Below are 115343 nucleotides of genomic sequence, written 5' to 3' on the forward strand. Positions count from 1 at the left end.
AGCATCACTTAATTTACCTAAAATTATAGCTTCTAAATCTTCATCAAATATTTCTTTCTTTTTATCTGCCAAATCTTTAAAAGCGGAAAATGCTTTTTCCAGATGTTCATTATCTAAATTATATCCCATCTCTGCAAGCCTTGTTTTAAATGCTGCTCTGCCTGAGTGTTTGCCAAGCACAAGTGAATTTTTCATGATACCCACACTTTCTGCAGTCATTATCTCATAAGTAGTGCGTTCTTTTAACACCCCGTCTTGATGTATGCCTGATTCGTGGGCAAAAGCATTTTTACCAACAACAGCTTTATTTGGCTGCACATCTACACCAGTTATGCTTGTTATCATTCTGCTTGTTTTATATATTTCTGTTGTATTTATTGTAGTTTCTATATCTTTATAAAAATCTTTCCTTACATTTATAGCCATGCATATTTCTTCAAGAGCAGAGTTTCCTGCCCGCTCACCAATACCATTTATAGTGCATTCTACCTGGTCTGCACCTGCTCTGATAGCAGCGAGTGAGTTTGCAACCCCCATGCCTAAGTCATCATGGTTGTGAGTGCTTAGCACTACTTTATCTATATTTGCAACATTATTTTTTATTCCAGAAAAAAGTGCATATATTTCATCAGGCATAATATATCCAACAGTATCTGGCAGGTTAATTGTGCCAGCACCTTCTTTAATAACAGCATCTATTATCTGGTATAAAAAGTCAGGGTCGCTTCTTAAAGCATCTTCTGCACTAAACTCTACATCGTCACATAAGTTTCTTGCAAAACGGACAGCTTCGCGGGCAAGCTCAACAACTTCTTCCCTTGATTTTTTCAGCTTATGTTTCATGTGTATATCAGATGTTGCAATAAATGTATGTATCCTTGGACGAGCTGCATTTTTTGTAGCTTCATACACTGCTTCTATATCTTTTTTATTAGCACGGGAAAGTCCGCATATACTGGAATTTTTTACAAGTGATGATATTTTCTGCACAGCTTCAAAATCACCAGATGATGATGCTGGAAAGCCTGCTTCTATTACATCTACACCAAGTCTTTCAAGCTGCAGTGCAAGGCGTATTTTCTCATCAGTAGTCATACTAAAACCCGGACACTGTTCACCATCCCTTAAAGTTGTATCAAAAAATATTAATTTACGCATTATTTACTCCAATTTAATTTTACTGCTGATTTCTTTCTGCTGTTTTTTGTTTACCTTTTATCAGTTTATAGCAGGCAAGAAGCAGACCAAGAGTAATATATACACTAATCATCACAAATGATACTACTTCAAAATAAAGCACTAAAATAGATATAAAAACAACCATAACTATTAATGCCTGAAATGGACGGGCTTTAAAATAGCTTATTTTTTTAAAGCTGTAAAAAGGCACTGTGCTGACCATTAGAAATGCAAGCAGATATATACTTGCAAGGAAAAACATAGATAAAGCTGCTTTCTCTAGATCAAACCCAAGTTTATGTATAAAAAGAACACTTGTTGCAATAAATGCAGCAGCTGCAGGGATTGGAAGCCCTACAAAAAATACATTGCTTATCTTGCTGCTTTGCACATTAAAACGAGCAAGTCTTAATGCACCACAGGCAACAAATAAAAATACTGCCACAATACCCAGCCTGTCAAAACCTTTTAAAAGCCATTCATAAACAAGTATAGCAGGTGCCACACCAAATGAAACCATATCACAAAGAGAGTCCAACTGCACACCAAAATCACTTGTGCCGTTTACAATGCGGGCAACCTTGCCATCTATACCGTCAAAAAAAGCTGCCAGCAGAAGAAAATATGCTGAATATACAAAATTATCCCCTTCTACTATCCTGCTTCCTACTGAAAGCATAATAGAATATATCCCGCATAAAAGCCCCATAATAGTAATAAAATTTGGCAGTATAATATTTCTGTTGCGAAGTGTCATATTTAATTTGCCTGATTTTTCAGAAAACATACTCATTCTTTTACCTTGATATACTTTTAGTCATTAAATTTAGCAATAATACTTTCGCCGGCTTTTACTTCATCATCAATTTCTACTTGAATTGTGGCAGAAAGTGGGAAGTAATGGTCTACACGAGAAGAAAATTTAATCATACCAAACCTGTCCCCAGTTGCCATTAAATCGCCCTCTTTAACATAGCTGACAGTTCTTCTTGCCACAAGTCCTGCAACCTGCACAGCAATAACTTTACCATATTTTGTATCAAATGTAATAATATTTCTTTCATTAATGATAGATGCATCTTTGCGGCTTGCATTCACAAATTTTCCTGCAATATGTTCAATAGAAGTAACGGTGCCTGTAACTGGTGTTCTATTAACATGAACAGAAAATACATTCATAAATACACCAACTTTTTTATATTTTTCACCTTTAAACTCTACTTCTTCTACTTCTACTACTTTACCGTCAGCAGCAGATACAGCAATATCCTGCTCAATAGGTGTATTTCTTTCTGGGTCTCTAAAAAACCATAAAAATAGTGCAAGCAGCAGCAAAGATACAGTAACCCATATAAACCAAGGAATAATATAAAATAAAATAGTTGCAACTAATGCACTTATAATAAACGGATATCCTTCTTTTGCAATCATAATAACCTCACATTAATATAGTTATGCTAATATATCATAAAATAATTGTTGTAGCAATAAATTTTACAGATTATATGCAGTTTTGTTTCTTAACTAACAGGACAAATGTTACACTTTTAGTAAAAAATAAATCTTAACTTAATATAAATCAAGCAATAATTTATTTTCAATAACAATCTCATATGGAGATTTAAAATTTAAGCATGTTTTAGCAGTATTATTATATCTATCTTCATGCTGTTTAAGAGCCTTAATTAATTCATCTTTGGAATAGAATTTATTATTTGCATATAAAATTTTTCCATCCTCTCTATGACTTCTTTCCACCTTTCCATTCTGCCAAGGTGAATAAGGTCTTATTCGTTTAATAGTATATCCTTTCTTTTCAGCTGTCTCTTCAAAATAGCTTTTCTTGTTTGTAACTTCCTTATCATTTACAAACTCATAGCCATTATCCACTTGAATTGTTTTTAGTGGAAAGCCAAATTTACTTTCCAGTTCGTCTAAAAACTTACCTGTTTCAAATGTGCTTTTTTCTTCTACTATTTCTAATACTCTCATTCTGCTGTATTCATCTATCGCTGTTATCTGATAATATTTTTTACCATAGCTGGAAAACATTATACATTCCTGTGGAACATATTTTATATCTATCTGAACCTTGTCGCCTATATACTGACCTGTTATTGGTTCATATCTTGTATAGCTCTTTTTTGACTTGTTTAATGACTTTAAGCCTTTCTTCCTTATCTGCATACACATACTGCCAAAACTACGATTATAACCAATTTCTAGAAGTCTGACATATACCTCCGCATTACCATACAAACCATGCTCGGCATATGTGTTAAATATTAAATCAAGCTCTTCTTTACTATGCTTATTTGGACTGGTTCTTGGTCTACGACTTTTAAAAGATAAACTCTGAACTGTTCCATCATATTTCTTTAAATGCCTGTATACAAACATACGGTTCACTTGATATTTGCGGGCTGCTTTCGTTGCTCCTTTTTTTAATGCATACTCACATAACCGTTGACGAAATCGCATTTCTTCTGTTATTATCACTTTATTCATTGTGATACCTCTTAGTTTAGTTTAGTTTTTTGCTTAATTTTATACTATATACTAAGAGGTATTTTTTTATACTTATTTTTGTAACATATGTCTCATAATCTTACATTTTACAGATTATATGCAGTTTTGTTCTTATAACTTTATAAGTTTGGTTGTTAATGCAGGGATTTTATATAAAATAGGATATTTTATTATTTAAAGGTATTTATTAGATATATAAATGATTTAAAACTTATCTATTTTTATGGAAACATCTCTTTAAAAAATGATTTTTTCTTTAATTCTTTTGCTGCTGTTTTTTCTTTGCTTTTTTCTAGCTTTTTACTTTCTGCACTGCTTTCAGATATATTCATATTTTCTCTTGGCAGTTCATGAAGTGAAACAGATATTTCATTTTTATCTATTTCTGCTATTTCTGATAATATTTCCTGCATGCTTTTTATTAACTTTTTCTTCTGTGCCTGACTTATACTTGGTAAGTCAACTGAAATATGTGCCATATATTACCTTCTAATAACTTTCCTTGGTTTTGCAGTGCCATCACTTGGCTCTAATATACCGCGGGCTTCCATCATTTCAACAATGCGGGCAGCCCTGTTATAGCCTATTTTAAACATTCTTTGTATCATAGATATTGATGCAGTGCCTTTATCCATAACGGCATCTACTGCCTGCTGATAAAGCACATCCTCATCTTCATCTTCGCCTGCTGTGCCATTTTCTCGCACTTCCTGCACCATAGCCATATTATATTCTGGCTCTCCATACTGCTCATGAAGATACTCTACAATAGCTCTTACTTCATCATCTGATACAAATGCACCATGTATGCGAAGTGCATCACTTGTGCCCGGTGGAATAAAAAGGCTGTCCCCCATGCCTAAAAGTGTATCTGCTCCATTCTGGTCTATTATTACACGAGAATCATTTTTCTGAGATACTTTAAATGAAAGCCTTGCAGGCATATTTGCTTTAATAAGCCCTGTTATTACATTTGTAGTAGGTCTTTGTGTTGCTATTATTAAATGTATCCCGACTGCTCTTGCCATTTGAGCAATACGAGCAATAGACATTTCTACATCTTTTCCAGCAACCATCATTAAGTCTGCAAATTCATCTACTATAACTACTAAATAAGGCATTTTCTCTGCCTGCTCATCATCTTTTATTATTTCATTATAGCCATCTAAATTTCTAACTTTTTTCTCTGCAAGAAGTGTATATCTTCTTGTCATTTCAGCAACTACATTTTTTAATACACTTGCTGCAAGCCTTGTATCTGTTACAACTGGTGCCATTAAGTGTGGTATCCCATCATATATACTTAATTCTACCATTTTTGGATCTATCATTATAAATTTTACTTCATCAGGGGAAGATTTATATAAAATAGAGCAAATCATAGTATTAATGCCAACAGATTTACCACTGCCTGTTGTGCCTGCTACAAGTAAATGTGGCATTTTACGAATATCAGACATATATGGTCTGCCTATAACATCTTTTCCTAATGCAACAGTAAGCGGAGATTTGCTGTTTTTAAACTCACTTGTCTGCAATAACTCTTTTATAGATACTGACTGCCTGTTTTTATTTGGTATCTCAATACCTACTGCATTTTTACCGGGAATAGGTGCAATTATCCTTATAGATAATGCACTCATACTTAATGCTAAATCACTTTCAAGAGAAGCAATTTTTGAAACTCTTGTTCCAGCAACAGGCTCAAACTCAAACATTGTAACAACAGGTCCCGGCTGTATTGCTCTTACTACACCAGAAATGCCAAAATCTAAAAGTTTCTGAGTTAAAATATCACCTTGAGCTTTCATTTCCTCAGCACTGGCAATATATATATTATTAACAGAGTCTTTTAATATGCTTAAAGGTATATTATATAAGGTAATAAAAGCTTTTTTAGCTGTTTCCATTTCTCTTATTTCAATATATTCATCTTCTAATGTTTTAACTTCATTTTTATCTGTGCTGTAAGCCTGCTTAATTAAAGGCTCTTTATATTCTATAACTTTTTCTTCCAATTCTTCAACTGGTGCAGTTTCTTCTTCTACATATTCTTTTATCTCGTTTTCAAAATGGATAGTTTCCTTTTCCGGCTCAATATCTATAATATAATTATTATCATCTTTTTCTATTAAAGTTTCTTCTGAACTGTTTAAAAATTTAATATTAGATATTGCTTCAAGTTCATCTTTATCAAGCAGCTGTTCCGGCTGTTTTTCATAAAGCTGTAAAGAAGTAACTGAATTTTCTATGTTTTCTGCCTTTTCTTCTTTTTCCCTTTTAAATAATGATGTTATTCGGTTGATTAGTGATGGTTTTTCTTCATATTCTTTATCATATATTTCTTTATCATCTTCTATATATTCTTCTTTTTTATTTTCTCTATTAAACAGACTTTTTATAAAGAGTATAAACTTTTTAATATATGTAAAAAGCATTCTAAATCCATATCCCATATCTGAAAAAGATATAGAAAAAAGCAGCATACTAAAAGCTACTGTAATAAATGAAAATACAATTATTCCACCAACTCTGCCCATAAACGAAAGTATAAAGCTGCTGCCAAGAGCACCTAATGTTGCCCCAGATGGCTGTTTAGTAAAGTAAAAATCCATCCCGCCAATAAGCCCGCTTATGATTGCAATGTTTATTATTACACCCATACCATATATAAAGCCTAAAATAGGGGAAAGCATAAAGGTAAGCCCTTTTTTATACCTGTATAAAAGCACTGATATATATATGGAAAGAAATGGTATAAATAAAGCAGTCCAGCCAAAATAAAGCCCTAGAAAATCTGCAGCATAAGCTCCCGCCTTGCCAAAAAGATTTTCTGCTCTAACATCGTTATATTTTGAAAACTCTATTGTTGAATATCCCGGGTCCTGCTCAGAATATGAAAGCAGGGAAAGCATAAAAAATACTGCTATTAACCCAAAAAAAAGCAAAAGAATATCGCTTGATATTCCTTTATCATTTTTATCCTGCTTAACTGTGTTTTTCTTTACAGTATTTTTGCGTTTGTTCATAAGAATATAACCACTATTAAACCTAATATCAGGCAGTATATGGCAAAGAATTTAAGCTGTGCACTTCTAATAAACGCCATCATTATTCCTATCACTATAAAACCTGATATAAAAGCCGCTGCCATTCCTGCTCCATATGGAATAAGCATATCAACATTTGTTATTGCTGCATCCTTAATCTGTAAAATCATAGCCCCAATAATGGCAGGCACTGAAAGCAGAAATGAAAATTCTGCTGCCTCATCTCTTTCTATACCAAGCATACAGCTTACAGCTATTGTTGTGCCGCTTCTTGATATGCCGGGAGTAACTGCAAGCCCCTGTGCAATGCCTACCATAAAACTTTTGCCTGCTGTTACCCTGTCCCTGCCGTGAAAATTATCTGATATAACTAAAAGGATAGATGTTGCAATTAATGCATATCCTACAAAAACTACTGTTTCAAAGTATGCAAGGACATATTTTTCAAATGCAAGCCCTATTACTGCTGTAGGTATTGATGCAATAATGATACCCCATAAAAATCTTTTATTTTCAAAATAATCTTTTTGAAACCGTTTAAAAAATATGCCAAAGAATGCTTTAATTACTAGAAATACACGCCTGCGGAAATAGATTAAAACAACAAGCAGTGTGGCTGCATGCAGCATTACATCAAAAAGCATATCTGGTGATTCAAAGTCTAATATATGTTTTCCTATTGCTAAATGCCCTGAACTGCTTACTGGTAAAAATTCCGTCAAACCTTGCAAAATTCCTAAAATTACTGCACTTACTATACTCATTATTATACTGCTCCATTATGTGTATTTATTATGCTTATAAACGGCCGCCTGTTGAATCGCTTTTTAAAAAATCTTTTAACAGTCTGTTCTGTATATTCGCTGAATTCTATTTTCTGATTTATTCCACTTTCTTCTATTTGACTGTATTCTATAATTGATTGTTTTAATATATTTATATATTCTTTTTCAATAGAAAATCCAATTAGCTGTATAATTATATCATCTTCTTTAATATTTTCTACATTTTCTGCACTATTAACTACCACAACTGCCCCATTAATTGCAAGTTTTTTTCTTTCCTTTAATCCATCAGAAGTTAAAAACTCTTCTGTATTTAAATCAACATATCTTTTGCCTGCTGGTATTTCCTGCATTTCCTTAAAACTGCCATTTTCAAAGATTATCTTATTACCTGATAAAAAGAAAATAATATTTTCATCATGCATTCCATAATCTGCTGCAAGTTTTTTATGCTTTACAAGATGCTGCACTTCCCCATGGATTGGCACTAAATATTTTGGCTTTAAAATTTTTAATAAAAGCAGAGCATCTTCTTTTGCCGCATGACCTGAAACATGTATAGGCAAATCATCTGCTGTTATTACTGAGCCTCCTTTTGCATATACATTATTCATAATATAAATAAGTCTGTGTTCGTTTCCCGGAATTATTCTTGATGAAAATATAAAAGTATCGTTTTTTCTTACTTTTATATTTGAGTAATCATTTTCTGCTATTTTTGTTATTACACTTACCCCTTCACCCTGAGAGCCTGTTGCTATAAAGCATATTTTATTATCATCAAGTTTTTCTACCTGTTTTCTTGATATTAGTATATCATCATTAAAAGAAAGCCTGCCGTGTTTTCTTGCTGTATCTACATGTTTTATCATTGAAGAGCCTTCAAGTGCAACCTTTCTGCCATATTTTTCTGCCGCATTAAATACTGTCTGCAATCTTTCTGTATTAGATGCAAAAGTAGTAAAAAATATCCGCCCAGAAGCTTTTTTAAATACTTCTTCTATGCCTTTTGTTACCTGATACTCCCCCTTAGTAAAGCCGTTTTTTATAACATTGGTAGAATCTGCCATCAGCAAATCTATGCCATCTTTTCCAAAACTTATAAACTCTTTTAATGGAAAAGGTGTGCATGTAACAGGGGATGAATCTATTTTATAATCTGATATATGCACCACTTTAAATTCTTCTGCAATTTTAAGCATAACTGCATAAGTGCCATGTATTGAATGGCTTATGGGATATGCTGTAATTTCAAAATCACCCCATTCAAAAGACTTAAAGTCTTCTATATATATTTGATTAACTGATATATTATGTTCATCAAGCCTTTTATTAAGTATATCCCAAGAATATCTGCCGCAGACTACTGCAATATCTGGATATTCTTTTATTAAATAAGGCACTGCACCGATATGGTCTTCATGAGCATGAGTTATTATCAGCATTATTTTTTTATATTTTATGGTTTCTATATAGGAAAAGTCTGGAATAATAAGGTCAACACCTATTTCATCGCTTTTAGTAAATTTAACACCGCAATCAACAATTACTGCATATCTATCTGTTTCATAGATATACATATTCATTCCTATCTCTCCGACACCGCCAAGGCTGGAAACAGATATTTTCATTAAGCTCCCTTAATCAATATTGATGAGGCAATGGCAGCTATTCCTTCCCCTCTGCCTGTAAAGCCCATTTTTTCTGTAGTTGTGGCTTTTATTGTTATAGATGTGGTTTTTATACCCATAATTTCAGCCAAAACTCTCTGCATCTCTGGTATGTATGGCATAAGTTTTGGTTCTTGAGCAATCACTTCTGCATCAATATGAGAAATACGCCAGTCATCATAGTATATCATTTCAGCCACACGCTGCAAAAGTATTTTAGAATCTATATCTTTATACTCATCATCATTATCTGGAAAAAGCATACCTATATCTTTTCCAAAAGCAGGACCTGCAAGACTGTCAATGACTGCATGTATTAATACATCTGCATCACTGTGCCCTAAAAGACCTTTACTGTAAGGTATCTCTATACCGCCTAAAAAAAGTTTTCTTGTTTCATCAAACTTATGAGCATCAAAACCTATTCCACACTTAATATCCATAATCATACCATTAGTATTTATTTTTCTTCTTTTTCATTTTCTGGTTTTAGTATGTATACTGCTTTTGGAGTTTTAAATATTTCTGCTGCTTTTAAAAGTGCATCTTTATTAATATGTTTTAATGTATCAACATATTTTTCATAATAATCTGCACCAAGCCCCATTGTTTCATAAAATGCCATTACCCATGCCAGACTGCCATTTGACTGTGTTTCCATAAGTGATGAGCCTATTATAGATTTTCTTGCTTTTTCTATTTCTTCTTCTGTTATTGTTTTATCAAGATTTAAGTTGATTTCATCTATTTTATTTATTGCTGATTCTACATTTTTATAATCAAGCCCCATAGAAATAAAAAATCTTGAAGAACAGTATCTTGTTGGATAGCCTGCTCCAACAGCATAAGCATAGCTTGAATTTTTACGGATTTCTGTAAAATATCTGGAACTCATACCACCGCCAAGAATATCTGTAAGCACTTTTAATGCAGCATAATCATCACTTCCTGCATCTGGTGCAGTATAACCTACATATACTTTTGCCTGCTGTATTCTAGAATCTACTACTTCCTGCCTTCTTTCTTCTAAAATAGCAGAATTGCTGCAGTCATATACATAAGGATATCCTTTATCAAGTTTAGCAATAGTTGAGTTTAATGAAACTTCAAGCCCCTTATCAAAATTACCAGCTATCACTGCCACAATGTATGATGCTTTAATATTATTTTTATAATAATTTTTAATATCTTCAAATGTTATTTTTTCAACACTTTCTACCATACCTTCCACAGGCATTTCATAAGGGGAGCCTTTAAATGCAAGAGCCATAAACCCATTTTGTGCAATTAAATTTGGGTTATCAAGTGAAGTTCTAAGCTCATCTATATGCTGCATTTTTTCTCTTTCAAAAATATCTTCCTTAAATTCTGGAGCTGCTAAAAAAGCTGCAAAATCGTTATATACTTTATCTATTTTATCACTTGGCACAGAAAGCCTTACTTCTAATGCAAATGGTGAAACTTTTGCACTAACACTTCCGCCGTAAAACTCTACTGTTTCTAATACTTTATTACTTTTTACCCATACTCTGCTGAAAAGTGAGCCTATACCATTGTTTTCTTTATTTTCAGCAAATAAGCCGCCTTTTATCATTAATTGTATAGTAACTGTTTTTGTAAAATCTCTATGTTTTGTTAAAACTGCGGCACCATTATTTTCTGCCATCTTACTGCCTCCTGAAAGGAATACCATAACTGTCATATTTGCAAGCACTAAAAGCACTATAACTATTATTAATATATTCAGCTTCTTCATAATTTATTTATCCAATACTCCTACTTTTCTGCCAGATACTTTAAGCCTGCCCGCTGCATATAATGCAACAGCTTCTGTATATGCAGTATGTTCCTGCTCTAATATTCTGGCAGATAATGTATCTTCTGTATCATTATCATATACAGGAACTGTTTTCTGCAGAATTACAGCACCGGTATCCATACCACAGTCTACAAAATGAACTGTGCAGCCTGAAACTTTTACACCGTAATCTAAAGCCTGTTTTTGAGCATGAAGACCGGGAAAAGAAGGAAGTAATGCTGGATGAATATTCATAATCTTATTTTTATATGCTTCTACAAGCTCACTTGTTACTATCCGCATATAGCCTGCCAAGCATATTAAATCAATATCATATTCTGCAAGAGCATCTATAATTTCTTTATCATACTCTTTCCTGTCATCTCTGTTTTTTGATGGTATAATAATTGTTTTTATACCAGCATTTGCTGCATATTCAAGCCCTTTTGCATTTGGGTTATTTGAAAATACAACTGCTATGCGGCAGTCTTTTAAAGCACCATTTTCTATATTTTTAAGCAGAGCAAGGAAATTGCTCCCCCTGCCTGAAATAAATACTGCTATATTAATCAAAATCTATCCCTTTTATTTTAACTGTATTGTCACCTTTTACTGCTTTACCTATAATAAATGCTTTTTCACCAGCATCTTGTGCCGCTTTTATTACATTATCTTTATCTTCAGGTGATACAACAAATATATAGCCCACACCCATATTAAATACACGATAAAGCTCATGCTTATCAATATCAGAAACTTCTGCAAATCTTTTAATAACTTTTGGCATTTCCATAGCTGATACATCAATCTCTGCAGAAATATCTTTTGGCAGAACTCTAGGTATATTATCATAAAAACCGCCGCCAGTAATATGCACCATACCTTTTACATTAACTTGACTTACAACTTTCTGCACTACTTTTGCATATATTTTTGTAGGGATAAGCAGGGCTTCTGCCACTGTTACATCATCATAAAAAATATCCGATGCTTTATATCCCTTATCATTAAATAATACATTTCTAAGCAGGGAATAACCATTACTGTGGAAGCCTGAACTGGAAATACCAATAATTACATCACCATCTTTAATAGATGAGCCGTCTATTATTTTTTTCCTGTCAACAATTCCTACTGCAAATCCTGCTAAATCAAAGTCTTTATTAACATAAAGCCCGGGCATTTCAGCAGTTTCACCGCCAAGTAAAGCACAGCCTGCATCTTTACAGCCTTTTGAGACTCCAAGCACAACATCTTTCATAGTTTCAGGTATTAATTTACCAACAGCCACATAATCTAAGAAAAATAATGGTTTTGCACCAGTTACAAGCAGGTCATTTACACTCATTGCAACTAAATCAATACCCACTGCATCATATTTTTCACTCATTAAAGCTACTTTTAGTTTTGTGCCGACACCATCTGCACCAGAAACAAGAACAGGCTCTTCCATATCTTTAAATTCTGCCAGACTGAAAAGCCCTGCAAAACCGCCTATACCACCTATCACTCCATTTATTTTGGTGCTGTCTACTGATGATTTAATAAGTGAAATAAACCTGTTACCTTCATCAATATCAACTCCACTTTGTCTATAACCTGTTTTCTGTGTTTCACCATGCCTACTCATCGTTTTTTAACCTTTCTATTTCTTCTTTAATATATTTTTCTGCTATTGCAGGCACAATATTTCTAACAATGTCTTTCATATTAGCTGCAATAACTTCTTTTACTGCTTCTTCAAGAAAATGTTTATCTATTGCATTTCCAAGCATTGCTATAATTTCATCTCTGCTGATAGTAACAGTTATCCCGCCAAACCTGCCAGATGTTTCAGGGCTGTATTCTTCAGCCTGTTTAACTTCTGTCTGCTGAATATTTGCAGGCTCCTGTTTCATTTCTTCCTGCACTGAAAGAGAAGTTTCTTCTAATGCTGTATCTTCATTTACTTCTGCGGCATCTTCTGCTTTAACTTCTGGCATATCAAAAGATGTATCTTCTGCACTTTCTTCAATAGTTTCTTCACTTAATGGCTCAACAGGTTCTTCTGCAATGTTTTCTTCTTCTGTTTTTTCATTTTCTATATCAAATGCTTCTTCTGATGGCATTTCTGAAAGCTCATCTGTAGCATTTTCTTCAGATAAATCTTCTTGAGACTGTTCCTGAATATCTAAATCCTGCATATCATCTTCCACAGCAGTTTCATCCGCTGTATTTTCATCAAGCATTACAGGTGCTTCTTCAGGCTCAACTTGTTCCTGTATTTCAGTTTCTTCCTGCACTGGTGCTGCAGCAGCTTCTTCCTGCAAAGCATTATCAATTAATTCATTATCTTCTACTGCTTCTTGATTTTCTGCCAAGCTTTCTTCTGATAAATCTACATGTGCTTCTTCCATCTGCATATCGGCAGTATTTTCTTCCTGTGTAGATGGTGTATCTGAAAGCCAGTCATCATCGTCAACAAGTAATGTTTCCTGTTCTTCTGTTTTTGCAGGGGTATTATCACTTACTTCCTGCATTTCTTCACTGCTTGTTTCATTAATAGAGTTTTCGTCTGAAAGCTCTTCTATATTTTCTGTTTCCTGTGCCTGAATGTTTTCTATATCTTGACTATCCTGCATTTCATCAGTTGAAATATCATCAACTTCTGGAAAATCTGGAAATTCATCAAGCATTTCATTTTGGCTTATGTCATCTATTTCTTCTAAATTGTCCTGCATGACATATTCATCTGAAATATCTGCAGCATCATCAATATCTGGCAATACTGGGTTATGAACTGCTGTAATATTATCAGGAATTTCTATTTCTTCATTATTTTCTGGTGCAGTTTCTTCTGATATTTCTTCTGTTAATGATATATCTTCATTATCTGCACTATTTTCTTCTGCTTCAGGAATATTTAAAACTTCTTCATTGTTTTCTGTTTCAATAGTTTCTTCTTCATTTTGTATGACTGGTTCAGGCTCTAAAACAGGCTCTTCAAATGGTGCTGCTTCTGCTGTATCATCAAGAGCAGAATTTTCTGTTTCTTCATTATTATTTTCTATAACTGTGCTGGTATCTTCTTCCAGACTTTCTTCAATGACTTCATTTTCTGCTGTGCCACTGCTTTCTTCTGATTCTTGTGATGAGTTATCAAGTTCTAATGATGGAGCAGCAGTATCTAAATCTTCAGCATATCCGTTATCTGTTAAATCATCAGGCTGCACTTCTTCTAAATTTTCTAAATATTCTTTTTTTGAAAGTCCATCTATAACATCACCAGTAGTTAAAGATGCTGTTGGAGTAATATAGTCATCATTATCTCTGGCAAAATCTGCTTCAGCTATTTTTTCAACAATACCTGCAGGCATCATATCTGCATCAGATGATAATTTTTCATTTAATGACTGAGAATCAAAAGGCTTAACAAGATAATCATCTGCACCTGTTTTTTCCAAATCACTCTCATCAAACCTGTCAAATGCACCTACAAGAAGTATGATATATGCTGATGTCTGTGCTGTTTTCAGCTCCTTAATGTATTCTGAGATAACAATATTATCAAGCTTATTATCAAGCAGAATATAATCATACTGCTCAGACTGCATTTTTAAAGCTGCATCTTCTTTGGAAAAAACTTTAACAATGTCATACCTGTCTACATCAATAGAAAGGTCAATCACTCGGTGTATTGTAACACTGTCATCAATAAGAAGAACTTTACTTTTCATTATATGCCCTCGGAAAGTTATATTATAAGTAATAGTAACATATCATTATATAAGAAAAAAAGCAAATTTTATTTATTAAGACAAGCGAAAAAATACATTTTTTTGATATAATCATTGTATTATAGTGTAAAAAATTACAAGTCTTATCTATGATAGTGCAGGCTTATAAATATCACAGCTTATGATTATGTATTGTGAAATATTTAGCTGCTAAACTCAATAAGTTAAGCATATTATAAAGCACTGCAATATGTATCATTTATATTTTTCGCATTTAAAAAATCAGGCTCAAAATGACATATAGTGCGAAAACAGCATGTCAATACTGAGCTTGAAATACAGCGAAGTATCTAAAAATATATATCTTTCTGAAAAGTTTTTAGTTTAACTGTAAGAAATAAATATAATCTTATTTAATAGGAATATCTGCTGAATAAAGATAAGGTTTTTATTCTGCATATATTTTTGGAGCATTAAAATATGTATTCATGAGTGAGTATCAGAAAGCAAAATAAATATTAAAATTACTATATATGAAAGCTGCTGCCATTAAATTAATCAGAATAAATGATTATATACTGTTTATATTACTTTCTTTTTATATACATAGCATCGCCGTAGCTAAAAAACCTGTAATTTTCCTGCACTGCCCTGTGATAAGCCTGCATAATTAAATCATAGCCGCCAAGAACTGATACCATAGCTAAAAGAGTAGATTTTGGCAGGTGAAAATTGGTTATCATATTATCAACTGTTTTAAAGTTATACGGCTCCATAATAAATATATTTGAGCTGCTTTCTCCTGCTTTTATTATACCTTTATCATCTGACGCAGTTTCTAATGCTCGGACACTGGTAGAGCCTACTGCTGTAAGTTTTTTGCCTTTAGATTTTAATAAGTTAATTCTTTCTGCTGCATCTTCTGATATATAATACCTTTCATAGTGCATTTCATGGTCTTCCATATATTCTGTCTTTACTGGTCTGAAAGTTCCAAGACCTACATCAAGAGTAATCTCAATGACTTCCACCCCTTTATTTTTTAAAGCTGAAAGCAGCTCATTAGTAAAATGCAGACCTGCAGTTGGTGCTGCTGATGAGCCTGTGTATTTTGCATATACTGTCTGATAATCTGTTTTATCCTGCTGTGTATCCTGCCTGTTAATATACGGAGGAAGCGGCACATGACCTTTTTCATACATAATCTTTTCTATATCGCTTTCTGCCTGAATAATCCATAAACCGTCCTGCAGTTTTTCAAGCAGAGTAAAATACATACCTTCTGAAATAACTTTGTCCCCCGTCTTAAATTTACCTCGGACAAGACCTTTAAAGTGGGTATTATCAATAACATCAGTAACAAATATTTCTGATAAACCGCCTGTTACTTTTTTTGCGTAAAGCCTTGCATTTCTCACTTTTGTATTATTTACAACCAAAAAAGATGTATCATCTAAAATATTCACTATGTCGGAAAAGATATGATTTGTAATACTTTTATTTACTGTATCTACCATCATAAGCCTGCACTTATCCCGCTTGGAAGCAGGATAGAGTGCTATTAACTCTTTTGGCAGATTATAATCAAATTTATCTACTTTTGTTGCCATTATTTTGCATGCTGAGAAATAAAACTTTTTAAGTCCTGTAATTCAGGCATTATTTTATATGAAACTTTCTGCCTTTCTTCTAAATCACGAAGACCATCTGGTATTTCTGGCCATGCACCTAACACTTCATGTATTACATCTGGAAATTTTGCAGGGTGGGCCGTTGATAGACATACTGTATTATCTGCAACTATATCCATCTGATTTGCAACATATACTCCGCATGCAGTATGTGGGTCTATCATATAGTCTGACTGAGCAAAAACTTTTCTTATAGTATCTTTCATGTCATCATCAGATGCTTCCCCTGCAATAAAATCTCTCTGCAGCTGACCTAATAAATGACCTCTAATATCTATCTCTTTTTCTACCCTTAAAAGCTCCATAGCATCTGTAACTTTTTCACAGTCTCCACCATAAAGATAGTAAAGATACCTTTCAAAATTGCTTGCAATTTGTATATCCATAGCTGGACTAATTGTAGGATGCACCCTTTCTATGCTGTAATCGCCAAATTTAACTGTCCTTGTTAATATATTATTTCTGTTAGTTGCTATCATAAGTTTTGCAATAGGCAGCCCCATTTTACGAGCTAAATATCCTGCAAAAACATTACCAAAGTTACCTGTTGGCACTATAATATTTATTTCATCACCCACTCTGTGGACAGTTTTAAAATATATCCAGAAATAATATACAGTCTGTGCTAAAATCCTTGCCCAGTTAATAGAATTAACTGCACCAAGATTAAGCTCTTCTTTAAACTCTAAATCATTAAATGTGCTTTTCACTAAATCCTGACAGTTATCAAAATTACCACCAATTTCTAAACAGAATACATTAGGCGATTCTGTAGTAGTCATCTGCATTTCCTGCACATGACTTACTCTGTTTGCAGGATAAAGCATAAAAACATTTATATTTTTCCTGCCTTTTACACCATATATTGCAGCACTGCCTGTATCACCGCTTGTTGCACCTAAAATATTAAGTTTTTGACCCTTTTTTGTTAATATATATTCAAAAAGATTTCCTAAAAACTGCAGTGCCACATCTTTAAAAGAGTATGTAGGTCCATGATAAAGCTCTGCAATACGCATACCTGCAGCTTTTCTTACAGGTATCATATTAACAGTATCATATTTTGCATAGCTTTTTTGAATAATAGCCATAAGGTCATTTGATGGAATACCATCCTGATACCTGTTTATAATTTCATAAGCAAGTTTTGTATAAGGAAGTTCAAATAAGTGCTTTAAATCTTTTTCATTTAAAAGTGGTATTTTTTCAGGTATTAAAAGACCGCCGTCACTTGCAAGCCCCATCATAACAGCTTCTTCAAATGAAAGACCTGATACCCCGCCTCTTGTGCTTTTATAACGCATATTCTTCTCCTGCATAATATTATATATCCATAATACTATATATGGAATTTTTTATTACTGCAAGAATAAAATCTAAATAGACAATACTGTGCTCTTATATATAAAAAACAGCTGATTTTTATTGCAATGCTGACTAATAGCTGACATCAGCTTTATAAAATTATTACTAATTTTATTTTGCAGAAGTTTCATATAGTTTTCCATATATTCAAGATTATGTAAATAAAATGAAAATCTGAACTTACCCAAAAAATCTTTTATTGCAATCATTTTGAGCCTGATTATAAAAGCAAACAATCTAAATTGTTTATATTACAAGAGTAAATAATACATTTTAATTATATGTTTTTTATATAATAAGTTTTTTGGATAAGCCTATATTGATACAAAAACCCGCCTTTATTAAAGACGGGCTGTTTACAATAATTTATTAAAAAAATTACATTAATTCAATACCAGTGAAGAAGAATGCAACTTCTTCTGCTGCTGTTTCTGGTGCGTCTGAGCCATGAACTGCATTATTATCAATATTTTTACCGTATAATTTACGGAGAGTATCAGCTTCTGCTGCATCTGGATTAGTTGCTCCCATTAAAGCTCTCCAGCCTTTAATTGCATCTTCTTTTTCTAAACACATAACTATACATGGACCTGAGCTCATAAAATTAGTTAAGTCATTATAAAATGGACGCTCTCTGTGAACAAAATAAAACCTTTCAGCTATTGCTTTTGTCATGTGTATTTTTTTCATAGCTTTAATAGTAAAACCTTCTGCTTCTATTCTATCAATAATTTTACCTGCATTTTTTGCAGCTACTGCGTCTGGTTTAATAATTGCAAATGTTTTTTCAAGCATTTATTTCTCCTTGTTTTTATTTAAACTGTTTTTGTTATTCTGCTTTTACTATTTTTTTAATATTATTTCAAGGTATTTTAAAAATATCTGCAAAATTTAACCAATAATTACTGCAATAAAGTCCAGTTTACCATTTTTTGAAGCGATACCATGATATTCCCCTTTATTGCAAAGCATAACATCATTTACAGTAACTTCCACTTCTTTACCATTATCATTATATATGCCAGTTCCTTCCGTAATTATATATATTTCTAAATCATCTATATGCTGATGATAACCTATTGCAGAATTTTCATCTAATCTCATGTGATTAAAAGCCTTTACTGTGCCACTTAATCCTTTTAAAATTTCATAAGGAAAGTTATAAGATACGCCTTTTCCATTTCTTGGAGCAATAGTCTCCATTGGGTTAATAAGTTCAAATTTAGTAATCATATATATACCTCTTTATACTTTTATTAAAAATTTTATCCTTAAAATTTTTAAACCACGCATTAGCGGGCAAAGCCCTTAATGCTCACTAAAGAAGCCACTTCCTGTGGCTTAAAATGCTTTTATATGTCTATATACACTTCTATTAAAAATTTTATCCTTAAATTTTTAAACCACACATTAGCGGGCAAAGCCCTTAATGCTCACTAAAGAAGCCACTTCCTGTGGCTTAAAATCCTTTTATATGTCTATATACACTTCTATTAAAAATTTTATCCTTAAAATTTTTAAACCACGCATTAGCGGGCAAAGCCCTTAATGCTCACTAAAGAAGCCACTTCCTGTGGCTTAAAATGCTTTTATATGTCTATATACACTTCTATTAAAAATTTTATCCTTAAAATTTTTAAAACACGCATTAGCGGGCAAAAGCCCTTAATGCTTACTAAAGAAGCCACTTCCTGTGGCTTAAAATCCTTTTATATGCCTATATACACTTCTATTAAAAATTTTATCCTTAAATTTTTTAAAACATGCATTAGCGGGCAGTTTTAGTGCATTATATTTTTATGCAAGTTCACTTGTCTATAAATAATCTTTAAAACTCAATATCTTTTGCCTTATATTCCAGCACTCTTATATACTTATCTATATCTTTTTTAGGAATAGTATTTTTTTCAGGCACCATTATGACTTCTATTTTTTTATAATAATTCCACATATCTATCTCAATAATATCTCCAGATTTTAGCTGTAATGCAGGTTTAGAATCTCTGCCATTTACTTTTATAAACCCTTCATCAGCTGCTTCGTTTGCAACTGTTCTCCGCTTTATAAGCTGAGCTGTTTTTAAAAATTTATCAAGTCTCATTATTTTACCTTAAATCTGTCAGATGCTTTTAATACAATAATGGTTTCTTTATGCTTTTGCAGCCATTCTGTAACAGATTTTGCAAAAAGAGCTTCCCCTATGGCTTCCCTTATTTTGCTCTCTGTTTCATTATCCATTGTATATTTACTCATAAAATCATCAACATAGCACACTGCCCATAAATTATTGTATTTAAATGGCTCAGTTAAGCCGCCTTTTTGTGCTTTTTCCAGTGCTTTCTCCATTTCAATAGGCACATAGGTTACATCTACCCAGCCAATATTTCCACCATCTGCAGCACTTACATCAAGAGAGTTTTTAACTGCCTCATCACTAAAATCTGCACCCTGTTTTATATTCTTTATAATTTTATTTATTTCAGGCTTTGACTGAACAGTTATTAACTTTGTTTTATACTTATCTTTAAGACTGTATTCATCTCCCTTTTCATCTACCATATTATATATATCTTCTTCTGTAATAACTACCTGCGGCATAAATATCTGACTGCGTATTCTTGCTTGAATTATCTGTCCCTTAATCTGATAGCGGTATTGAGTTAAACTCAACCCTTCATCAGCTATCATTTTTTCAAACTGCTCTAAACTTACTTTATTATTTGCAGCAATCTCACTGACAGCCCTGTCAATCTCTGCATCTGTTACTTTTATGCCTTCCCTTTCTGCAGCTGTCTCCATAATAACTGCTTCTATAAGAAAATTAAGCACCTGAGATTTATACTGTTCAAGCTGTATGTTTCTTGTTTCTTCATCAGGTATAGAAAGAAGCTTTTTATATGTGGCTGGGTCAAGCCCCTCAATATCGTAAGAAGTTATTATTTTATTGCCGACATGGGCTTCTATCTTACCTATTACTTCCGCTTTTAACTGATAAGGAAGCATCATTAAGATTAATATCAGTAAGATATTTAATATCTGCATTTTTGTAAAGTTCATTAATTAATTCCTCTATTTTTTTATCCTGCTCTTTATTATAAAGAGAAAAATGTATTTGTGTTTTTACATCATCATAATCTATTTTTTTAGACCTGCTGTATTCTTTTACTAAAAATATATGATAACCATACTCACTTTTTACTATATCACTTATTTTGCCGGGCTTTAATTTAAAGGCTTCACCAAAGATTTCTGGATAATCTGTATCTATAATAAAACCTAAATCGCCACCGTCTTCTTTCTCTGGACCTTCAGAATAGCGAACTGCTACTTCATTAAAAGCAAGCCCTCTTGTTAACTCTGCCATTGCTTTTTCTGCCACTTGTTTATCAGTTGTAAAAATTTGAAAAATATGTGCTTTTTTAGACGGCTCTTTTTGGCTGTAATTATCTATATATTCCTTTTTTATTTCATCTTCTTTTATATCTATATTGCTGTTTATCATATCAGAAATAAGTGTTTCTACCATAAATTTTTCTCTTAATATTTCTGACAAGGCTTTCGCATCAGTATCATAAGAGCCTGAATATACTTTTAAATCCTGAGTGCCTGCCTCTGACAAAAAACTTTCTGTAACTGCACTTATCTTCTTTTCATCTACTTTAATATTACGACGCTGTGCTTCTTGAAGAAGTAAATTATGCTCTATAAAATTTTTAACAAGATAATTTTTTACTTCCTGATTTTTGAAATCACTTTCATTCATTTCTTTTAGCACAACACCTGCAAATTTGAAAAAATCATCCGTATATAATGTCTTACCATTTATAACTACATAAGCAGTTCTGTTATCTTTTTTGGCATCAATATTTTCTGCATTTTTTTCCTTTTCAAAAAAACTGCACCCTGTTGTAAAAAACAGTAATAATATTGCCAAAATACTAAACTTTTTCATATACTCTCCTTTTCTCTAATCTGCCCTTGAAAGTGTATATAAATCCTGAAAAAAATCTGCTGTTAATTTCAATGGTTCTTGTGTATCTGCCACCAGTGAAAGCTCATACTCTGAAATAAATCTATATAATATCTTCCTGTCCTGACTGCATTTTACAATTAATGCAGGATTTAATTTTGTTTCTTTTGCAAAAGTTACTTTTGACGCTCCAGATTTTGAAAGCATAAGTTTTTCTGCACCAAGCATACTTGCAAAATTTTTAATAAGCATAATTAAGGAAAGATTTAAAACTTCTTCAGGAAGCTCCCCATAACCTGCCTCTATTTCCTTTAAAAGCTCACCCATACTATTAATATCATAAATATCTGCAAACCGTCTATAAAAATCAAATCTTATTCGTGGATTTTCTATATAATCTGCTGGTATAAAATATGCAATATTAGAGTTTATCTCTGTATCTGCAATATTTGTATACTCCCCTTTCATTTCCTGCACTGCCTCTTCTATCATTGCAACATACAGCTCATAGCCCACTCTAACCACAAAACCTGACTGCTCCGCACCTAAAATATTGCCAGCACCTCTTAATTGTAAATCATACATAGCTATTTTAAATCCGCTGCCTAAATCAGATAACTGCTGAATAATAGAAAGTCTTTTTTGTGCTATACTGTTTAATCTTGCAAAATCATCCACTGCTAAATAACAATAACCACGCCTGCTGCTTCTGCCAACTCTACCCTTTAACTGATAAAGCTGAGAAAGTCCAAAACGGGCTGCATTATTTATTATAATAGTATTTACATTGGGAATATTAATGCCATTTTCAATAATCGTTGTTGCAACAAGCACATCTATTTCCCCACTGTAAAAAGATGAAAGGATTTTTTCCATTGTCTTTGCATCCATCTGCCCGTGGGCATAGTCAACTCTTGCAAGTGGCAGCTCTCGTTTTATCTCAATAGCAGCTTCCTCTATATCCTGCACTCTGTTATGCAGAAAAAAAACCTGTCCGCCTCTTTCAAGCTCTGTTTTTATGGCTTTTATCCTTTCAGATAGTCCTTTAATAACTTTAACTACAACAGGCAGCCTGTTTTCAGGTGGTGTTTCTATAATACTCATATCTCTTATGCCTGATAATGAAAGCTGCAGTGTTCTTGGTATTGGTGTAGCACTTAATGTTAATGTATCTACATTTCTTTTAATTGATGCAATTTTTTCCTTATGGCTTACTCCAAACCGCTGCTCTTCATCTATTATTAAAAGCCCCAAATCTTTAAATGATAAATCTTTTGATAAAATCTTGTGAGTGCCTATTAATATATCAACTGCACCGTCTGAAATTTTATTAAAAATCTCTTTTGTATGCCTGTCTGTTCTAAACCGCGATACAAACTCAATATTTACAGGCAGCCCTTTAAATCTTTCTATAAATGTTTCGTAATGCTGCCTTGCAAGTATAGTAGTAGGCACAAGCACGGCAACCTGTTTGCTGCATGCAATAGCTTTACATGCTGCACGCATTGCAACTTCTGTTTTTCCAAACCCAACATCACCGCATACAAGCCTTTCCATTGGTGTTTCGCTTTCCATATCATTATAAACATCATATATAGCAGAAAGCTGGTCTTCTGTTTCTGTATATTCAAAATTTCTCTCAAATATTTCTATTAAAGAGCCGTCATCAATAAAAGCATAACCTTTCCTTGCCTTTCTTTCTGCATACAAACGGAGCAAATCTTCTGCAATATGTTTTGCACTTTCCTTTGCATGCTTTTTCAGCTTCTGCCATGCAGAACTTTTTAAACTGTTTAGTTTTGGCTGCTGGTTCTGCATACCTATATATTTCTGCAGCTGACCTATTGAATGAAGTGGAACATAAAGCAGGTCATCCCCTTCATACATAATTGATAAAAAATCACCTTCACTGCCTGCAATAGCTATATGTTTTATACCCTGATATATGCCTATACCATGGTTTACATGAACAACATAGTCGCCTTCTTCCAAATCTGAAAGTTTAGTGTTAAATGCGTCTTTCTTCTTAGGCTTTGGCTTTCTTTTTGTAAAGCCAAATATATCCATATCAGAAATAACTGCATAACCACTATCTTTATCAATAAAGCCGCCAGAAATATGCTTTCTATATAAAGAAATAGATGCTTTTTCTATTTCTGAAAGTTTTTTTATTTCTTTTGGGAAAATATCATAATCTCTAAGAAAATCTTTAAATATGCCTGCAAACTTTTCACTTTCTACAGAAAATACTATTTTCATATTTTCTTTTAAAAGTGCAAGCAAAGTTTCAGCAGCATTTGTCATGGACTGGTATAAGTTTTTTTTCTCAAATGAGAAGCGTGTCTTTGAACTTGCAAAAGTTAACGGCACACTTTCAACACTGTCTGTTATCTCTGATATTATATAAATATCATTTCTTCTTAATTTTTCTACTGCTTCTTTTGCTGTAATAAAACTTTCTTTCTGGATAGCATTCTGCACAGATGACTCTATTATGTCATAATATCCATATATGCTGTTCTGTATATTACTCATAAAACATACAGTGTCATATTTGTCTAAATATTCAAAAATATCTGACTGCTCTTTATTAATATATGGCACAAGCCAGTGGAAGCCTGCAAATTTGCCAAAACTTTCCGCCTTTTCTTTTAACTCTCCATCTTTTAGTTGTGCTTTGAATTCTTCTGTTGTAATAAGTAAATCTGATACTGGCAGTATTTTTATACCTGTTATTTCTTTTTTCCTTGTCTGACTGTCTTTATTATATATAAAAATACTTTCTATCTCATCATCAAAATACTCTATGCGGACAGGGTCAATATATCCTGCCGCAAAAATATCTGCTATACCGCCGCGGAATGTATATTCACCCGCATCTGTTACAAATTCAACATGGATATACCCAAGTTTATCAAGCTCCCTTTCAAGCTTCTGCATGGGATATTCCTTATTTTTTTCTAATGTAATTATGCTTTCTAAAAATTCATTTTTAAAAGGTATTTTTTTAAGCATAGAATATGGAGATAAAAGCAGAATATAATCTTTTTCATTAATTATATTATAAAGAGTTCTGCTTCTTGCTGCCATTATGGAAGTAAGTGGTCTTGCTTCTTCAAAAGGGTTTTGTGTATAAGATGGATAGTCTAATATTTTTAAATCAGAGAACAGCTCTAATTCATTTTTAACACTTTCCATTACAGACTTATTTTCAGGCAGAAAAATAACTAAGGGAACACCTTTCTTCTTTTTACAACATGCGTAAAAAGATGCTGATGCTCCCCATGCATTATGATATTCAAAATAGTTAGACATTCCTAACCTGAAAACCTGCCAAACATTATTTCATCTATAAGACCGCATATAATATGGGCACTCATAATATGTATTTCCTGTATTCTTGCTGTTGACTGGTGGTCTACTATAAGAATTTTATCACAAAGACCCGGCATTTTACCGCCATCTTTGCCTGCAAACCCTATCGTTTTTGCTTCGCATTTGATGGCTCTTTTTAAGCCTCTGATTACATTTTCAGAATTACCGCTTGTAGATATTCCCCATACCACATCCCCTGAGTTTGCAAGGGCTGATACCTGTTTTTCAAATACTTCATCAAAGGAATAATCATTGCCAACTGCTGTTAAAAGAGAAGTATCCGTAGTAAGTGCAACAGCTGCAAGCGGCGGTCTTTCCATTACAAAACGGCTTGCAAATTCTGCTGCAATATGCTGTGCGTCTGCTGCTGAGCCACCATTGCCAAAAATAAGCAGTTTATTTCCATTTTCAAAACACTCTGCTATTGTTTTTGCTATCTCTTCTATGATGCCTGCATGGTCTAATGCAAACTCTTTATGTGCTTTTATTGCCTCATCAAACATATCTTCAATATATTTTTTCATAATATCTCCTTAGATACATTATAAAATAATAGATATTTTATAAAATAGCAAGGATTTATATATTATAATGTAAAGATACTTTAACTTATCCAAAAATTTTATATTTCAGTTGTTTTGAGCCTGATTTTAAAGACGAAAAATTTATAATTATTATATATTGCAAAAGTGCATAGTATATTTAAATATCTTGTTTTTTAGATACTTCGCCTTTAGCTCAGTATAACATAACTATAATAAGCTGTATTTTTAGGCAGGTTCAATGGAATAAAATATACAGCTGTCTTACTGTCGCAAATCTCACAAAGTAATATTTTGATAAATATTAATATTTCAAACTAATAGTAAAATATATTTTTCCAACTATATCAGGCTGTAAATATTATTTCTCTATATTACATGCTCCGCCAGCACAGCATGAACCAGCTGGGCAGCATGACGGAGCAGCTGCTTTTTTATCTGTATTATAAAAACCGCTGCCTGTTAAATGGTATGATGTAACAGAAACTTTTCTCTCTGCCTGTCTGCCGCAGTAAACACATTCTATAGCTCTTTCGTCATTATTAATACTTTGCATTTTTTCAAAATCTTTACCGCATGTTGTGCAGTGATATTCATATATTGGCATAAGTTACCTCACTGATTATTTATTAAAAAATTAATTTATTACTTTATAAAATTATTGCAATAGTTTTTATTCTGTTGCCCCTGCTAAATCTTCACAAACAATATAAACTGGATGCCCAATATATGTAATAGAACCAACACCATAGCCAATATTGCCGTCAACTGCTCCAAGATTTGCAGCACCCTGATAGTGAGTGTTGACTAAAAATTTACTGCCTATAATGGCATTATAGCCTTCTTTTTCTGCTATACTTTTAGCTTCATCTATTAAATCACCTTGATATTTATGCATTACTTTACTGAAATTTCTGTCATTATTAAATTCTTCTCTTTCTGGTGCACGAAATTCTGTAGTGGAGCGTATAACAGATGGTCTTATTTTAATTATTTCACAGCCTGTTACAGGGTATGTTTCTATAAAAAATATACCTAAAAATTCTTTACTTTTATTGTTTGATGCTGCCTCTTTCTGCTCATGCCTGCTGTTTTGTGCCTGTGCATATATGCTGAGTGGCAGCAAACATACAAATAATAATGCTGTAAATACTTTAACCATTTGGATACCCCTTTTTTTAAATTCCTTTATTTAATGTGCTTTCTCTTATTTCTTTTAATATTTTCCAACTGCCTTCTTCTAACACAAAATATGATTTTGAATAGCAGTATACAAGTTTATTTTCTTTTAAATCTCTAATTTTTTCTAAAAACAAAATTTCTGCACTTTCATTATTATATAAAACTTTATAAATTTCAATAGATTCAGGTATAAACATTTCAACCAGATTATTAAAATATTCTCCATATTTATCACTGCTTTCAAAATAACTGCGGAACTCACTATTATGACTGTATATATTGAATATTTTTTCATAATCTTTATTTTTAAAATATTCCAGTCTGTTTTGCAATATATTTTCTGCCTTAATCATTAAAGCCCTCAATACCCTCTTTAAAAAAATAATAGCCTATTTTATTGAGCATATCATCAAATGATGCCCGCTTAAATGCACTGATATATACTGCATCGCTGTATTCTTTTCTTATTTCATCTAATTTTTCATCAATTAATTTATCTATTTTATTAAACACAATTATTCTTTCTTTTTCCTGCAAATCCATTTCTTCCAGCACTTTTTCCACTGATTTTATATGTTTTTTAAAGTGCTTGTCGCTGATATCCACCACATGCAGAAACATATCAGCATTATGCAGCTCTTCTAATGTTGACTTAAATGCACCAGCTAAGTTGGCAGGCAAATCCCTTATAAATCCAACTGTATCAGTTACTATAACATCTCTTTCTTTTGGAAACCTTATTCTTTTGCTGGAAGTGTCAAGAGTTGCAAAAAGCAGATTATCTGCATAAACATCTGATTTAGTAAGGCTGTTTAGCAATGTGGATTTTCCTGCATTAGTGTAGCCTATAATAGATACAACAGGTATAGAATTTTTTTCTCTTCTTGCTCTTTGTATGTCCCGTGCCTGCTCTGCCTTTTTAAGTTTGTCGTTTAAAAAAGCAATCCTGTCATTTATCCGCCGTTTATCTATTTCAAGTTTTGTTTCTCCAGGACCTCTGCCGCCAATACCACCTGTTAACCTTGATAAAGAATCATCTTTTGCACCAAGACGCGGAAGAATATATTTAAGCTGTGCAAGTTCCACTCGTATTTTACCTTCATTACTTTTTGCACGCCTTGCAAAAATATCAAGTATAAGCTGAGTTCTATCTAATATTTTTAGTTCAGTAAATTCTGAAACTGCTCTTGACTGAGATGGCGATAAACTGTTATCAAAAATAATATATTCTGCACCTGTCATTAGTGCTTTAATAACTGCTTCTCTAAGTTTTCCCGGTCCTGCCACATATTTTGGATGGATTTCTTTTTTTACCTGCGGAACCCGTGCTATTATATTTACACCTGCACTTCTTACAAGCTCTTCAAGCTCATCTAAATTTATATCACACTCTTCTTTGCTTTTAAACACACCTGTTAAGACTGCATACTCTCCATCTTTAGATATATGCATCTGTTTAGTTTTACGCTGTATTTCATCATCTAATGCTTCAATAAAAAGCGGATAATCTGTTTTTTGATTATATGGGTCGCTGTCTTCTAAATATCCAAACTCACTCTGTGATGCATCATTTTCTGGCGGCAAAATATATGCAGTATCTAAAAACAATGGATAGCCTTTATTATTCATAGTGCATGCAGTAACACTGTCTAGCCTTAAAAGTGCTAAATCTGCCATATCGTCATGGTCTAATTTGTCACCTTTTGGGTGAGTATGGATTAATCTCAGCCCTCTAAGCCTGCCAGAAACTAATTTAAACCTTGAAAGAACAGGAATCATTATGCTGTCATAACTTCCTGCTAACACATATTCAATGCCGCCTGCTCTGTTTATTAAAAGCCCTAACTGCCTGCCTGTTTCATAAGAATAAGTACATAACTGCTTTAAAAGGTCAATGGAAATAATATCTGTGCCTTGACTTTTTTTATTTTCAAGCTTTTCTATCTGTTTTATTATTTTTTGGGAAATTCCCTCTAAACTGCCGTATAAAATTTTAATATCCTTTTATTTTTTCATATATATACAGGTTTCATATAATTTTTTCAAGGATAATTATTATAATATTCGCCATTTTTTATATCTATTTAATATATAAATATAAAATGTCTTTTCAAGAAAATATATACATATATTATTTATTTTATTGAAAAAATACACTGTGTCATTTTATTTGCTTTGCAATAGAACTGCTTATGAGTTCTCTTTTCAAGATATTTTGCAGGCTGTTTGTTTTAACAATGTTAAGTATAAAAATTGCGGGCTTAAAATGCCCGCATAATTTGATACTTATTAATTGGTATTGATAGAGATGTTTATAATATTTTTATATAATGTCTTCTAATAAAGTATTTATATTATCGTTTTTGCTTAACAGAGATAAATATTTACTTTTTAAATCAAGCTCAATATTTATTGTTATATTTGTGTATGTATTTATTTCATCTTTATTTTTCTCACTGAATAATGATTCTAAAAAATCATCTCTGCCATTTAAATTACTGTGTAATTCTTTATGTATTCCTGCCCCCGCTTCTACTCCTATGGCTAATGTATAATCATTGGCTAATATATCAAGTGATAAATTATTATCCATTGCATATAAATATGCTTTCTCTATATTTTTAGCTGTGCCATATTGGGTTAACAATTTATCATATTCTTCATGAGTATAGAATAAGCTTTGCATATATGGTATATCTCCTTCTGGATTATAAAAACATTCACTATATTCATTTATAAAATCCATATCAAATCTGTAACCATTTATTGTGCCTTTTTCCAAATCCATATTACTGGTATCTATTTTTATATAATCACTTAACCCTAATTCTTTAATTAATTTTGCATCTCGTTCAAAATTAGAATAAAATGGTATTATTGCATATGGTCTTTGTTGTGATGGAATATCTCCTTCTTTTAGCTCACTTCTTGACATTCCTTTTGCAAAAGTTAACTTGACTTCTTCAGCCAGTTGAATAAATTCTTTTTTGATAGTATTTAACCCACTCCACTTATTTACACTAGCTGCTTTTATATCATCTATATCTTTTGTAAACTGTTCTATTCCCTTTATTCCCGCTACCTGTAACACTGGGGCTGAAAAAATATCATATTCTCTTAACAGTTGTTTTTCTTCTTCACTTAATTCTGATATAAATTTTTCTACATATTTTTTAAATATTTCTTCACTCTTATTATATGCAAGCTGAATTTCTGATGGATATTCTGAATTAACTTGTGTTCCAAGTTCTAATGACATAAATATTTTATAGTCTGGATAAATTTTTATAAATTCTTCTTTTGTAAGTCACTTGTCACTATCTTTAGGTAATATCATTATTTCTCCATTTTCATCTACTTTTCTATCTTGAAACATTGCAGAAGCATCATATCCTAGTCTATTAAACTCTCTTGGTATATAATCTATATAAATACTAATTCCAATATTTGCTGTTTCTTGACTTACAGAAGGTAGTTTTTTATTAAAGTATCTAAAAGTTGCCCAATATTAAGTGCAGTTTCATTTCCTAATATATTATATATATCATCTTCTGTAATATCATTTTTATATGCATATAAATCCATTTCTCTTCTTCTTTCAATAGGATTATCATATACATCAATTGAATTATAATATGTATCCATAATACTGTATATATATTCTTTAGCTTGTTGTTCTTTAGCATATTTATTGTAGTAATTATAACTAAATGCTGTATATGGTTTATCTTTTAAAAATTCTGATATTTCTTCATCGCTGTAATCTGATTTATTGACTGTTTCTACTTGTATAGTTTCTTTTGATGTAATATCTACTTTATCCATTTCTGTTTGGTATTTGGCAGATATATCTGCAAATGGCAATGTATTATTTTTATAATTACTTTGCAATATCTGTGTATTAGTGTAATTATTATTTATCTGTATAACAATCTCCTTAATAAAAAGTGGAATATTTTCCTAGTATATAGTGACTATATCTTAATTCTAGCAAATTCACTGCCAAATGTTATTATTTAAGTGTTATTTCAGCTAATAGATATTGACACATTTATACTCTTTTATTATAACTTCACTATGAATGAATACAGCTATATTGAAATATATAAAGATAAAAATATATTAGCAGTGCAGAAAAATCACGGCATATATGTTATACCAGACAGGAAGAATACTGTTACACCGTTAATAGATATTTTAAGGCATGATTATGGTGAAGTATATGTTACTCACCGTCTTGATGCAGGCACCGGCGGTTTAATGATATTTGCAAGAAATAAAACTGCTCACAGGCATATATCATTGCAGTTTGAAAAATCTTCTGTTACAAAGTATTATATAGCTGTTACTGAAAATAAAATAGTTCCCCAATCTTTAATGCTTCCAATTGCTAAATCAAACCATGGAAAATACTCTATTAATTTTAAAAGCGGTAAAAAGGCAGTTACTTCTTTTTATAATCTTTCATCAAATGATAAAGGTGCATTGATACTTGCCAGTCCTAAAACTGGCAGAACTCACCAGATAAGAGTGCATATTAAAGCATTAAAAGCTCCACTTTATCAAGATTTTCTTTATAATAAAAAAGTAGATGATAAAAGGCTTACTTTACAGTGCTTTTATATGGGCTTTTTAAATCCAGCAAACGAAAAATATATCAGCTTTACATCAAATATCACAAATTTTATGCTTCAATATATTAATATGCTTGAATTATCAGAAAAAAGTGTGTATCAATATAACTATGAAAGCAAATAATCAATTTAAAAATATACTTGTATTTAACCCTGCTTTTTTAGGGGATACTATAATTACTACACCATTAATTAGAGCACTGCATGTGCTTTATCCTAAAGCAAAAATATCTTTCTGCATTCGCCCAGAACATGCTGACCTTTTTTATAATATTCCATTTATTAATGAAGTTATTATTTTTGATAAGCGTAATACGCATAAAGGGTTTGGCGGACTTTTAAAATTTGTAAAGATTATTTCAAACTATCAGTTTGATTTAATTATTGATTTACACTTGTCACTTCGCTCCTCTACTTTATTTTCTATGGTAAAAAATACATACATTGTTGGTTTTTCTTCTGCTGTTATGAGCTATCTTTTTAATAAACGGGTTGAGAAAAAGCAGGAACTTTGCGAAGTAGAAAGAAATCTTATGATATTAAGTGCATTATGTGATGATTTCTCTTTAGAAGATGCTAAAAAAATTGGCGGACCACTTACTGCTTATATTGATAAGCATTTAAAAGAAAATGCACTTTCTTATTTTGCCGTTTCTGCACCTGATAGAAAAGTTATTGGTATTGCTCCGGGCAGTGTATGGTCAACTAAAAGATACCCTGTAGAATATTTTGTTAATGTGGCAGAAGATTTATATAATAAAGGTTATGCTGTAGCATTATTTGGCGGAAAAGATGATAAAGAAAGCCTTGATGAATTTGCTTCACTTTTCAAATATCCTTACTTTGATTTTGCATATAAAACATCTTTAAAAGAGCTTCCTGCTATTCTTTCAGCAGTTGATTTGCTTTTATCTAATGACAGTGGAGCAATGCATATAGCTATTGCAGCAGGTACACCAGCAGTTGCAGTATTTGGACCTACTGTTAAATCACTTGGTTTTTTTCCATATGATGAAAAAAGTATTGTAGTTGAAAATAATGATATTAACTGCAGACCATGTGGAAAACATGGTGGCAATACATGCCCAAAAGGTCATTTTAAATGTATGAAAGATATTGAGCCTGAAAGAGTTTTAATCGCTGCTCTTTCTATTTTACAGCAGGGTTAATGTATGAAAGAAATTTTAATTGTAAGGTTTTCTTCCCTTGGCGATATTGTTCTGCTGACAGGTGTTTTAAAATATGTAAAAGAAAACATTGCAGAAGATATTGCAATAGATTTGCTTACATATTTCCACTTTGCAGGTGTATTGCAGGATTATCCATATATTAGGAATATATATACTATCAAAAAAGGGGCTTCTTTAATTGATTTAAATGAAACAGTATCTACTATGCCTAATTATGATGCAGTTTTTGATTTGCATAATAATATTCGCTCTGCTTTTGTAAGGTTTATTTCTTCCTGCAAAAGCTATGTATATGATAAAAATTCTCTTGGAAGAAGACTTTATGTAAAAAAAAGATTGTGCCGCTCTAAACTACAGGAACATACTGTTATAAAATATTTTAAGCCATTTATGAAAGCTTTTAAACTGGATATGCCTGATATTGAACTGCTGAGACCTTATCTGCCTTTTCCTAATATTGAAAAAAATAATTCATTAAAAAATGCAGTTATCCACCCTTTTGCTTCAAAAGCTACAAAAGAATGGCCTTTTTTTGCTGAACTTGGATGTATGCTTTCTGATGATGGTTTAAATGTTATATATATTGGCAATGGTGAGATGAATATACCAGCCTGTGCAGATGATAAAACTGGTAAAGTTTCTCTTTCTGCCTTAATAGAGTTTATTGCTCAGGCTGATGTATTTATTACAACAGATTCAGGGCCATTGCATATAGCTACAGCTTTAAATATCCCTACAATTGCAATATTTGGACCTACTACAAAAGAACTTGGATTTTATCCACCATTTAAAAATACAAAAGTTATAGAATATGTTGGCTTAAAATGCAGACCATGCCATATTCATGGCAGCAGCTGCTGTTATAAAAAACATTTTAAGTGTATGCTTGATATTGGTGTAGAAGAAGTGCGGTATCATGTTAATAATATACTTAGTAATAATCCAAAAATGCAGGATTAAGTTATGAAATATATATTAACCTTAATTTTAATTATTTTTGCCACAGATGTTTTTGCTCAGAATGTTTTTAATCCTGTTGTTATTGATGACTATAAAGCCTTAGACACACAAAGTGCCATAGAATATCTGCAAAGAAATTTAAATCCAAAATTTCCTAAAGATACGCAGATTAATATTGATGATATAGTCCTTTCTGGCGAACATTTTAAAATGATTTCATTTTATTATTCAGAGTATGATGGAACAACTAGGGGAACAAGCCAGTATTTTATTTCTTTTTGGAAAGATAATAAAGAATATTTTACATGCACAGGCTCTAATTTGTTAAACATATATAATCCTGTTATTACAGTATCTAATAATATTATAAATATAAAAGCATATAAAGTATATAAGCCATTATCTATCTATTATTATTCTTTTATATATAAAAGACCAAACATCTTTTTTCATTCTGTTATGGAAATATCCACTGATGGAGATAATAATACTGAAATAAAATACCACTATTCAAGCAGTGATTCACCTGTGAATATTAACTCAATATATGCTGATAAATTAATTAAAAAATAAATATTTTATCAGGCTAGTCTCTATAATGAGCTATATGGATTTGACTAACTTGTTTTGGTAAGTTCACAGTTAAAGCAAAATAGGTCATACTGAGCCTGAAAGGCGAAGTATCTAGATTATGAAAAATATAATAAATATAAGATATTATTAACTATTATTATAACTAGCAGTAAGATAGTTATAGCAAAGTATAAGTATATATTTAGTATCTAAAAAATAGACAGTTTAAATATGTTATGCACTCTTATAATATATATAATTTAGATTTTTCGCCTGTAAAATCAGGCTTAAAATGACATATATAATAAAATTTTTGGATAAACCCATTATTTTACATTTTTCTTAATAGTTAATACTCTGCCTGCATAAATATTAGATGATTTTAGTTTATTTATACTTTTTATACTTGCAACTGATGTATTAAATTTTTTAGCAATGCTCCATAAAGAATCACCATTTTTTACTCTGTATTTTACATTTGCAACCTGACGGGATGATTTTTTTGCAGTATAGCTTACATTAGTATAGCCATCTCTTGTTACCATAATATACTGACCTGGATATATTCTACTTGGTTTTATATTTGGATTTAGTTTCTGCAAGTCTTTCATGCGCATATTGTGATTATGAGCTATGCCTATAAATGTATCGCCTTTTTTAACTTTATAATATTTTGGGTCTATTTTTTCAAGAACTTGTGCAAACATACTATCTATTTTTATGTTACTATATTCTTTTACAGGAATAAATATTTTCCTTGAAGTTAAAAGACTTTCTCTTTTTATACCATTTACCCTTGATATATCTTCTTTTGACACATCAAACTTCTGTGCAATTTCTGCAACACTTTCCCCACGCTTTCCTTCATATATTTTATATCTTGCTCTCTCTATTGCACTTGCTCTGGCAAGTATTTTTTTTGCTTCATTATCTCTTAAATAAGGCACTCTTATTTTATAAGCATGGGGTGGAGTGATAGGCAGTTTTAATGCAGGGTTTAAATCACGCATTAATTCATAGCTTACACCAAGCTCATCTGCAAGCCAGTATATGTTAGTTGATGCAGGTGCTTCTATTGTAGAAAAAAGAAGTGGCATATCAGCAGGCATTGTAAAACCATATTTTAAATAGTTTTTATAAACAATAAGCTGTGCCAAATATTTAGGGACATAATCTCTTGTTTCAAGTTTTAAAGTGTTTCGGCTTGATATTGCAAAAAAGTCATTTGTATCATGTTTCTGTATTGCTCTTGCCATTCTTCCCGGACCTGCATTATAAGCAGCAAGGGCAAGATACCAGTCGCCAAATCTTTCATAAAGTGATTTTAAATATTTTGCAGCTGCTCTTGTTGCTTTTTCAAAATCTCTCCTTTCATCTATCCAAAAATTCTGTTCCATACCATACATTTTGCCTGTGCCCTGCATAAACTGCCACATACCAGTTGCACCTGCATGGCTGACAGCATGAGTGTTATATCCGCTTTCTGTAAATGCAAGCACTACTAAATCACTTGGCAGTCCTTCCTGCAAAAATATATCTTTTACAAGATACATATACTTATTAGAACGGTTAAGCCAGCTTTGAGTAGTCAGCGGCACTCTCTCTGTATAGTATTTTATATAAGCATTTACTCTGCCAGTCATTGCCATTGGAACATTAAATTCTTTAAACTCTTCATAATATGGGGAGTTTTCTTCTACATCATCTGATGAATATGATGAATATATACTTAAATCAGGCAGTGGAAGTGTGCTGTCATCTATAGCTGTAAATATTTCATAATAATCAGACTCTTCCTTTACAATATTCCCTGCTTCTCTTATTGTCTCTTTTAACTGCTGATTTGCTGTGCCTGCACAGCTTGTCAGTATAAATGCTCCTGCAAGTATGATACTTAATTTAATTTTCTTCATTCAGTATTAATCCTTTTATCTTGGCAGCGATTCTGTCCCTTCTTCTATTTCTGGCTTAAATTTACCTTTTTCAACAAGTTTATTACCATCTGCATATAAAAGAACTGGAGTTCTTACTGCATATCCGTTTATTATATCATCAATATTTGTAATGTATTTTCCTGTTTTATCTTTATTAACTATTTTATTAATATATGTAATAATATCATATCCTAATGCATTTTCACCACTCATTGGTGTGCCATAAAAGCCTTTATAATCAGTAGATATTCTTATATATTCTTCATCACCAGCTAAAAATGCAGCAGTTAATATATATACTCCTCTAAAATATGAACGCTGGTCATTTGTTATATCATACTCTGGAATATAGCTTGTCATTACAAGAACATCTTGTATTGTACTGTTTACCTGCCAGTATTTAGCAATAGGTATTATATCAAGTATCTCTTTTTCATCTGCCATAATGATTATTACATAAGGTCTGTTTTTGTCACTATGTAATATATTCTGCAGCTCTACTTGATACTTGCCTGATGTTTTTACTACATGTGCCTTTTTTCCTTCACTTTTAAACATATCAGCAATTATCCTGCCATGTGCTTCATGCTGGTCTGATGTTATGATTACTGCTTTTGGTTTATTTTTTACTATTTTTAATTCTCCAGCAATTTCACTTAGCTGCAGCCAGTCTACACCAAAGTTTGATTTATGACCACTGATAAACAATTCATAATTATTCAGCCTTAAAAGCATATCTTTTTTACTTTCTTCATCTGCTGCAAAATCTGTTACTGGTTCAAGCTGATAGTTATTATCATATTTACCCATGCCGTATATCATGCCTGCTGCCACATCATTAAAAATATCACCACCTGCTAAATTGATTTTTGCATCAGGGTTTATATGTATTTCATCTATCATATCTGCCTGTGACGAAACTGTATCCATATTATCAACAGCTCCACCTATACCCATTGCATGCAGATATTCTTCATAAGTCATATTATCTGTCATAATAGGTGGTGACTTTTCACCTGCTGTATCTGCTGCTACCTCTTTAAATTTTTCTTTTCCACCTATTGCAATATTAATACATGTATTTATTTCATTATCATTTGTTACAAGCACCCCAAGCTGATTACAGTATATCTGCATAACACGCATATAAACAGGTGTTCTTCTCATTTCCTTGATATTGTTTGCCATATTAATGGCTGCCCCTTTTTCACCTTCTCTAATTAAAGATTCCATTTTCCAAAGCTGGCCAAAGATTGACATTTCTTCATCAAGATTTTTTGAATTGTAGCTTTTATCAATAAGCAGTCTGCCATAGTTTTTATCACCATAGTATAAATAATATGAGCCTAAAAGAAGTGTTGCAGAATCAGCAATAAATAAATCAGGATGAACTGTTAATTCTCTTAACTTTACAATATCCTGATTCTGCAGCCGCTTTGCTGCATAATATTCTGGATAAAATGTTTTACTTGTCTGACCTTTTAAGGCACAGCCATTAAGAATAATAACTGCACTAACAGCTAATAATACAGTAAGTTCGTGTAATCGGCAATTCAATCCTAATTTTTTCAACATTTAAACCTCGCTTTTCTATTACAGGTAATGCTTCTTTTAACTCTTCATCTAGTCTCTCACCTTTATACATTACCCACTTAGTATTTTGTTTTGATATTTGAAAAGAGTTTTTTAAAAGCTCTTTTACAGAAGAAACTCCTCTTGCTGTAATAATATCAAAACTTCTGTCTTTTATATTTTCTACTCGTGTATTTAATACTTCAATATTTTTAAGCTCTAATTTTTTTGCTGCCTGTTCTAAAAATATGCATTTTTTGCCTATACTCTCAATAAGAGTAACTTTTAAATCAGGATAAAAAATACCAAGCACTATCCCCGGAAAACCTCCGCCACTGCCAATATCTGCTAAACTGCCACATGGTGATTCACTTTGCTGAAAATAGTATATACTATCATAATAATGTTTCAAGTAAAATTCTTCTCTTTCTTTAATAGCAGTTAAATTTATTTGACAATTTAAATGCAATTCATAAAACTTTTCAAGTTTTTTTTCTATTATTTCTGTTGTTTTTATTAATTTATCCATTATTTCTTTTCTCTTTATTTATTGCAATTTCTAATATTGATACAGCAGATATACTCATACCCGGTATTCTTAATGCCTGCCCCAGTGTTTTTGGTTTAATTTTGCTGAATTTCTCTCTATATTCCCGTCTTAACCCTGCAATATTGCTGTAATCAAAATCATCTGGAATTTTTTTATCTTCTAATGATTTATATTTTTTTATCTCTTCTTCCTGCAGGCTGATATATCCTGAATATTTTATTATTGTTTCCACCTGCTTTGCTGCTCTTCCAGTAAGAGTTGTAAGCTCCATATCATAAATCATATCAATATTTGTTTCAGGCCGTTTTAAAAACTCATAAATGGATAAGCCCCTATCAAGTGATATATTGTATTTTTCTAGTTTTTCTTTATTATCTTTTAACCTTATAGTCTCATTTCTAAATCTTTCTACTTCATTATATACTTGTTCTTTTTCTAATATAAACCTTTCATATCTTCTTTTTGATATTAAACCATATTTATATCCGTATTCTATTAATCTGTATTCTGCATTATCTTCCCTTAAATGCAGCCTGTATTCCCCACGGGAAGTAAACATTCTGTATGGCTCATCTACACCTTTCGTTATCAAATCATCAGTTAATACTCCAATATAGCTTTCATTTCTTCCAAGTATAAATGGCTCTTTATTATCTATTGAAAGGACTGCATTAATACCTGCCATAAGTCCTTGACATGCAGCCTCTTCATATCCGCTTGTGCCGTTAATCTGCCCTGCAAAATATAAACCTTTTATTATTTTTGTTTCATAAGATGGGTATAATATTGTAGGCTGAAATGCTTCATACTCTATTGCATAAGCCGGACGAATAAGCTGACAGTTTTCAAGTCCTTTTATAGTTCTGTATGCTTTTATCTGCGCATCAACTGGCAGCGATGTAGAAAATCCGTTAGGATATACTTCATTGCTGCTGCCACCTTCTCTTTCTAATATTATTTGGTGTCTTGTTCTTTCTGGAAATTTTGCAATCTTATCCTCCATACTTGGACAGTATCTTGGGCCTATTCCTTTATCTGCGGAATTATAGTATATGCTTCTATGGATATTTTCTTTTACGATTTTGTGCGTTTCTTCATTAGTATATGTTGCATAACATTTGATTTGTGGAAGCTTAAAACTTTCATTTTCAAATGAAAATGGTATTTTTTCGCCATCCATTTCATATACTTCTAATTTGGAAAAATCTATTGTGCGTATATCTATTCTTGCAGGAGTTCCTGTTTTTAATCTAATGGCAGTAAATCCAAGCTCTTTTAATGACTTTGAAAGCTCAATTGATGGCTTTTCATAAGTTCTGCCTGCTGGAAAACTTGTTTCTCCAATAAACACTTTTCCATTTAAAAATGTTCCTGTGCATATTATGGCTTTTTTGCATTTAAAATCTTCACCCCAGATATTTCCTATGCCATATACTTCATTGTCTTTTATATAAATTTTTGATGCTTCACCCTGCTTTACTTCCAGATTACTTTGGCTCATTAATGTATTTATCATTCTTATAATATATATTTTTTTATCAGCCTGACCTCTTGAGCTTTTTGCAGCAGCACCCTTTTTGCTGTTAAGCATTTGAAACTGTATGCATGCATCATCAATATTTTTAGCTATTTCGCCACCTAGTGCATCTATATCTTTTACAAGGTTTCCCTTTGCAAGCCCACCAATTGCAGGGTTGCAGCTCATTTGTCCTATACTGTCTATTGTGGAAGTTAAAAGCAGTGTTTTTGCTCCCATTCTTGCAGCTGCAAGTGCTGCTTCGCACCCTGCATGCCCACCACCTGCAACTATTACATCATATATTTTTTTAAAGTTCATACATACCTTATTTTACTTCTTTATTTTTCTGTTATTACTTTCAGCTTGTTATTATATCATCTTTTATAAATATCTGCTATATATTTATTTTTGTTTTATATATTTTTCCAGTTTATAATATGTTTAAATTATATTTTTTAGATACTTAGCTATATTTCAAGCTCAGTATTGACAATATAGGAACAGAAAGTCCCGTCTGAAAGTAAGTGACGGGAGTATTTACTGCGACCAAGCATGATTTTTCAAATTCAGGGGTAGCGTCTTTTACTATGCTCCGCTCCAAGTGCAGAAAACGGCTTGCATTAATATAAACAAGACCCCGTTTTTGCGATGCAAGCATTTTCAGACCAAATAGGGAGGAAGCAGAAATGCATAGCTGGACTGAATTTTTTAATATAAATTTATTATATCATTTTGAGCCTGATTTTTAAAGGTGAAAAATCTAAATCATATATATTTCAGCAGTGCATAATATATTTAAATTATCTGTTTTTTATATATGACAATAGTATTATAATATTTTCTTTGAAAACAAGCTTTTAATACCACACTCATATAATTTTGCTTATGTTAATCTTAAAATAATTGCAGTTATTAATGCAGTAATTACTGCAAAGATAAAGCTGTTGCTTTGTTTTTTTCCACGCCAAATATAAGCAAAATTTATCAAAACTAAAAATAATGGTATTAAATAAATATTTTTAAATCCTGTATCAAAGTATGTTCTTATAACTGCTGATAATGTGCCTGTAATTATGATTAATGACATAGCAAAAAAGAATATAATTTTAACAGCTTTCCATTTATTTATATTTTTCATATTATAACTATTACTCATTGTTTATACATTATGTTTCACGTGAAACATAATATAGTGTTATGATTTATTAATTTTATTATGCTTATATATTTCAACTGCTAAAACAGAGACTGCGGTTTTTGTAAGTCCCGGTATTCTTAAAGCCTGCCCTAATGTTTTAGGTTTTATATTTTTTAATTTATCAGAATATTCAAGCCTAAGACCAGATATATTATCATAAGAAAAATTATCAGGTATAACTATACTTTCAATATCTTCTTTATTGCTTTCTTCCATACTTTCTATATATCCTGAATATTTTACTTTAATTTCTACCTGCCGTGCTTTCCTGCCACTTAAACCACCACCGGTTAATTTTATAATATCATCATAACTTAACTGTGGTCTTTTTAATAATTCTTCAGCTTTAAATGACTGGCTTATGCTTACACCAATTTTAGAAAGGTATTCTTCATTTCCACTATTTTTCTTAATAAGTGTATTTTTAAGCCTTTCTATTTCATTATTTACTTCCTGCATATCCTGCTGATACCTTTCATATCTTGTTTTAGAAATAAGTCCTAATTTATATCCGTAGCTTATCAGCCTTTCTTCTGCATTATCTTCCCTTGTTAAAAGCCTGAATTCACTGCGGGAAGTAAACATTCTATATGGCTCTGTTATTCCTTTTAATACTAAGTCATCAGTAAGCACACCAATATAGCTTTCATTCCTGCCTAATATAAATGGCTCTTTGTTATCAAGAGAAAGCACTGCATTTACTCCTGCCATAAATCCCTGCACTGCTGCTTCTTCATAACCACTTGTGCCATTTAACTGACCTCCAAAAAACAAACCTTTTACAAGTTTCGTTTCATAATTATGGTTAAGACCTGTTGGCTGATATGCATCATACTGCACAGCATAAGCTGGGCGGATAAACTGGCAGCTCTCCATTCCCTTTACTGTTCTGTATGCTTTTATCTGCAATTCCACTGGTATAGAACATGAAAATCCATTTACATGCACTTCTTTTGTATTTAACCCTTCCGGTTCAATAACAAGTTTATGTCCTGTTTTTTCAGGGAATTTTAAAACCTTATCTTCCATACTTGGACAGTATCTTGGTCCGTTACTTTGCCTTGCACCATTATAAAATAAACTTTTTTCTGCGGCTTCTCTTATAACTTTATGGGTTTCTTCATTCGTCTGCGTTCCATAACACTTAATCTGTGGTAGATTTATAGACTTAGTTTCTGTAGAGAATGGTATTAGAATATTATCACTGACATACTCTTCAAGACCATTTAAACTTAGACTGTCAATATGCAGCCTTGCAGGTGTATCTGTTTTAAGCCTTAAAGGTTTAAAGCCTATCTTTTTAAGAGAAAGAGAAAGACCTGTTGCAGCAGGTTCATACATTCTGCCTGCTTCCATTACTCTATCACCTATAAATATTTCACCTCCAATAAATGTGCCGCCGCATATTACTATTCTTCTTGCAAGAAAAGTCTGACCGCATGCAGTTTCTACACCACGGACTGCTCTATTTTCCACAAGCACTTCTGTGACTATTCCCTGCTTAACATCAAGAGACGGTGTATTCATTATAATTGTCTGAAATCTGTTTTTATATAAATATTTATCTGCCTGAGCTCTGCTGCACCATACTGCCGGTCCTTTTCTTTTATTAAGCACTCTAAACTGAATACCTGTTTCATCAATATTTTTTGCCATTTCGCCGCCAAGAGCATCCATATCTTTTACAAGATTACCTTTACCAATACCACCTATTGCAGGGTTACATGGCATTAAAGCAATATTATCAATAGAAATTGTAAGCAGTAAAGTATCTGCCCCCATTCTTGCAGCTGCAAGGGATGCTTCACAGCCTGCATGGCCTGCACCTACAACTATTACATCATAAATTTTTTGAAAATCCATATAAATCCTTATAAAAAATTTTAATGATTATAATAATTTTTTTTAAGTATTTTGTAAAGAAATTAATTTATATATTATTCTGTATCATTATGCTTATATGATGTATTGTAATAATGATAATCTATTTCTTCCAGTAATAAATACAAGACTTATCTAATGTTTCATGTGAAACATTAGATAAAATATTTAAAACAAATATTTCTAAAAAACAATAATATAATATACCTAACATTACTTTAAGAATAAAAAAAATATTATAATTATGTCATTTTGAGCCTGATTTTTAAAGGCAAAAAATCTAAATGATATATATTGCAACAGACAGCAGACAAATATGACTAAAAAAACTTATACATAAAACAAACAATTTGAAAAATATTTAACATAAAAGATAAATAAAAACATTTGCTTTATATATTAAAAAGTTATTATAATATAATATAATATCTTAAATATGATAATAAAATTATATAGCACAGGTTAAAGATAAAAAATGAATGAAAAAGAAATAAAAACAGATAGAATGATGGGTCCAGATTCTTATATAATAATAAATGAGCTTTTAAAAAACAAAATAATAGATGATAAGATAAGAATATTAGATTTAGGCTGTGGCAAAGGTCTAACATCTATATATATGGCAGAAAAATATAAAAATGCAGATATTTTTGCAGTAGATTTATGGGTAGAAGCAAAAGATAACTACATATTTTTTAAAGAAAATAATATAGATAATAGAATTATACCATTAAACTGTGATGCAGAAAAATTACCCTTTGCTGAAAGCTATTTTGACATTATAGTAAGTGTTGATGCATACCATTACTTTGGATTAGAAAAAGATTTTTTTAAATATAATATAAAACCATTACTTAAAGAAAATGGAGAAATATATATTGCAGTGCCGGGACTTAAAGATGACTATGAAAAAGTGCCGAAAGAATTAAAATATCACATAAGTGAAGAAGACTTTAAATATTTTAAAAGTATAAATTACTGGGAAAATCTTATTAAAAATGATTTAAAGGAAATAGAAGTGTTGGAAATGAAGTGCTTTGATGAAGCATGGCAAAGCTGGTTAAGCTGTGATAACCCGTATGCAGCAAAAGATATAGAGCTTTTAAAGGCAGATAATGGAAAATTTTTAAACTTAATATCTATAAAAGGCAAAATATAGCTGCTTTAAAATTTGCCCTGTATTTAATTTTATGGTATAAATATACATAAACTATTAAAAAAGTGCCTTACAGGGCAAAATATGAAACAAGCAATATAACTTATTGATATTAAAGTATAATTTTAAGGTAAAAAATGTGGATATTATATGCAGCAGCATCAGCAGTATTTGCTGGTGTTACAACAATATTTTTAAAAAAGGGAGTGCATACAACAAATACAAATGCTGCACTTGCATTAAGAACAATAGTTATATTTGTTTTTTCTATTATTATAGTTTTAATAACAGACTCACAAAATCAGATATATACTATTAAAAATAAAACATGGATTTTCTTAATACTCTCAGGTCTTTCTACTGGTGCAGGCTGGTATTACTATTATAAAGCACTGCAGTTTGGAAATGTAAATAAAGTTTCCCCATTAAGTAAATCAAGTTTAGTTTTAACTATTCTGCTTTCCTTTATTTTTTTAAATGAAGAAATAAATGCAGGAAAACTTTTTAGTATAATAGTTATAACTATTGGCACATATTTTATTATAGATTACAAAAAAAGCAAAAGTAAAAATGCTGATAATAATAAATGGCTTATATATGCAGTGCTGTCGCTTTTATTTTCTGCACTTACTCCTATTTTTGGTAAAATAGGCATAGATGAAATAGAATCAAATTTAGGAAGTGCTATAAGAACTTTTGTAGTAGTAATTGCTGCATGGCTTATTCTTTTTATAAAAAAAGACTATAAAGAATTTAAAAATATAAATAAATCAGAAATAAAATTTATAATACTTTCTGGGATAACAGGCGGAAGCAGCTGGCTTTTATATTATAAGGCATTGCAGGACGGTGTAACATCAGCAGTAGCAGCAATAGATAAACTAAGCCTGCTTGTAGCAATAATACTTTCATATTTTATATTTGATGAAAAAATGAATAAAAAAACAGTGCTGGGCTTAATACTAATACTAGCAGGAACAATAGGACTTGCGTTTTAAAATTTACTGTTTATTAAAATTTATAGCTGGAGGTTCTTCCACTAATAACCATTTAAAATAATTTTGATCAATATTAAATACAGATTGACCTTCCATTTGCTGTCGTGTAATCCAATTTAAATTATCTTCCTCAATTTCTGATATATCTACAAAAGCAGCCTGTCCATTAAATAAATCAAAATGTAAGATTAATGTTCTAAAATCTTTTTCAAAAAAAACTCTCTTTGCTTCTCTTACTTTATGCTCCTTTATATCATTTATGCCTTGAAATCCACTTTGCACTTCTATTCTAAAATTATCTATTTCCAAATCAGCCTTTGGAGTTCTCTTAAAAGTTGTAATATCATCAAAATCATCATCACCAATTTGCTTTATTTTCTTCACAGGAATATTAAAAATATTAGATATATCACCTTTAAAATATTCACACACCAAATAACCACGCATCCAATTAAAATATACTTCTTCTTTTCTTCTACCCTGATTATTAAGTTTATTAAGAATATTATTATTTTTCATAATATTATATGTTTTTACCAAATGTCTATCAAAAAAACCATCTAAACACTCACAAGGTTTATAATATATAGCATTTAATGATATGAATATTTTTTGTAATCTATTATTTAGCAAATCAATATAATTATAATCAATTGAAGGAATAATATCTTTTGCACTTAAAAATTTTTTAAATTCTTCCCTATTCTTAAAACCAAGTTTAGAACGATAATTTTGAAAATCATTGGTTGTAAACATAAATATTATTCTCCTGTAAAATAATTTGATATGGATTTTGCCAAAGCAATGCTTAGCAGTGGTGGCACAGCATTGCCTATCTGCAATTTCTTATCACCATCATTTCCAAAAAAAATATAATCATCAGGAAAACTTTGTAATCTTGCACCTTCTCGTATGGTTAATGCTCTAGAATCTATCGGATGTATACATCTTGAACTGCTAGGGGTAGCAAAATTTCTGGTTATGGTAGGTGCTGGAGCATGCCACCACATTTTAGCATAAGTATTAGAATAACCTGACTTTGGACGAATATTTTCAGGTAAATCATCCTTAGACTGACCTTCTTTCAAAGTTTTCATTATTTCTTTCAATTTAAAATTATTATTAGGGCTTATATGCTCGGAAATAATATTTGATTTACGAACAAATTTTAAAAAATCATTATCAGGCTCATATTTATATTCCTTATTGTTACCATTCTCTCCACTATCAATACTTGGTAAATCACCAATAGCATCTTTTAAGGAAACAAATAATTTATGTGTAGGTTTAGGAAAAGAAAATGTTTTATTATCTTTTTTTCCTACAATAATCAACCTTTCTCTGATTTGGGGAACACCATATTCTGCAGCATTCAATATTTTATAATCAACTATGTAACCAAGTTCAAAAAAAAGTTGTATAATTTCTTTAAAAAGATTTCCTTTATTCATAGAAATCAAACCTTTAACATTTTCAAAAATAAATAATTTTGGCTTTAAAATGGATAAAATACGCAAATATTCATAAAAAAGGTTTGCTCTGTCATCCATTTGGCGCTTACCCAAAGTTGAATAACTTTGGCATGGTGGACCACCCAAAACTATATCTATACTACCATATTTTAAAATATTTTCCTCTTTTATATCAGATATATCGCAGTCAAAAATATCTGTTTTTTTATAATTCAAAGAATATCCATAAGCAGCTTTCTTATCAATATCGTTTGCAAAAACAATTTGAAATAAATCATTTATTTCAAAACCATAACTTAAACCGCCAATACCAGAAAAAATATCAACTATTTTTATTTTTTTACACATACTTAACCCATTAATTAGTATAATAAATATAGTAATATAATCTACATATCACTTCCCTATGCAGAATGAAGAAAAGACTATGTCTAATACTTTTTCAGTATAGTTATCGCCTGTTATTTCTGAAAGCAAATTAATTGCCCTTTCTAAATCAATGCAGAGCATATCAATAGGATATATGCCAAGAGATAAGTTTATCTTTTCAATGATTTCTTTAATATTTATAAGTATATTATGGTGTCTTTCTGTAATTGCTGCAGCATTTGATTTTATTTCATTATCATACAGGCTTGTTTTCTCACGAAGTATTTCTAAAAGCTCATCTATATTTATACCAGTTTTTGCAGAAATATAAATATCTGCCTTATCATAAGATTTATTATCAGTAATATCTAATTTATTACCAATAATAATACGGTTAGAGTTTTTAGTATCTTCTAATATATTATAATCTTCTTCTGTTAAAGGAATAGATACATCAAGCAGTAAAAGAACAATATCAGCAGTTTCTATTTTCTGCCTGCTCTTACCTATTCCTATCTGCTCTATATTCTCATCTGATAAGCGGATGCCAGCAGTATCAGTTAAATGGACAGGAATACCGCCAATATATAAACTTTCCTTGATAAAATCTCTTGTTGTGCCAGGGGTATCAGAAACTATTGCCCTTTCTTCCTTTAAAAAGGCATTCATTAAAGAAGATTTTCCAACATTTGGCTTTCCTGCAATAACTATTTCTAATCCACGATTAGCATTTCTATAACTTTTATATGATGAAATAAGGCAGCCTGTAACTGATAAAATATTTTCGCAGTCCTGCTTTAAAACTGGAAGTTCTTCATCAACCGTATCTTCATCTGGAAAATCTATTTTTGCTTCCATCACAGCTTTCATTTTTAAAAGCCTGTTTTTTATGCTGTCAAGTTCATATTTTAAAGAGCCTTGCAGCTGATTATATGCAGAATTAATTCCTTCAATAGATTTTGCATAAATTAATTCCTGAATAGATTCTGCCTGAGTTAAATCTATTTTACCGTTTAAAAAAGCACGCTTAGAAAATTCACCACCTTCTGCAGGTCTTATATTTAAAGAATAAATTGCAGAAAGAGCAGCATTAACAAGCACAGGATTACCGTGAAATGATATTTCTACCACATCTTCACCAGTAAAAGAATGGGGAGCCTTAAAAAAAACTGCTAAAACATCATCATGAAGATTTTCTTTTTTAATATTAAAACGATAAAGGCTTACATAATTTGATTTAATATCAGATATATTGATACTTTTGCCGCCTTTTTCCATTAAAGAATAGACCTTTAATGCATCACTTCCTGAAATACGCAGAGTAATAACAGGGCTTGTTACAAGCGGAGTAATGGGGGCAGCAATAGTATCAGCATTAATCATTATAATTTCTCTATCATTTTAAATGCTTTCAAAGTATTCTGCATAAGTGTTGTAATAGTCATAGGACCAACACCACCAGGAACTGGTGTAATATAAGAACACTTATCTTTTATGGCTTCAAAATCCACATCACCACAAAGTTTGCCATCTACTCTGTTTATACCAACATCTATAACAACAGCACCATCACGCACAAATTCTTTTGTAACAAATTTAGGCTTTCCTATAGCTGCTACTAATATATCAGCATTTGCACATACTGCTGCCAAATCTTTTGTTTTAGAATGGCATATAGTAACTGTTGCATTAGCTTTTGTAAGCATAGCTGCAACAGGTTTGCCTACAATATTGCTTCTGCCTATTACAACAGCATTTTTTCCTGCTAATTCTATACCATAATCAGCCATCATATTCATTACACCATAAGGTGTGCAAGGCATAAGACAATCTTCACCAATATTTAAAAGACCAACATTATAAGGATGAAATCCGTCCACATCTTTTTCTGCCTTTATTGCCCTTAAAATAGTTTTTTCATCACATCCTTTTGGCAGTGGCAGCTGCACAAGTATTCCGTGTATTTTATCATCGCTGTTATATTTATTCACAAGAGCAAGCACATCTTCAGTTGTAACATCAGCACTTATCCTTTCTACAACTGAATAAAATCCTGCTTCTACTGCTGCTTTTTCTTTTGAATTAACATATACTGAACTTGCAGGGTCATCTCCCGCAAGTATTACTGCAATACCAGGCATTTTACCAGTTTTGCTTTTCAACTCTGCTGTTTCTTTTTTTAGATTTTCTCTAAATTTAGCAGATAACATTTTACCATCAAGAATTACTGCCATTATCTTCTCCCTGCATTTCTTCATTATCGCTGTCATCTTTTGGAACAACAGTAAATGAAACTATTTCATCATCTGATGTATTCATAAGTCTGGTGCCTTGTGTATTTCTACCTATAACTGATACTTCAGATGCTGCAATTCTTATTGTTTTACCATTTTTAGTAATAAGCATAATATCATCTTCGTCTTGATGTATATGCCTTACACCTACTACAAGCCCTGTTTTAGAAGTAAGTTTCATAAGTTTTAAGCCTTTTCCACCGCGAGACTGCATCCTGTATTCATCCTTATCTGTTCCTTTACCATAGCCAAGTGATGTTACAGCTAAAAGTGGACTGTCTTCTTCAACAACTTCAGCAGAAACAACTACATCATCTCTTTCAAGAAGTATACCGCGAACACCTGTAGCAGTTCTTCCCATAGGACGCACATCTTCTACACTAAACTGGATAGTTTTGCCATCCCTTGTAGCAAGAAATATTTTATCATTATCACCTGTTAATAATGTAGTAACTATCTCATCATTATCTTTTAAGTTGAGTGCTATTATGCCGCTTCTGCCGCTTTTAAACTCAATAGTTTTAACTCGTTTTACAACACCAAATTTTGTAGCAAAGAAAATAGATTTTGTTTCGTCCTTTTCAGGCAGAGTTAAAAATGATGCTATTTTTTCATTTTCATCTAATGTTAAAAGGTTAGAAATATGTCTGCCTTTAGAATCTCTTGACTGCTCTGGTATTTGATAAACTTTTAAGAAATGCACTTTACCTTTAGTAGTGAATATAAAAAGGTGGCTTTTATTTGTTGTATATATTATTTCTTCAAGAAAATCTTCATTTTTATTTGCAGCACCTATTTTGCCTTTACCGCCTCTTTTTTGTGCCGTAAAATTATTAAGAAGCGTCCTTTTAACATAGCCATTATGAGTTATTGTAACAACCATCTCATCATTTGGTATTAAATCTTCATAATTAATATCATCAACACTGTCAGCAATTTCAGTTTTTCTTTCGTCACCGTATCTTGTTTTAATATCAACTATCTCCTGCCTGATAACACTTATAAGTTTAGATTTAGAGTTAAGTATAGAGTTATAATATTCTATATCTTTTTTAAGCTGTTCATATTCTTCATTTAATTTATCAATTTCAAGTCCAGTAATTTTTGCAAGACGCATATCAAGTATTGCCTGAGACTGAATTTCTGATAAATCAAACCTATCCATTAATGCTTTTTTAGCAGACTGAGTATCTTTTGATTCTTTAATAATTTTAACTACTTCATCAATATTTTGAACAGCTATTCTTAAACCTTCAACAATATGCATTCTTTCTTCTGCTTTCATAAGTTTATAGCGTGTTCTTCTAGTAACAACTTCTATTCTGTGGTTTAAAAATTCAGTTAAAATATTTTCAAGTGTTAAAAGCTGAGGTCTGCCGCCAACAAGAGCAACCATATTAAAACCAAAGGAAGATTCAAGAGCAGTAAATTTGTAAAGTCTGTTTAATATCACTTCTGCTGATTCGCCTTTTTTAATATCTATTAATATTTTAATACCTTTCATACTTGATACATCTCTAATATCAGTAATACCCGGTATTTTTTTCTCATTAACAAGCTCAGCTATTTTTTCTACAAGCACAGATTTATTTACCTGATAAGGTATTTCTGTAATAACAATCTGCTCTTTACCGCCTTTAACTTCTATAATATCAGCTCTAGCTCTAATTCTTATACTTGCTCTGCCTGTTTTATAAGCATTTATAATATCGCCTTTTCCCATAATAATACCGCTTGTAGGAAAATCTGGACCTTTAATAATATTAAATAAGCCTTCTTCAGTATAGTTTTCTTCATCTATCATATAAAGAAGTCCATCCATAATTTCTGTTAAATTATGGGGTGGGATATTTGTAGCCATACCAACAGCAATACCAGAAATACCATTTATTAAAAGATTAGGTATTTTAGTAGGAAAAACAGTAGGCTCAGTCATAGAGCCATCATAGTTTGGCATAAAATCTACAGTGTCACAGTCAATATCTGCCATAAGTTCATCACTAATCCGTGCCATTCTAGCTTCAGTATAACGAGACGCAGCAGCACTGTCCCCATCTATTGAGCCAAAGTTACCCTGACCAATAACAAGTGGATAACGCATTGAAAAATCCTGTGCAAGACGAACAAGTGCATCATAAATAGCACTGTCTCCATGTGGGTGAAGTTTACCCATAGTATCCCCAACAATACGGGCAGATTTTTTGTTAGGTTTATTATACTGCACACCCATTTCATTCATTGTATAAAGAACACGCCTGTGAACTGGTTTTAAACCGTCCCTTACATCAGGCAGTGCCCTTCCTGCAATAACACTCATTGCATAGTCTAAGTAGCTGTTTTTAAGAGTATCTTCTATACTTACATCTTGAATATTTTTATCTAACATTTCACTCATTTATTTTCACCATTCCTATATATCAAGGTTGCGGACATTTAATGCATTCATTTCTATAAACTCTCTTCTAGGACCAACAGTATCACCCATTAATAATGAAAAAAGTTCATCTGCTGCTTCTGCATCTTCAATACTTATTTTATAAAGGCTTCTTTTTTCCGGGTCCATTGTAGTCTCCCATAACTGTTCAGGGTTCATTTCACCAAGACCTTTAAACCGCGAAATATCTAAACCTTTTCTGCCTCTTGTATCTACAAAATTAATTAAAGATGAAAGCCTGTCAAATTCCACAGTAGAATTATCTTTTAAAGTGATTTTATAAGGGGAAGAGCCTATTTCAGAAATATATGAACCTATACGGCGAAGTTCCTTAAAATCACCACTTGATACAAGATGAGTATCTATAAATATTTTTTCATGTTTTTTCTCAAAAGAAATACAGTATTTAGAAAATTCTTCATTAAAAACTATTCCTACATTCATATAATCAGTAAAAGCATTAATACTGTCAAGATATGTTTTTAATTGTTCAACTTTTTGCTTTGATTCAAAAAGTTTTGCATCCATATCTTTATATGTGGCAAAAGTTTCTGCCATTTCTTCGTTATAGCCTTTTTTTATTAATTTATCTAAATGTTTCTGGTATTTTAAAAGCTGTATAAATAAAGGCTTATATCTTTCTGATTTTAAATTATCTATGTTAAAGTCAGACAATGCAGAATCCAGCAGAAAATTTTCAAGCTCATCGTCGTTTTTAACAAAGCGGCTTGATTTTCCTCTTGTAACTTTATATAAAGGCGGATTAGCAAGATATATATAACCCCTTTCTATCAGTTCTCTCATATGACGGAAGAAAAAAGTTAATAAAAGTGTAGCAATATGAGCACCATCCACATCCGCATCTGTCATAATAATAATTTTGTGATAGCGTAGTTTTTCAGGGTTAAATGCGTCTTTTCCTATACCTGCACCAAAAGCAGTAATCATATTTCTAATTTCCTGAGAAGAAAGCATTTTATCAAGTCTTGCTTTTTCAACATTTAATATTTTACCGCGAAGTGGCAGAATAGCCTGAAAGTCTGAATTTCTGCCTTGTTTTGCAGAACCGCCTGCAGAATCCCCCTCAACTATAAATACTTCTGCTTTTGCAGGGTCCTTTTCATGGCAGTCTGCAAGTTTACCAGGAAGAGAATCTCTTTCAAGAGCTGATTTTCTTCTGGTTAATTCTTTTGCTTTTCTTGCAGCTTCCCTTGCCATATAAGCCTGCAATGCTTTTTCAAGTATTTTTTTAACAATAATACCGTTTTCTTCCATATAATCCTGTAATGCAGGGCTTACTATTGATTCAACAGCTGTTTTTGCATTATTTGAACCAAGTTTAGTTTTTGTCTGACCTTCAAAAACAGGGTCTGTCATTTTAATAGAAAGAACAGCAGACATTCCTTCACGAATATCTTCCCCTGATAAGTTATTTTCTTTAACAAGATTATTTTTTGTAACATAAGAATTAAAAGCCTTAGTTAAAGCTGCTTTAAAACCTGCTTCATGTGTTCCGCCCTCTTCTGTATGTATGTTATTTACATAGGAATATATATTTTCGTTATAAGAATCATTATATATTATAGCAAGTTCAACTATAATATTATTTGATTCACCCTTTACATATATTGGCTCATCAAAAATAAGATTTTTTGTTTTATTGATATATTTAACAAAACTTGGAATACCGCCTTCTGCATGAAACTCTTCACTTACATCAAATCTTTCATCAATAAGTTTTATTTTTATGCCTTTATTAAGGTATGCAAGCTCTCTAAATCTTTTTGCAAGAATTTCATAGCTCAGCTCTAATGTTTCAAATATTTGACCATCTGGTTTAAAAGTAATTTTTGTTCCAGTTTTAGAGCTGTTGCCAGTCCTTTGAACTTCACCAGTTGGTTTCCCCCTTTCAAAATTTTGAGTAAATATACCGCCATCACGCTGAACAACTGCTGTTAAACTTTCAGATAAAGCATTAACTACAGAAACACCAACACCGTGCAGACCACCTGATGTTTTATAAGAATTAGTATCAAATTTACCACCTGCATGAAGAACTGTTAAAACTACCTGTAATGTAGAAACTTTTGCAGTAGGATGTATGCCTACAGGAATACCTCGTCCGTCATCTTCTACTGTAACACTGCCATCAACATGGAGTATAACAGAAATATTTTTACAATATCCTGCCATAGCCTCATCTATAGAGTTATCTATAACTTCATATACTAAATGATGAAGTCCCCTTACTCCAGTTGAGCCGATATACATACCAGGACGCTGCCTTACTGCCTGCAAGCCCTCTAATACTTTAATACTACTTTCACTGTAATTCTCTGACATAACCTTCCCTTATATATTTATTTTATATTTATAACATTTTCAAAATTAAGCCTAGTATTATCAACACCTGTGTATAAAACTTGTCTGCTATTTGAAAAAATATTTTTGATAAACTCTGCACGCTTTTTATCAAGAGCAGCTTCAAAGTCATCTAAAAGAGTTATTATACTTATTTTTCTATTTTCTTCAATGATTTTTATAAAACTGTATAAACAAAGCAGTATAAAAGTTTTTTTCTGTCCTGTTGAAGAAAATTTTTCTATAATCTTATTATCAAGGCACATTTCTATTTTATCACGGTGAATTCCATATAATGATTTTTTAATAAATTTTTCTTTATTAAACAAAGATGTGTTTAAAATGTTACTGGAATAATTTATAAATACATTTTCCATGCTGAAATCTAAACTTTTATATAATTCTTTTAGATTTTCATTAATTTCATCAATAATTTTAACCCGTTTATTAGATATTTTTTCTGAAAGATATACTATTTTTTCATTTAAAACATCTAAGTATATAAAATCAGATGCTTCTTTGTCAAATTCTGCCTGCTTTTGTGATAAAAGCCTGTTATAATGTTTTATATCATATATATGTTCTTTATCATAATAAAAAATAAATCTGTCAATAAAGTTACGCCTGTCCTGCTGCTCTTTTGATAAGATGCCAAGTATATCAGGTGTGTAACATGCTATTGGATGATTATATACATAATCTACTATGTTATCTATATCTTCACCATTTATCATAGTTGTTCTTTTGTTATTAAATAGACATACCACATCACTTATAAGTGAACCATCTTTTATTTCGCTTTCTATTCTGAAAAAATCTTTATCAAATGTTACAGCAGAAGATAATGGCTGTTTTTTAAAGCTTTTTAAACCAAATAATATGTATAATGATTCAAGTATAGTAGTTTTGCCTGAGCCATTTTCTCCTGTAAATAATGTTTCATTACTAAGCTCATAAAAAGAGTTTGTATGGTTTCGTATATTTATAAGCCTTAAATTTAATACATACATTTATTATATTTTATCAATAGATATAGGCACAACTAGGTATCTGTAATTATTATCACTTGGAGTAATTAAAACAGGTGAGCGTTTATCACTCATTTCAAGTGTAAAATCTTCTGTTTCAATAGTATTTAGTATTTCATTAACATGTCTTGCATTTAAGATTATTTCAAAGTTCTCTGTATTAAAGTCTATTATATCTATAATTTCAGAGCCTTCTCCATATATAGTCTCAAGGCTTGACATTTTAAGTGCAGATTTGTCAAATTCTAATATAATACCCGGTGTTTCTTCGCTTGTAATAGCAGAGACCCTTTTAGATGCTTCTATAAATGATTTCCTATCTATTTTAGCTTTTACTGGGTATCTTTCATCCATAAACAGCCTGTCTATGTTTTTAACAAACTTTTCTATTAGTTTAGAATAAACTGTAATATTATCTGCTTTAAAAGAAATCTGTCTTCTGTCAGTTTCTATTTCTATTAATCCTTTATTTTCAAAAACTCTTATAATTTCTGAAACAGTTTTTTTAGGGATATTTACTGTAAAATCGTTTGAATATTCTGTATCAAATTTTACAGATGCAATAGCTACTCTCTGCATACCTGTTGCAGATATTTCTAAAACATCTCTGTTTACAATAAACTGGGCACCGGTGTATTCAAGTTTTTGAGAATCATTTAATATACAGAATACAGTTCTTTTTAGTAATGTAATTAAATCAGAAGAATTGATTTTAAGATAATATTCTGGTATTATTTCACCCATAGATGGAAAGTTTTCTGATGGTATAGTAGAAAGTTTAAATTTAGATTTGCTGCATATTACATTTAATCTTGTATCATCATATTGAAAATCTATCAATGCTCCATCTGGTAATTCTTTTATAATATCTAAAAGTTTTCTGCAGCTTACAGTAATTCTTCCTTCTCTTTCTATATTATGAACTTCAAAGTTACATGAAAACCCCATTTGATAGTTTGTTGCTTTTATATTAACAGTATTGTTTTCTGCTTCCATATAAATGTTTTGAAGAATATCATTTAAACCTTTTGGATTAGTAAAACTATTAGCATACTGTAAATATTTTAATATGTCTTCTTTAATAACTGAAAAATGCATAATTACCTCATTAACTATAAGCTTTAAAAAACTGCTCTGCTTATATATAAAAGTTTGTTATTGTTATTGAGCTGTGGATAACTCAAACAAGTATTAAAAATTATATATTTTATAACAAATTTTATCAATAATAAATTGTTACTCTAAACTATCATTTTAGAAAAAATATAATAAAATTTCAAGAATTTTGTTTAAATTTCTTGTAATAATTCAAAAATATTTCAAATTAATTATATATTTTACAGGCAGTATAAATGGTGATAACATATATAACTTCATAAATTATTAATAAATAAAATAAATATTTTTAGTAACCTGTGGATAACTTTTTAATATCTCAAGTATTATCTTTGGAAAACTTTCATTCTGCTTGAAAGTTCTTTTAATGTATTAACTGTATAATCATTATTAGCTGCTATTTCTTTATCTACTTTACTTATTGAGTTTTTAATTGTAGAGTGGTCTCTTTTAAAAACAGCACCAATAGAAGCTAGAGATGATGGTGTGTTTTTATAAATAAGGTATATTGCCATATTTCTTGGTATAACAATATTTACTGCTCTGCTTTTTGACTGCATATCTATAAGTTTTATATTATAGTATTCACAAACAATCTGAATTATCTCATTAGTAGAAAGCACTCTATCCCTTTGTAAAAAAAAGCTTTTAAGCTCACTTTGAATATAATCAACAGTTATTTCCACATTATAAAGCTGTCCTTTAACAACTATTGTATTAATTATGCCAAGTAAATCTCTTGTGCTGTTAGACTTAATATTTTCAGCTACAAACTTAATAACATCATCACTTATATAGTATTTATTAATTTTTAAATAGTTTCCAATTATAGCTGTTTTTTCATCAACTGATGGTGTGCCTATTTCTACAATTAAACCACTTTGAAAGCGGCTTGAAAGACGCCTGTCTAAATCACTTATATCATCAGGAAGTGAATTAGATGTTAATATTATCTGCTTATCATTACTGTAAAGTTTTGAGAAAAGGAAAAAAAACTCTTCCATTGTAGCATTACCCTTTGCAATAAACTGCACATCATCAAAAAGCAGCACATCAGCAGACTCATATTTCTCATTAAACTCATTCATTCGTCTTGTAGATAAAGATTTTAAAAACTCCCTTAAATAAAGTTCACCTGTAATACAGATTACATTTTTTTTAGGAAAATTTATACGCATCTGATTACCTACTGCATGCATAAGGTGAGTTTTTCCAAGACCTACATCACCATGAATATAAATAGGGTTATTTAATCTTTCAAAACCTTTTGCAGCATTCATACATGCAGCATAAGCAAACCTGTTAGACTTGCCTGCAACAAATGTTTCAAATGTATACTGCTTGTTTAAAGGCACACTGTAATAATCATTATTATGATTCTGTCTGTCTTCTTTTTCTTCACTTGCACTATTGTTAGACTTATCTTTTTCCGATATTGTATTTCCTTTTAATACTATTTTAATATTTGCATCAATATGGTATGCATCTTTTAAAAGTTCTTTAAGATAGTCTAAATAATGGTCTTCTACCCACATTTTAATATATTTATTTGGAGCTTCCAAAGTGATAGTATTAGCTTCTATAAATACAATTTTAAAATCTTTTATCCATTTTACTATTTCTTTATCTGTAACTTTTTCTTTTATTTCATTAAAAATATGCTGCCAAGATTCAGATTTATTATTAGACATATTTATCTCCATTATGATATTTAGAAAAAGGCAGAAATATCTATTCCTGCAGAATAGCCTATACCTGTGCTGCTGTTATTAAATAACTGTACCTGTTTAGATACATAATTATGACCATCTATTATAAATTCCACATAAGGACTTATTCTTACTATATCTTTTATTGTAAGGCTGTATCTAAAACGAGCAGCTATTCTATCTATATAATATTTTTCTTGTTCACTGTAATATACATCTTTTATAAGGTTTGAAAGTTTATATACATCATTTTCCATTTCAAACTGCAACTGGAAAATATTACTTTTATTTACTCCAAGATTAAGTGAAAAAAATACATCAATAACAGGCACATATTTAAACTCTATTGATGAAAACTTTAAAAAATCTACCTTAAAGTAAGTTAAAGGAAGCCCAAATATAACATTTACACCGGGCTTATTATATTCATATCTTATAACAGGAAGTGGATATCCGTCTAAAAAATCTCTGCTTGTAGAATACTCTATACCTAAATACAGCCTTGAATAATAAGGCAGTGCTTTTCCTTTTATATTTTCATATTCTGTTACATGCTGAAATATTCTAAAAGCATAAAACACATCAAAATCAAGTAAATTAAGTGATGTAAAAGGCTTGTCGCTGGCAGATGTTAAACCAAAGCCAGCCCAGTGACTGCCTGCTTTATATCCATAAGTTAAACCAACATGAGATAAAATATCCTGCCCCAGCACCTGTTTAAATTCATATCCAAACTGATGAGGAGTGCTTGTATGAAGCCCTGACACTTCAATAGTATGTGTATCATAATTTGCAGTATCAAGCCACCTGTATTTTACATCAAGCCCTTCATAAGGCTTATATAATGCATTAGATGCATAACTGTTAAAATATGTTAATAATATAATAAATAAAAAGAATATCTTTTTATTCATCATCTACCTGAAAAAGAGTATTTTTTTCCACTGCAATATTTTTCAAAAACAGTGGCGCAAACCTTATGCCAGTCCATAAAGGAATATTATTCAGCACTGCAAATTCACAGGCATAAGAAAGGGGTGTAACATTTTCTAAAATCATACCCTTTGCATTTTTATAATTTTTAAGTTTTGTAAAAGGCAGGTTATAAGCTGCAATAATTTTATCTGTATAATCATTAAGGTTTAAATCAGTTTCTACTTTTCCTTCACAGTTAATTCTGTTAAGTCCGTATACTGCAAACTGCTTAGTATTTTTATATCTTATTATCATATCTTCTGCTATATGAGCAGTATCTGATAAATCATAAGCATAAATTTCCGGCGGCATAAGCTGAGCTGCATATCTTTTATTCCTGCATTTTCTAAAATATACAAGCTCTTTTGTTTCTCCAAAAAGAGTATCATGGTAAAGCCTGCGTATCTCATCATGGTCAAGTAAGAAAATATCGTTAATATTGTCAATTTTTCCTTTTGCAGCACCAAGTTCACCTGCTTTTAAAAGTGCCTTTTTAGTGTTTACTACAAAGAAAGCCGTAGTTAAATATAATTCATCTCGCATATCTAAAAGCCTGTGCATATTTTTTACAGCTTTTTTCAGTTTAGATTTCCTTGTAAAAAATGGAAGCTTTTTTAAATACATTTTTAATTTATCAGTGTTTTTTTCCATATTAAATAAAACTGATGCTGTTTCTGACGAAAAATCAAGATAGTCTGGCATTATCATTTCATCATCTTTATAAAAAATAGAATTTTCTCTTGTTTTATATACTGCATTTAATACAAATGATATATTTGGAAATTTTTTAAGCAGCATAGACAAATTATTTATAAATTCAATAGTAATGTATTCATATATGATAGTAAGCTGAACAGGAATATCATAGAAAGTTTTTTCAGCAATATTATTAATGTTTACTTTTGATGATAGACTTTTAATTTCTTTTAAAACTTCATCTATCTCATCAAATGATACAGGAAAAAAAGAATGGTTTAGTTTATCCAGCTTAGATATACCCATTTTTAAAAACAGGTTTGGAGAAAAAACACGCCTGTATAATGATTTATTTAGTCCTATTGTATGCATCATTTTTTCAAAAGCAGTCATATTTATATATATTCTGCCATCAACAGACACAACAGATGGCGATGATGTTTTAAGATTGCATGAAGCAAAAATCGGGTTTAAAATATCAGGCAAGTCACTAAAAAGTGAAGTAGTAAAAAATGAACATACCTGCGGAAAAAAAGAAGAAAAATATCCAGAAGACAGTATAACTTCTTCATCATATACTCTTGATTTACTTTCACTATATTCAGAAGCAGCAAGTGGTCTTGGTATGGTATAGTCTCTCATATCATCTTTAAAAGTTTCTTCAATAGGTGCAGCATATTTTATAAAACATTCATCATCTGATAAGAAAATATCCATTTCAAGTGGAGTTGCTGCCACTCTTTCTGCTTTAAAAATTGTATCAAGCAGAGTATTTATCTCTGCATTATTTAAATCAGGTCTGCCAGTTATATATCTGATATTATCAGAATACTGACCTTTCAATATTATAAATTGTATCTTATCTATAACAGCTGTAAAAAAACCAAAGTTATTATTATAATGAGGATATATTTTTATATCTTTTCCAGTTATTTCTACAGGTGTATTATGTTCTATATTATTTTCTTCGCCTGCTTCTTCACTGCTTTGAACATCACCATATATTTTTAAACCTGATTTTCTGAGTAGTTCAAGAATACTTTCTTTTACTGCTGATTCATCCATTTATATGAAACCTCACATTAATAACTTTAATCTGAAAAAAGTTAGAATAAAAAACTCTGTAAAATAATATAAGAAATAACACACTAATTTATATACATATATAATATGAAATATATCAGCTGAACTTAATACACATTTAAGTTCAGCTAATCATATTATTCTGCTGTTAACAGCCCAGCAATTTCCCTATATCTTTTAGATGTTTCTTTTGATATATTTTCTGGAAGAACAGGTCCCGGAGCCTTTTTATCCCAGTCAAGAGTTTCAAGATAATTGCGAACAATCTGTTTATCCATACTGTCCTGAATATGACCTGATTTATATTTATCTGCAAACCAGAAACGAGATGAATCAGGTGTTAAAACTTCATCTATTAATATAACTTCATTTTCATAAAGTCCAAATTCAAGTTTAGTATCTGCAATGATAATGCCTTTTGATAAAGCAAGCTCTGATGCAAATGTATATATTTTAATAGTGTAATCACGCATTTTTTCAGCATATTCTTTGCCAACAATATCACACATTTTTTCATAGGATATACTTTCGTCATGACCTACATCTGCTTTTGTAGATGGAGTAAAAATAGGTGATGGCAGCTTATCTGCTTCCTGCAGACCTGCTGGCAGCTTAATACCGCATACAGCACCTGTTTTTAAATAATCTTTCATACCAGAACCTGTAATATAACCACGGACAACACATTCAGCTAAAAGGGGTTTAGCTTTTTTTACAAGCATACTTCTGCCTTCAAGTATATCTTTATATTTATGCACTTCTGCAGGCATCTCTTCTATTTTTGTAGTAATAAGATGGTTTTTTACTATATGAGAAGTTTTGTCAAACCAGAATGTTGAAAGTTCAGTTAAAACTTCTCCTTTTCCTTCTATACCATTTGGAAGTATTACATCAAAAGCAGATAATCTGTCAGTTGAAACTATTAATAATTTATCATCTAAATCATAAATATCCCTGACTTTCCCTCTGCCTATAAGTTTTAAGTCAGGAAATTCTGTTTTCATAACTATATTCATATATTCACCTCGTAGATTATATTGATAATATTTTTCTCTGCTAAAATCAAGAAGTATAATTATATAAACCACAATTTTATCTACAAAAAATATAAAAGTGAAAAATTTTTGTATTAAAGATTATTTTTTATGGGAAAACATAAAATTTTACAAACAAAATAAACTATCCACTTGAAATATTAAATAACTTGGTTTATATATATAGTTATCTGAAAATTGAGGTGATATATGGCTCTTGATTCTATAGATGTTCAAATTTTAAATATGCTTATAGAAAATGGAAGAATATCTTATACTGATATTGCTAAAGAAGTTGGTATGAAACCCCCTTCCGTTATTGATAGAATAAAAAAAATGGAAAGTGATGGTATAATTTATGACTATACTGCGAGAGTAGACTATCGCAAAATGGGTTTTGATATGGTAGCTTTTGTTGGTATTGTTATGGATAACCCTGTATATATTGATGATTTTGAAAATATTTTTAAAAATGTAGATGAAGATATAGTAGAATGTTACCATGTAACTGGTGATTTTACACTGCTTTTAAAAGTAATCACTAAAAATACTAATACATTAGCAGGTATTATCCGTAAATTAAGAGAGCTTCCGGGAGTTGCAAGCACAAACACAATATTAGTATTTTCAACTATGGTTAACAGAGTTCATAAAATATAAAAAATATGAAAACAGTATCTGTTATTATACCTGTATATAACAGGACTTTTTCAATTAGAGATGCAGTAGAAAGTGTATTAATACAGTCAGTTAAGCCGTCAGAGATAATTGTTATTGATGACGGCTCTTCTTTTGATATGGTTTTATATCTTAAAAACTATATGCAGCACATCCGTCTTATAAAGCTTAATGAAAATAAAGGCATAAGCTTTGCAAGAAACACTGGCATAAAAGCTGCATGTAGTGAATATATTGCTTTTTTAGATTCAGATGATTTATTTCTTCCTGAAAAACTGGAATATCAGCTAAACTATATGGCTGAAAATAATTTATATATAAGCCATACTGATGAATTTTGGTATAGAAAAGACAGGTGGATAAATCAGGGTAAAAGTAACAAGCGGTATGGCGGATATATTTTTGATAAAATACTTGATAAATGCAGGATAAGCCCATCTTCCCTAATAGTCCATAAATCAGTATTTGATGAGGCAGGATATTTTAATGAAGATTTAAGGGTTTGTGAAGATTATGAAATATCACTTAGATTTGCCTTAAAATATAATATAGGATACTTAGAAAAAAAGCTTATTATTAAACGGGCTGTTGAAGAAAACAGTTTAAGCAAAGGTATTAAGCATATAGAGCATATAAGATATGAAATTTTAGAGAAATTATATAGAAATATAAATAATATGCTTGATTTGGATTTAAAAAATGCTATGATTAATGAGATAGAAAGGAAAAAACACATAATCAGCCCTTTTATTTGACACTATGTCATATATTTATACCTGAACAATATCTAATAAAAAATCAATTTATCAACTAAAAATTATGTATTACACTTATTTTGCATAATATTTTTATGTATTTAAGCATAATAATATTAAAATCTTAAATGTGTAACCATTGTGTAGAGCCTGTTTAAAATAATGTAAAAACAAATTAATTGACAACTTAATATTTTAATCTATATAGTAAAACTATGATATAGATTTAATGATAATTATATTAATCGTGAAACAATTCTTATTTTTGCCATTATTCTAAAAAACAGGGGAGGTTTACATGAATAAGGAGTTCATTGCAAATCTATTAGACACAAAGATTTATAATCTTATTGTATTAGTTATGTGTCTGTTATTCTGTTTTCTGACTATTCCAGCAAAAGCACAGGAACAGGATTTTCAAAAACCTAGAACATTAGGTGAATATATTGAGCAGGAAAAAACACTGTTTGATGTATTAAAGAAAAAACACCCAATTTTTCAATATGAAAAAGAGGGACGCTTAGTTGGTCAATACCATTTAAGCGACAGGCTGGAAGAGTTTTCCAGCATTAATGGCGGTCCTGCTGTTGCAAAAAGAAATAATGTTGAATATACAGCAGTTACTTACAGACTGGGATATGAAACAACATTAGACTATCCTAACAAATTTGTAGGACCAGAAAAATGTGCAGAATGTCACCCTGCTCAATATGAACAATGGAAAATGAACTTACCCGAAAAAGTTGTACTAGCCATATAAGGAGTGTATATGGCAAGAAAATACAGCTATGAGTTTAAGAAATATCTAGTAACAGTCATAGAAAATGGAATAATGAGTGCCAGTGAATTATCAAGATGCTGTAAAATTCATAAAGGAGTAATATGTAATATCTATAACAGATATAAGCATTCAGGCGAATCAAGTTTACATCATAGCTTTACCCGCAATGAATATAGTAGAGATTTTAAATTAAATGTGTTAACTTATAAGGCATCAAATAATTTAAGTTATGAGCAGACAGCACTATATTTTAATATACCATCAGCATCAGTAATATATGACTGGAATAAGTTTTGCAGTAAGTTTATTGGAGATAATATGTCAGATAAGAATATCCCGAACAGTAAAAAGAGTAAACACTCAAACTCTACTGATATTAAACTCACTAAATCAGATGATAGTGAAGAAGTAAGACAATTAAAAGAGAGAATATCAGAGCTTGAAAAAGAGCTTTATTACAAGTCAGCGGAGAATGCATATTTAAAAAAGCTGGAAGCCTTAATGCAGTCAAAGGAACAGAGAGTTCAACAGAAAAAGCACAAATAATAACTGCATTAAGGCTGTATTACAGTTTGGATATCCTGTTGTCTGTGAGTAATATGAAAAGAAGCACTTACTATTATAATGTTAAAAAGCCTGCTGCATTAGATAAATATGCAGAAGTCAAGGCATATATATTAGAAATATATGAAAAATCTAACAAGACTTACGGCTATCCAAGAATAACAAAGGCATTAGAGAAACTGGGTTATACTTATGACAGGAAGACAGTAGCAAAATTAATGAAGGAATTAAATATTTCATCAATAATCAGGGTTAAGAAAAGGTATAAACAAGGCAGAGTAAGTCATATATGCAGCAATAAATTAAACAGAGCCTTTACAAGTGAGAAACCATGTTTAAAATGGGTAACAGATGTGGCAGAGATAAAAATTAATAATGAAAAGGTGTATTTATCAGCAATAATGGATTTGTATAACAGAGAAATAACAGCATACAGTGTAAGCAAATATAATAATGAAGAAATGGTAATAGATAATTTAAAACAGGCAATAGATAAAACAAAAGATACAACAGGGTTAATGATACATTCAGACCAGGGTATATTATATCAGGCTAATCAATTTAGAAAGTTATTAAAGGAAAATAATATAGAGCAGAGTATGTCAAGGCGTGGCAACTGCTATGATAATGCTGTTATGGAAAGTTTCTTTGCTACTTTAAAATGTGAATTGGTTTATATTAACAAATTCAAAAATATAGAACAGTTTAAATATGAACTTGAAAAATATATTGATTTCTATAATAATTACAGAATAAAAGCTAATGGACTTACACCTTTACAGGAAAAAGAAATTTATTTAGTGGCTTAGTTCAAAATTTTTGGGTAAGTTCATGCTCAGCTTTACAATTCTGCTCACTATGATAAAGGCATGAGATGTAATACATGTCATGACCCACACATGGTTACTAAAAATGACTGGAAAGATGAATATACTTTAACTGGTCTTAAAAAAGAATGTGCAGACTGCCACGCAACACAAAAAGAATTCTTTAAACCGGGTGGAATACATGCAGAAGATATATGATAAAGGCATGAGATGTAATACATGTCATGACCCACACATGGTTACTAAAAATGACTGGAAAGATGAATATACTTTAACTGGTCTTAAAAAAGAATGTGCAGACTGCCACGCAACACAAAAAGAATTCTTTAAACCGGGTGGAATACATGCAGAAGATAGATGCACAGCATGTCACATGCCTAATATTATGAGTTGTGAAAACTTTGGTGCTGTTCAGTTCCCAGACCATGCACTTGCTGATAATGTTCGTGCATCACACATTTGGAATATTAAAGTAGATAAAACAGCTAAAACATTAAACCCACCTGAGGGAGAGCCAAGAAAATCAAATGTTAAAGGATGGACTATTGCAAGAGATGAAAAAGGCCACTTCTTTGTAGATTTAATGTGGGCATGCGGTAGAACAAGTTTTAGTGATGTAAACCTTGTTGGACCTGGTGCAAGCGGATGTCACAGTCCAGTTCAAACTACACTGCCTGATAAACTTAAATACTATAATCAGGAGCAGGTATATAATGATGTAATGAAATGGCAGCAGCCTGTAAAAGATGGCTATGACAAAATCAAAGCAGGTATTAAAGCGATTGATAGAGGTTTAGCTGATAACACATTATTACCAGTTGAGAAAAAAGCAGAAATTATACTGCTTACTAAACAGGCTCAGGAAATCGTAAGCAAACTTGAAAAAGACGGCTCCTGGGGGGTTCATGGACCAGCTTATTCTAACAAAATAGTTAGCGAAGCATTAGTTTATATTCAACAGGCTCAAAATATCCTTAAAGCTAATTAATAGTTACTTTAAAGATAGTGTATAAGATTATGGTGCTTGAAGATAAAATAAATTCAAGCACCTTAACTAGATAATGAGAGATTGTTATGAAGAAGATTAGGATAATTTTTTACCTGTTAATAGCAATGTGCCTGTCTGTAACAACTTATGCTGAAGCTGAAATGGGTGGATATGCCCATATAGAAGGTATAAACCAAATAGGACTGGCAGACGCAGAAAACCAATTAAAAGGTGAAAAAGCAACATTTGTTGATGTAAATTTTCAAGAAATGCGTGAAAGTATAGGCTATATCAACGGAGCTGTTTTTGTAATTGATAAAAACTGGCTGCAGACTTTGCCAAAAGATAAAAATACTACATTAATATTCTATGGCTTAAACAGGCTGTCTTATGAGCCGGGTGAAGCAGCATCGCAGGCAGTGCAGGCAGGTTATAAAAATTCGTATGTAATGATAGACGGTGTTGAAGGATGGATAACTTCAGGCAGACCTGTTGTCAAAGAACGCATACAAAACTGGCATACAGCTCAAAATCTTGTAGAATTTACAGATGGTATACATAAAGATATTGTGTTTGGTGAAGTTCCTGCATGCCGTAACTGTCATGGAACATATAATAAAGAAATAGACAGAAGCAGTATAAAACTAGATAATGCTGCAGATAAAATGCAGATAAACAGAAACTGTGTAAAATGTCACGATGATTTAGGCAGTGCATTTGAAGGCAGTGTGCATGATGTAAATTATAAAGCACTGCTTGATGGCACTTTGCTTTATTACAATACACCAGAGCCGGGTAAAAAAGCACAGCCTTTATGTGTAGACTGTCATAAAACACATACAGGAACATTAAAAGGTGTAGAATCACCTAAAAAAGTCAGCTCAGAAAGCTGCATGCAGTGCCATAAAGGCAAAGGCAGTTTATATGAAGCCAGCTTTCATGGCAAAATGAATGTATTAAATACAGTTGGGCAGACTCCAACTATTGCATCATGTGCAGACTGTCATGGCGGTCATAATATATTTAAAAGTGATGATTTTCGCTCTGCATTATCCCTTAGCAACAGAATAGAAACATGTGGAAAATGTCATGAAGGTTCAACAAAAAGCTTTGTAACATACATTGCCCATGCAGACCATAAAGACAGAGAAAATCACCCTGTATTATACTGGGTAAATATTGGTATGTTGACATTAGTTATTACAGTATTTATCTTCTTTGGTATACATACAATTTTATGGGCTGTTCGTTTATTCTTAGTTAAAAGAGCAAATCCAGAAGCATGGAAAATAGCAATGGCTGCAGTAAAAAATGATAAAAAAGGCTTAAAAAGATTTTCGCTGCTGCATAGAATACAGCATTTAGGTCTTGCAATATCATTTATGGGCTTGTCACTTTCTGGTATGCCGCAGAAATTTTATGATGCACCATGGGCTCATGCAGTTGCAGATTTTATAGGCGGCCCTATTAATTCAACAGTAATACACCACTGGTTTGCATTACTTTTAGGTCTGCTTTTTGCAACACATGTAATTGATGTAGTAACAAACCTTTGGACAAAACGGGATGCGATAAGAGATAAAGAAACAGGCAGACTTTCTGGAAAACTGTTTATAAAAGCAGTTTTTGGACCAGATTCTCTTATACCAAATGCACAGGATTTTAGAGATATTAAAGCTAACTTTAAATGGTTCTTAGGCAAAGGTCCAAGACCTGTATTTGACAGATGGGCTTACTGGGAAAAATTTGACTATTTAGCTGAAATCTGGGGAACATTTGTATTTGGTATTACAGGTTTAATCCTGCTGTTTCCTGTGCAGTCAGCAGCAATACTGCCCGGCTCAGCTGTAAATGTGGCTATTATATTCCACACTTATGAGGGTTTACTTGCTATGGCATTTATTTTCTCCATACACTTTTTTAACTCTCATTTCAGGCTGGATAAATTCCCTATGGATATGGTTATATTCCTTGGTAATGTTCCCGTGGAAGAAGCTCACCATGAAAGAGCAAAATGGGTTGAAAGGCTTAAAGTTGAAGGCAGGCTTAATGATATGGTGGAAGATGAAAAATCTGGACTTCGCACATTTATTGCTAAGTTTATAGGTTTTACACTAATGGCATTAGGTTTAGTATTGTTGGTGCTTATATTAGCAGCTTTAATACTAATGATATAGCATAAGCATCAAATTAATTAAAATTAAACATATATATCGCCAAGGTATAATTATCTTGGCGATATTTTTATAAAATCAAATCATAGGAAGAGTTTATGAAAAAAATTATATTATTTACTTTTATCATTAGTGCATTTTTATTTCAGACGGGTATTTGCGGCAGTATTGAAGTAAAAAATGCTATAATTTATGCTGCACCACCAAATGCAAACAATGGTGGAGCATTTATGGAAATTAAAAATTTAACAGATAAGGAAATGGTGCTTACTGGGGCTGAAAATAATGTCAGCAGAGTAACAGAGCTTCATACACATATAGAAGAACAGGGTATGAAAAAAATGGTGCAGGTAAAAGAAATTAAAATTGCACCAAAATCTAGTGCTGTATTAAAAAGAGGTGGCGACCATATTATGCTTATTAACCTGAAAAAGCCATTAAATGCAGGTGATACAGTTAATATTAAACTTATTTTTTCTAATAATGAAACGGTTAATGTTGATAACATAAAAGTAGTAAAACCATGAAAACATTTATAATACCTGTAATTATAAGCATTATTGTGGGAGCAGCAGCTGCCTTTATTTATATCCAGTTTTCTAGTGACAGCAGGACAGATGTTTCAAGAGATTATGATTTAGTTCCTTTAAAGTGTGATTTAATGAAGAAAAAATGCACAAAAGAGTTTAACGGGCAGACTGTAACTTTTGATATGACTCCCCGCCCTGTTGAGATTATGGCAGAAACAACAATAAGCCTTTCAGGTCTGAATTATGATTTTTATGATGCAAAAATCCGAATATTTGGATTAAATATGGATATGGGAACAATTATTGCTTCATTAGTAGAGAAAGATAATATATATATAACAAAGGTAGCTTTAAGTGCATGTCTTGTGGAAGATGTAATGAGATACAGGATTGCTGTTTATGACGGCAACGAGCCTACAGGTTTATACATAGATTTTGATGTGCCAAGATAATATACTGGAAAGGATATGGAAAAACATAAAATTATAAAAACAGTAGTTATTTCATTTATATCTTTATTTGCTGCAGTTTTAGTTTTTGGAGCAATAGTATATTATAATGAGCAGAATAAGTATGAATTTAAAGGGCAAAGCTCTCAAGGGGAGATTTCTCTAAGGGATTTAAGGGGGCATAATGTTGTTATATATTTTGGCTATACATACTGCCCTGATGTATGCCCTGTTACTCTTGAAACTCTTTCAAAAGCTGTTGAAAGTTTAAAAGAATATAATATCACAGCAAAAGACTTACTTTTATTATATGTTACATTAGACCCTGCAAGAGATACACCAGAAGCATTAGATGAATATGCTTTGTGGTTTTATCCAAACGGTATGGGCATCCGCTTTGAAGAAGAAGACCTTAAAAAAATTGCAAAAAAATATAATATAAAATATGAAATATTTCCAATGGAAGGCTCAGCTGTTGATTATTCTGTTGCTCACAGCTCTGCACTTTTCTTTTTTAATAAAGATGGAAAACTCATAGATAGAATAACAAACTTAACAGTTGATAATATTGCTGCTTCCATTAAAAAAGTAATGGATATTAAATGAAAAAAGTTCTGATTATGTTATCACTTGTTATTTTTGCTGCATGCAGCAAGCAGGATAAGAAAAATATCGTTATGCCTGTTGATAAAGCAATGCAGCAGGATAATGCAAAAGAATATATTGATATATTTATAAGTGATGATAATATATATACAAAAAACAATAAAGGGGAAGACAGATTAAGTATTCTTCTTTTTGGAGCAGATGGGTGCAGTGCATGTGCTGCTATGAAAAAATCACTAACTGAAAAAGGCAGTCTCAGCAATTTTGTAAAAGAAAACTATCTGCCTTATTATATAAACATCAGCAGAAAAGAAAGTTGGAATATTAATGGTAAAACTTTAAGTTTATCAGAATTAAAAGAAAAATTTATGATTAGGGGCACACCTGTAACTGCTATAATGTATGGGGATAAAATACTGCTTATATACCCGGGCTATATTACACAAAACAGAATGCTTGGAATAATGGAGTTTTTTTTGGATAAAAGCCTTTACTCTCTGGATAAAAATATAATATCAGAAAAATTAAAAGAATATTATAAAGAGAAAAATATATAACATAAATAAAAGTTTTTTATGTTAATAAAATATAGATAATTAGGAGTCAGTGTTTTATGAAGTTTGTTAAAATGTTTTGCTCAATATACACAACTATCGTGTTATTAGCAATTTATGCTATATTATGTGCAGCAGCAACATTTATTGAAGCTGATGCGTCATACGGCATACAGGCAGCTCAGGATATGATTTACCGCACAACATTATTTAATATAGTGCATATTCTTTTGCTGCTTAATCTTATTGCAGTTTTTGTATACAGAAAAGTCTGGAAGTCAAAAAAGTATTACAGCATAATACTGCATGTATCTTTTATAGTTATACTACTTGGTGCTGCATTAACAAGATTTTTTGGTTTTGAAGGTGTTGTGCATATTAGAGAGCATTCATCATCTAATGTAATCATTACTGATGAAGAATATTTAAATATAAGAGTAGCCATTGAAGATAATATTTATTATACAAATATTCCTGTTCGTTATAATAGTGTAACTCAAACTAAGTTTCATGAAAAAATACCTTTAAATAATTCAGAGCTGGAAGTAAAATTTAATTCATACATTCAAGGAAATAAAAATACTCCGCCTGTTATTAATGTTACAGCATCATATAATGGTGACAGTAAAACAATGGATTTACCGCAAAGCTATCTTGATGCAAATATTGGTGAAACATTTGAATTAGGTGGTATGTATTTTCAGCTTGTATGGGGTCCTGCAGAGATACCTGTTCCTTTTGAAATATATTTAGAAGATTTTATATTAACAAGATATCCGGGCTCAAAAAGTCCTTCTTCTTATAAGTCAAAAATATTAGTTACAGATTATGATGATGATTCCAGCTTTGGATATGAGATATTTATGAATAATGTGTTAGATTATAAAGGATATAGATTTTTTCAGTCATCTTATGACCAAGATGAAATGGGAACAATTTTTAGTGTAAATAAAGACCCGGGTAAAATCCCAACATATATTGGCTATTTTTTATTAACAGTTGGTTTTATACTTAGTTTCTTTGGAAAAGGAAGCAGAGTATGGAGACTAAGCCATTATCTTAAAAAACAGAAATTATATGTTTATTTTATAGCATTTTCATCATTTTTATTACTATCTGCATCAAACCTTTATGCTGAAGATATTACTTTGCAAAATGATAACTGGATAGAAGTTGCTTATGCATCTAATATGGGTCAGAGTGATAATGCAGCAGCTGATGAGCATGCAGCTCATGTGCCATCACAGGAAGATATTGATGGATTAATTAAAAATATTTCTGAAAAAATGCAGGCTCATTCAGAAAAAGCAGGCAGACTGCTTGTTCAGGATATGCAGGGTAGAATAAAACCCCTTGATACTCTTGCTATGGATATGGTTCACAAATTAATTAGAAAAGATAATTTTAAAGGAATGAACCATGTTGAAATATTTTTAGGTATGATGATGTATTATGACTATTTTCAGCATATTAAAATGTTTCCAACAAGCTCTGAAGAGTTAAGAGAAAAACTTGGAACTCCAAAAAATGAAAAATATGTTTCATTTGCAGATGCATATGGCGAAAATGGTGAATATAAACTTAAAGAATATATTGATGCAGCATACCAGTCAAACCCAGCACACAGGACAAAATTTCAAAAAGATTTAATCAAGTTTGATGAGAAAATGGGTATAGCATATTATATGTATACAGCACAGATGTTTTTAGTATTTCCTGATATTACAGGCAATACAACCGGCTTTTTATCCCCGGGTGTTGCAATGGCATCACTTGATAAGGATACTACGCTAAAAATACAGGATTTATTGAAACAGTATTTTGAAGGTGTAGATAAAGGCTTAAAAGAAAACAACTGGCAGGATGCAGATAAATATTTGGGTTTAATCAGTGAGTTCCAAAGAACAAATGGTGCTCATCTTATCCCAGCAGAAAGCCGTATAAGTGCAGAAATCATGATGAATAAATATAATCCATTTAAAAACTTAACTTATATTTATGTTTTACTTGGTATTATAATGTTTGTTTTTGTTATTACTGCTATTATAAAAAATAAAGCTGTAAACAGCACTAAGGGCATAATATTTACAGGAATAACAATACTTGCAGTTGTTCTGCATACTGCTGCATTAATATGCAGGTGGTATGTTGCAGGACATGCACCATGGAGTAACGCTTATGAATCTATGATATATATAGCATGGGCGGGTGCTCTTGCTGGTCTTTTATTCTTCCAAAGGTCGCTTTTAGCTATTGCAGCCACTAACTTTGTAGCAGGCACTACATTATTTGTTGCAAATTTAGGTTTTATGGACCCACAGATTGGCACATTAGTTCCAGTGTTAAAATCATACTGGCTTAATATCCATGTGTCAGTTATTACAGCAAGTTACAGCTTTTTTGGACTATGTTTTGTGCTTGGTATTATCAGTATGATACTTTTTGTTTTAAGAAGTCCAAAAAGAGCACATATTGACCAAAGTATAGTAAATGTGCACTGCATTAATGAAATTAGTATGATTTTAGGCTTAGGTCTGCTTACAATCGGCACATTTTTAGGTGGTGTATGGGCAAACGAAAGCTGGGGCAGATACTGGGGATGGGACCCAAAAGAAACATGGTCGCTGATTACTATTGTAGCATACACAATAATACTCCATGCAAGATTTATTAAAAAACTAAATAACCCTTATATATTCAGTGTATTAAGTACACTTGGCTTTTATACTGTGATGATGACATATTTTGGTGTAAACTATTATTTAAGTGGCATGCACTCTTATGCATCAGGTGAGCCAGTGCCAATACCAACATTCTTATATGTAATGGCTGCACTGCATATTGCATTAATTGCAGCATCTTTTATGAAAAGAAAACTTGCTATGCCATCTTTTTCACAAAATAAAGACAATGCATAATAAGTAAATAATATTTGATCTATAACCCTGCTTTATTGATTAAGGCAGGGTTTTTATAATCTGTAGTTATTAAAATATTTTAATCATGGGAATGAACTTACACTCAAAAATTTTTTATTGCATTCATTTTGAGCCTGAATTTACAGGCGAAAAATCTAAATTTTATAATATTATGATATTGTATAATATATCCAAATTATTCTATTTTTTAGATACTTCGCCTTTGGCTCAGTAAGACAATGCAAGGGACAGGAAGTCCCGTCTGAAAGTAAGCGACGGGAGCATTTACTGCGACCAAGCGTGATTTAAAAAATACAAGGGGAGTGTCTTTTACGACGCAAGGACTTTCCGAGCGAGTAGCGATGGAATTAAAAGTCCGTAGCTGGACAGTATTTTTTAATAAAGTATAAATTTAGCTACTTCGCTTAAAAATCAAGCTCAGTAAGATATAAGTTGAAGTGTATGGCACTTTACTTAACTTAACTATCATAGCTACTTCGCCTTTCAGGCTCAGTAAGACATAGAGCTTTCACATTTCAGTAAGACATGGGAGCAGGCTCAGTATTACTGCTATAAAATTTTTGAGTGTAAGTATTCAATCACTCTATTTATGCTGTATATTCTGAGCAAAGCAAAGAATATTAGTGAATTTCTGTAATTAAATTTAAAACCTTTTTAGAATACTATTAGATACAAATATCAAAAGTTTATCCTGAAAAATCAGTAAAAGATATGTTACTGATTTACTTGATAATCGCCCTGATTAATTCTTTTTTTAACATGTTTTTTAATAGTTTCTCTTTTAGTATTAGGCAGTCTGTCAATAAAAAGTGTGCCGTCAAGATGGTCTGATTCATGCTGCAAAATTCTTGAAAGCCTGTCAGTTGCTTCTATAATTTTTTCATTGCCAAATCTGTCCTGATATTTAACTTTAACATTCATATACCGCTTAACATATGCATACTCGCCAGGTATAGAAAGACAGCCTTCTTCTTCTAAAATTTCGCCTTCTTTTTCTAAAAATACAGGGTTAATAATTTCCATAGGGTTTTTATTTTCAGCACCGCTCATATCATCAAGCACAAAAAAACGCTTAGATACACCAACCTGCGGAGCAGCAAGTCCAATACCTTTTGCTTGATACATTGTTTCAAACATATTATCAAGAAGCAGATGAAGTTCTTCATTAAACTCTGTAACTTCTTCCGCTTTTTTTCTTAATATTTCACTTGGAAATGTTTTTATTTCTAAAATCATAACAAATCCTTTCACTTAATTATCCAGCTTTCAAAACTATTGTGCTGGAAATAATTTATTAAATATTCTTTAAAATTTTCTGCTATTTTTTTATTATTTATTTTTTTTACAGAATTTTCAATATAATTTTTACATTTATCTGAAAGATTATATGCAGTCTGGCTTTGTTTTTTTACTTTCTCATATTTTGGGCTGTATTTAAAAACTACTTTTAATACATCTAAACCTTTTTCATTAAGTATTAATTTAAAATCTTCTGTCATATAAGAAAGGTCAGTATACCATATATTATCATGCACTTTAATAGTTAATGTTTTTGTATAAGGGTCAAAGTGATATGGAGTAGTAACTGGTTTTAAGTTATCCATTACTACTGAATACCATATTTTATAAATATGGCTCATCTGCAATACTGCACTGTTAGAGCTGCTTTTCAATATCTGATTCAGCTTCTTCATTTTCTACCTTATGTTTTTTTACTATATCAGAAACATAATCTATTAATTCTTTTGTGCCGCTGCGTGTAAGTGATGATATTCTAAAAAGAGTTATATCGTTATTTTTTGTATATTGTTCAAATTCAAAAAAAACATCATCATTGCATGCATCCATTTTTGCAGCTACAACTATTTCTTTTTTATCTTTTAAAGAACAGGCATAGAGAGCAAGTTCATTTCTAATAGTTTTATACCTTTCTACCATGGATTCTTCATGTGATGCATCTATAAAATGCAGTAAAAGAGATGTTCTTTCAATGTGTCTTAAAAACTGCTGCCCAAGCCCTGCTCCTGCATGAGCATTTTCAATCAATCCCGGCATATCTGCTATGACAAAACTTCCACCATGACCGTCTTTAATAACCCCAAGGTTTGGAGTAAGTGTAGTAAATGGATAATCTGCTATTTTTGGCTTTGCAGCAGAAACAACGGATATAAATGTTGATTTACCTGCATTAGGAAACCCTATAATACCAACATCTGCTAAAAGTTTAAGCTCAAGCTCAACTTCTATTTCCTGCCCGGGTCTGCCGTCTTCTGCATATCGTGGTGCTCTCTGCTCTGGTGTAGCAAAGTTCATATTGCCTCTGCCTCCCCTGCCCCCAAGAGCTGCTAAAACTTTTTCCCCGTCATTAGTAATATCTGCTATAATATCACCAGTTTCTGCATTTCTGATAATAGTGCCAGCAGGAACAGGAAGTATTAAATCTTCTCCTGCTTTTCCATGCATATCACTTCCTTTGCCTTTTTCTCCGTCTGGTGCTTTGTAGATTGACTTATAGCGAAAATCCATTAAAGTATGTTTTGATTTATCACCAATGAAATAAATACTAGCACCATTGCCACCATTACCGCCGTTTGGTCCGCCCTTTGGCACATATTTTTCTCTGCGAAAACTTATACAGCCATTGCCACCATTGCCTGCTTTTAGTTTAATAGATGCTGTATCAATAAATTTCATATTGTTTTAACCTGTAAAATGAATATAATAAAAAAAGCCGGTATAAACCGGCTCAAAAACCATATAATCAATATGGTATAATTAACATGCTTTTTCAGTTTCAATCATTACAAATTGACCAAGTCTGCCTTTATTAACAAACTTAACATAGCCAGGAATAAGAGCGAATAATGTATCATCTTTACCAATACCAACACCTTCGCCCGGTTTATATTTAGTGCCTCTTTGACGAATGATAATGTTACCTGCTTTTACTAATTCGCCGCCAAATTTTTTTACACCTAATCTTTTGGAATGGCTGTCTCTGCCGTTACGAGAACTACCGCCTGCTTTCTTATGAGCCATTGTTATCTCCTACCCATTAATTTTAACAACTTTTACTTTAGTAAACATTTGTCTATGACCTTGGCGTTTACGATAATCTTTTCTTCTTTTCTTTTTGAATATGTAAACCCTGTCAGCTTTTCCGTGTTCAAGCACTTCAACATCAATAGAAGCACCTTTAACAAAAGGTGAACCTGCAGTTTGCTTATCACCTGAAATAAAAAGAACTTCTTCAAATTTATGAGTGGCACCTACTTCAACTTCTAACTTTTCAACATTGAAAATATCGCCTTCTTTTACGGTGTATTGTTTTCCACCAGTTTTAATTACTGCGAACATGCAGAACCTCCACCTATTATTAAGGAAAATTAATCTAATATAAAAAAATATTACTGTCAAGCAAAATTTTAATTTTCTTGTAATTTTTCTATTCCAGAGCCTTTTAGTGTTACTTCTCGTCTCTCTCCGGAATTACTCATTATTATAATTTTTTTAGTAAAATCAGCATTTCTATCAGGGGCGAAAGTAAACCCTAAATAGCATGACTGACCTTTTTTTAATATAAAATTTGTTTCGTTATTATTAGCAATACATGATGGAAGATTTTTATTATTTACTACTACTATTCTAAAATTTGTGTCTTTACTTTCTGATAAAATAGAATAATGCTGGTCGGCATCACTTGTATTTGGTATAAGTATCTTCTGCACATTTCCACCAAAATATACTGTGCCAAAATCAAGCATATCAGCAGCAGAGCCGTAAAGAGTATATTCTTTTGCACCTGAAAGTATTCTTTTATTAAAGACTAATTTAGCAGAAAAATCACCTGCTGAGCTTGGCAGAAAGCTTATAACTATACCGCATGGGCTTTCAGTTGGCTCTTTTATTTCATTTTCTAATATTTTGCATGTGCTTAGTGCTTTATCTATTTTAAATGCGGTATCTCCATTTATTTCATAAGTAAGCGGAGATGTATCTTTCCTGCTTGTTTTAAATATTTTAATATAGGCATATTTATCACTTTTTGTGCCAGCCGTTTCATTCTGCCATTTTATAGAATATTCTGCTCTTTTATTATCAATATTTTCGCCGCTGTTATCTGTATAATATAATACAGTAGAATCAGGCATTAATATACCAGTGCCTTTAATATTGTATTCAACTGTATCTTTTTGGCTTTTAATATACATAATTTCAGAATATTCTTTAACTTCTGTAGGTGAAAATGTAAGAAGCAGACGGCATTTCTGACCTGCTGGGATAGAAAAAACTGTTTCTCCATAATGCTGAATACAGGAATCTTCTGTAATTGTAGAAAAAGTTTCTTTCGTATCATTATCATATATATCTTCTGTTAATGGTGCAGCTTTAATGTCGCTTGTATGCATAGAAAGATGGGAAGAAAATGAAACAGCATATTCCATAGTAATGGAAGCTTTATTTTCTATTGTAATAATCTGGCTTATGGAATTTGCTCTATCTTTATTAAAGAAAGAGTTGCCAAAATTAATAGTATCTGCAAAAGCACTGCCTGATATAATTATAAATATAAAAGCAAATACTGCTTTGTATCTCATATATTCTCCTAATTAGCATATAAATACATTATATACTTTATTTTTGCAATATAAAAATATACAGTTTCAGCTGTATTTGTATAATATTTTTTCATAACCATTTGATGTATAAAAATAAAAAGATATTTTTCAAAATAAATTTTTGATAATATGTATTAGTAATAAAATAATCTTTCAATAAGTTTGTAATATTTGTTACTAATAATAAGTATATATTGAATAAAATATATATCTGTCTTACAGCCGCAAATCTCATAAAGCAATATTTTGTTATTTCATTATGGATTTACTCAAAAATTTTACATATCAGTCATTTTGGCCTGATTTTTACAGGCGAAAAATCTATAATTATATATTACAATTGTATACTTTTTAGATACTTCGGCTTTCAGGCTCAGTATGATAATGCAAGGGACAGGAAGTCCCGTCGCATAGCGTAAGCGACGGGAGCATTTACTGCGACCAAGCGTGGTTTAAAAAATACAAGGATGTATTTTTTAATAAAGGATAAATCAAGATACTTCGCTTTTAGGCTCAGGACGAGCCGCCTTTAGTAAGCGATAGGCGAACTTGTTTCGGCAGAGCGTGGTTTAAAAAATTCACGGATGAATTTTTTAATATTGTTTATAAAGACAAATTGGATTTACTTTATAAACAACCCCATAAGGATACTGACTCATAACAGGAGTAAAATATTTTTCATCAGCATTCTGCAAAAGAAAAAGCTGCACAAATGATGAATTTAAAAGTGATGGAGAAAGAATATAAGTAATAAATCCATTTGCGGCAGGCAGTAAAATAACAGAATAGCCAATTTGCAGAGAATAAGTCTGTGTATCAGTTAATCTGCCATTTTCTGTAAGCATAAGTTTAGATAGCTGTATATTATTTGCATTAGCTGTAAGCATACCTGTTTCCACATTAATATTTATATTATTTGAGCATAAAAGGGTATTATTATTGCCGGGCTGGCAGAATGTGGTAATTATTGATTCAGCATTGCCTGCTAAATAAGAAACAGCACTGTATTTTTGAATCATATCAAAAGTAAATAATATATAAATATTTTCTTTTTCAGGTCCTTTATCATAAGAGCTCATCACAGATGATACTTCATCAACAGTTCTATTATCTTTAAACATTTTCTGCACTTCTTCATATCCGCCGGAAGCAATGTATGATGATATATTGTAAAGTTCTTCCTGACTTCCTGTGAAACTTTTTGCAATCATCCATGTTTTAGGAGTAGACTGACTCATACCGCTGTGATAAACAGGAAATCCTGTAACATCAGTAATAGCAAGTCCATAATCCCACCATGTATATATTGTAGAATTATCAGGCAGTTCTTTTGCCATTTTATCTATTAAGGCATAAGTAGAAGTATTAATAGATGGTGCGGGCACCATATTATAGGCAGTTAGTTTCGCAGCAAAGATGCCTGTTAAAAGCATAACAGCAAGTAAAAGTGGTGCAAATGTATTTATATAAATGCTGCGGCTTTTATACTGTTTTGATAATTTTCTAAAAATATAATGAGAAGCAATATATATAATATAGCCAAGTCCAGCAGCAATAACAGGCATTAAAAACATTGCAAACCTGCCTGAGCTTATGAAAGTAACAAACCCCATGGCAAAAATTGGAGCAAGTGGCAGTGCTTTTTTGATATTAGCTGTAAAAAATAAAATACCGCCTGTAAGCCCTAATATAAAAAGCAGTGTATTTTGAATTGTAAAATTAACTATTCCGCTGAAAGATTCTGCAGCAGCTTCACTTATTGTGTTATATACCCATGGGACAGGTGAGTTAGATGCTAAATTATTTGGCAGGAATGGAATATATACAGCCATAGAGCCAGCTAATGCACCAAGAGAATCTATGAATACAAGAGGGTTGGATGATATAATATATATCAGTGAAGCAAGTAATATATTTTTGTATTTATGATTATATATAAATAAACAAACAGCAAACACAACAAAATAAACAAGGTTAAAAAGTATATGGTTATAAAAATGCTGAAAGGCAAGCATAGTAAGCCCTAAACATGCAGAAAAAATATAAAGATATGTTTCTTTTTTGCTTTTAGAGGCAGCAAGCACAAACAAACTGGCAAGAAAAAGAAAAAACATATTTCCGCCGTCAGTATCAAATCTGCCTATTGCTGTTCTGCCATAGTAAACAGGTGCAAAAGTGGTTAAAAGCCCTGTAATTATACCTAATGCAGGATAGCCTGCTAAATAGAAATAAAGGCATACTGCCAGTATAAAAAAACTGCCAAGCCATGGCACCATATTTATAGCAGCATTATAGTAATCAACACCAGTAATATTATGTATTTTTGCAAGTATTACACTTAAAAGTGGTGCAGGGTCATAAAAAGGCACACCTTCTGGATAAAATATATCAATATCATCTCCTGCTGGCACATATTTTCCTGCATTTAACTCTTTTGCATGTCTTATGTATTTATAAGCATCAAGGGTAGTCATCATAGGGGTATTTTCATAAAAGAACTGCTCTTTATTTTCTTTCCATACATCAAACTGGTCATACCTTGCATTAACTGAAATAAAAAAGGCAGCAAGTGAAGCAATCAGAAACACAATAAAGGAATATTTAGAGTGTTCTGTTGGAAAGTTCATATATGCAGTTATGCTGTTATATTTTGAAGAAAATAACTGTATTATTTTATTTTTTGCAACTATTTGTCTAATATCTGCCATTATCATCCTCTAAATAATGTATTTTCAAAAACTGGAATAAAAGCCTTAAACCAAACCCTGTTGCTTCTTTTCCAAAAATAGGGTGAGATTTTTCTAAATAAGCAGGTCCTGCAATATCTAAATGTATCCAAGGGTAGTTATCTACAAACTGTTTTAAAAATAAAGCAGCATGCAGTGCCCCACCTTCTCTGCCAAAAGTGCTCATATTTTGTATATCTGCAACAGTGCTGTTTATACCTTGTTCATAGCCGTCAAAAAGCGGCAGTTCCCACACATCTTCTGCTACTTCCCATGAAATATCACTTACCTGCTTGCTCAAAAACTTCCTGTTTGAGAAAAGACCTGCACAAAATGGTCCAAGAGCCACAATACATGCACCAGTTAATGTGGCAGCATCAATAATTATTTCAGGGTCTGTTTTTGCTGCCATATAAAGTGCATCTGCTAAAATAAGCCTGCCCTCTGCATCTGTATTTAATATTTCAACAGTTTTACCACTGGCAGAAGTTATTACATCACCAGGTACAAGAGCGTTTCTGCCTATAATATTTTCTGCCAATGGTATATATGTGTTGATATTTATTTTAAGTTCAAGTTCAGCAATAAGTTTTGTTACTGCAAACATTAAGGCAGCACCTGACATATCTGTTTTCATTGTAGTCATACTGGCAGCAGGTTTTAGACTGGAGCCACCGCTGTCAAAAGTGATACCTTTGCCAACAAGTGCAATATTTTTACTTGTTTCTGGTGCACCATTATACTGGATATGGATAAACCGCGGCATATTGCTGCTTCCCCTTCCTACTGCATATAAAAGGTTTAGATTATTTGCTTTTATATCATTTTCATCCCATATAGATATATTCATAGCACTATGGCTGTTTGATTTAACAAATTCTGCAAATAATACAGGTGTTAAATGGTTTGCAGGAGTATTTATTAAATCTTTCATAATATTTATATTTGTAAAAACAGTATTCCACTGCTCTGCATTATCATCAATATATTTTTTAAGTCGCGGCATAGCAGTAATTATCTCTGCTTCAAAAGTATTTTCTGGAGTTTTCTTTGACTTAAAGTTTTCAAAGGAATAGTCTGCAAACATAAACCCTTCTAAAAATGCTTTTGTGCTTGAAAAATCTTTCTTTTCATTATAAATGTCTTCAAAAGAAATTATAGAAAATGATGATATTTTATCATTTTTAAAAATAGATGCAGTTTTTGCACCAAGCTCCATATAAAACCTTGCGTCTTCCTGCTCTTTTGGAATATGTATAATATATATTTTTTTAAGTTTTTTATTAACATCTAAATAAAAGCTTTTAGATTCTTTTTCTTCAAAATTAAAATAGTCGGACTGGATAATTTTTTGTATTTCATCATCTATTTTTTTCCCAGTAATCAGTCTTAAAGAACGAATGTTTTTATAAACCGGTATCAATATTACATCTTTTTTAGAATCAACGGCTATTTTTTTTCTGCATGAAATTTTCATAATAATCACCTGTCAAAATAAATTATATCTTTCTGCGAATATTTATAATAAATTTTTTAGAAAAAGAATATAAAAATTTTGCATTTATACAAATATTCTAAAAAAAATACAATTAAAAGAGCTTAATATGTTATTATAGTAGAGAAAATGCAAATTAATATCAAAAAATGCAGACTGTCTTATGGTGCAAAATCTATTGAAAGGCAAATGGTTATAAATTTTATAAAAAAGTGTAGGAAATAGGTAAAAATATAAATAAATTTATAAATTTATAAAAGAAAAACTTGCAAGCCATAAAATATAATGATAATAGATATAGATTATATTATCTTATTATAAGAAAAATGCTGTTACATACAGGGGGGCTGATAATTAAATGAGTTGTAAGGTTATAGCTGTAGCTAACCAGAAAGGCGGTGTTGGTAAAACAACAACAGCAGTAAACCTTTCTGCATCGCTTGCAGTAGCAGAAGCCAGAGTTTTGCTTATAGATTTTGACCCTCAGGGGAATGCAACAAGTGGTGTAGGTGTAATGCCTGAAGAAATAGACAATGATATTTATGATGTTATTGTTAATGGTGTAGATATTAATTCTGCATTATACCATACAGAAATAGAAGGGCTTGATTTAATACCTGCCAGAATAGAGCTTTCTGCTGCAGAAGTAGAGCTTATACAAGAGCTTTCAAGGGAAACTAAATTAAAACGAGCTATTGCGGAAATAAAAGATAATTATGATTATATATTAATAGACTGTCCCCCATCACTTGGGCTTTTAACTGTGAATGCATTAACTGCAGCAGGCTCAGTTTTAATTCCTATGCAGTGTGAATATTTTGCTATGGAAGGTTTAGGACAGCTTATAAATACTATTAACTTAATTAAGGAAAATTTAAATACAGATTTATATATTGAAGGCATACTTCTTACAATGTATGATGTTCGCAATAATCTTTCAAAAGAAGTAATGAATCAGGTGAAAACACATTTTCCTGACAAGGCTTTTAAAACAGTAGTGCCGAGAGCTGTTGCATTGAGTGAAGCACCAAGTTTTGGCAAACCTATTATACTATATCAGGCAAAATCAAAAGGCACAGAGTGTTATATAGAGCTTGCAAAAGAAATACTTATTAAAGCAAACCAGCAGGAACAGGATATAAAATGAAAAAACCATTAGGACGAGGGCTTGATTCCTTAATTCCACGCAACAGCGAGGAAGCACAGGCAAAACACAGTGGTGTTGTTACATCTAATTTTTTTGAGCTTGGACTTACTGAAATTGTTCCAAACGATAACCAGCCACGCCGAGTTTTTGATAAAGAACTGTTAGAAGAGCTTGCTGAAAGTATTAAACTGAAAGGAGTAATCCAGCCTGTTATTGTTACTAAGCTTGATAGCGGCAAGTATATGATAATTGAGGGAGAACGGAGATGGCGTGCTTCTGGTATTGCAGGCAGGCAGAGTATACCTGTAGTTGTCCGCAATACTGATACAGCAAAGGAGCGTTTAGAGCTGGCACTTATAACTAATGCTCAGAGAGAAGATTTAAATCCTGTTGAGCTTGCAGTTGCATATCAAAAACTTATGGATGAGCACAGCTATAAGCATGAAGATTTAGGGGTAATAGTCGGCAAAAGCCGTTCAGCAGTTACTAACAGATTAAGGCTTTTAAATCTTCCAAAAGAAGTGCTTGATTTAATAGAAAAAAAAGAAATTAGTGAAGGTCATGCAAGAGCATTGCTTTCTCTAGATGATAAAGCAGAAATTATCCGCATTGCAAATATTATTAGAGATAAAAATTTATCTGTAAGAGATGTGGAAAATATGGTAAAATCTCGCAGTAAACCATCTGAAAAGCATGAGAAAAAGCAGGATGCCAATATTCTTGAACTGGCAAATGAGATGGAAGTATTTTTTAACTCAAAAGTAGATATTAAGCCATCTAAAAAAGGCGGAGTTATAAATATTAAATATAATTCTGATGATGAGCTTGATACAATTATAAAAAAAATTAGAGGGGAACAATGCTGAAAGTAGCAAAAGAAACCGGTGGCGGCATAGACGCATTTTTAGGACAAAATACATCATTTAATGGAACATTAGTTTTTGAAGGTATTGTCAGATTAGATGGTAACTTTGAAGGTAATGTTAAAAGTAATGATACATTAGTTATTGCTGAAAGCGGTAATGTTAATGCCCAAATAGAATCTGGTATTGTTAAAATATCAGGTACATTTGATGGCTTAGTAGTTGCAAAAAATAAAGTGGAGCTTTATAAGCCTGCTGTTGTATCTGGCACAATAAGAACTCCTGTTTTAAAAATGGAAGAGGGTGTTATCTTTAATGGAACACTGGAAATGGATAATGGCAGAAATAAGCCACTGACAGGTAAAAAAGAAGAAGAAAAATAGCCAGACTGCCAAATAATTGCATAATAGTATTTATATTTATATATTAAGATTTAATTTGGTAAACCGAGCTTGCAGCATATATATAAGTTTGGATTACATTACAGCTTAATAAAATGCGGCGAATGTTTTTATGTGTTTTTTTCATATATAATAAGGAAAAAATATAAAAATAGGCAGTAAAGGCATTATTAAGCTGGCAGAATAATGGCGAGAAAATTTTTTGATAATCTTGAAAAAAAGCAGCTGCTTAAATTTTAGGCAGCTGCAAAGCTAAGAAGGAGGCTTACTATGAGTCGTAAACCATTAATTGCAGGTAACTGGAAAATGAACAAAAATGTATCTGAGGGAGCAGCTTTAGCAGCTGAAATTGCAGGTGCAGACATTGATTATTCAACTAGAGATGTGCTTTTTGCACCACCATTTACTGGTATTTATGCAGTAGCAGAAGCTGTTAAAAAAGCAGGTGGCAAAGCATTAGTTGCAGCACAGAATATCTATTTTGAAGAAAGCGGTGCTTTTACTGGTGAAGTTTCATCTGGCATGATAAAATCTGCTGGAGCATCATGGGTTATTCTTGGTCACTCAGAACGCAGAAGCATTTTTGGCGAAACTGATGAAATCATCAATAAAAAAGTTAAAAAAGCATTAGCAGATGGCTTATCAGTTATTTTATGTGTTGGTGAGACTCTGTGGGAGCGAGAAGCAAAAGCAGAAGTTGAAACAGTTCTTGCACAAACAGGCAAAGGTTTAGAAGGTGTAGAAGACCTTTCTAATGTTGTTATTGCTTATGAGCCAGTTTGGGCAATAGGAACAGGCAAAACTGCATCTCCTGCTGATGCGGAAGCAATGCATAAAGCGATTAGAGAATATATTGCAAAAATTCGTTCATCTGCAGCAGCTGAAAATATACGCATTTTATATGGCGGCAGTATGAAACCAGACAATGCAAAAGAATTAATGGCATGCCCTGACATAGACGGTGGTCTTGTTGGCGGTGCAAGTCTTAAAGCAGATCAGTTTTTAAAAATAATTAATTTTGATAAATAATTGATTGCATATACTGGCTTATTTGTAAAAATAAGCCAGATAAGTTTACGGAGGTTAGAGGGGATATACCCTTAAAGTTAGGAAATTATGTATACAATTGTTTTAGCACTATATGTATTTGTATGTATTTTATTAATAATTGCCGTTTTATTACAGAATAGTAAAAGTTCAGATTTAGGTGCAGCATTAGGTGGTGGCAGTGGCGAAATGTTTGGGCCAAAAGCACCGGCAAGCATTATGAATAAAATAACAACTGTTATAGCAGCAGCTTTTTTAGTGCTTTCTCTTATTTTAGCTATTATGTCAGGTTTAGGCAATGATAGTGTTATGAGAAAAGCAAATATTCTTTCACAGCAGCTGCCGGCTGAGGCAACTCAAGCACCAGTAAATATGCCTGCTCAGGGAAACAGCCCAGTTATTCCATCTAACACTCCTGCTGAATAATAAGTATTATTAATTACTCAAAAGGTTGTGAATGTGAAAAAAAATATTTTACTAGTATTTTTGTATCTAATTACAGTCCTGCTTTTCAGTTCCTGCAAAAATCAGTCAGAAAAACAGGATATTCAGAAAAATAAAGTTGAAGAAAAAGAACTTTCATCAGTAGAAATTCCTTATGGTGATGCTTTATCCACAGGGGAAATTGCAGAGCCTATTAATCTTATCCCTGCTCTTGCTTCAGATTCTGCAAGCCATAATGTAACACAATATATATATAACGGTTTAGTTAAATATGATAAAGATTTAAATTTAGTTGGTGATTTAGCAGAATACTGGGAAATATCTGATGATAAAAAAGTTTTTACATTTTATCTTAAAAAAGGGGTAAAATGGCATGATGGTGAAGAATTTACAGCAGATGATGTTAAATTTACCTATGAATTTATGATTTCAGATGATACACCAACTGCTTATGACAGCGATTTCAGAGTGGTAGAAAGTGTAGAAGTAATTGATAGATATACAGTCAAAGTTACTTATAAAGAAGTATTGTCTCCAGCACTTGCAAGCTGGGGAATATGGATGATGCCGCATCATGCTTTAACAGACAAGCCTAGCCGTTCCCCATTGCAGAGAAAACCAATAGGCACAGGTCCATATAAACTAGAATCATGGAAAGCAGGTCAGTCTATTACATTAACAGCATTTCATGACTATTTTGAGGGCAGACCAAAAATAGAAAAAGTATTTATCAGGGTTATCCCTAACCAGACAACTCAGTATTTGGAGCTTTTAAACGGTACAATAGATATTATGGGGCTTACACCTAAGCAGGACGCTCTTGATACAAACACTCCAAAATATATAGATAATTATAATACATATTCTTTTCTTGATTTTTCATATACTTATGTAGGGTATAATTTTAAAAGAGCACCATTTAACAATCAGCTTGTCCGCCGCGCATTAACTCATGCGATAAACAAGCAGAGTATAGTAGACGGGCTTCTTTATGGCAAAGGCATTGTGGCAGAAGGTCCTTACAAGCCTGATTCATATTGGTATAATCCAAATGCAAAAGGTCCAGAATATAATGTTGAAAAAGCAAAAGCACTACTTGCAGAAGCAGGGTTTAAAGATACAGATGGTGATGGCATACTTGAATATAACGGCAAGAAATTTACAATAGAATTAATGACTAACTTAAATAATGATGTCCGTGGCAAAATAGCAGAGCTTGTGCAGCAAAGCTGGGCTGATATTGGTATAGATGTGCAGATAAAAGTTCTTGAATGGGCAACAATGCTTGGCGAACTTAATAAAAATAACTTTCAGGCTGTAATTTTAGGCTGGTCTACAGTATTAGACCCAGACCAGTATGATATATGGGCAGCAGAAAGGTGCGGTGGCAACGGTCAAAACTATATATGTTACAGCAACGAAGAAATAGACAGACTTTTAATAGAAGGCAGAAAAGTTTTTGATAATGAAGAAAGAAAGCTTTGTTATGACAAAGTGCAGGAAATATTAGCACAAGAACAGCCATATACATTTTTATATTTTCCATACAGCAGTATTGCTCTTAATAAGCGGTTTCAAAATGTGGAGCCTGCAAAAGCCGGCATTACATATAATTTTATAGACTGGTTTGTTCCAAAGCAGCAGCAAAAATACAAAATAGTTGTAGAATAAAGGATAGGGGGGGTATGTAGTGAAACGAATTTGTCTTTTTGCTGGTTTTAATATTAATGGTATAATAGAAGATTATGTTCTTTATTATTTGCAGGAACTTTCCAAAATATCAGATATATACTATTTAGCAGATAATAAAATAATGCCGAAAGAATTTGAAAAAATTACCCCTTATGTAAAAGGTGCTTATGGATATAAGCATGGCAAATATGATTTTGGTTCATGGCAGGAGTTAATAAATAAAATCAGCTGGGAAAAGATAGCAGAATATGATGAACTAATTTTAACAAATGACAGTGTCTTTGGTCCGTTGTATGATTTACAAGAGTTTATAGAAAGCATTGAAAAAGATAAAGAGTGGGATTTATGCGGCATAAATACTGCTTATGATTTCCATACATGGCATCTAAGCAGTTATTTTTTAGTTTTCAGAAAAAATGGATTTTTGTCAGAAACATTTAAAGAGCATATTAACTCTATAGAAAAAGAAAATTCTGTTAAAAAAGTGATAGAAAAATATGAAATAGGACTTTCAAAAAAAATGGTGGAAGCAGGGTTTAATGTTAAAAATGCAGTAAAATTTAGGAAAAATATATATATTTCATGGCGTAGTTTTTTTACTGCCGGTTCTCCATTGATTAAGCGTAAAATTTTTAATGATGAATTATTTTTAATATGCAGAACATTGAACTGGGAAAGTTTTTTTAAAAAGCATACAAAGTATAATACTTCATTTCTTTATACCTATGTAAACCAGTTTAAAAGCAGGTTTAGAATATTCAGGCTGATAAACAATAAAATTTTCTGGCAGTATGCAGGTAAAGGAATAATTAAAATAATTTGGACAAAGGAAAGAAAACTAATTCGTCTATTTGGAATATATCTGCTTAATATTTATAACTATGACAGCAATAAAATCAAACTGGTGGAGTATTAAAGTATGGATAACTGTAGATTAATTGAGCTAACATCTCATGGAGATAACAGGGGAAGTTTAATAGCTCTTGAAAAAGAACATGATGTGCCTTTTGATATAAAAAGAGTATTTTATATTTATGATACTAAAAGAGGAACACCAAGAGGTCAGCATGCAAATAAAAAATCAGAGCAGATGCTTATATGTGTAAGTGGTTCATGTAGAGTTAAAGTGGATAACGGTAAAGGTATGCAGGAAGTTTATGAATTAAATACACCAGAACAGGCTCTTTATACTGGCACTATGCTTTGGCGGGAAATGTATGATTTTTCTGGAGGCTGTGTTTTAATGGTAATAGCAAGTGAATATTATAATCCAGAAGAATATATCAGGGATTATGATAAATATATAGAATTAGTAAATGGGGGGGGGGATATAGGTAAATGTATATTCATCCTCTTGCTGATGTTAAAAGTAAAAATATAGGAAAAAATACAAAAATATGGCAGTTTTGCATTGTATTTGAAAATGCTGTAATTGGTGAAAACTGTAATATTTGTGCCCATGTTTTAATAGAAAATGATGTAGTTATAGGTGATAATGTTACAGTGAAAAGCGGAGTTCAGCTTTGGGATGGTATCTGTATAGAAGATAATGTTTTCATAGGTCCAAATGTAACATTTACAAATGATTTATATCCCCGTTCAAAAAAATATCCTGAAAAATTTTTGCAGACAGTAGTAAAAAAAGGTGCATCAATTGGAGCAAATGCAACAATTCTTCCGGGGATAATAATTGGCGAAAATGCTATGATAGCAGCAGGAAGCATTGTTACAAAAGATGTGCCGTCTGATACTTTATATAAAACAAACATAACTGTTGAAACTAGGAGCCTGATATGATTAAATTTTTAGATTTACACAAAATAAATGAAAGATATAGAAAAGAAATAGATGAAAGAATAAAAAAAGTATTAGACAGCGGCTGGTATCTTTTAGGCAAAGAAAACGATGAGTTTTGCGATAATTTTGCAAAATTCTGCGGCACAAAATATGCTGTTGGTGTTGCAAACGGATTTGATGCATTAAGGCTTGCTGTTATGGGTTTAGGTTTTAAATATGGTGACGAAATACTTGTGCCGTCAAATACATATATTGCTTCTATACTTGCCATATCAGAATGCGGCTGCACTCCAGTTTTAGTTGAGCCTGATATTAATACATATAATATTAACCCTGCTTTAATAGAAGAGAAAATTACAGATAAAACAAAAGCAATAATGGTTGTTCATTTATATGGTCAAACTGCTGATGTATCAAATATTAAAAAAACAGCAGATAAATATAATTTAAAAATAATAGAAGATGCAGCACAGGCTCATGGAGCATGTCATAATGGTAAAAAGGCAGGTAATCTTGGCGATATTGCAGGCTTTTCATTTTATCCGGGTAAAAATTTAGGCTGTTTAGGTGATGGTGGTGCGGTTACTACAAATGATGAAGAACTTTATAATAAAGTGAAAGCATTGAGAAACTACGGCTCACATAAAAAATATGAAAATTTATATACAGGCTTAAATTCCCGATTAGATGAAATTCAAGCTGCAATATTAGATGTAAAACTTAAATATTTAAATGATGATAATAATTATAGAAAAAAAATTGCAAAATATTATATAGAAAACATTAAAAATGATAAAATAATACTTCCAAACTACAGCGATGAACATGTTTATCATATTTTTGCTGTCAAAACAGAAAAAAGGGATGATTTGCAAAATTATCTTAAAGAAAACAATATAGAAACATTAATACATTATCCTATTCCACCACATAAGCAGGTTTGTTATAAGGGAATACTGGGTGAAAGCTATTCTGTAAGTGAAGAAATACATAAAACAATTTTAAGCCTGCCAATCTCTCCAGTAATTAAAATGGAAGAAGCAGAATATGTAGTAAAAGTTTTAAACAATTATTAAATGGTAAAAAAAAATGAAAGATAATATAGAATTATCAGTAATAATACCTGTATATAATGCAGGAAAATATTTGAAACAGTGTATAGATAGCCTTGTAATGCAGTCTTTAAATGAAATGGAGATAATATTTGTAAATGACTGTTCTCCATGCAGCGATGATGAAGAGCTTATTAAAAATTATATGAAAAAAGATGGCAGAATAAAATATTACAAGCATGAGAAAAACAAAGGCACTGCCGGAGCAATTAATACAGGACTTGAAAATTGTGCTGGAAAATATATTACAATTGTAGGAAATGATGATTATCTGCTTGATAATAAATGCTATGAATATCTTGTTGATGTGGCAAATAAGAGCAATGCAGATGTAACAGGATTTGGTGCATATTCTTTTAATGACGGAAATGATAAGGAAAAAACACAGATATACAAAAATTCATACTATAAAAAAGCAAAGAAAGTTAACCCTGATTATTTCCCATCAGAAGTTACATGGAATAAGCTTTTTAAAACTGAAAGCATAAAAAAAAATAACCTTATATTTAATACAAATGCAAAATATGAAGATATAGAGTTTTGGTATAGATATGTAATTACAGTAAATCCAGTTATGCTGTATATTGATAAAAATTACTATATGTATAGGCAGAGAGCAAATTCTGTGATGTCTACACCGTCAAATTATATTAAAAGATTTGATGTATATAAAATGATATATAATTTTATCAAAGAAAATAATAAAGAAAAAGAATACAGAAATAATATTATCAAATGGCTTAATTATCCAGAACAGTATGAAAACTTTACTGATGAAATAAAAGATATATACAGACAGCAGACAATAGAATTTATGAAAGAAATAAATATAAATGCTGAAGAAATATTTAATACCCTTGATATGAGAATATTCAAACTGTTTTTTAGTAATAACTATATTGCAGATAAATACAGCGAAGTAATAGAAAATTATAAAGCAGTAAAATATAAATATACAAAAGTAAATATATTTTTCCATAAATTAAAAAGAGAAATAAAAAGAATTGCAGCAAAGTTTAGGGGATAATATAAAATATGAAAATATCTGTAATAATGTTAACATACAACCATGGAAAATATATTGAAAAAGCAGTCCAAAGTGTATGTGCTCAGCAGGGCGATTTTCAGCTTGAAATTATAATTGGAGATGACTGTTCAACAGATAATACAGCAGAAGTCATAGATGAACTTGCAGCAAAACATAAAGAAATAAAAATATTCAGACCAGAAAAAAATATAGGAATGCATGCAAATTTGAAAAAATGCTTATCACTTGCAGAAGGTGACTATATATCCATGTGTGAGGGCGATGACTGGTATATAAGCCCATATAAACTGCAAATGCAGATGGAATTTCTTGAAAAAAATAAAGACTGTGTTATGTGCAGCCACAGTTATATAGAATATAATCAAAAAGAAGATAAATACAGCACAATCAACTATCAGCAGGATTACAATGGGGGGGGGATTTACTGTTTTGAACAGCTTGTAACAGAATACAAGTGGACAAATTTTACAACATATATGTATAGAAAAGAAGTTATAAATAAACTGCCTGAATTTATCTGGGAATTAAATGGTGCAGATTACAGTTTTAATATGCACTGTGCTGTTTATGGAAACCTTGGTATAATAAAAGAGCCATTAAGTGTATACAGAGCAGGTATAGGGCAGTGGTCAAGTTTATCTCTTATAAAACAGCAGCAGGACACTCTGGATTTTGCTTATATTTCCAAAGAGCATTTTCATAAATATTATAACGGAAAATATGATGACATATTTGATAAAAGAATTGAAAAATCAATTAAAAATTTAAAACGAGTTAAAGCAAAAGCATTTAAAAATAAAATAAGAAGATTTTTTAAAATAAAAGAAAAATAAGTATAATGTTACAGTATTTTTTTTAAAAAGACATTCTATAAAAACAGCAAAACTAAGGGATAGATTATATGGTATTCAGCTCTTTTACATTCCTGATATTTTTTCTTCCATTTACACTTATTGTTTTATATTCAATACCACACAAGTATAGAAATACATTTCTACTAATTATGAGCTTAATATTTTATATGTGGAGCAGCCCTCAATATCTGCTTGTTATGATTGGTGTTATAATCATTAATTATTTCGTAGGCATATATATAGATAAGTATGATAAGACTGGGGGGGGGCGAAGTGCCATATTAAAGAAAAAGACATTAATCATTGGAATAGCAGTAAATGTATTAGTGCTTTTTATCTTTAAATATTTATCATTTACAATTAACAGCATAAGTGAAGCATTACAGGTCTTTGGATTTAATGGCTGGATATTTAAAAACATAGTGCTTCCTGTCGGTATATCTTTTTATATTTTCCAAAGTATATCTTATCTTGTAGATATTTACAGGAAAGAAGCACCAGTTCAAAAAAGCATAAAAAATTTAGCTCTATATATATCAATGTTTCCACAGCTTGTGGCAGGTCCTATTGTCAGGTATAACTCAATAGCACAAGATATTGAAAAGCAGAGAAATATATCCTTTGAAGTTTTTATACTTGGGCTTAAAATCTTTATAACAGGGCTTGCAAAAAAAGTATTAATAGCAAACCAAATGGCAGTAATTGCAGACACTATGTTTAGTCAGGATGCATCATATTTAACAGCTGTTAATGCATGGATTGGTGCGCTTGCATATACATGCCAGATTTATTTTGATTTTAGCGGGTATTCTGATATGGCAATAGGTCTTGGATTAATGATAGGTTTCAGATTTCCTATTAACTTTAACTATCCATATATTTCATACAGTATAACAGATTTCTGGCGTAGATGGCATATTTCCCTTTCAAGCTGGTTTAAAGATTATTTATATATCCCGCTTGGCGGAAACAGAGTAAAAGTTTCAAGAATGTATCTTAATTTGCTTATTGTGTTTATAATCACAGGTATATGGCATGGAGCGAACTGGACATTTTTAGTATGGGGATTGTTTCACGGTTTCTTTTTAATTTTTGAAAAAATAACAGGCTTAAATAAACAAGAAAAATATAAACCAATTCGCTGGCTATTAACAATGTTGATAGTAATCACTGCATGGGTATTTTTCAGAGCAGATACTATATATGATGCTTTACAGTATATTAAAGCTATGTTTGGCTTAAACAGTAATGCACAAGAGCTTATTTCAAGCCAGTTATATTTAAGCAACCCTTTGTTTTACATCATTATGGCAGCAGGTATCGTTGGCTCAACTCCACTTGTAAAAAAATATTTTATGCAAAATATTGATATATCTAAGCCGTTAAATGTATCTAAAAGAGTTTTATATATACAGAATGCTGTTATGGTAGTTCTTTTAGCAGCTGTTTATATTATGCTTGCAAATAATACATATAATCCGTTTATATATTTCAGGTTTTAGGTAGAGATATGAAGAAGATAAGTTTATTGTTAATAATATGTTTTATAATAAATATTATAACTGTTTTTTCGCTGAATAAAGATTTAAACAGATTAGTCATAATATGTGTTTCTGTTTTAATTTATGCTGCTCTTTATATAATTCTTTTAAAAATACATAAAAAAACAAATCAAATTAATAATATTATTTTTTTTACTTTCCTAATTATAATAACTGCACAAGGCATTATTTCTTTTAATTATAAAAACACAGTAAGCAGTGGTGAAAACAGGGTGCTGGCATTACTGCCGTCAGTGAACCCGTTTCATGAAAATTTTGCAAAAAAAATGGATACATATATTAATGACAGGATAGGGCTGCGGGGTGAAGCGATAAAAATATACAGTTCAATTCCATATATGAATGATTATAATATCCAGAATAAAGTGCTGAAAGGTGTAGATGGCTGGCTGTATTTAAATGATGGTAATAATTATTTATACTATCAGGGAGTAAAAAAATATAATAAAGAAAAATTAGAAGTGGTAAGAAATAGTATAGAAAAAAATATAGAGTTTTGCGAAAAAAATAATATTTCATTAATCACGATTATTCCGCCTGATAAAGCAACTATTTATCCAGAATACTATAACAAATATATTAAAAAACTTTCAGGTAAAGAAAATTATATAATATTAAAAGAATATATTGAAAAAACATTTAAAGATAAAAAAATCATTGTGCCATATAATGAATTAACCAAAGCAAAAGAAAATTTATTATATTTTGTAAAAGATTCTCACTGGAATTCTTATGGTGCTTATACTGCATATAAGCTGTTAGAAAGCAGCATAAAAGAGATTTATCCATCATATAAAACAATAGATGCAGATGAAATTATTAAGTGTGATAGAAGCGATTATACTCATAATGATTTAGAAAAAATGCTTGGCATTATAAATATAACATCAAATACAGTGCAGGATATATGTCCAAAAGAAAAGGGCATATTAGATCTTAGGTATGAAAATGCACATCAAACAATATGGTGGAAAAAATCATATGGCAGTAAGGAAGCTCCAAAAATACTTTTAATTCATGATTCTTTTATGGTAGAGCTTGCACCATTTATAGAAAAAGGTGCATCACAAATAGGCAGTATATGGACTTATGGTAATGATTTTAACAGTCTGTCAGATATTATTCTTTCTTTTAAACCAGATTTAATAATATGGGAGCGTGTTGAGCGGCTTTGGTTTGAATAATATTTCTACAATTATTTTTAACAATAAACTATTGACAATTTTAGCACAATGGGACATTCTATATAGTATTAAGGAATTTTTTTCCGGAGGTCAATGCAATGTCTAAAATAAGAGTATTAATCGCAAAACCAGGTCTTGATGGTCATGACAGAGGTGCAAAGGTTGTTGCCCGCTCATTAAGAGATGCTGGCTATGAAGTTATTTACACAGGTCTTCGTCAGACACCTGAAGCAATTGTTGCAACAGCTGTTCAGGAAGATGTTGATGCTATCGGCTTATCTATCCTTTCAGGTGCTCATAACACAGTATTTCCTAGAATTATTGAGCTTTTAAAAGAGAAAGATGCATCTGATATAGTGGTATTTGGTGGTGGAGTTATACCAGAAACTGATATTCCAGGTCTTTTAGAAGCTGGTGTTGCTCATATTTTTACACCGGGCACTCCAACTGATGAAACAGTTAAATTTTTAGAAGAAAATGTTAAACCAAAAAGCATAGCATAATAAGAAAATATTTTTAAATGTATAAGGGGGCATAAAAACTGCTCCCGTTTTTTTATAAGGTGGTTTTTATGAATGAATTTTGCAGTAAAGTATTTCGTGGAGATGTGCGTGCATCAGCAAGGCTTATGAGATTGGTTGATGACAGGGCAGAAGGTTATGAAGAGTATATGAAAGAAGTATGGAAACACACAGGTCATGCTCATATTATAGGTATAACTGGTGCACCGGGTGCTGGTAAATCTACCATGACAGATAAACTTATTGCAAAATACAGAAGTATGGGTAAAACAGTAGGTGTTGTAGCTATTGACCCTACAAGTCCATTTTCAGGCGGTGCTATACTTGGGGATAGGATAAGAATGGCAGACCATGCAACAGATGAGGGTGTTTTTATCCGCAGTGTTGGAACAAGGGGGCATCTTGGTGGACTTTCTGTATCTACTATGGATATTGTTGCAGTAATGGATGCTATGGGAAAAGACATAGTTATTATTGAAACAGTTGGTGTCGGTCAGGATGAAGTAGAAATAGCAATGGTCGCAGATACCTGCATTGTAGTAACTGTTCCGGGGTTAGGTGATGACATACAGGCAATTAAAGCAGGTATTTTTGAGATAGCAGATATTTTTATTGTTAATAAGGCAGACAGAGAAGGTGTAGAAAGAACTGTTAAAGATTTAGAAATAATGCTTGAAATGGTGCACCAAAGGACTACATGGAATGTGGAAGTGTTAAAAACAGTTGCTTCAAGAGATGAAGGAATAGATGATGTAGTAAATACAGTAATAAAGCATGCAGAATTTTTTGATAAAAATATTAAGCCAAAACGCATGGAAGACAGGCTTCTGCATGTGGCTTATGGAGTAGTCAGGGAAAAAATTGTTAAAGAAATATTTGCAGAAGATGAAATAAGAAAACTTCTGCAAAGCGGCTTTGACCCATATTCAGCAGTAGAAAAATTATGGGAAGCTAGACAGCTGTAATATGCAGAAGTTAAGTATTGTTATCCCTGTATATAATACAGCCATATATTTAAAAGAATGTTTAGAAAGCATTATTAACCAGACTTATTCAGAAATAGAGATAATATGTGTAGATGACTGTTCGCCAGATAACAGTGCAGAAATTATAAAAGAATATGCTGCAAAAGACAGCAGAATAAAATACATAAAACATACTGAAAATAAGTTTCAAGGGGGGCAAGAAACACTGGTATAAATGCAGCAGAAGGCTCATATATTACTTTTGTAGATAGTGATGATTATATGGCAGATAAAAGCTGCTATGAAAACATTATAAAAAAGATTGAGCAGTATAAAACTGATATAGGTATTTTTTCTTTTTTTGAAATAAAAAATAATACAAAAAAATATTATAGAATAAGTAAATCTATTACAGGAATAAATAATCTTAACCAAAATAATTTTACAAAAGCACATTGTTCCCCATGTAATAAAATTTTTAAACTTGAAGATATAAAAAAGTATAATTTATCTTTTCCAGAAAAACTTAAATTTGAAGATGAGGCATTTTGGTATAAATATGTTGCAGCTTTAGAGCCAAAAGCATATATAGAAAATACACATTATTATGCATATAGAATCCGCAGCGGCTCCACAATGGACACCCGTGATAAATATATATATGACTATCTGGATATAACACTTGATATTATTAATTATTTAAAATCAGCAGGCAAAGAAAACTATTATAAAAGTGCACTGCTTAATCTGCTTTACAGCCCTGCAGTGAGTGATGAAATATATAACTTATCAGAAGAAAACAGGAAAATAGTTGCAGATAAATTTTATCAGTGTATATATTATGTCGGCGACTATACACAAGAAATGAATGAAAGAATTGGTGCAAGAATATATGCTTATTTTATAGATAATAAATTTATCCGTGAAAAATATATAGAAGAAATCAAAAAATTATCAAAAATAAAATATAAAATTTTAAAACCAAATATTTTCTCTTATAAGCTGAAAAGAGAAATAAATAGAATAATAATGCAGATAAAAAACAAATAAGGTATTTAAATATTATGGATATATCAGTAATTATCCCATCACTAAATGGCAGAAAATATTTTGATGAATTTTTATCATCAGTTATAAAAGAGTGCGAAAGCACACCATATAAAGCAGAAATAGTTATAGTTGATGATGGCTCAGAAGATGGCAGTATAGCTTACTTAGAAAGCACAGCATCAGATATATTAAAGCCTTATAAAAATATTAAAAAAGGAGCTTGTTCTGCCAGAAACTATGCAGTATCAAAATCAAGCGGCAGATATTTATTATTTCTAGATAATGATGTAATTATAGAAAAAGGATTTTTTGAAAAAATTGTTCCATTATTTAATGACAGCAGTGTAGGTGCCATTGCCTGTGCAGGTTATCAGTATGACAGCAGGAAGCAGATAGACGGAATAAAGCTGCTGAAATTTAAAAGAAGGTTTTTCAGATTTACAAGCAATATATTAAATAAAAATATGAAAGAAGGGCTTAATGAATATTTATCCTTTGGTGTTCAGGGTGCTTATTTTGCTTGCAGAAAAGATGTGTTTAATGAAGTATGCGGCATAAGTGAACTATTTGAGCCTTATTTATTAGAAGAAACTGATTTAATGTATAAAATCTTAAAACATGGCTATAAAATATTATACCAGCCAGATACCAAGCCACTGCATAAATGGGGGGGAACAATTGCAAGCAAAGTTTCTCCTAGAACAAAATATCTTTCAGTTAGAAATAAATATCTTTTTAATTTTATACACTTGCATTCTAAAAAATTATTTATACAGTTTATCCTGTTAAATATATATAGAATATTTAAATCAAATGACAGAAAAGCATTAAAAGAGCTTTATTCTATGCGTAAAGCTATAATGCTGGAAAGAGAAAGAGAAAAAAACAGCTCTGTAAAAACTGATACAGAGCTTTTAAACTTTTCAAAAAAATACAGCAGAGAGATAGCTAAATAAGTTTACTTATGGCATTTATAACATCATCAATATCAAATCCATTTTGATTATATTCTTGAGTTTTGTTTGCACACTGGATAAATTCAACAAATCTTGGTGTCCCAATAACATAGTCTTTTTTGCCATACGAAATTATTTCACATACATTTGTTCCAACAGCTGAGGCAATATGCACTAATGCTGTATCTACGGAAATAAGTAAATCAGCTGCCTGTATTAAAGCAAAAGTATCCTGTATATCAGTTTTATAAGTAATATGAAGATGTGGGCTGTTAATATCTTTAGCTATTAGCTGGTATTTTTCAATATAATCACTATAACCTATAATAAAAAAATGGTATTCAGGATATGTATTTATTAATTTAGTAAGTGTTTCTACAATTTTATCATTAGAAAGGCTTTTATCACTGCCTTCGCCGTTAAAAATTATTATTTTATCATTGTCAGCAGTTTGTTTAAAATATTCTCTTGCTTTATTTTCCTTATGTTTAGGTATATAAAGCTCATATTTATCATATTTGTCAATATCTGGGTTAATTATAGAATATGCAGAGCCTTCGAATGAGCTGAAAAGGTGGGTGTATGTTTTATACAAAAACTTTTTATCATACTTATATTTATTATTTTCTCTAAATTTTCCAGCAACAGCTCCATACAGCTTTGATGAAGTAATACCCCCCCCCATGATAAATCTAATCATAAATCTATTAGACCATTTATATGAGCTGTCTACATCTATTAATATATCATATTTTTCATGCCTTGCTTTTAACAAATTTTTTAAATGAAACACTGGGTTTAAAAAAATCTTTGTTCTAGTAATTTTATTGAAAGGCTTATTATATGTATTAAAGAAATAAAATTTATCTACATTTGGGTTATTTTTAAATGCAGCAGCATACATTTTTGTAGAAAAAATATGTATTTCTGCATCAGGGTATATTTTTTTAATTTCTCTAGGGTATCCAGTATAGATAACTCCATCACCTAAAGCGCGTGCCATAGCCCATATAAGTATTTTCATATTTGCTCCTATTCATACCATATAATAAAAATTAATAATTAAGTAAAATAAACCTAATATAATATAGAATAAAAATCAATATATAATAGGAAATCAAATGTCATCCAAAAATTTTAAAATGATGTAAAAAAATATATTGACAATATAAAAAAGTTTTGTTATATATACTTTCCCTTGATACAGAAGCTGCTGATATTCTTGGTTTAATATAGAAAGATGTGGCTTTAATATTGTTTTAAGAATTTTTATATAAAGTTTTGAGTAACTTATTTAAAAAAGTTCTTGACAATAATGAAAAAAAGTATTAGGTTATGTGACCCTGTTTATATTTAAGGGATTATGTATTGACAACAGAATAGGTTAAATTGTGATAGACAGCTTAAGTAATTAGTTAGGTAAGAATTTTTTTGGAATACAATAAATTGTATGGAGAGTTTGATCCTGGCTCAGAACGAACGCTGGCGGCGTGCTTAACACATGCAAGTCAGGGAGAAAGTCTCTTCGGGGATGATTAAACCGGCGCACGGGTGAGTAACACGTGAGTGACCTGCCTTTTAGACTGGAACAACTTACCGAAAGGTGAGCTAATGCCGGATGAGTTATATAAGTGCATGTTTATATAGGAAAAGTTGGGGAGACCTGACGCTGAAAGATGGACTCGCGTCCCATTAGCTAGTTGGTAGGGTAATGGCCTACCAAGGCGACGATGGGTAGCCGGCCTGAGAGGGTGGCCGGCCACACTGGGACTGAGACACGGCCCAGACTCCTACGGGAGGCAGCAGTGGGGAATTTTGCGCAATGCTCGTAAGAGTGACGCAGCGACGCCGCGTGAATGACGAAGGCCTTCGGGTCGTAAAGTTCTTTCGACAGGGAAGAAAATGCCTATAAGTAACTGTGTATGTATTGACGGTACCTGTATAAGCAGCCCCGGCTAACTCCGTGCCAGCAGCCGCGGTAATACGGAGGGGGCGAGCGTTGTTCGGAGTGACTGGGCGTAAAGAGCACGTAGGCGGTGTTGTAAGTCATTAGTCAAAGACTAGAGCTCAACTTTAGTAAGGCTAGTGATACTATAATACTAGAGTATCAGAGAGGATTGCAGAATTCCTGGTGTAGCGGTGAAATGCGTAGATATCAGGAGGAATACCGTTAGCGAAGGCGGCAATCTGGCTGGAAACTGACGCTGAGGTGCGAAAGCGTGGGTAGCAAACAGGATTAGATACCCTGGTAGTCCACGCTGTAAACGATGGATGCTAGGTGTTGGGCTTTTAAGTTCAGTGCCGCAGCAAACGCGATAAGCATCCCGCCTGGGGAGTACGTTTGCAAGAATGAAACTCAAAGGAATTGACGGGGGCCCGCACAAGCGGTGGAGCACGTGGTTTAATTCGATGCTAACCGAAGAACCTTACCTGGGTTTGACATCCACAGAAGGCGTTAGAGATAATGCTGTGCCTGATTTATCAGGAGCTGTGAGACAGGTGCTGCATGGCTGTCGTCAGCTCGTGCCGTGAGGTGTTGGGTTAAGTCCCGCAACGAGCGCAACCCCTATTTCCAGTTGCTAACGGTTGAAGCTGAGCACTCTGGAGAGACTGCCAGCGATAAGCTGGAGGAAGGTGGGGACGACGTCAAGTCATCATGGCCCTTATGTCCAGGGCTACACACGTGCTACAATGGCATAATCAGAGGGAAGCATCTCCGCAAGGATAAGCGAATCTCATAAATTATGTCTCAGTTCAGATTGCAGTCTGCAACTCGACTGCATGAAGTCGGAATCGCTAGTAATCGCAGATCAGCAAAGCTGCGGTGAATACGTTCCCGGGCCTTGTACACACCGCCCGTCACACCACGGGAGTCGGTCGCGCCTGAAGCCGGTGGCCTATCAGTAATGGGGGAGCCGTCTATGGCGAGATTGGTAACTGGGGTGAAGTCGTAACAAGGTAGCCGTACCGGAAGGTGTGGCTGGATCACCTCCTTTCTAAGGAAAGTAAGCAAGTCTGTCACGATATTAACCTAAACAATATGGGGGATTAATATCCCCCAGTAATTGAGTTAGTTTATCTTAAATATTTTTAATAAAGTATGAAAGATATTTAAATTAAACTAATAAGCTCTATAAGGGCATAAAGGTAAGAATATTTTTAATAATATTTATTCTGTATCAAGGCGATAATTTAAAGACCGCAGAGAGTTTACATATAAGTAAATGAGCAAGGGGTTTAAATTATCAACACAGAGACAGTATAAATAGATTAAAAAGATAGGGCCTATAGCTCAGGTGGTTAGAGCGCACGCCTGATAAGCGTGAGGTCGATAGTTCAAGTCTATCTAGGCCCATAGTATTAGGCGTATTTATAAGAATATTTTTATCAGGACAAGGCGATTTTTTAGAGCGAAGAGAGTTTACATAAAGGTAAATGAGCAAGTGAGAAAAAATCAACGCAGTAATGATGAAAATAGATTATAAAAAGGGGTCTATAGCGAAGGATGATTAGAGCGGATGCCTGCTGCGTAGGCGATAGTTCAAGTCTATCTAGGCCCATAGTATTAGGCGAGCGATGTCTGGAAAGATTTTTTCAGCCATTAGTGAAGAAAATATGTTAGTTTGTTGTTTTAGAAAAGAAAATAATAAGTTTTAAATGTAAGAGTTTAAAATGACTTATAAAGAGGGGATATAGCTCAGCTGGGAGAGCACTTGCCTTGCAAGCAGGGGGTCAGCGGTTCGATCCCGCTTATCTCCATAGATATTAGAAATACATTTCATTTTTTTGATGGAATGTGTTTCCATCATTTATGGAATGAAGTAATGATTGACATAAGAATAAGAATTAAGTGAGAGGAGTATAGAGAGAACTGCAATTTAGGTCAAGCTACTAAGGGCGCATAGAGGATGCCTAGGCGATGACAGGCGAAGAAGGACGCGGCAAACTGCGAAAAGCCACGATAAGCTGTTAACAGGCGTTACAGTCGTGGATATCCGAATGGGGCAACCCAGTGGAGCGACCCTCCACTACCCGTAAGGGAGCGAACTCAGGGAAGTGAAACATCTCAGTACCTGAAGGAAAAGAAAGAAAACTCGATTCCGTGAGTAGCGGTGAGCGAAAACGGAAGAGCCTAAACCAGTCATAAGGCTGGGGTTGTGGGGCAGGTGTTATAATACTTGCGACTATAGAAGAACGGCATGGGAAGGCCGGCCATAGAGGGTTAGAGCCCCGTAATCGAAATGGTCAAGAGATTAAATCTGTACCCGAGTACTGCGGGAAACGTGAGGTCCTGCAGGAATCAGGAGGGACCACCCTCTAAGGCTAAATACTAGTCATCGACCAATAGTGAACGAGTACCGTGAGGGAAAGGTGAAAAGAACCCTTGTTAAGGGAGTGAAATAGAACCTGAAACTATGTGCCTACAAGCGGTCGGAGCATATGTTAATATGTGACGGCGTGCCTTTTGCATAATGAGCCTACGAGTTATCGTATGCAGCGAGGTTAAGCCGATAGGTGAAGCCGGAGGGAAACCGAGTCTGAATAGGGCGAATTAGTTGCATGCGTTAGACCCGAAGCCAGTCGATCTATCCATGGGCAGGTTGAAGCAGCGGTAAGACGCTGTGGAGGACCGAACCAGTTTGGGTTGAAAACCATTTGGATGACCTGTGGATAGGGGCGAAAGACCAATCAAGGCTGGTGATAGCTGGTTCTCCCCGAAATGCATTGAGGTGCAGCGTTGATATTTAATTTTCTGGGGTAGAGCACTGTTTGGGCTAGGGGGCATACCGCTTACCGAACCCATACAAACTCCGAATACGGAAGAGAATATATCAGCAGTGAGACTACGGGTGAGAAGATCCGTGGTCGAGAGGGTAAGAGCCCGGACCGTCAGCTAAGGTCCCTAAATATACACTAAGTGGTAAAGGATGTGGAAATGGAGAAACAGCCAGGAGGTTGGCTTAGAAGCAGCCATCCTTTAAAGAAAGCGTAACAGCTCACTGGTCTAGCGTTTCTGCGCCGAAGATATAACGGGGCTAAGTGTATTACCGAAGCTACGGACTGTGTAAGATTATTATACAGTGGTAGGGGAGCATTCTGTTCAGCGGAGAAGCCGAACCGTAAGGTTTAGTGGAGCGTACAGAAGAGAGAATGTAGGCATGAGTAGCGATAAAACGGGTGAGAAACCCGTTCGCCGTAAACCTAAGGTTTCCACCGGCAGGGTAATCCGCGGTGGGTTAGTCGGTCCCTAAGACGAGTCCGAAAGGGGTAGTTGATGGGAAACAGGTCAATATTCCTGTACCGGCATAAATCGTTTAACGATGGGGTGACGGAGAAGGTTAGGTGAGCAGATTTATGGATTAGTCTGTTTAAGTATGTAGGCAGACTGTGCAGGCAAATCCGCACAGTTAATGACCCGAGATACGAGCACGAGCTGGTTAACCCCAGCGAAGTCATTGATACCACGCTTCCGAGAAAAACCTCTAAGTAGATATTATGTTGACCGTACCGCAAACCGACACAGGTAGGTGAGGAGAGAATCCTAAGGCGTATGAGATAAGTTCACTTAAGGAACTCGGCAAATTACTACCGTAACTTCGGGATAAGGTAGGCTCTGAGTATGTGAATCTATTTACTAGAGGAGCAGAAAAGAGTTGCAGATGAGAGGCCCAGGCGACTGTTTAACAAAAACATAGCACTCTGCAAATTCGTAAGAAGAAGTATAGGGTGTGACGCCTGCCCGGTGCTGGAAGGTTAATAGGATGGGTGCGAGCTCAGAATTGAAGCCCCAGTAAACGGCGGCCGTAACTATAACGGTCCTAAGGTAGCGAAATTCCTTGTCAGGTAAGTTCTGACCTGCACGAATGGCGTAACGATCTGGGCGCTGTCTCAAGTGAATACTCAGCGAAATTGCAGCAGCGGTGAAAATGCCGCTTAACCGCAGCGGGACGGAAAGACCCCGTGAACCTTTACTATAACTTGGCAGTGATATTTGGTACATAATGTGTAGGATAGGTGGGAAACATAGAAGCGTGTGCGCCAGCATGTGTGGAGTTGCCCTTGAAATACCACCCTTTGTGTGCTGACTATCTAACCTGGCCGCTTTGTAAGCGGAGGGACATTGCCAGGCGGGTAGTTTGACTGGGGCGGTCGCCTCCTAAAGAGTAACGGAGGCGCGCGAAGGTGCCCTCAGGTTGGTTGGACACCAACTGTCGAGTGCAAAAGCATAAGGGCGCTTAACTGTGAGACTGACGGGTCGAGCAGGTTGGAAACAAGGCTTTAGTGATCCGGTGATTCCAAGTGGAAGGGTCATCGCTCAACGGATAAAAGGTACTCCGGGGATAACAGGCTGATCTCCTCCAAGAGTTCACATCGACGAGGAGGTTTGGCACCTCGATGTCGGCTCATCACATCCTGGGGCTGTAGCAGGTCCCAAGGGTTCGGCTGTTCGCCGATTAAAGTGGTACGCGAGCTGGGTTCAGAACGTCGTGAGACAGTTCGGTCCTTATCCGCTGTGGTCGTAAGAAATTTGAGAAGGTTTGCCCCTAGTACGAGAGGACCGGGGTGAACGGACCTCTGGTGTGTGGATTGTTCCCCAAGAGCATAGTCCAGTAGCCACGTTCGGAACGGATAACCGCTGAAAGCATCTAAGCGGGAAGCCGGCTTCAAGATAAGATTTCTCAGAACATAAGTTCGTAAGACTCCATGTAGACTACATGGTTGATAGGTTGGAGGTGTAAGTGTCGTGAGGCATTGAGCTGACCAATACTAATAAGTCGAGGGCTTGACTTTTATACCTATAAAGTGGTTGTTACTCTATACTCCTTTTACTTAATTCTTATTTAAATGAATATTGGTTGGAATAATAAATTAAATCTGCTTTGGTGGTCATAGAGGGAAAGTAACACCTGTTCCCATACCGAACACAGCAGTGAAGGGTCCCATCGCCAAATGTACTTAGTGAAGATAACACTTGGGAGAATAGGCCGCCGCCAAAGCTTAAAGATATAAGAGCTGTCTATATTATAATAGACAGCTCTTTTTTATGCTTTAAAGGCGGCCTAAAAATGCACAGGAAGTGCATTCTTTAGTGACTGCGGAAGAATTCATTTCGACCAAAGGATAAATAAAAAATCTAGGATTGATTTTTTATTATTGATTAACAAATTGCCGCCAAAGCTTAAAGATATAAGAGCTGTCTATATTACAATAGACAGCTCTTTTTTTATGCTTTAAAGGCGGCCTAAAAATGCATTTGTATATTTTATCTTTTTAGTTTATACATCATTGTTTGAAAAATGTATTCAAGTATATACTATAAAGAAGTGCATCATTAAATTTAATCAGTCTAACAGTATCATATATCATTAATACACAGCATTATATATTTATTTATCATTTCAACACTCCTTAAGTTTTATCTGATAAAATTAATGGGATACATAATAACTTTATTTTTGATTAGTAATATCATTTTCTGAAGAATTTAATTCAGAGATACTATAATATTTAATATAAATTCCAAGTGGATTTTTTGTTAAATCTTCTATACTTTCCACAGCAGTGGGTATTAAATATACTGTAACTAAAGCCCTGTATCCTTTAATATAAAGCAGCACTCCTGATTTATCAAAAGTTTTTTCTTTCCAGTCTAATTGATAAGTATTAGATGTCATTTCTAATAAAGAGACAATTTCTACTTCTCTATTTATTTTTTTGCCTAATTCAAATGGATTTGTTGCTTTATCTTTATAAAAAACATTAGCTTTATTTATTGCAGGGTCAACACTAACTGTTCTTAAAGTTTTTATAAAAGAAGCCACTTTTGCTCTAATAATTCTTTGGTCCAGTATAGTGCCTGCACGGATTTCACCACCACCAACAGTTTCTCCCAGTTTATTTACTTCAACAATATAAGGCACAAATTTTGATTGTGAACCTATATGAATAATTCCAGCAATATATATATAATACAAATCAATAAAATGATTACAGTAATCAGTAGAAATTGTCTCTTTATTAGAGCTGTAAAAATCTGTATTTGCTAAATAACTCACTTATCTTTGCATTATATACATTTTTAGCATTAGATAAAATATGTTCTTTATTGCTTCTTTTAAATTTATATAGTATATCCATGTTTATAGCCTATATATTTAGTGTATTATTATTTAAGTATTGTATGTTTAAATAATGATAATACTTTTCTAATTCTCCAAATAAAATTTTAAGTTTATCATTATTTTCTTTACCATCAATAAACTCTATTAATGTTAAGTATCTAATAATTTCTTTAAATTCTGGATTTAAGTAAGAAATAAATATTTCAGTTTCTATCACTGAATATTTACCATAAATTTTTTTCTTATCTAAAAATATAAAGCTGGAATCTGCTTTATCTAGGATATCAAGCACGAGTTCCACATTTTCAACAGAAAAAATTTAACAATGAAAGTATGGAATACTATTGGATGATTCAAAACTTTTTTGTGTCTGGATAAATTCATCATATTTACTTTTATTATATTTTTGAGTTGAAAAAGTTTTGAATACTTTTGCACATTTTTCTTTATCAGAGAGAAAATTATTGATTTGATTAATATTTACATTATTCATTTAGCACTTCAAATGAATAATATTAGAAAAATAAAAAAATGGTGAGAGGTTATTTGAAATATGAGATGTGTAACCTTCTCCAATAAATTTTATAACTTATTTATATATAATGCTTTTTCATCTAGCATGACCTCTATTATGACTTTTGTTTTGATTAATTTATAACTGGTTTTTGTTATCCTGCATTAACAAACTTTCTCGCTCTTTTTTAAATTCACGAGCAACTAGTCTTAAAATATCTTTTCTGGCTTCTATAAAATTATTAAGTGGTTTAGTTTTATCATACCCTATACACTGCTGTTCTCTTCCAAGATATATTAAAATATCTTTTGTTCCCCTTGATACAGCAGTGGGAGCATTAATACTTTTCACTCTGCTTTCCATAAAATTTTGTTTATAAAGAATTTTATCATTTTCAAATACTTTTGCTTCTTGTATTGCTGTATCACAAGATACCAACTTTCTATCAACCAAATTTAGATTTGTATGACTAATATTAACATCATATACATCAAGACTGATTCTTTCTGAAATCAACATTGCAACATATGGTATTTTTGCTTTGTTATCTTTTGTATTAATCTGTTTTTCTATATGACTATATAGTGATACTAACTGTATTGTTGCCTTTTTTAAATATTTATCATGAAAATCATCATATTTCTTTGTCAATGTAAGATTTTGATACAGTTTTCTTTGTAACTTATCATAATTCATTTATCCAGCCTTGTTTATTAATAATTTCTCTGTTTTCTGCTTCTAATTCTTCTCTATTTTTACCACAAGCAACAAAGAAATCTATTTCTTTTGTTGTCATAGGTATTAATGATATAAGTCTATCTTCTTCTTCTTCAGAAATATCTTTATCTAATATACAATTCATATGGATGTTATGAGATATTTCTAAAATTTCTTCATCACTTAATACAATATTTTTTTCTTCTTCAATTTTAGTCATTTTATTCTCCTTTTTACTAAAAATATTATTAGTATATTATATAATATATCTATTATTATTTCAACAAAAAGGCTTGAATTGATTGGTATTTTAATATACAAATTATCTGGCTATTTAGTTGGATGGTCTTGCACAGGTGCGACTGGGTGGATTGGTTCTCTTTTCTCAACTTTAAAAAATGGAAGGGATGCCTATGGTATATGATGATCATATCATATTTTCATTATGTGTGCTATTAATGGCAATCATAATTTTTTGCATAAAAAATAACCACCTAGTGCGAATAAGTGGTTATTTTTTAATTATCAAGATTAATTAAACAGCCAACGAGGACTGTGACCCATCCAGTCCCCTGTGCTACTCTTAATATAATAAATATTTTATATAAATTCAAGCCTTTTTTACTTGTCTTTTTTTTCTTTTTAGTGTTTATTTATGCAAGGTTACATAGAATAAGTCCATAGCACATTGCGGACTGACAGTTAGTTACTCTGTATTTCCCATTAAATTATCATTATGCTATGAGAAGAAGATATGATATTGTTAGATAATTATAAAGATGTATTAGATTATTATGCAAATACACCTGCAAATATGGTAGATAAGCAACAATATAAATATGATGCAGGCACAAGTTTTGAATTAGATATAAATGATACAATCATTAAAAACTTTGATAGTTTTTTTCTTTATTGGCAAATAAAGTTTAGTTTTCATACTTTTTTTAATTGGACTGTAAATTTATCGCTAAATAATATTTTTACAAATCAACTCAATAATCAAAATAGTAACGATACAGATGTTAGTTTTTTATTTAAAGATAAAAATAATATGTTTACAATAGACCATATGATAGTTACTCCTTATGCTGTATTCATTTTAGAAGCAAAAAATCATAAAGCCCAGACTAAATATAAATCTGAATTGCATAAATGGCACATCATCAATGAAAAAAAGATTATCAATATTATTAATAATCCTGTTTTACAGGTGCTGAAATATAAAACAGTTGTTTCAACATTTATGTCCTATTATAAGATAAATTTGCCAATCATTCCTAAAGTGATTTTTAAACAGCAAGTAAATTTGGATGATATTACAGATAATGAAAAAAAATTGTGTATATATCCATGTGATTTATCAAAACTTATACATACATCAAAAAAAGATAATATTTTTCAACCAAATGAAGCTTTAAAATTTGCTAAAATATTATTTTATTATGGATGCCATCCCATTGCATATGATGATAATAAGATAAACTGGAGTGTATCAAAATGAATAAAATTTTAATTGGTATAATAGTCATTGTCTTTATATATATTATTTTATTACTGCCACATATCATAAAAATCTACAATAGAATAAAAAAAGCTAATGACCAAGCTTCTTTTGAAGTTAATAAACAACAGCAATTAAATAGTAAACCTGTTTATAATAAATCTACTCTTAATTTTAATGAAATAACAATAAAAAATAGATATTATTTAGAAACTTTTATAAATAATATAAACCCTCATTTACCGCCAGTATCAAGGGAAGAATCTAATATTGTTGATGTTAAAAGTCATATATTAAATAAAAATTTTTATAAAAATTAGGAATATCATTTCATATATAATTTTATCGTATAAAAAAAGGGGAATTTAATGCTCCCCTTATAACATATTAAATATTGCGGTTAATGCAGAAATACAGAACTCAATACAGAATGTTAATACTTATCACCATAGCTAGACATATAATCTATAAATGAACGCATATTTTCATTTAACTGCAAAATTTCTTTCAATATCTCTGAATTATATTGTGTTTGATATGCTTGAATTTGGAAGTGTCTTTCTGCTTTTTTCGCTTCATGGTCAAGTCTTTTCAAACGGTCATATCTTGCCTGCTGCTCTGAAAGTCTATCTAAATCAGCAGCTGAACATCCGCCCATTTGGAAGCAGGGAGATGAACGATATCAGCTCATAATTTGAAAAAAATAAGATAATAAGTATCGTTGCTATTTTTATATTCATAACTCTCCTCCCAAATTTTGTCCAATAAAATTTTAGACTAACTATGCAGAATTACAGCTGCATAGTTAGTTTATGCTTTTGTGGAATATGCAAAATATATATATTATATTCTTTTTGCTTGTTTTGTTCTTGTTTCTTTTCTTTATTAATATGCTGAGATAAAAATCCCTTACGCTCCTGCATAAATTCCTTACATATTTCTTTCAATTTATTCTGTCTTATTTCACATAACTTAAAAAACTGTGATGATACAGCAGATGAGTTTTTTTCATTACCGAGACTTACTATCAATTTTTTGCAGATTGTTCAAATATAGTATCTTTATTTATATCTATTTCTTTTGAGCTAAATACATTTCTTTGAAATACTTTCTCCAAATACTGCTCTTTATTATTATTCAATAATTGATATTCTTCAAGAGCTATATTACAAAAATTAACTCTACTATCAATTATAAGCGGAGCGAATAATCTATTAAAACTTTTATATTTTAATATTAATTAAATATGTATTATTTGTATTTTTTTAAATTAGAAAATAGATGAATAAATATTGTATTTTAATCATTTCAGCTATCAAAAGACAGATACTTTAAATATGTAATGCACTACTGCAATATAGATAATTCAGATTTTTGGTAAGTTCAAAGACTGAAATATATTCTAAATTATTTTGCTTTTTTTAAATGTATGCTGTAATATATATTTATGAAAAAAATAAATTTTACAGTAATATTTATACTTCAATTATTTAATGTATTATATGCAGCTCCGTTGCAGTTCAGCCCTGCACCAGATATTTCATCATATTTAAGTGATGATTTCCAAAATAATATACTGCCAAAAATCAGACCAGTATCTGATGCATACTTTAAAAAAACTGTAAAAAAATACACTCAAATATATACACCAGATAGTTTTATCCTATATCAGAATAAAATTGATGATAAATTAAGCATAAAAATTGGAAAGCAGTATTTGATGCCTAATTCCACACTTTCTATGCAGATATATTTAATAGAAAATCAAAGTGAATTTAGCTTTGTAGAAATATTTTTTATAGAATCTACTGGTAAAATCAGTCAGGTATATTCTATATCTGGTTATGTATATACTTCCTTATTTGATACAGATAATAAAAGTTTTTCTTATAAACCACAGTGGCTTTATGGAACACTTGCTTTAATATATCATGACAGTTCAGAATATACTGATTATGATATTTTAACAGATAAAAAAAGTGTTCGCCCTGCATCATTAATATTTATACCAGATAATGAAGAATATTTTTCAACCATTAATAATCCTGCCACATATCCTGCGGTAGATGTAATCAATAAAAAAAATGTGCTTACATTTTTAGTAAAAGACAGGCGTGTATTAGAATATTTTAATAAATATGAAGTAGAGCCGCAGGGAACATTTCAAAAATATTTTGGTGGTGCTGTTACAATGAAGGCATATATTTATGTATACAGTTACAGTATCAAAAGTATGGCAGATGATAAAAATAAAATAGAAATATTGTCAATCCCTGCACTTTTCCAGCTTGAAAGCGATAAAGGATATAACAGAAGCTATGCTTATCAGAAATCATTTTATAAAAGCTTATCTATAAAAGAAACAAGTGATTATATGCGGGTCCTTGAAAAACCTAACGGTCATGAAATAACAGTTATAGAAAAAGTATATTATAGAGCAAGAGATATACTATATACACCGTGGAATGATAAAGCAGCTGGAAAAGATATATGGTATGCTGTAATACTTCCGAAGCTGAATAAAACAGGCTATGTTATAAGCAGTCAGGCAGATATAACAGAGAAAGGTGCAAGATAATGAGTTATAAAAACATATTTATATTTACAAATGGATATACAGGCTGCAAAGTTCTGCAGAAATTAAAGCAGTTAAGACAGACACCGTTTATTGCAACATCAGAGCAGACTAATTTAAGAAAGAAATCAAGCGGTGATATTTTATCATTTTCAAATGATTTCCAGATATATGAAATAAATGGAGAATGTTACAGCAAAGCAAAGGATATACTTCCAAATGCTGATTTAATAATATGTATAGACTGGAAAAAAGATTATTTTGAAAATGATAAGGCATCCTGCCCTGTATATTATATGCAGCCATCACTTTTACCAAAATACAGAGGGTATGGAGCTGTCAGTGAGCAGTTTATCCGTGGTGTAGTATATTCTGGAGTAACAATATATGAATATAATGGTGTAATAGATGGCGGCGATATTATATATCAGCAGGAAATAAAAGTAGAAAATTATTTTAAAGTATCTGATTTAATGGACAGACAGGCAGAATTAACAGCAGAATTTATTGCATCTTTATATAAAGGGGAAAAATACAGCAGAAAAAAACAGCAGGAAGAATATGCCTTTTATCTGCCAAAAATTAGGAAAAACAGTAAAAAAATTGATTTTAATGCAGATGCACTGTCTGTATATAATTTTATAAGAGCTTATACTTTTCCTTTCAGCGGTGCAGTATTTTACTTCAAAGGTGAAGAATATAAAATTATGGATGCATCTATTGAATCATGGAGCGGAATAGAGGGCAGACCTGGCGAGATTGTAACAATAAATGATTATGGTATTGTTGCAGCATGTGGAGAAGGCTCTATTTTAATAAAAGAAGTAGAGTATAATGGGCAGATTGTTAAATCATTAATGATGAATATATATGAGGGTGAAATACTTATATAAATATAAAACTGTGAAAAATAGTGATTGTTTCAAAAATTTTTTTTGTTTTTTTATTTTGTATACAGGCAGTTAAAGAAATATGATGGGCCAGTTCAAAGTTTATGCTTGAAAAGTCGTAGACCATTGACCAGTCCAACTAAACACAGTGAATTAGAATTGGAGTTGATATCTACAATGTATGCAGCAAACGATTTATATGGTATGGCAGAGGTATATGTAAGACTTCTAGAATTTGGATATAATCGTAGTTCTGTAAGTATGTGTTGTGCAAATAAGGAAGAAAGGCTTAAAGTCATTAAATAAGGTAAAAAAGAGTTATACAATATATGAGAATATAACAGGTCAGTATATAGGTAACAAGGTTCAGATAGATATAAAATATGTTCCAAGGAATGTATAATGTTTCCAAGTTATAGCCAAAAATACTATAAGATAACGGCGATAGATGAATTCAGCAGAATGAGAGTATTAGAAATAGTAAAAGAAAAAAGCATATTTGAAACAGATAAATTTTTAGACAAACTGGAAAGTAAATTTGGCTTTCCAATAAATATCATTCAAGTGGATAATGGATATGAGCTTGTGAATGATAGAGAAGTAACAAATAAGAAAAGATACTTTGAAGAAACAGCAGACAAGAAAGGGTATACTATTAAACGAATAAGACCATACTCTCCATGGCAGAATGGAAAGGTAGAAAGAAGCTTTATGAGAAGATAGTAAAATTTTATATGCTAATAATAAATCTTACTTTAAAAATGAATTAATTAATGCTGTTAAAATACACCAAGAACGATACAATGATACAATAATACTGCTAAAATATGCTTAAATTTTAAATCTCCATATGAGATTGTTGAAGAAAATAAGTTTATAATATAACAAAAGATAGTTTTTATTGAATCTGTAACATATGGCCTGTTAGTTAAGATATAGTTTTTATATTTTACAGATTTTTAATTGACAATAGATTTTAAATATTGTAAAAACAATAATTGATTTATAAAATGGAGGGGCTATGGCAGCAAAACAAGCAGTAAGACCATTAAAACAAGGTGATTTAATAGGTATTTGTGGTGTTTATGCAATTATAAATGCTACAAAATATTTATTTCCAAAAGACCAGATTGATTTGGATGATTTATTTGCATTTATATTAACGAAAATAGATGAAAGAAATAATCCAAAACTTTTAACTGTTATTTTAAATGGTATGAGTAGGAGAACATTGGTAACTTTATATAATGATGTACTTAGAGAGTATGTCTTTCATATCAAGAAAGATTTAGATATGGTGGCAGAAAAGAAAAAACTGGAATCTTCTCAAATAGGAACTGCTGTTCAAGAAATGAAAGAATTTTTAGACAGAAGTAATAAAGATGGAATACGCAGAATAATTATTGTTTGTATAGATGGTAAAATAAGCCACTGGACATGTATCACAAGAATAACAGATAAGAAAATAGAGCTTTTTGATGGTGAAATAAAAAGTTATAATATTTCAAAATTTCACATTACAAAACAAGATGGTATAGTAGATTCTGATGAATTTTATATCTGCAAAGATAATGTAATATTTTTAGAAACTTATAGGGGCTAAGAATATTAAAAAGATAAAATAATGATGAGAAGTTTTGTTGCCCAGCATATTTCAGTAAAAGTTCATAGCATGTTCATCATTACAATGGAACAGTTTGTAATGCTCCAGTAGGCAATTCATATTGTCAGGTTTTAAAAAATATTATGAAAAATAAAAATATTGGTGAAGAATATAAAATTGCAGGTTATTTTTTTAGTGATTGTGCAAAGAAACCATCTACGGGTTCTGTAAAAAATATGGACTATGTCTAGTGGTTGTTAACTCCTTTATTTTATTTTTTTAGCTGAAAATAATATTTTATTTAAAGAGTTTTAACAACCACTTTTTTTATTGTTTTTTTCGCAATCGTTTTTAGATTTTACCTTATTATATACTAATTATAAATAATAATAATATTACTTAAATATATTTCCTATTTATTATCCAATATACTTATAATATTTATATATTCTAATTCTATTCTATTGATATATTTTTACAATTAATAATATCAGAATAAGAATA

102 protein-coding genes, 2 tRNA genes, 3 rRNA genes and 3 pseudogenes (1 of these 110 only partly in view) are annotated in these 115343 nt (G+C 31.7%); 49 read left to right on the forward strand and 61 right to left on the reverse strand.

Annotated elements, in window-relative coordinates:
* The 28 genes from N508_RS06435 to N508_RS06570 form a co-directional block, all read right to left on the reverse strand.
* Nucleotides 1–1158 carry the 5' portion of a 2-isopropylmalate synthase gene (locus tag N508_RS06435; protein WP_023275582.1) on the reverse strand. The gene continues 366 nt to the left of window position 1, outside the view, so 1158 of the gene's 1524 nt are visible here — the first part of the coding sequence; its start codon is at nucleotides 1156–1158; its stop codon lies beyond the left edge, outside the window.
* Between the two features lie 19 nt (nucleotides 1159–1177).
* Nucleotides 1178–1972 carry a CDP-diacylglycerol--serine O-phosphatidyltransferase gene (gene pssA, locus N508_RS06440; RefSeq protein WP_023275583.1) on the reverse strand — a complete coding sequence of 265 codons (795 nt, stop codon included), beginning with the start codon at nucleotides 1970–1972 and terminating at the stop codon, nucleotides 1178–1180.
* Nucleotides 1973–1992: 20 nt separating this feature from the next.
* Nucleotides 1993–2610, reverse strand: a complete 618-nt coding sequence (locus tag N508_RS06445) for a phosphatidylserine decarboxylase family protein (RefSeq protein WP_023275584.1) — start codon at nucleotides 2608–2610, stop codon at nucleotides 1993–1995.
* Nucleotides 2611–2748: 138 nt separating this feature from the next.
* Complete coding sequence (locus N508_RS06450) at nucleotides 2749–3687, reverse strand: DDE-type integrase/transposase/recombinase (RefSeq protein ID WP_023275060.1); 939 nt, start codon at nucleotides 3685–3687, stop codon at nucleotides 2749–2751.
* A 242-nt stretch (nucleotides 3688–3929) separates the two neighbouring features.
* Nucleotides 3930–4187, reverse strand: coding sequence for a tautomerase family protein (locus N508_RS06455; RefSeq protein WP_023275585.1), 258 nt, complete (start codon nucleotides 4185–4187; stop codon nucleotides 3930–3932).
* A 3-nt stretch (nucleotides 4188–4190) separates the two neighbouring features.
* A complete protein-coding gene (locus N508_RS06460) occupies nucleotides 4191–6737 on the reverse strand; it encodes a DNA translocase FtsK (protein WP_023275586.1) in 2547 nt (848 codons plus the stop codon).
* On the reverse strand, nucleotides 6734–7522 hold the full coding sequence (locus N508_RS06465; protein ID WP_023275587.1) for an undecaprenyl-diphosphate phosphatase: 789 nt from the start codon (nucleotides 7520–7522) through the stop codon (nucleotides 6734–6736). The genes N508_RS06460 and N508_RS06465 overlap by 4 nt, the downstream gene beginning before the upstream one ends.
* 2 nt (nucleotides 7523–7524) lie before the next feature.
* Nucleotides 7525–9174, reverse strand: a complete 1650-nt coding sequence (locus N508_RS06470) for a ribonuclease J (RefSeq protein ID WP_023275588.1) — start codon at nucleotides 9172–9174, stop codon at nucleotides 7525–7527.
* A complete protein-coding gene (gene ispF / locus N508_RS06475) occupies nucleotides 9174–9656 on the reverse strand; it encodes a 2-C-methyl-D-erythritol 2,4-cyclodiphosphate synthase (protein WP_023275589.1) in 483 nt (160 codons plus the stop codon). The genes N508_RS06470 and ispF overlap by 1 nt, the downstream gene beginning before the upstream one ends.
* 17 nt (nucleotides 9657–9673) lie before the next feature.
* Entirely contained in the window at nucleotides 9674–10969 is a 1296-nt protein-coding gene (locus N508_RS06480) for a M16 family metallopeptidase (protein WP_023275590.1), read from the reverse strand.
* A gap of 3 nt (nucleotides 10970–10972) precedes the next feature.
* A complete protein-coding gene (purN, locus tag N508_RS06485) occupies nucleotides 10973–11587 on the reverse strand; it encodes a phosphoribosylglycinamide formyltransferase (protein ID WP_179077828.1) in 615 nt (204 codons plus the stop codon).
* Nucleotides 11577–12641 carry a phosphoribosylformylglycinamidine cyclo-ligase gene (gene purM / locus N508_RS06490; RefSeq protein WP_023275592.1) on the reverse strand — a complete coding sequence of 355 codons (1065 nt, stop codon included), beginning with the start codon at nucleotides 12639–12641 and terminating at the stop codon, nucleotides 11577–11579. Before purM ends, purN begins: the two co-directional genes overlap by 11 nt.
* Nucleotides 12634–14727: a response regulator gene (locus N508_RS06495; RefSeq protein ID WP_023275593.1), complete on the reverse strand. Its 2094-nt coding sequence runs from the start codon at nucleotides 14725–14727 to the stop codon at nucleotides 12634–12636. The genes purM and N508_RS06495 overlap by 8 nt, the downstream gene beginning before the upstream one ends.
* A gap of 587 nt (nucleotides 14728–15314) precedes the next feature.
* Entirely contained in the window at nucleotides 15315–16337 is a 1023-nt protein-coding gene (gene queA, locus N508_RS06500; RefSeq protein ID WP_023275594.1) for a tRNA preQ1(34) S-adenosylmethionine ribosyltransferase-isomerase QueA, read from the reverse strand.
* Nucleotides 16337–17722 carry a threonine synthase gene (gene thrC / locus N508_RS06505; RefSeq protein WP_023275595.1) on the reverse strand — a complete coding sequence of 462 codons (1386 nt, stop codon included), beginning with the start codon at nucleotides 17720–17722 and terminating at the stop codon, nucleotides 16337–16339. Before thrC ends, queA begins: the two co-directional genes overlap by 1 nt.
* Before the next feature lie 439 nt (nucleotides 17723–18161).
* Nucleotides 18162–18578: a nucleoside-diphosphate kinase gene (gene ndk, locus N508_RS06510; protein WP_023275596.1), complete on the reverse strand. Its 417-nt coding sequence runs from the start codon at nucleotides 18576–18578 to the stop codon at nucleotides 18162–18164.
* Nucleotides 18579–18674: 96 nt separating this feature from the next.
* Nucleotides 18675–19016 carry a cupin domain-containing protein gene (locus tag N508_RS06515; protein ID WP_023275597.1) on the reverse strand — a complete coding sequence of 114 codons (342 nt, stop codon included), beginning with the start codon at nucleotides 19014–19016 and terminating at the stop codon, nucleotides 18675–18677.
* Nucleotides 19017–19611: 595 nt separating this feature from the next.
* A complete protein-coding gene (locus N508_RS06520) occupies nucleotides 19612–19884 on the reverse strand; it encodes an RNA-binding S4 domain-containing protein (RefSeq protein ID WP_023275598.1) in 273 nt (90 codons plus the stop codon).
* Nucleotides 19884–20840 (reverse strand): SurA N-terminal domain-containing protein, encoded by a 957-nt coding sequence (locus tag N508_RS06525; protein ID WP_040636534.1) that lies wholly within the window; start codon nucleotides 20838–20840, stop codon nucleotides 19884–19886. The genes N508_RS06520 and N508_RS06525 overlap by 1 nt, the downstream gene beginning before the upstream one ends.
* Complete coding sequence (locus N508_RS06530; protein ID WP_023275600.1) at nucleotides 20749–21735, reverse strand: peptidylprolyl isomerase; 987 nt, start codon at nucleotides 21733–21735, stop codon at nucleotides 20749–20751. Before N508_RS06530 ends, N508_RS06525 begins: the two co-directional genes overlap by 92 nt.
* Nucleotides 21736–21750: 15 nt before the next feature.
* On the reverse strand, nucleotides 21751–25068 hold the full coding sequence (gene mfd / locus N508_RS06535; protein ID WP_023275601.1) for a transcription-repair coupling factor: 3318 nt from the start codon (nucleotides 25066–25068) through the stop codon (nucleotides 21751–21753).
* Nucleotides 25069–25070: 2 nt separating this feature from the next.
* Nucleotides 25071–25652, reverse strand: coding sequence for a D-sedoheptulose-7-phosphate isomerase (locus tag N508_RS06540; protein WP_023275602.1), 582 nt, complete (start codon nucleotides 25650–25652; stop codon nucleotides 25071–25073).
* A 379-nt stretch (nucleotides 25653–26031) separates the two neighbouring features.
* On the reverse strand, nucleotides 26032–26277 hold the full coding sequence (locus N508_RS06545) for an FmdB family zinc ribbon protein (protein ID WP_023275603.1): 246 nt from the start codon (nucleotides 26275–26277) through the stop codon (nucleotides 26032–26034).
* Between the two features lie 66 nt (nucleotides 26278–26343).
* On the reverse strand, nucleotides 26344–26832 hold the full coding sequence (locus N508_RS06550; protein WP_023275604.1) for a hypothetical protein: 489 nt from the start codon (nucleotides 26830–26832) through the stop codon (nucleotides 26344–26346).
* Between the two features lie 16 nt (nucleotides 26833–26848).
* Entirely contained in the window at nucleotides 26849–27205 is a 357-nt protein-coding gene (locus tag N508_RS06555) for a hypothetical protein (RefSeq protein WP_023275605.1), read from the reverse strand.
* Entirely contained in the window at nucleotides 27198–28658 is a 1461-nt protein-coding gene (hflX, locus tag N508_RS06560; RefSeq protein WP_023275606.1) for a GTPase HflX, read from the reverse strand. The genes N508_RS06555 and hflX overlap by 8 nt, the downstream gene beginning before the upstream one ends.
* A 517-nt stretch (nucleotides 28659–29175) precedes the next feature.
* Nucleotides 29176–30111 (reverse strand): hypothetical protein, encoded by a 936-nt coding sequence (locus N508_RS06565; protein ID WP_023275607.1) that lies wholly within the window; start codon nucleotides 30109–30111, stop codon nucleotides 29176–29178.
* 203 nt (nucleotides 30112–30314) lie between these two features.
* On the reverse strand, nucleotides 30315–30716 hold the full coding sequence (locus tag N508_RS06570) for a hypothetical protein (protein WP_251930593.1): 402 nt from the start codon (nucleotides 30714–30716) through the stop codon (nucleotides 30315–30317).
* 213 nt (nucleotides 30717–30929) lie between these two features.
* On the opposite strand from N508_RS06570, the gene N508_RS06575 reads away from it, so the two are divergent.
* The 4 genes from N508_RS06575 to N508_RS06590 are packed head-to-tail and all read left to right on the forward strand — an operon-like array spanning nucleotide 30930 to nucleotide 34209.
* A complete protein-coding gene (locus tag N508_RS06575) occupies nucleotides 30930–31610 on the forward strand; it encodes an RluA family pseudouridine synthase (protein WP_023275609.1) in 681 nt (226 codons plus the stop codon).
* Nucleotides 31597–32655, forward strand: coding sequence for a lipopolysaccharide heptosyltransferase II (waaF, locus tag N508_RS06580; protein WP_023275610.1), 1059 nt, complete (start codon nucleotides 31597–31599; stop codon nucleotides 32653–32655). The genes N508_RS06575 and waaF overlap by 14 nt, the downstream gene beginning before the upstream one ends.
* A 3-nt stretch (nucleotides 32656–32658) precedes the next feature.
* The gene (locus N508_RS06585; protein WP_023275611.1) at nucleotides 32659–33636 is read left to right on the forward strand and encodes a glycosyltransferase family 9 protein; all 978 of its coding nucleotides are present in this window, start codon (nucleotides 32659–32661) and stop codon (nucleotides 33634–33636) included.
* 3 nt (nucleotides 33637–33639) lie between these two features.
* Nucleotides 33640–34209 carry a hypothetical protein gene (locus N508_RS06590; RefSeq protein ID WP_023275612.1) on the forward strand — a complete coding sequence of 190 codons (570 nt, stop codon included), beginning with the start codon at nucleotides 33640–33642 and terminating at the stop codon, nucleotides 34207–34209.
* Nucleotides 34210–34535: 326 nt separating this feature from the next.
* Here N508_RS06590 and N508_RS06595 read toward each other — a convergent pair whose 3' ends face one another.
* From N508_RS06595 to mnmG (N508_RS06620), 6 genes are all read right to left on the reverse strand, one after another.
* A complete protein-coding gene (locus N508_RS06595; RefSeq protein ID WP_023275613.1) occupies nucleotides 34536–36122 on the reverse strand; it encodes a lytic transglycosylase domain-containing protein in 1587 nt (528 codons plus the stop codon).
* Nucleotides 36123–36137: 15 nt separating this feature from the next.
* Nucleotides 36138–37718, reverse strand: a complete 1581-nt coding sequence (locus N508_RS06600; RefSeq protein WP_023275614.1) for a hypothetical protein — start codon at nucleotides 37716–37718, stop codon at nucleotides 36138–36140.
* Nucleotides 37657–38244, reverse strand: a complete 588-nt coding sequence (rsmG, locus tag N508_RS06605) for a 16S rRNA (guanine(527)-N(7))-methyltransferase RsmG (protein ID WP_023275615.1) — start codon at nucleotides 38242–38244, stop codon at nucleotides 37657–37659. The genes N508_RS06600 and rsmG overlap by 62 nt, the downstream gene beginning before the upstream one ends.
* Nucleotides 38237–40102, reverse strand: coding sequence for a tRNA uridine-5-carboxymethylaminomethyl(34) synthesis enzyme MnmG (mnmG, locus tag N508_RS06610; protein WP_023275616.1), 1866 nt, complete (start codon nucleotides 40100–40102; stop codon nucleotides 38237–38239). The genes rsmG and mnmG (N508_RS06610) overlap by 8 nt, the downstream gene beginning before the upstream one ends.
* 565 nt (nucleotides 40103–40667) lie before the next feature.
* Nucleotides 40668–40922 (reverse strand): hypothetical protein, encoded by a 255-nt coding sequence (locus N508_RS06615; protein ID WP_023275617.1) that lies wholly within the window; start codon nucleotides 40920–40922, stop codon nucleotides 40668–40670.
* Nucleotides 40923–40979: 57 nt separating this feature from the next.
* The gene (gene mnmG, locus N508_RS06620; RefSeq protein ID WP_023275618.1) at nucleotides 40980–42845 is read right to left on the reverse strand and encodes a tRNA uridine-5-carboxymethylaminomethyl(34) synthesis enzyme MnmG; all 1866 of its coding nucleotides are present in this window, start codon (nucleotides 42843–42845) and stop codon (nucleotides 40980–40982) included.
* 493 nt (nucleotides 42846–43338) lie between these two features.
* On the opposite strand from mnmG (N508_RS06620), the gene N508_RS06625 reads away from it, so the two are divergent.
* Nucleotides 43339–44022, forward strand: a complete 684-nt coding sequence (locus tag N508_RS06625) for an SAM-dependent methyltransferase (protein WP_023275619.1) — start codon at nucleotides 43339–43341, stop codon at nucleotides 44020–44022.
* 134 nt (nucleotides 44023–44156) lie between these two features.
* Nucleotides 44157–45017: an EamA family transporter gene (locus N508_RS06630; protein ID WP_023275620.1), complete on the forward strand. Its 861-nt coding sequence runs from the start codon at nucleotides 44157–44159 to the stop codon at nucleotides 45015–45017.
* A gap of 3 nt (nucleotides 45018–45020) precedes the next feature.
* Here N508_RS06630 and N508_RS06635 read toward each other — a convergent pair whose 3' ends face one another.
* The 12 genes from N508_RS06635 to N508_RS06690 all read right to left on the reverse strand — a co-directional run bounded on the left by N508_RS06635 (nucleotide 45021) and on the right by N508_RS06690 (nucleotide 61570).
* Nucleotides 45021–45773, reverse strand: coding sequence for a hypothetical protein (locus N508_RS06635; protein WP_023275621.1), 753 nt, complete (start codon nucleotides 45771–45773; stop codon nucleotides 45021–45023).
* Between the two features lie 5 nt (nucleotides 45774–45778).
* The gene (locus N508_RS06640; protein ID WP_023275622.1) at nucleotides 45779–46837 is read right to left on the reverse strand and encodes a DNA cytosine methyltransferase; all 1059 of its coding nucleotides are present in this window, start codon (nucleotides 46835–46837) and stop codon (nucleotides 45779–45781) included.
* Nucleotides 46838–46885: 48 nt separating this feature from the next.
* Complete coding sequence (mnmE, locus tag N508_RS06645; RefSeq protein ID WP_023275623.1) at nucleotides 46886–48241, reverse strand: tRNA uridine-5-carboxymethylaminomethyl(34) synthesis GTPase MnmE; 1356 nt, start codon at nucleotides 48239–48241, stop codon at nucleotides 46886–46888.
* Nucleotides 48241–49092 (reverse strand): bifunctional methylenetetrahydrofolate dehydrogenase/methenyltetrahydrofolate cyclohydrolase FolD, encoded by an 852-nt coding sequence (gene folD, locus N508_RS06650; protein ID WP_023275624.1) that lies wholly within the window; start codon nucleotides 49090–49092, stop codon nucleotides 48241–48243. Before folD ends, mnmE begins: the two co-directional genes overlap by 1 nt.
* The gene (gyrA, locus tag N508_RS06655; protein WP_023275625.1) at nucleotides 49076–51547 is read right to left on the reverse strand and encodes a DNA gyrase subunit A; all 2472 of its coding nucleotides are present in this window, start codon (nucleotides 51545–51547) and stop codon (nucleotides 49076–49078) included. The genes folD and gyrA overlap by 17 nt, the downstream gene beginning before the upstream one ends.
* Before the next feature lie 15 nt (nucleotides 51548–51562).
* Nucleotides 51563–53929: a DNA topoisomerase (ATP-hydrolyzing) subunit B gene (gene gyrB, locus N508_RS06660; RefSeq protein WP_023275626.1), complete on the reverse strand. Its 2367-nt coding sequence runs from the start codon at nucleotides 53927–53929 to the stop codon at nucleotides 51563–51565.
* A gap of 17 nt (nucleotides 53930–53946) precedes the next feature.
* The gene (recF, locus tag N508_RS06665; protein WP_023275627.1) at nucleotides 53947–54957 is read right to left on the reverse strand and encodes a DNA replication/repair protein RecF; all 1011 of its coding nucleotides are present in this window, start codon (nucleotides 54955–54957) and stop codon (nucleotides 53947–53949) included.
* 3 nt (nucleotides 54958–54960) lie between these two features.
* Nucleotides 54961–56073 carry a DNA polymerase III subunit beta gene (gene dnaN / locus N508_RS06670; RefSeq protein ID WP_023275628.1) on the reverse strand — a complete coding sequence of 371 codons (1113 nt, stop codon included), beginning with the start codon at nucleotides 56071–56073 and terminating at the stop codon, nucleotides 54961–54963.
* 344 nt (nucleotides 56074–56417) lie between these two features.
* Nucleotides 56418–57782 carry a chromosomal replication initiator protein DnaA gene (gene dnaA, locus N508_RS06675; RefSeq protein WP_023275629.1) on the reverse strand — a complete coding sequence of 455 codons (1365 nt, stop codon included), beginning with the start codon at nucleotides 57780–57782 and terminating at the stop codon, nucleotides 56418–56420.
* Nucleotides 57783–57802: 20 nt separating this feature from the next.
* On the reverse strand, nucleotides 57803–58714 hold the full coding sequence (locus tag N508_RS06680; protein WP_023275630.1) for a hypothetical protein: 912 nt from the start codon (nucleotides 58712–58714) through the stop codon (nucleotides 57803–57805).
* The gene (locus N508_RS06685; RefSeq protein ID WP_023275631.1) at nucleotides 58707–60536 is read right to left on the reverse strand and encodes a hypothetical protein; all 1830 of its coding nucleotides are present in this window, start codon (nucleotides 60534–60536) and stop codon (nucleotides 58707–58709) included. The genes N508_RS06680 and N508_RS06685 overlap by 8 nt, the downstream gene beginning before the upstream one ends.
* 155 nt (nucleotides 60537–60691) lie before the next feature.
* Entirely contained in the window at nucleotides 60692–61570 is an 879-nt protein-coding gene (locus N508_RS06690; protein WP_023275632.1) for a phosphoribosylaminoimidazolesuccinocarboxamide synthase, read from the reverse strand.
* A gap of 228 nt (nucleotides 61571–61798) precedes the next feature.
* On the opposite strand from N508_RS06690, the gene N508_RS06695 reads away from it, so the two are divergent.
* The 13 genes and pseudogenes from N508_RS06695 to ccsA all read left to right on the forward strand — a co-directional run bounded on the left by N508_RS06695 (nucleotide 61799) and on the right by ccsA (nucleotide 73412).
* On the forward strand, nucleotides 61799–62248 hold the full coding sequence (locus tag N508_RS06695) for an Lrp/AsnC family transcriptional regulator (RefSeq protein WP_023275633.1): 450 nt from the start codon (nucleotides 61799–61801) through the stop codon (nucleotides 62246–62248).
* Between the two features lie 5 nt (nucleotides 62249–62253).
* The gene (locus N508_RS06700) at nucleotides 62254–63021 is read left to right on the forward strand and encodes a glycosyltransferase family 2 protein (RefSeq protein WP_023275634.1); all 768 of its coding nucleotides are present in this window, start codon (nucleotides 62254–62256) and stop codon (nucleotides 63019–63021) included.
* 298 nt (nucleotides 63022–63319) lie between these two features.
* The gene (locus N508_RS06705) at nucleotides 63320–63781 is read left to right on the forward strand and encodes a hypothetical protein (protein ID WP_023275635.1); all 462 of its coding nucleotides are present in this window, start codon (nucleotides 63320–63322) and stop codon (nucleotides 63779–63781) included.
* Nucleotides 63782–63790: 9 nt separating this feature from the next.
* Complete coding sequence (locus N508_RS06710) at nucleotides 63791–64348, forward strand: hypothetical protein (protein WP_023274985.1); 558 nt, start codon at nucleotides 63791–63793, stop codon at nucleotides 64346–64348.
* Entirely contained in the window at nucleotides 64279–65175 is an 897-nt protein-coding gene (locus N508_RS06715) for an IS3 family transposase (protein WP_155944386.1), read from the forward strand. Before N508_RS06710 ends, N508_RS06715 begins: the two co-directional genes overlap by 70 nt.
* Before the next feature lie 51 nt (nucleotides 65176–65226).
* Nucleotides 65227–65391, forward strand: a pseudogene (locus N508_RS06720) (hypothetical protein); the annotation flags it as partial.
* Nucleotides 65372–66181: pseudogene (locus N508_RS06725) on the forward strand (cytochrome c3 family protein); the annotation flags it as partial. The pseudogenes N508_RS06720 and N508_RS06725, both read left to right, overlap by 20 nt.
* A gap of 86 nt (nucleotides 66182–66267) precedes the next feature.
* Nucleotides 66268–68358, forward strand: coding sequence for a cytochrome c3 family protein (locus tag N508_RS06730; protein ID WP_023275637.1), 2091 nt, complete (start codon nucleotides 66268–66270; stop codon nucleotides 68356–68358).
* A 95-nt stretch (nucleotides 68359–68453) separates the two neighbouring features.
* The gene (locus N508_RS06735) at nucleotides 68454–68882 is read left to right on the forward strand and encodes a copper chaperone PCu(A)C (protein ID WP_023275638.1); all 429 of its coding nucleotides are present in this window, start codon (nucleotides 68454–68456) and stop codon (nucleotides 68880–68882) included.
* On the forward strand, nucleotides 68879–69337 hold the full coding sequence (locus tag N508_RS06740) for a hypothetical protein (RefSeq protein WP_023275639.1): 459 nt from the start codon (nucleotides 68879–68881) through the stop codon (nucleotides 69335–69337). The genes N508_RS06735 and N508_RS06740 overlap by 4 nt, the downstream gene beginning before the upstream one ends.
* A gap of 15 nt (nucleotides 69338–69352) precedes the next feature.
* Nucleotides 69353–69940 (forward strand): SCO family protein, encoded by a 588-nt coding sequence (locus N508_RS06745; RefSeq protein WP_023275640.1) that lies wholly within the window; start codon nucleotides 69353–69355, stop codon nucleotides 69938–69940.
* Nucleotides 69937–70497 carry a thioredoxin family protein gene (locus tag N508_RS06750; protein WP_023275641.1) on the forward strand — a complete coding sequence of 187 codons (561 nt, stop codon included), beginning with the start codon at nucleotides 69937–69939 and terminating at the stop codon, nucleotides 70495–70497. The genes N508_RS06745 and N508_RS06750 overlap by 4 nt, the downstream gene beginning before the upstream one ends.
* 56 nt (nucleotides 70498–70553) lie before the next feature.
* On the forward strand, nucleotides 70554–73412 hold the full coding sequence (ccsA, locus tag N508_RS06755; protein ID WP_023275642.1) for a cytochrome c biogenesis protein CcsA: 2859 nt from the start codon (nucleotides 70554–70556) through the stop codon (nucleotides 73410–73412).
* A gap of 735 nt (nucleotides 73413–74147) precedes the next feature.
* Here the strand turns inward: ccsA and def are convergent.
* The 8 genes from def to N508_RS06795 all read right to left on the reverse strand — a co-directional run bounded on the left by def (nucleotide 74148) and on the right by N508_RS06795 (nucleotide 82255).
* A complete protein-coding gene (def, locus tag N508_RS06760) occupies nucleotides 74148–74684 on the reverse strand; it encodes a peptide deformylase (protein WP_231380092.1) in 537 nt (178 codons plus the stop codon).
* On the reverse strand, nucleotides 74681–75127 hold the full coding sequence (locus N508_RS06765; protein WP_023275644.1) for a DciA family protein: 447 nt from the start codon (nucleotides 75125–75127) through the stop codon (nucleotides 74681–74683). The genes def and N508_RS06765 overlap by 4 nt, the downstream gene beginning before the upstream one ends.
* Nucleotides 75090–76127 carry a GTPase ObgE gene (obgE, locus tag N508_RS06770; RefSeq protein ID WP_023275645.1) on the reverse strand — a complete coding sequence of 346 codons (1038 nt, stop codon included), beginning with the start codon at nucleotides 76125–76127 and terminating at the stop codon, nucleotides 75090–75092. Before obgE ends, N508_RS06765 begins: the two co-directional genes overlap by 38 nt.
* 81 nt (nucleotides 76128–76208) lie before the next feature.
* Nucleotides 76209–76472, reverse strand: a complete 264-nt coding sequence (rpmA, locus tag N508_RS06775; RefSeq protein ID WP_023275646.1) for a 50S ribosomal protein L27 — start codon at nucleotides 76470–76472, stop codon at nucleotides 76209–76211.
* Nucleotides 76473–76481: 9 nt separating this feature from the next.
* Nucleotides 76482–76790: a 50S ribosomal protein L21 gene (rplU, locus tag N508_RS06780; RefSeq protein WP_023275647.1), complete on the reverse strand. Its 309-nt coding sequence runs from the start codon at nucleotides 76788–76790 to the stop codon at nucleotides 76482–76484.
* 68 nt (nucleotides 76791–76858) lie between these two features.
* Nucleotides 76859–78031 (reverse strand): hypothetical protein, encoded by a 1173-nt coding sequence (locus tag N508_RS06785; protein WP_023275648.1) that lies wholly within the window; start codon nucleotides 78029–78031, stop codon nucleotides 76859–76861.
* A gap of 614 nt (nucleotides 78032–78645) precedes the next feature.
* On the reverse strand, nucleotides 78646–80760 hold the full coding sequence (locus N508_RS06790) for an STT3 domain-containing protein (RefSeq protein WP_023275649.1): 2115 nt from the start codon (nucleotides 80758–80760) through the stop codon (nucleotides 78646–78648).
* Entirely contained in the window at nucleotides 80747–82255 is a 1509-nt protein-coding gene (locus N508_RS06795; RefSeq protein WP_023275650.1) for a leucyl aminopeptidase family protein, read from the reverse strand. Before N508_RS06795 ends, N508_RS06790 begins: the two co-directional genes overlap by 14 nt.
* Nucleotides 82256–82631: 376 nt before the next feature.
* On the opposite strand from N508_RS06795, the gene N508_RS06800 reads away from it, so the two are divergent.
* From N508_RS06800 to N508_RS06885, 18 genes and pseudogenes are all read left to right on the forward strand, one after another.
* On the forward strand, nucleotides 82632–83420 hold the full coding sequence (locus tag N508_RS06800) for a ParA family protein (protein WP_023275651.1): 789 nt from the start codon (nucleotides 82632–82634) through the stop codon (nucleotides 83418–83420).
* Nucleotides 83417–84286 (forward strand): ParB/RepB/Spo0J family partition protein, encoded by an 870-nt coding sequence (locus tag N508_RS06805; RefSeq protein WP_023275652.1) that lies wholly within the window; start codon nucleotides 83417–83419, stop codon nucleotides 84284–84286. The genes N508_RS06800 and N508_RS06805 overlap by 4 nt, the downstream gene beginning before the upstream one ends.
* Nucleotides 84280–84666: a bactofilin family protein gene (locus tag N508_RS06810; protein WP_023275653.1), complete on the forward strand. Its 387-nt coding sequence runs from the start codon at nucleotides 84280–84282 to the stop codon at nucleotides 84664–84666. Before N508_RS06805 ends, N508_RS06810 begins: the two co-directional genes overlap by 7 nt.
* 288 nt (nucleotides 84667–84954) lie before the next feature.
* Nucleotides 84955–85713 carry a triose-phosphate isomerase gene (tpiA, locus tag N508_RS06815; protein ID WP_023275654.1) on the forward strand — a complete coding sequence of 253 codons (759 nt, stop codon included), beginning with the start codon at nucleotides 84955–84957 and terminating at the stop codon, nucleotides 85711–85713.
* An 87-nt stretch (nucleotides 85714–85800) separates the two neighbouring features.
* Complete coding sequence (gene secG / locus N508_RS06820) at nucleotides 85801–86157, forward strand: preprotein translocase subunit SecG (RefSeq protein ID WP_023275655.1); 357 nt, start codon at nucleotides 85801–85803, stop codon at nucleotides 86155–86157.
* Between the two features lie 33 nt (nucleotides 86158–86190).
* A complete protein-coding gene (locus tag N508_RS06825) occupies nucleotides 86191–87846 on the forward strand; it encodes a peptide-binding protein (RefSeq protein ID WP_023275656.1) in 1656 nt (551 codons plus the stop codon).
* Between the two features lie 19 nt (nucleotides 87847–87865).
* Nucleotides 87866–88783 carry a rhamnan synthesis F family protein gene (locus N508_RS06830; protein ID WP_023275657.1) on the forward strand — a complete coding sequence of 306 codons (918 nt, stop codon included), beginning with the start codon at nucleotides 87866–87868 and terminating at the stop codon, nucleotides 88781–88783.
* 3 nt (nucleotides 88784–88786) lie between these two features.
* A complete protein-coding gene (locus N508_RS06835; protein WP_023275658.1) occupies nucleotides 88787–89248 on the forward strand; it encodes a sugar 3,4-ketoisomerase in 462 nt (153 codons plus the stop codon).
* Nucleotides 89206–89664, forward strand: a complete 459-nt coding sequence (locus N508_RS06840; protein ID WP_023275659.1) for an N-acetyltransferase — start codon at nucleotides 89206–89208, stop codon at nucleotides 89662–89664. Before N508_RS06835 ends, N508_RS06840 begins: the two co-directional genes overlap by 43 nt.
* A complete protein-coding gene (locus tag N508_RS06845) occupies nucleotides 89661–90740 on the forward strand; it encodes a DegT/DnrJ/EryC1/StrS family aminotransferase (RefSeq protein WP_023275660.1) in 1080 nt (359 codons plus the stop codon). Before N508_RS06840 ends, N508_RS06845 begins: the two co-directional genes overlap by 4 nt.
* 13 nt (nucleotides 90741–90753) lie before the next feature.
* The gene (locus tag N508_RS06850) at nucleotides 90754–91803 is read left to right on the forward strand and encodes a glycosyltransferase family 2 protein (RefSeq protein ID WP_023275661.1); all 1050 of its coding nucleotides are present in this window, start codon (nucleotides 90754–90756) and stop codon (nucleotides 91801–91803) included.
* Nucleotides 91804–91811: 8 nt separating this feature from the next.
* Nucleotides 91812–92657 carry a glycosyltransferase family 2 protein gene (locus tag N508_RS06855; protein WP_023275662.1) on the forward strand — a complete coding sequence of 282 codons (846 nt, stop codon included), beginning with the start codon at nucleotides 91812–91814 and terminating at the stop codon, nucleotides 92655–92657.
* A 68-nt stretch (nucleotides 92658–92725) separates the two neighbouring features.
* On the forward strand, nucleotides 92726–94180 hold the full coding sequence (locus tag N508_RS06860; protein WP_023275663.1) for an MBOAT family O-acyltransferase: 1455 nt from the start codon (nucleotides 92726–92728) through the stop codon (nucleotides 94178–94180).
* Between the two features lie 8 nt (nucleotides 94181–94188).
* Nucleotides 94189–95424 carry an alginate O-acetyltransferase AlgX-related protein gene (locus N508_RS06865; protein WP_023275664.1) on the forward strand — a complete coding sequence of 412 codons (1236 nt, stop codon included), beginning with the start codon at nucleotides 94189–94191 and terminating at the stop codon, nucleotides 95422–95424.
* A gap of 98 nt (nucleotides 95425–95522) precedes the next feature.
* Nucleotides 95523–95927 carry a coenzyme B12-dependent isobutyryl CoA mutase small subunit gene (icmB, locus tag N508_RS06870; RefSeq protein WP_023275665.1) on the forward strand — a complete coding sequence of 135 codons (405 nt, stop codon included), beginning with the start codon at nucleotides 95523–95525 and terminating at the stop codon, nucleotides 95925–95927.
* A 68-nt stretch (nucleotides 95928–95995) separates the two neighbouring features.
* Complete coding sequence (gene meaB / locus N508_RS06875; protein ID WP_023275666.1) at nucleotides 95996–96910, forward strand: methylmalonyl Co-A mutase-associated GTPase MeaB; 915 nt, start codon at nucleotides 95996–95998, stop codon at nucleotides 96908–96910.
* A gap of 1 nt (nucleotide 96911) precedes the next feature.
* A pseudogene (locus tag N508_RS06880) lies at nucleotides 96912–97960 on the forward strand (glycosyltransferase family 2 protein).
* 14 nt (nucleotides 97961–97974) lie between these two features.
* Complete coding sequence (locus N508_RS06885; RefSeq protein WP_023275668.1) at nucleotides 97975–98916, forward strand: glycosyltransferase family 2 protein; 942 nt, start codon at nucleotides 97975–97977, stop codon at nucleotides 98914–98916.
* Here the strand turns inward: N508_RS06885 and N508_RS06890 are convergent.
* Entirely contained in the window at nucleotides 98909–99940 is a 1032-nt protein-coding gene (locus N508_RS06890) for a glycosyltransferase family 9 protein (RefSeq protein ID WP_023275669.1), read from the reverse strand. The genes N508_RS06885 and N508_RS06890 overlap by 8 nt on opposite strands.
* Nucleotides 99941–100363: 423 nt before the next feature.
* Between N508_RS06890 and N508_RS06895 the strand changes: the two genes are divergently transcribed.
* The 5 genes from N508_RS06895 to rrf all read left to right on the forward strand — a co-directional run bounded on the left by N508_RS06895 (nucleotide 100364) and on the right by rrf (nucleotide 105914).
* Nucleotides 100364–101912 (forward strand): 16S ribosomal RNA (locus tag N508_RS06895).
* Nucleotides 101913–102197: 285 nt separating this feature from the next.
* Nucleotides 102198–102271: transfer RNA gene (locus tag N508_RS06900), tRNA-Ile, on the forward strand.
* A gap of 331 nt (nucleotides 102272–102602) precedes the next feature.
* Nucleotides 102603–102675 (forward strand) — tRNA-Ala (locus N508_RS06905).
* Nucleotides 102676–102797: 122 nt separating this feature from the next.
* A 23S ribosomal RNA gene (locus N508_RS06910) occupies nucleotides 102798–105708 on the forward strand.
* An 88-nt stretch (nucleotides 105709–105796) separates the two neighbouring features.
* Nucleotides 105797–105914 (forward strand): 5S ribosomal RNA (gene rrf / locus N508_RS06915).
* Together the 16S, 23S and 5S rRNA genes with 2 tRNA genes alongside form the textbook arrangement of a ribosomal RNA operon.
* A gap of 453 nt (nucleotides 105915–106367) precedes the next feature.
* Here rrf and N508_RS06920 read toward each other — a convergent pair.
* From N508_RS06920 to N508_RS06935, 4 genes are all read right to left on the reverse strand, one after another.
* The gene (locus N508_RS06920) at nucleotides 106368–106973 is read right to left on the reverse strand and encodes a VirB8/TrbF family protein (protein ID WP_023275699.1); all 606 of its coding nucleotides are present in this window, start codon (nucleotides 106971–106973) and stop codon (nucleotides 106368–106370) included.
* Nucleotides 106974–107064: 91 nt separating this feature from the next.
* Entirely contained in the window at nucleotides 107065–107331 is a 267-nt protein-coding gene (locus N508_RS06925; RefSeq protein ID WP_040636846.1) for a hypothetical protein, read from the reverse strand.
* 360 nt (nucleotides 107332–107691) lie between these two features.
* Entirely contained in the window at nucleotides 107692–108249 is a 558-nt protein-coding gene (locus N508_RS06930; RefSeq protein ID WP_023275702.1) for a hypothetical protein, read from the reverse strand.
* A complete protein-coding gene (locus tag N508_RS06935) occupies nucleotides 108239–108490 on the reverse strand; it encodes a hypothetical protein (RefSeq protein ID WP_023275703.1) in 252 nt (83 codons plus the stop codon). Before N508_RS06935 ends, N508_RS06930 begins: the two co-directional genes overlap by 11 nt.
* Nucleotides 108491–109024: 534 nt before the next feature.
* Between N508_RS06935 and N508_RS06940 the strand changes: the two genes are divergently transcribed.
* Entirely contained in the window at nucleotides 109025–109771 is a 747-nt protein-coding gene (locus N508_RS06940; protein WP_023275704.1) for a nuclease-related domain-containing protein, read from the forward strand.
* Nucleotides 109768–110091, forward strand: a complete 324-nt coding sequence (locus N508_RS06945) for a hypothetical protein (protein WP_023275705.1) — start codon at nucleotides 109768–109770, stop codon at nucleotides 110089–110091. Before N508_RS06940 ends, N508_RS06945 begins: the two co-directional genes overlap by 4 nt.
* A 113-nt stretch (nucleotides 110092–110204) precedes the next feature.
* On the opposite strand, the gene N508_RS06950 is transcribed toward N508_RS06945, so the two are convergent.
* Together N508_RS06950 and N508_RS06955 are read right to left on the reverse strand one after the other, a co-directional pair.
* Nucleotides 110205–110429, reverse strand: coding sequence for a hypothetical protein (locus tag N508_RS06950; RefSeq protein WP_023275706.1), 225 nt, complete (start codon nucleotides 110427–110429; stop codon nucleotides 110205–110207).
* 133 nt (nucleotides 110430–110562) lie between these two features.
* The gene (locus tag N508_RS06955; RefSeq protein WP_040636849.1) at nucleotides 110563–110802 is read right to left on the reverse strand and encodes a hypothetical protein; all 240 of its coding nucleotides are present in this window, start codon (nucleotides 110800–110802) and stop codon (nucleotides 110563–110565) included.
* A gap of 416 nt (nucleotides 110803–111218) precedes the next feature.
* On the opposite strand from N508_RS06955, the gene N508_RS06960 reads away from it, so the two are divergent.
* The 5 genes from N508_RS06960 (at nucleotide 111219) to N508_RS06980 (ending at nucleotide 114839) form a co-directional block, all read left to right on the forward strand.
* Nucleotides 111219–112349: a hypothetical protein gene (locus N508_RS06960; protein ID WP_023275707.1), complete on the forward strand. Its 1131-nt coding sequence runs from the start codon at nucleotides 111219–111221 to the stop codon at nucleotides 112347–112349.
* Complete coding sequence (locus N508_RS06965; protein ID WP_023275708.1) at nucleotides 112349–113239, forward strand: formyltransferase family protein; 891 nt, start codon at nucleotides 112349–112351, stop codon at nucleotides 113237–113239. Before N508_RS06960 ends, N508_RS06965 begins: the two co-directional genes overlap by 1 nt.
* A 105-nt stretch (nucleotides 113240–113344) precedes the next feature.
* The gene (locus N508_RS06970; RefSeq protein WP_143815559.1) at nucleotides 113345–113542 is read left to right on the forward strand and encodes a hypothetical protein; all 198 of its coding nucleotides are present in this window, start codon (nucleotides 113345–113347) and stop codon (nucleotides 113540–113542) included.
* Nucleotides 113543–113638: 96 nt separating this feature from the next.
* A complete protein-coding gene (locus N508_RS06975; RefSeq protein WP_023275710.1) occupies nucleotides 113639–113959 on the forward strand; it encodes a DDE-type integrase/transposase/recombinase in 321 nt (106 codons plus the stop codon).
* Nucleotides 113960–114257: 298 nt separating this feature from the next.
* On the forward strand, nucleotides 114258–114839 hold the full coding sequence (locus tag N508_RS06980; protein ID WP_023275711.1) for a hypothetical protein: 582 nt from the start codon (nucleotides 114258–114260) through the stop codon (nucleotides 114837–114839).
* Nucleotides 114840–115343 lie beyond the last annotated feature (504 nt).

The organism is Mucispirillum schaedleri ASF457, assembly GCF_000487995.2.
GTDB lineage: Bacteria > Chrysiogenota > Deferribacteres > Deferribacterales > Mucispirillaceae > Mucispirillum > Mucispirillum schaedleri.

Coding starts and splice junctions, on each gene's coding strand:
- N508_RS06950 (WP_023275706.1), bottom strand. CDS start 110,429: ATGGGCGGATGTTCAGCTGCTGATTTAGATAGACTTTCAGAGCAGCAG.
- N508_RS06495 (WP_023275593.1), bottom strand. CDS start 14,727: ATGAAAAGTAAAGTTCTTCTTATTGATGACAGTGTTACAATACACCGA.
- tpiA (WP_023275654.1), top strand. CDS start 84,955: ATGAGTCGTAAACCATTAATTGCAGGTAACTGGAAAATGAACAAAAAT.
- rsmG (WP_023275615.1), bottom strand. CDS start 38,244: ATGGATAAATTAATAAAAACAACAGAAATAATAGAAAAAAAACTTGAA.
- N508_RS06765 (WP_023275644.1), bottom strand. CDS start 75,127: ATGAAGAAGCTGAATCAGATATTGAAAAGCAGCTCTAACAGTGCAGTA.
- waaF (WP_023275610.1), top strand. CDS start 31,597: ATGAAAGCAAATAATCAATTTAAAAATATACTTGTATTTAACCCTGCT.
- gyrA (WP_023275625.1), bottom strand. CDS start 51,547: ATGAGTGAAATGTTAGATAAAAATATTCAAGATGTAAGTATAGAAGAT.
- rplU (WP_023275647.1), bottom strand. CDS start 76,790: ATGTTCGCAGTAATTAAAACTGGTGGAAAACAATACACCGTAAAAGAA.
- N508_RS06465 (WP_023275587.1), bottom strand. CDS start 7,522: ATGAGTATAGTAAGTGCAGTAATTTTAGGAATTTTGCAAGGTTTGACG.
- N508_RS06855 (WP_023275662.1), top strand. CDS start 91,812: ATGAAAATATCTGTAATAATGTTAACATACAACCATGGAAAATATATT.
- recF (WP_023275627.1), bottom strand. CDS start 54,957: ATGTATGTATTAAATTTAAGGCTTATAAATATACGAAACCATACAAAC.
- N508_RS06935 (WP_023275703.1), bottom strand. CDS start 108,490: ATGACTAAAATTGAAGAAGAAAAAAATATTGTATTAAGTGATGAAGAA.
- N508_RS06470 (WP_023275588.1), bottom strand. CDS start 9,174: ATGAAAATATCTGTTTCCAGCCTTGGCGGTGTCGGAGAGATAGGAATG.
- meaB (WP_023275666.1), top strand. CDS start 95,996: ATGAATGAATTTTGCAGTAAAGTATTTCGTGGAGATGTGCGTGCATCA.
- ispF (WP_023275589.1), bottom strand. CDS start 9,656: ATGGATATTAAGTGTGGAATAGGTTTTGATGCTCATAAGTTTGATGAA.
- N508_RS06600 (WP_023275614.1), bottom strand. CDS start 37,718: ATGTTGAAAAAATTAGGATTGAATTGCCGATTACACGAACTTACTGTA.
- N508_RS06890 (WP_023275669.1), bottom strand. CDS start 99,940: ATGAAAATACTTATATGGGCTATGGCACGCGCTTTAGGTGATGGAGTT.
- N508_RS06845 (WP_023275660.1), top strand. CDS start 89,661: ATGATTAAATTTTTAGATTTACACAAAATAAATGAAAGATATAGAAAA.
- N508_RS06680 (WP_023275630.1), bottom strand. CDS start 58,714: ATGAATAAAAAGATATTCTTTTTATTTATTATATTATTAACATATTTT.
- N508_RS06515 (WP_023275597.1), bottom strand. CDS start 19,016: ATGATTACTAAATTTGAACTTATTAACCCAATGGAGACTATTGCTCCA.
- thrC (WP_023275595.1), bottom strand. CDS start 17,722: ATGCGTTATAAAAGCACAAGAGGCGGGGTATCAGGTCTTTCATTTGAA.
- N508_RS06545 (WP_023275603.1), bottom strand. CDS start 26,277: ATGCCAATATATGAATATCACTGCACAACATGCGGTAAAGATTTTGAA.
- N508_RS06625 (WP_023275619.1), top strand. CDS start 43,339: ATGAATGAAAAAGAAATAAAAACAGATAGAATGATGGGTCCAGATTCT.
- N508_RS06835 (WP_023275658.1), top strand. CDS start 88,787: ATGGATAACTGTAGATTAATTGAGCTAACATCTCATGGAGATAACAGG.
- N508_RS06540 (WP_023275602.1), bottom strand. CDS start 25,652: ATGAAAAAATATATTGAAGATATGTTTGATGAGGCAATAAAAGCACAT.
- N508_RS06785 (WP_023275648.1), bottom strand. CDS start 78,031: ATGAGATACAAAGCAGTATTTGCTTTTATATTTATAATTATATCAGGC.
- dnaN (WP_023275628.1), bottom strand. CDS start 56,073: ATGCATTTTTCAGTTATTAAAGAAGACATATTAAAATATTTACAGTAT.
- pssA (WP_023275583.1), bottom strand. CDS start 1,972: ATGAGTATGTTTTCTGAAAAATCAGGCAAATTAAATATGACACTTCGC.
- N508_RS06460 (WP_023275586.1), bottom strand. CDS start 6,737: ATGAACAAACGCAAAAATACTGTAAAGAAAAACACAGTTAAGCAGGAT.
- N508_RS06800 (WP_023275651.1), top strand. CDS start 82,632: ATGAGTTGTAAGGTTATAGCTGTAGCTAACCAGAAAGGCGGTGTTGGT.
- N508_RS06595 (WP_023275613.1), bottom strand. CDS start 36,122: ATGAAGAAAATTAAATTAAGTATCATACTTGCAGGAGCATTTATACTG.
- N508_RS06700 (WP_023275634.1), top strand. CDS start 62,254: ATGAAAACAGTATCTGTTATTATACCTGTATATAACAGGACTTTTTCA.
- N508_RS06450 (WP_023275060.1), bottom strand. CDS start 3,687: ATGAATAAAGTGATAATAACAGAAGAAATGCGATTTCGTCAACGGTTA.
- N508_RS06740 (WP_023275639.1), top strand. CDS start 68,879: ATGAAAACATTTATAATACCTGTAATTATAAGCATTATTGTGGGAGCA.
- N508_RS06615 (WP_023275617.1), bottom strand. CDS start 40,922: ATGAAAAATATAAATAAATGGAAAGCTGTTAAAATTATATTCTTTTTT.
- N508_RS06455 (WP_023275585.1), bottom strand. CDS start 4,187: ATGGCACATATTTCAGTTGACTTACCAAGTATAAGTCAGGCACAGAAG.
- mnmG (WP_023275616.1), bottom strand. CDS start 40,102: ATGAACTTTAAAAAAATATATGATGTAATAGTTGCAGGTGGTGGGCAT.
- dnaA (WP_023275629.1), bottom strand. CDS start 57,782: ATGTCTAATAATAAATCTGAATCTTGGCAGCATATTTTTAATGAAATA.
- N508_RS06840 (WP_023275659.1), top strand. CDS start 89,206: ATGTATATTCATCCTCTTGCTGATGTTAAAAGTAAAAATATAGGAAAA.
- N508_RS06690 (WP_023275632.1), bottom strand. CDS start 61,570: ATGAATATAGTTATGAAAACAGAATTTCCTGACTTAAAACTTATAGGC.
- N508_RS06750 (WP_023275641.1), top strand. CDS start 69,937: ATGAAAAAAGTTCTGATTATGTTATCACTTGTTATTTTTGCTGCATGC.
- folD (WP_023275624.1), bottom strand. CDS start 49,092: ATGGCAGTAATTCTTGATGGTAAAATGTTATCTGCTAAATTTAGAGAA.
- N508_RS06695 (WP_023275633.1), top strand. CDS start 61,799: ATGGCTCTTGATTCTATAGATGTTCAAATTTTAAATATGCTTATAGAA.
- N508_RS06730 (WP_023275637.1), top strand. CDS start 66,268: ATGAAGAAGATTAGGATAATTTTTTACCTGTTAATAGCAATGTGCCTG.
- N508_RS06945 (WP_023275705.1), top strand. CDS start 109,768: ATGAATAAAATTTTAATTGGTATAATAGTCATTGTCTTTATATATATT.
- queA (WP_023275594.1), bottom strand. CDS start 16,337: ATGGCAACAAAAGTAGATAAATTTGATTATAATCTGCCAAAAGAGTTA.
- N508_RS06850 (WP_023275661.1), top strand. CDS start 90,754: ATGAAAGATAATATAGAATTATCAGTAATAATACCTGTATATAATGCA.
- N508_RS06585 (WP_023275611.1), top strand. CDS start 32,659: ATGAAAGAAATTTTAATTGTAAGGTTTTCTTCCCTTGGCGATATTGTT.
- N508_RS06710 (WP_023274985.1), top strand. CDS start 63,791: ATGGCAAGAAAATACAGCTATGAGTTTAAGAAATATCTAGTAACAGTC.
- N508_RS06640 (WP_023275622.1), bottom strand. CDS start 46,837: ATGTGTAAAAAAATAAAAATAGTTGATATTTTTTCTGGTATTGGCGGT.
- mfd (WP_023275601.1), bottom strand. CDS start 25,068: ATGTCTAACTATTTTGAATATCATAATGCATGGGGAGCATCAGCATCT.
- mnmE (WP_023275623.1), bottom strand. CDS start 48,241: ATGATTAATGCTGATACTATTGCTGCCCCCATTACTCCGCTTGTAACA.
- N508_RS06805 (WP_023275652.1), top strand. CDS start 83,417: ATGAAAAAACCATTAGGACGAGGGCTTGATTCCTTAATTCCACGCAAC.
- gyrB (WP_023275626.1), bottom strand. CDS start 53,929: ATGTCAGAGAATTACAGTGAAAGTAGTATTAAAGTATTAGAGGGCTTG.
- N508_RS06865 (WP_023275664.1), top strand. CDS start 94,189: ATGAAGAAGATAAGTTTATTGTTAATAATATGTTTTATAATAAATATT.
- N508_RS06975 (WP_023275710.1), top strand. CDS start 113,639: ATGTTTCCAAGTTATAGCCAAAAATACTATAAGATAACGGCGATAGAT.
- secG (WP_023275655.1), top strand. CDS start 85,801: ATGTATACAATTGTTTTAGCACTATATGTATTTGTATGTATTTTATTA.
- ndk (WP_023275596.1), bottom strand. CDS start 18,578: ATGCTTGAAAAAACATTTGCAATTATTAAACCAGACGCAGTAGCTGCA.
- N508_RS06735 (WP_023275638.1), top strand. CDS start 68,454: ATGAAAAAAATTATATTATTTACTTTTATCATTAGTGCATTTTTATTT.
- N508_RS06790 (WP_023275649.1), bottom strand. CDS start 80,760: ATGGCAGATATTAGACAAATAGTTGCAAAAAATAAAATAATACAGTTA.
- N508_RS06445 (WP_023275584.1), bottom strand. CDS start 2,610: ATGATTGCAAAAGAAGGATATCCGTTTATTATAAGTGCATTAGTTGCA.
- N508_RS06810 (WP_023275653.1), top strand. CDS start 84,280: ATGCTGAAAGTAGCAAAAGAAACCGGTGGCGGCATAGACGCATTTTTA.
- icmB (WP_023275665.1), top strand. CDS start 95,523: ATGTCTAAAATAAGAGTATTAATCGCAAAACCAGGTCTTGATGGTCAT.
- N508_RS06885 (WP_023275668.1), top strand. CDS start 97,975: ATGGATATATCAGTAATTATCCCATCACTAAATGGCAGAAAATATTTT.
- N508_RS06940 (WP_023275704.1), top strand. CDS start 109,025: ATGATATTGTTAGATAATTATAAAGATGTATTAGATTATTATGCAAAT.
- N508_RS06635 (WP_023275621.1), bottom strand. CDS start 45,773: ATGTTTACAACCAATGATTTTCAAAATTATCGTTCTAAACTTGGTTTT.
- N508_RS06520 (WP_023275598.1), bottom strand. CDS start 19,884: ATGAGACTTGATAAATTTTTAAAAACAGCTCAGCTTATAAAGCGGAGA.
- N508_RS06860 (WP_023275663.1), top strand. CDS start 92,726: ATGGTATTCAGCTCTTTTACATTCCTGATATTTTTTCTTCCATTTACA.
- N508_RS06980 (WP_023275711.1), top strand. CDS start 114,258: ATGGCAGCAAAACAAGCAGTAAGACCATTAAAACAAGGTGATTTAATA.
- N508_RS06630 (WP_023275620.1), top strand. CDS start 44,157: ATGTGGATATTATATGCAGCAGCATCAGCAGTATTTGCTGGTGTTACA.
- ccsA (WP_023275642.1), top strand. CDS start 70,554: ATGAAGTTTGTTAAAATGTTTTGCTCAATATACACAACTATCGTGTTA.
- N508_RS06575 (WP_023275609.1), top strand. CDS start 30,930: ATGAATGAATACAGCTATATTGAAATATATAAAGATAAAAATATATTA.
- obgE (WP_023275645.1), bottom strand. CDS start 76,127: ATGAAATTTATTGATACAGCATCTATTAAACTAAAAGCAGGCAATGGT.
- N508_RS06590 (WP_023275612.1), top strand. CDS start 33,640: ATGAAATATATATTAACCTTAATTTTAATTATTTTTGCCACAGATGTT.
- N508_RS06480 (WP_023275590.1), bottom strand. CDS start 10,969: ATGAAGAAGCTGAATATATTAATAATAGTTATAGTGCTTTTAGTGCTT.
- N508_RS06530 (WP_023275600.1), bottom strand. CDS start 21,735: ATGAAAAAGTTTAGTATTTTGGCAATATTATTACTGTTTTTTACAACA.
- N508_RS06965 (WP_023275708.1), top strand. CDS start 112,349: ATGAGTTATAAAAACATATTTATATTTACAAATGGATATACAGGCTGC.
- purM (WP_023275592.1), bottom strand. CDS start 12,641: ATGAGTAGGCATGGTGAAACACAGAAAACAGGTTATAGACAAAGTGGA.
- N508_RS06550 (WP_023275604.1), bottom strand. CDS start 26,832: ATGGTTAAAGTATTTACAGCATTATTATTTGTATGTTTGCTGCCACTC.
- N508_RS06685 (WP_023275631.1), bottom strand. CDS start 60,536: ATGGATGAATCAGCAGTAAAAGAAAGTATTCTTGAACTACTCAGAAAA.
- N508_RS06960 (WP_023275707.1), top strand. CDS start 111,219: ATGAAAAAAATAAATTTTACAGTAATATTTATACTTCAATTATTTAAT.
- N508_RS06525 (WP_040636534.1), bottom strand. CDS start 20,840: ATGAACTTTACAAAAATGCAGATATTAAATATCTTACTGATATTAATC.
- N508_RS06930 (WP_023275702.1), bottom strand. CDS start 108,249: ATGAATTATGATAAGTTACAAAGAAAACTGTATCAAAATCTTACATTG.
- rpmA (WP_023275646.1), bottom strand. CDS start 76,472: ATGGCTCATAAGAAAGCAGGCGGTAGTTCTCGTAACGGCAGAGACAGC.
- N508_RS06795 (WP_023275650.1), bottom strand. CDS start 82,255: ATGAAAATTTCATGCAGAAAAAAAATAGCCGTTGATTCTAAAAAAGAT.
- N508_RS06705 (WP_023275635.1), top strand. CDS start 63,320: ATGAATAAGGAGTTCATTGCAAATCTATTAGACACAAAGATTTATAAT.
- N508_RS06555 (WP_023275605.1), bottom strand. CDS start 27,205: ATGATTAAGGCAGAAAATATATTGCAAAACAGACTGGAATATTTTAAA.
- N508_RS06565 (WP_023275607.1), bottom strand. CDS start 30,111: ATGTCATTAGAACTTGGAACACAAGTTAATTCAGAATATCCATCAGAA.
- mnmG (WP_023275618.1), bottom strand. CDS start 42,845: ATGGATTTTCAAAAAATTTATGATGTAATAGTTGTAGGTGCAGGCCAT.
- N508_RS06745 (WP_023275640.1), top strand. CDS start 69,353: ATGGAAAAACATAAAATTATAAAAACAGTAGTTATTTCATTTATATCT.